Source organism: Streptomyces alboflavus (assembly GCF_000716675.1).
Lineage (GTDB): Bacteria > Actinomycetota > Actinomycetes > Streptomycetales > Streptomycetaceae > Streptomyces > Streptomyces alboflavus.
This window is the reverse complement of the sequence record NZ_JNXT01000003.1, coordinates 226,265-339,845: the sequence shown is the minus strand read 5'-3', so window position 1 is coordinate 339,845 and position 113,581 is coordinate 226,265. Positions and strand designations below refer to the sequence as shown.

Genomic DNA, 113,581 nt, shown 5'->3' with positions numbered 1-113,581 from the left:
GCTCGGGGACGCGACCGAAGCACATGTGGAAGAAGTTCTCGGCGTACCCGAGGGAGGCGTCGGGCTGGATCGGGGTGAGGCCCCTGCGCCTGCGGTGGTCGGCGGCGACCACGGTCGGCAGCTTCGCGAGCAGACCGAGGGACTTGCGGAGGTTCGCCGCCGGGGTGCCGTCGTCCTCGGCGGGGTCCTCGGCGCCGAAGAAGCTGACGGCCGTGCGCAGGACGTCCATGGGGTGGCAGGTCTCGGGCAGGCGGGCCAGGAGCTCCGCGGTGGTGCGGTCCAGGGGACGCAGGGCGCGCTCGCGGGCCCGGAACGCGCCCAGCTGGTCGGAGTCGGGCAGCTCACCGTGCCAGAGCAGATGGGCGACCTCCTCGAAGGAGCAGCGGGCGGCCAGGTCCTGGACCGGGTAGCCGCGGTAGGTGAGGGAGTTGGTCTCCTGGATGACGGTCGAGATCTCGGTGGTGTCGGCGACGACACCGGCGAGGCCGCGGCGGATGTCCGTCTGGGCGGGCGTGGCTGTGGTCATGCGGGGCTCCTCGGGCAGAGGCTGCGGGCCGGGCGGGAACGGGGGGCGGTCGCCCGGCGAGGGAAGGCGGCGGGCGCGGGCGGGCGGACGTCAGACGCCCGGCGGGAGGCGGAAGTCGAAGACGGCCGAGTCGAAGGCCGCGTACTCCTCGTAGCCGAGCACTTCGTAGAGCCGCGATCGGGTCTGCATGCGCGGGACGAGCGACTCCTGGGTGCCCTCGGCGGCGAGGGTGGCGAGGCCCTCCTCGACGGCGCCCATCGCGAGCCGGAAGAAGGTGACCGGGTAGAGGGCGATGTTGTAGCCGAGGTTCTCCAGGGCGGCCGTGGCCAGGAGCGGGCCCTTGCCGAACTCCGTCATGTTGGCGAGCAGCGGTACGTCGACGGCCCTGCGGAACGCCTCGAACTCGGCCTCGTCCAGAAGGGCTTCGGGGAAGACGGCGTCCGCGCCCGCGTCGACGTACGCCTTCGCCCGGTCGATCGCGGCGGCCAGGCCCTCCACGCCGCGCGCGTCGGTGCGGGCCATGAGCAGGAAGCCGGGGTCGCGGCGGGCGTCGGCCGCCGCGCGGACCCGCCGCACCATGTCGGCGGTCGGCACGAGCGTCTTGCCGTCGAGGTGTCCGCAGCGCTTGACGGCGATCTGGTCCTCCAGATGCATCCCGGCGAGCCCCGCGTCCTCGAACAGCTGCGTGCTCCTGGCGGCGTTGAGGGGCGCCCCGAAGCCGGTGTCGGCATCGATGAGGACGGGCAGGTCGGTGACGCGGGTGACCTGCTGGGCGCGGGCGGCGATCTCGGTGGCGGTGGTGAGGCCGATGTCGGGCAGGCACAGTTCGGCGGCGAGGACGCCGCCGGAGAGGTAGGCGGCCTCGAAGCCGTGCTCCTGGATGAGCTTGGCCGCGTACGGGTTGACGGCTCCCGGCATCCGTACGAGCCGTCCGGAGGCGAGCCGTGCGCGCAGGTCCTTGCGGCGTTCGGCGGGGGTGGTGCGGGTGTGCAGCATCAGAACAGGCCCTTCGGGAGCGCGCTGTCGTACGCGGCGACGGCGGCGGTGTCGACGGCCGGGAAGAGGTCCGCGAGTCCGGCCGTGTCCAGCTCGGCCAGTCGGCCGGCCGTGTCCAGGAAGGCGTCCCGCGCATCCGGCGTGACGACGCCTTCGGTGAGGGTGCGGAACTTGGCGGTGTAGCCGTCGCGGTCGAACGGGCGGGCTCCGGCCGGATGGGCGTCGGCGACGGCGAGTTCGTCCTCGACGACGGTGCCGTCGTCGAGGGTGATGACCGCGCGGCCGCCGAAGGCGCGGCGCCCGGGGTCGGGGTCGTGGTAGCGGCGGGTCCACTCCGGCTCCTCCACGGTGGAGATCTTCCGCCACAGCTCCACGGTGTCCGGGCGGCGGGCCCGGTCGGGGGCGTAGGAGCGCTCGTGGTGCCAGCTGCCGTCCTGGAGGGCGACGGCGAAGATGTACGGCACCGAGTGGTCGAGGGTCTCTCGGCTGGCCGTCGGGTCGTACTTCTGCGGGTCGTTCGCGCCGGAGCCGATGACGTGGTGGGTGTGGTGGCTGGTGTGCAGCACGAGGGAACGCACCCGGTCGAGCGGGCCGGTCTTCTCGCGCATGCGCCGCGCGAGGTCGATGATGGCCTGCGCCTGGTACTCGGCCGAGTGCTCCTTGGTGTAGGTGTCGAGGATCGCGCGGCGCGCCTCGCCCGGCTCGGGCAGCGAGACGGTGTACGCCGCCTCGGGGCCGCCGAGCATCCAGGCGAGGAAGCCGTCCTCGCCCTCGTAGATCGGTGCGGGGGCGCCCTCTCCGCGCATCGCCCGGTCCACGGCCTCGATCGCCGCCTTCCCGGCGAAGGCGGGGGCGAACGCCTTCCAGCTGGAGATCTCGCCCTTGCGGGACTGCCTGGTCGCGGTCGTGGTGTGCACCGCCTGCCCGACGGCCTGGTACACGGTCGGCGTCGGCAGCCGCAGCATCGCGCCGAGCCCGCAGACCGTGGCCGCGCTGAGGTGCGCCACGTGGTCGATGCGGTGCGCGTGCAGGCAGATGCCCTTGACGAGCGCGACATGGATCTCGTACGCGGCCACGATGCCCCGCAGCAGGTCGGCGCCGGAGCGACCGGTGTGCTGGGCGACGGCGAGCAGCGGCGGGATGTTGTCGCCGGGGTGGGAGTAGTCGGCCGCCAAGTACGTGTCGTGGAAGTCGAGTTCGCGCACGGCCGTGCCGTTGGCCCAGGCCGCCCACGCGGGCGGGACCCGGACGGGGCTGCCGAAGACCGTGCTGCCGGGGGCGGTCGCCGGGTGGGCGGTGGCCTGGGCGCGGGCGACGGCGACCGGTCGGCGCAGTAGTGAGGCCAGGGCGACAGAGGCGTTGTCGATCACCCGGTTGACGGCCATGGCGGCGGCCGCCGGGTCCAGGTCGGCGGCCTCCTGGGTGCCGGTGGCGACGGCGGCGAGTTTCCAGGCCAGCTGGTCCTCGCGGGGCAGCCGGTCGGCGCTGGGGTGGACGCGTACCTGATGGTCGATCACGGGACTCCTCGCGGTGTGCGGCTGAGCGGAACCGCCCGGGTCCGGCGGTTCGTGCCTTCCGCATCGATCATTCCCGTCGCGGGGCGCGCGGGCGACGGCTCCAATCTGCGAAATCCGTACCGCCGGGCGCTGCGAAACTGCGAATTCTGCGAAAGGTGCGGATGATAACTTCGCAACAGCGGACCGCTCGGGCAACGCCCGCGGGGAAAGGAGCACGGCACGCATGGCACGGCCTCCCGCACGGAAGATCTACGCGCACGCCAAGCTGCGGAGGCTGCGCGCCGAGCGCGGCATGAACCAGGTCGAACTGGCCCGCTCGCTCGGCATCTCCACGAGCTACCTCAACCAGATCGAGCACAGCCAGCGCCCGCTGACCGCGCCGGTCCTGCTGCGCATCGCCGAGGTCCTCGGCGTCGACCCCGAGTTCTTCTCGGAGGCGGCGGAGGAACGGCTCGCCACCGATCTCCGGGCCGCCCTCAGCGACGAGGCCACCGGCGTCACCGCCACCCCGGAGGAGGCCGTCGAGGTGGCCCGCGACCACCCCGATGTGGCCCGCGCCCTGGTGGCCCTGCACCACCGCTACCGGGACGCCGCCGAGCAGGTCGCCGCGCTCGCCTCGGCCGACACGCCGGGCGTCGCCCTGCCCCCGGCCGAACCGCACGACGAGGTCCGCGACTTCTTCTACACCCACCACAACCACTTCGAACCGCTCGACAGCGCGGCGGAACGCGCGGCCAGGGACTGGGGCCTCGAACCGTCCCGCCCGGCCACCGACGTCCTGGAGCGGCGCCTGGCCGACCACCATCACGTCACGGTGGTGCGTGCGGCGCCCGAACGCGCCGCGGACGCCCGCCGCTTCGACCCGACGAGCCGCCTCCTGTTCCTCTCCCCCTGGCTCACCGAGGGCCAGCGCGCGTTCCAACTCGCCACCCAGATCGCCCTGTTGGAGTACCGTCCGCTGCTCGACACACTGGTCGACGCGGCCGGGCCGACGTCCGCGCAGGCCGCGGCGCTGACCCGCATCGGCCTCGCGAACTACTTCGCCGGCGCCCTGCTGATGCCGTACGCGGCCTTCCTCGCCGCCGCGGAGGAGCTGCGCTACGACATCGAGCTGCTCCAGGCACGGTTCGGCGTCGGCTTCGAAACCGTCTGCCACCGCCTCAGCACCCTCCAGCGCTCCGGGCGGCGCGGGGTGCCCTTCTCGTTCCTGCGCGTGGACCGCGCGGGCAACGTCTCCAAGCGGCAGTCCGCCACCGACTTCCACTTCTCCCGGCTCGGCGGCACCTGCCCCCTGTGGACGGTCTACGAGGCGTTCTCGGCGCCCGGCCGGATCCTCACCCAGGTCGCCGAGATGCCCGACGGAAAGCGCTACTTCTGGGTGGCGCGCACGGTCACCCGAGGCGGAGCCGGACACCACGCGCCGCGCGCCGAGTTCGCCGTGGCCCTCGGCTGCGAGCTGCGCCACGCGCACCGCCTGGTCTACGCGGAGGGCGTCGCCCTGGACGACCCGCGCGCGGCGACCCCCATCGGCCTGGGCTGCCGCCTGTGCGAGCGCCGCGACTGCGCCCAGCGGGCCCGGCCCCCGGCCGGCGGGCGCCTCGCGGTCGACCCGGACCGCCGGACGTACGTGCCCTATCCGGTCGTGACGTCGGGCGACGCCTGACCCGTCAGGCCCTGCCCTGTCGCTCCCCCACCACCGGGTAGGGCACGAAGGTGCTGCTGTTCTCGTCGATCGCGAGGCTGCGGTCGAGCGGGGGCACGGCCCGTTGGGGGCAGTCGGTGCGTTCGCAGAGGCGGCAGCCCATGCCGATGGGGACGGCCGCCGAAGTGTTGTCCAGGTCGAGGCCGTCGGAGTAGACGAGGCGGGAGGCGTGGCGGATCTCGCAGCCGAGGCCGATGGCGAAGGTCTTTCCGGGCTCGCCCCAGCCGCCGCGGTGCCGGGTGAGCGCGCGGGCGGTCCACAGATAGCGCTGCCCGTCGGGCATGGCGGCGACCTGGACGTGGATGCGGCCGGGCGCGGCGAACGCCTCGTACACGTTCCACAGCGGGCAGGTGCCGCCCGCGCGGGAGAAGTGGAAGGCGGTGGCGGACTGGCGCTTGGACATGTTGCCCGCGCGGTCGACCCGGACGAAGGAGAACGGGACGCCGCGCAGCCGGGGCCGCTGGAGGGTGCTGAGGCGGTGGCAGATCGTCTCGTAGCCGAGGCCGAAGTGGTCGCAGAGCCGCTCGATGTCGTAGCGGAACTCCTCGGCCGCGGCGTGGAAGCGGCGGTAGGGCAGGATCAGCGCGGCGGCGAAGTAGTTGGCGATGCCGATGCGGGCCAGCGGCCAGGCCGCGGAGCCCGGCGCGAAGTCCTCCGTGGCGAGGGCGGAGATCTGGTCGGTGTGTTCCAGGAGCGCGAGCTGGGTGGCCAAGCGGAACGCCTGCTGGCCGGGGCGGAGGCGGCCGGAGAGGTGCAGGACGCGGGCCGCCGGGTCGTAGTGGTGCAGGAGCTCGTCGGAGTCCGCGGCGATGCGTACTCCGTGGTGGTCGGTGAGGCGCTTGGAGAGGACGCGGACGACCTCGCCGGGGCGGATGCCTAGCTCCGCCGCGAACTGCTCGGCGGCCAGGTCGATGTCGTGGAGGTAGTTCTGGCGCCGGTAGAAGAACTCGCGGATCTCCTCGTGGGCCGAGCGCGGCTGCGCCACCGGGCCGGGCCCCCGCCCCTCCGCGGCTTCGGCCAGCTGCTCGGTGAGGCGCTGGTTGCGGCGGCCGAGGTCGACCAGGAGCGTGGCCACGGCGGGCATGCGGGAGGCGAGGTCGGAGAGGTCGGTCGCGGACACCTGGCCGGTGGAGACCTCGCCGGTGAGGGCGTCCCGCAGGTCGGCCACCAGCCTGCTGGTGTCGCGCTCGGAGAAGAAGCCCGGGTCGACGCCGAACGCCTCGGTCAGGCGCAGCAGCACGGGCACGGTGAGCGGGCGGGAGTCGTGCTCCATCTGGTTCAGATAGCTCGGCGAGATGGCGAGGGTCCTGGCCAGGTCGGCCTGGCTCATCCGGCGTTCCTCGCGCAGCCGCCGCAGCCGCGCTCCCGCGTACGTCTTGCTCACTCGTGACTCCCGTCCCTTCGGCCCACCTGCTGCTGCCCCGCCCGCGCGGCTCACCCGCGCCCGGCCCACCCGCGGCGTCTGCGTGACCGCGATCGTAGTCACCCGGAATCCGCCTCTCCAGCCTTCGCAGAGTTGGCAGAACCGCCGTGGAAGATTCGCAGAAGTTGGCACCTCTCCTCGGTTGCTGGCACTGAGTGCCGATGTCACAGTCGAACCGCGGCTCGCCGGACTCCAGCGGGCGGAGCGGAACCGGGGCGCGAACTCATGCCCTGACGTCGGAGATCCCGGCCCTTTCCGCCCGAATCGGCAGCATTGCTCACCTGTCCACGTACGGACCTGGCGAGCCGCACCCAGATCGACCAGGCACTCAGTGCCAGATATTCGCACAGTTCACGAATCTCCGGGAGACGGTCATGGCACAGGCAGGGACGACGACGGCGACGGCCGAGGAGCTCGCGCGGCGGTGGGCGACCGACCCGCGGTGGCAGGGGATCGAGCGCACCTACAGCGCCGCGGACGTCGTGCGGCTGTCCGGCAGCGTCCGCGAGGAGCACACCCTGGCCCGGCGCGGCGCCGAACGGCTGTGGCGCCAGCTGCACGAGCTCGACTACGTGCACGCGCTCGGCGCGCTGACCGGTGGCCAGGCGGTGCAGCAGGTCAAGGCGGGCCTGCAGGCGATCTACCTGTCCGGCTGGCAGGTGGCCGCCGACGCCAACCAGGCCGGGCACACCTACCCCGACCAGTCGCTCTACCCGGCCAACTCCGTGCCGCAGGTGGTCCGCCGCATCAACAACGCGCTGCTGCGCGCCGACCAGATCGCCACCAGCGAGGGCGACTCGGCCGTGGACTGGCTGGCCCCGATCGTGGCCGACGCCGAGGCCGGGTTCGGCGGCCCCCTGAACGCCTTCGAGCTGACCAAGGCGATGATCGCGGCGGGCGCGGCCGGCATCCACTACGAGGACCAGCTCGCCTCCGAGAAGAAGTGCGGCCACCTCGGCGGCAAGGTCCTCGTGCCCACCGCCCAGCACGTCCGCACCCTCAACGCGGCCCGCCTGGCCGCCGACATCGCCGATGTGCCGACCCTGATCGTGGCCCGCACCGACGCGCTCGCCGCCAACCTCCTCACCAGCGACGTCGACGAGCGCGACGCCGAGTTCGTCACCGGCGAGCGCACCGCCGAGGGCTTCTACCGGGTCCAGAACGGCATGGCCCCCGTCATCGCGCGCGGCCTCGCCTACGCCCCGTACGCCGACCTCATCTGGGTCGAGACCGGCACCCCCGACCTCGCCCAGGCCCGCGAGTTCGCCGAGGCCATCCACGCCGAGCACCCCGACCAGATGCTGGCCTACAACTGCTCGCCGTCCTTCAACTGGAAGGCCGCGCTCGACGACGACCAGATCGCCAAGTTCCAGCGTGAACTGGGCGCCATGGGCTACAAGTTCCAGTTCATCACCCTGGCCGGTTTCCACTCCCTCAACCACGGCATGTTCGACCTCGCCCGCGGCTACGCCGACCACGGCATGACCGCGTACGTCGACCTGCAGGAGAAGGAGTTCGCCGCGCAGGAGCACGGCTTCACCGCCGTCAAGCACCAGCGTGAAGTCGGCACCGGCTACTTCGACCTCGTGTCCACCGCCGTCAACCCGGCCTCCTCCACCACCGCGCTCTCCGGCTCCACCGAGGAGGAGCAGTTCCACTAGGGCGTGCCGAGGTCGGGGCCGTGCGGGCGTGCGCCCAAACGGCCCCGACCCGTGTCTCATCTCACGTTCCGGAATGTGAACACCGCTGCCCAGGAGCGCGTCCACCCTCTAATCTGACGCGTGCAGCTGGTTCGCCCTGTCCGCCAGGCAGGCGCGTCGTAAGAGGGAACCCGGTGGGAATCCGGGACTGCCCCGCAGCGGTGAGTGGGAACGACCACCGTCATGAGCACTGGATCCGGCCGCGGATCCGGGAAGCGACGGTCAGTAGGTGTCCGCCTCGGCGGACGTGCCCGCGAGTCCGAAGACCTGCCCGTTGCCCGTACGTGACCGATCGCGTGCGGATATCCCGGTGACCTCGTGGGCGGGTCGGCGTGCATACAGGCGGAGCACCGTGCCAGTGGCGTGTGTGCGGCCCGTCCTGTTCGTCATCCCTTCGCGTCCGTGTCCCGTCCCGGGATTCTCAGGAGTCATCTCGCGAAGGAGATTTCCGTGACAGCGAAGCCCGCAGCCGCGGCAGCACGGGCCACCGTGTACGGCTACCCCCGTCAGGGCGCAGGCCGTGAACTCAAGAAGGCGATCGAGGGGTACTGGAAGGGCCGCGTCACCGCGGAAGCCCTGAAGGAGACCGCGACGGAGCTGCGCCGCTCCACCTGGCAGCGCCTCGCGGCGGCCGGTGTCCACGAGGTGCCGACCGGCGATTTCTCGTACTACGACCACGTCCTGGACACCAGTGTCATGGTCGGCGCCGTCCCCCGGCGGCACCGCTCCGCCGTCGACGCCGACGCCCTCGACGGCTACTTCGCCATGGCCCGCGGCACCCAGGACGTCGCACCGCTCGAGATGACCAAGTGGTTCGACACCAACTACCACTACCTCGTGCCGGAGCTCGGCCCCGACACCGTCTTCAGCGCCGACTCCACCAAGCAGGTCGCCGAGCTCAAGGAGGCCCTCGCCCTCGGCCTCGCCGCCCGCCCGGTCCTGGTCGGCCCCGTCACGTACCTGCTGCTCGCCAAACCCGCGCCCGGCGTGGCCGCGGACTTCGAGCCGCTCACCCTCCTGGACCGGCTGCTTCCCGTGTACGCGTCCGTCCTCGCCGACCTGCGCGCGGCCGGCGCCGAATGGGTGCAGCTCGACGAGCCCGCCCTGGTCCAGGACCGCACCCCGGCCGACCTCAACGCCGCCGAGCGCGCCTACCGCGACCTCGGCGCCCTCACCGACCGGCCGAAGCTGCTCGTCGCCTCCTACTTCGACCGGCTCGGCGACGCCCTGCCGGTCCTGGCGAAGGCCCCGATCGACGGACTCGCCCTCGACTTCACGGACGCGGCCGCCGCCAACCTCGACGCCCTCGCCGCGGTGGGCGGCCTTCCCGGCAAGCGTCTCGTCGCCGGTGTCGTCAACGGCCGCAACATCTGGATCAACGACCTCGAGAAGTCCCTGGCCACCCTGGGGACGCTCCTCGGCCTCGCCGACCAGGTCGACGTCGCCGCCTCCTGCTCCCTCCTGCACGTCCCGATCGACGCCGCCGCCGAGCGGGACATCGACCCGCAGATCCTGCGCTGGCTCGCGTTCGCCCAGCAGAAGACCGGCGAGATCGTCACCCTGGCCAAGGGCCTCGCGCAGGGCACGGACACCATCGCCGCCGAACTCGCCGCCAACCGGGCCGACCTGGCATCCCGCGCCGGTTCCGCGATCACCCACGACCCGGCTGTCCGGACCAGGGCGGCGGCCGTCACCGACGCCGACGGCCGCCGCTCGCAGCCGTACACCGAGCGGGCCACCGCCCAGCGCGCCCACCTCGGCCTGCCGCTGCTTCCCACGACCACCATCGGCTCGTTCCCGCAGACCACGGAGTTGCGCGCGGCCCGCGCCGACCTGCGCGCGGGGCGCATCGACACCGCCGGGTACGAGCAGCGCATCGAGAACGAGATCCGCGAGGTCATCTCCTTCCAGGAGAAGACCGGCATCGACGTCCTGGTGCACGGCGAGCCCGAGCGCAACGACATGGTGCAGTACTTCGCCGAGCAGCTCACCGGCTACCTGGCCACACAGCACGGCTGGGTCCAGTCGTACGGCACCCGCTACGTCCGCCCGCCGGTCCTGGCCGGCGACATCTCGCGGCCCGAGCCGATGACGGTGCGCTGGACGTCGTACGCCAACTCCCTGACGGAGCGCCCGGTCAAGGGCATGCTCACCGGCCCCGTGACCATGCTCGCCTGGTCCTTCGTCCGCGACGACCAGCCGCTCGGCGACACCGCACGCCAGGTGGCCCTCGCCCTGCGCGACGAGGTGAACGACCTGGAGGCCGCCGGGACTTCGGTCATCCAGGTCGACGAGCCCGCGCTGCGCGAGACGCTGCCGCTGCGGTCCGCCGACCGCCCGGCCTATCTGGACTGGGCCACCGAGTCCTTCCGCCTCACCACCAGCGGGGTGCGGCCCGACACCCAGATCCACACGCACATGTGCTACGCCGAGTTCGGCGACATCGTCCAGGCCATCGACGACCTCGACGCGGACGTCATCAGCCTGGAGGCCGCCCGCTCGCACATGCAGGTGGCCCGGGAACTGGCCGAGCACGGGTACCCGCGCGAGGCGGGCCCCGGCGTCTACGACATCCACTCCCCGCGCGTGCCGGGCACGGACGAGGCCGCGGCCCTGCTGCGCAAGGGACTTGAGGCCATCCCCGCCGAGCGCCTGTGGGTCAACCCGGACTGCGGCCTGAAGACCCGCGGCTGGCCCGAGACCCGCGCCTCGCTGGAGAACCTGGTCGCGGCGGCCCGCACGGTCCGCGGGGAGCTGTCCGCGTCCTGACCGCCGTCCCTCCCGGGGCCGGGGCACCCGCGGGTGCCCCGGCCCCGGGCCTCAGTCGGTGACGTCGAGGGCGGCGCCCACGATGCTGTCGGCGTCGATCCCGTGGTGCCGGTAGACGTCGGCGAGCGAACCGGACTGGCCGAACCCCGTGACCCCGAGTGCGCTGGTCGCGACCTTGTTGACCGTGGCCAGGAACGACAGCGTGTGCGGATGGCCGTCGAGAACCGTGACCAGCGGTGTGGCGCGGTCCGCGGGGAACACCTGGTCCAGGATCCAGCTGTCGGCCTGCTCGTCGTGGCCCTGCCGGGCACGCAGGGCTCGGTACAGCAGATCGGGGCTGGTCACGCAGACGACGTCGGCGGCCACCTGCTCCTGCTCCAGCCGGTCGGCCGCGGCCAGGGCCTCCGTGACCACCGCCCCCATCGCCACGATGGTCACCTGCGCGCCGGTGCGCCGCCGCAGCGGGTAGGCCCCGGCCACGACGTGGCGGCGGCGCCGCTCCCGAGCGGCCGGATCGGCCGGGACGGCGGCCAGCGACTGGTCCACGGGACGGGTGGAGAGGCGCAGGTAGGAGGAGCTTCCGTCGGCGCGGCCCAGCCGGGAGAGGCAGGCCAGCAGGGCCCATTCGGTGTCGAGCGCGAAGGCCGGTTCGTACGTCACGCACCCCGGCTGTTGCAGGCCGATCGACGGGGTCTTGAGGGACTGGTGGGCTCCGCCCTCGGCGGCGAGGGAGACGCCGGACGGGGTGCCGACGAGGAGGGACTGTCCGCCCGCGTAGATTCCGTAGGACCATGGTTCCAGCGCCCGTTCGATGAACGGGTCGTACAGCACTCCGATCGGCAGCAGGGGTTCGCCCCAGCGGCTCCAGGTCGCGCCGAGTTCGGACAGCAGGCCCACCAGGTTGGTCTCGGCGATGCCCAGTTCGATGTGCTGTCCGGTGGGCTTCTCGCGCCAGTGCAGGATGGTCTCCGCGTCGTCGGCGAACCAGTCCCGGCGTTCCTGCGGGGACCAGACGCCCACCTTGTTCACCCAGCCCCCGAGGTTGGTCGTGGAGCTGACGTCCGGGCTGACGGTCACGATCCTGCGGGCGGCTCCGGGGGCCTGCCGGGTCAGGTCGAGCAGGACACGGCCCAGGGCCGCCTGTGTGGTGCCCGCTCCCTTGGGGGTGCGGCCGAAGTCCGTGGGCAGTTCGGGCGGCACGGACCGCTCGACGGCCGGGCGGCGCAGCAGTTCGCCCCTCTTCTCGCACAGGCGGTGCGCCTCTCCGGTGGCGGGGAGGGCACGCCACGGGTCGTCCGGGTCCGCGCCGACGCGGGCGGCGAGGTCCCGCATCTCCTGCGTGGTCAGGAGCGCCGAGTGGTTCTGCGGGTGCCCCTTCGTCGCCAGGCGGTGGCCCTTGACGGTGTACGCGAGGACGACGGTCGGCCGGGTGTCGTCGATCGCGGTGAAGGCGGCGTCGAGGGCGTGCAGGTCGTGGCCGCCTAGGTGGGCCACCGCCTCGACGAGGGTGTCGTCGTCGACATCGGCGATCAGTTCGGCGATGCGGGGTGCGGCCGGTCCGGTGCCGGGCAGTCGCCGGCGGAGGTCGGGGCCGTCGCAGCGCAGCAGCCGCTGGTACTCGGGGTTGGTCATCTCGTCGAGGCGCAGGCGGAGTTCGTCGCCGCCGGGGCGGGCGAAGATCTCCTCCAGCAACCGGCCGTACTTCACCGTCAGGACCTGCCACCCGGCGGCGGCGAACATGCCGCGGAGCTTCTCGGCCGCGATGCCGGGCACGACCCGGTCCAGCGACTGCCGGTTCATGTCGACGACCCAGACGATCTCGCCGAGGTCGGCCACCGCCGGGTCGAGGACCGCCTCCCAGATCGCTCCCTCGTCCAGCTCGGCGTCACCGAGCAGCGAGTACTGGCGTCCCGTGCCCGGGTCGCCCCCCGCCGAGGCCGTGTAGCGGCGCGCGAGAGCGCCCCAGATCGTGGCGGTGGCGCCGATGCCGACCGACCCGGTCGAGTAGTCCACCGGGTCCGGGTCCTTGGTCCTGCTCGGGTAGCTCTGCAGGCCGCCGAACTCCCGCAGCCGCGTCAGATACGAGGCGTCGAGCTCCCCGAGCAGGTGGTTGATCGCATGGAGCACCGGGGACGCGTGCGGCTTCACCGAGACCCGGTCCTCGGGCCGCAGATGCCGGAACCACAACAGCGTCATGATCGACACCATCGACGCGGACGACGCCTGGTGCCCGCCGACCTTGAGGCCGGACGGATTCGGGCGCACCCGGTTGGCGTGGTGGACGATCGCCGAGGAGAGCCACAGCACCCGGTCCTCGACCTCGGCCAGAACCTCCAGTTCCGCGCCGGCCGGTGGCGCGCCGGTCGTGGAGTCATTCATCGTCGAACCTCTTCCGCGTGATGCCTGCATGTTCCTGTGTTCCTGGGATCCTTCGAGCGATTCGTCCGGGCGGGCCGGGCCGGTACGCGGTGTGCCTCGTGACGTCCCTCTAGGGCTGTGACGTGCCTCAAGGGCCGGGGACCGTCGCCTTGGTCTTCGCGCGGGAGCGTGCGTCGCTCACGGCCTTGTAGGTGAGGCCGTCGCGGAGCGCGAGCAGGGCGGCCGCGGCCGCGCTGGTGTGGACGCCGACGGTGGTCCACTCACGTTCCGCGTCCCGGGTGACGACGAGCACGCGGGTCACCGCGGGGCCGCCGGAAGCGCTGTCGAGGACGCGCACGCTGTGGCCGACGAGGACGGTCTCCGCGACCCACGGCAGACACGGGGCGAGTGCGCGGCGCAGGGCCGAGTCCAGGGCGCCGACCGGCCCTTCGCCCTCGGACGTCGCACCGGCTTCCCTGGTGCCGCCCTCGGAAGGACGGCCGCCGTCCGGGCTCGGCGTGGCGCCGGAGGCGCCCGGAGACTGTTCCACCCGCAGCCGCACGCTCGCCTCGAAGGTGACGCGGTCGTCCGTGGCGCGGCGCTCGACGACCTGGTAGGTCAGGGGCGTGAAGGCCTGGGGGTGCCGTCGCGTTCCGTTCGCGCCCGCGGCCGTGTCGGCCAGTTCCTCGTGCAGGAGCAGTTCGAGCGACGCGTCGGCGGCCTCGAAGGACCAGCCGTCGGCCTCCAGTCGCTTGACGCGGGTGACGGCGCGGGTGACGGCCTCGGTGTCCTGGATGGCGAGGCCGAGTTGAAGACACTTCAGCTCCAGGCTGGCGCGCCCGGCCATCTCCGTCACCAGGATGCGGGACGCGTTGCCGACGACGTCCGGGTCGATGTGCTGATAGAGCCCGGGGTCGACCTTCATCGCGCTGGCGTGCAGACCCGCCTTGTGCGCGAAGGCGGCGGCGCCCACATAGGGCTGGTGGCGGTCGGGGCTGACGTGGGCGGTCGCGGCCACGGCGTGGGCCGTCCTGGTGAGTTCGGGCAGTCGCTCAGGCGGCAGCACGGGCAGGTCCAGCTTGGTGGCGAGGTTCCCGATGACCGCGAACAGGTCCGCGTTGCCCGTGCGTTCGCCGTAGCCGTTGCCGGTGCACTGGACGTGGGTGGCGCCGGCCTCGACGGCCGCGATCGTGTTGGCCACGGCGCATCCGGTGTCGTCCTGGCAGTGGATGCCGATCCGGAATCCGGTGCGCTCGATGACCTGGGCGACGGTGTCGGCGAGACGGCCGGGGAGCTGGCCTCCGTTGGTGTCGCAGAGCACGGCGACGTCGGCGCCCGCCGCCATGGCCGCGTCCAGGACGCGCAGCGCGGTGTCGGGGTCGTCGGCGTACCCGTCGAAGAAGTGCTCGCCGTCGAAGAACACCCTGCGCCCCTCGGCCCTGAGGAAGCGGACGGTGTCCCGGACCATCGCGCAGTTCTCCGCCACGTCCGTGCGCAGCGCGCGCTCGATGTGTCGTCTGTCGGTCTTGGCGACCAGGGTGATCACCGGGGCGTGCGACTCCAGCAACGCGCGGACCTGCGGGTCCTGGTCCGCTCTGCGGCCCGCCTTGCGCGTGCTGCCGAAGGCGACCAGCGCCGCGTGCCTCAGGTCGAGTTCGGTGGCGGCACGCGCGAAGAAGGCGGTGTCCTTGGGCAGGGCGCCGGGCCAGCCGCCTTCGATGAAGCCGACGCCGAGCGAGTCCAGTAAGCGGGCCGTGGCGAGTTTGTCGTGGACGGAGTAGGAGATTCCCTCGCCCTGGGCGCCGTCGCGCAAGGTGGTGTCGTAGAGGTGGAAGCTGTCGCCGAGCGGGGTTTCGGCCGGTGTGGTGCGCAGGTGAGTCACCGGGCGTCCTTCCTGAGCGGTTGTCGTTGAGGGGTTACCTGGTCCGGCGGGCGCCGTCGGCCGCGCGTGGGCGCTCTTCGCACCCGGGCCGCGGCGTCGGGGCGGGCCGGGAGGGCAGGTGGACGCCGCCGCGGGAGGGGGTGACACGCGGGGTCGGCGCAGGGGGCGCGGGTGAGCACGGGGGCACCTGGCCCGAGGGACCGTTTCCGTGCCGTCTTGCCGCCCACCCTGTTGGGGCGGGGGCGAGCCTCGGCGTCGGCCGTCCGGTCTTCGGGTACGAAGTCGCCCGGAGCCGGCCACGCGGAAACAGCGGCACAACGCTGTGCCTGCTTCGCCGGGCCACCTGAGGTGGTCCACGGCGATGGACATGCTTGCTTCAAGGATGTGCGTACGACTGGAGAGTCAGGCGGGCCGCGGCGCGGGGCCTCGAAGGCCCGGGCCGCCGCGCGCCGTTCACATCAGGGCAGGTCCGCCCCGTCCCTGTGCGGAGAACGGGCGGCTGCGGCTCCGCTTGTGCTGGAGAAGACGCGGCAAGGCATGCAGGGGACTCCCCGACGTTTCGGCTCCATCCTCGTGGGCCTCGTCGTGGTACCCGCGGACGGCGATCTGACTTCCGGGAGCGGGGGCTCGTCCGGTCACAGTGGCGGGACCGTGCCGGATTCTCACCGGCTTCCCCGTGCCGCAGGTTTGACGTCCCCATGTGTAGCAGTTGCTCCCATTCCCGTCACCCCCTAGTGACCCCCACCCGGCCGTGCCGGGCGGGGTGCCCTTACGGATTCCCACGGCGCTGTTCCGCGCGGATCGACAGCCCGTAGGCTGGCCGCAGCAGCTGGTTCGACCCGCCCGCCAGGCGGGGCCGTCGCAAGAGGGAACCCGGTGGGAGTCCGGGACTGCCCCGCAGCGGTGAGCGGGAACGACCGCCGTCACACGCACTGGGCCCGACGAACAGGGCCCGGGAAGCGACGGCCAGTAGGTGTCCCCCCTCGGGGAGGACGGGCCCGCGAGTCCGAAGACCTGCCAACTGCCCGCGTGCGGACCACTCCGCGCACGGACATCCCGGTGACCTCGAGGGCGGGTCGGCGTACAGATCGGACGGACGATCGCGCCATGCCTCGCGGGGTCGATTCCGTCCCGTCCGTCATGCCTTCGCGCTCCCACCCTGTCGCCGGTACCTCAGGGCACCGCTCTGACCAAGGCGCGAAGGGGGCCATCGGTGCGGAACAACAGACCGCAGGAGATCATCGTGGACGGCAAGCCCATGATGGCTGTGGCCGTGAAGGAGTTCGAGAGCCTGCTCGCCACCCGCAGACAGCTCGGAAGCCAGACCGCGAGGCTGCGGATGCTGCGCGACACACTCGTCGACATGACCGAGTTCCTGGACACCCTGGTCGAGGCGCTCGACGACGACACCCCGCCCCGGACGCCGAGTTCGGGCCCCGCGGACACCCGTCCGGAACTGGTCACCGAGATACGGCGACGCGCGCACCAGATGCGCGCCATCACCGGAGCAGGGCGCACCGGACGCGGCGGTCGCTCCCCCGAACGACCGCGGACTTAGGTATACCTAAGTTTCGCTCGCGACACAACATCTGGGCTACAGGCGCCCGCCGCGCTCTAGATGTAGTGTTGGCTTCGCTGGTGGTTCGCCAGGCACTCCGGTGCCGGGCGAGGCAAGAGGGAACCCGGTGGGAATCCGGGACTGCCCCGCAGCGGTGAGCGGGAACGACCGCCGTCACACGCACTGGGCCCGACGAACGGGGCCCGGGAAGCGACGGCCAGTAGGTGTCCTCCTTCGGGGAGGACGGGCCCGCGAGTCCGAAGACCTGCCACCGGTGCGTACGCCGAAGAGCGGCGTACGCGCTTCGAGGCCCCGTGGGAGGGCTCCGTGGCCGCCGTACGGACTCCGGGTCCGGCGTGCCCTCGTGGCCGCCGCTCCGGGCGACCGCCTCACGCGCCGCCGCTCCCCCTCCCCGGTTCTCGGAGGAGACGGGTACGAGCGAGAGGAGGCGGCGACCGGTGAGCGGTCTCGTGTATTTCTCCAGCGTCTCGGAGAACACCAGGCGTTTCGTGGAGCGGCTCGGCCTGCCCGCCACGCGCATCCCCCTGCACCCGCGCAGCGAGGGCACGCCCCTGGTCACCGAGCCCTATGTGCTGATCGTGCCGACCTACGGCGGCGGCGAACGCGCCGGGGCGGTCCCCAAACAGGTGATCCGGTTCCTGAACATCGAGGCCAACCGGGCGCTGCTGCGCGGGGTGATCGCCTCCGGCAACACCAACTTCGGCGCGGACTACTGCCTGGCCGGACGGGTGATCTCGGCGAAGTGCGGGGTTCCCGAGCTGTACCGATTCGAGCTGCTGGGCACGGACCACGACGTCCGCGCCGTACGGGAAGGACTTGAGAGGTTTTGGACACGACACTCTTCGACGGAGCAGCCGCGGCGGGCGGAGCAGCGGACGCGGACGGCGGCGTGAGCGCCGCCGCCACGGCGGTCACGGGGCCCGCCGCCCCGCGCGAGTCGGTCGGGACGCGCAAGGACTACCACGCGCTGAACGCCATGCTGAACATGTACGACTGCGACGGCCGCATCCAGTTCGACCAGGACCGCGAGGCCGTCCGCCAGTACTTCCTCCAGCACGTCATTCCGAACACGGTGACCTTCCCGACGCTGAAGGAGAAGATCACCTATCTGATCGACAACGACTACTACGAAGCGGCGCCGATCCGCCGCTACGACTGGGAGTTCGTCGAGGCCCTCCACCGGCAGGCCGACGCCCATCAGCACCGGTTCCGCACGTTCCTGGGCGCGTTCAAGTACTACACGTCGTACACGCTCAAGACGTTCGACGGCAGCCGCTACCTGGAGCGCTACGAGGACCGGGTCGTCGCCACCGCCCTGTATCTGGGCGCCGGTGACGAGGCCCTCGCGTCCCGCCTCGTCGACGAGATGCTGACCGGCCGCTTCCAGCCCGCGACGCCGACCTTCCTCAACGCGGGCAAGGCCCAGCGCGGCGAACTCGTCTCCTGCTTCCTGCTCCGGGTCGAGGACAACCTGGAGTCCATCGGACGCGGCATCAACTCCGCGCTCCAGCTGTCCAAGCGCGGCGGCGGTGTGGCGCTGCTCCTGACGAACCTGCGCGAGCAGGGAGCCCCCATCAAGAAGATCGAGAACCAGTCGTCCGGCGTCGTCCCGGTGATGAAGCTCCTGGAGGACTCCTTCAGCTACGCCAACCAGCTCGGCGCGCGGCAGGGCGCGGGCGCGGTGTATCTGCACGCCCACCACCCGGACATCATGCGGTTCCTGGACACCAAGCGGGAGAACGCGGACGAGAAGATCCGCATCAAGACCCTCTCCCTGGGCGTGGTCGTGCCGGACATCACCTTCGAACTGGCCAAGCGCAACGAGGACATGCACCTGTTCTCGCCGTACGACGTGGAGCGTGAGTACGGCAAGCCGCTGTCGGACCTGTCGGTCAGCGAGCACTACGACGAGCTGGTCGCCAACCCGCGCATCCGCAAGACGACGCTCAGCGCCCGTGAGTTCTTCAAGACGGTCGCGGAGCTGCAGTTCGAGTCGGGCTATCCGTACCTCCTCTTCGAGGACACGGTGAACCGAGCCAACCCGATCCCGGGCTGGATCAACATGTCCAACCTGTGCTCGGAGATCCTCCAGGTCAACACGCCCAGCACATACGACCCTTCGCTCGGCTACGAGACCGTGGGCCGCGACATCTCGTGCAACCTGGGGTCGCTGAACATCGCCGCCGCCATGGCCTCGCCGGACTTCGGCGCCACGGTGGAGGCGGCGGTGCGCGGTCTGACGTCCGTCTCCGACCAGTCGCACATCGACGCGGTGCCCTCCGTGGCCCACGGCAACGACCTCTCGCACGCCATCGGCCTGGGCCAGATGAACCTGCACGGCTACCTCGCCTCGCAGCGCGTCCACTACGGCAGCGAGGAGGGCGTCGACTTCACCGACCAGTACTTCTACGCCGTGACGTACCACGCGCTGCGCGCCTCGCATCGCATCGCCGTCGAGCGCGGCACGGCCTTCGCCGGGTTCGAGGACTCCGCGTACGCCGACGGCTCGTACTTCGACAAGTACACCGAGCGGGCGTGGGAGCCGGCCACCGAGCGCGTGCGCGCCCTGTTCGCCGACGCGGGCATCGCCCTCCCCACGCGGAACGACTGGCGCGAGCTGCGGGCGGCCGTCATGCGGGACGGAATCTACAACCAGTACCTCCAGGCCGTGCCGCCCACGGGCTCGATCAGCTACATCAACGACGCCACCGCCTCCCTCCACCCGATCGCCGCCAAGGTGGAGATCCGCAAGGAGGGCAAGCTCGGGCGCGTCTACTACCCGGCGCCCCACCTGGACAACGACAACCTGGAGTACTTCCAGGACGCGTACGAGATCGGCCCCGAGAAGATCATCGACACCTACGCGGCCGCGACCCGCCACGTCGACCAGGGCCTGAGCCTGACCCTCTTCTTCCGGGACACCGCCACCACCCGCGACCTCAACAAGGCGCAGATCCACGCCTGGCGCAAGGGCATCAAGACCCTCTACTACATCCGGCTGCGCCAGGAGGCCCTGGCCGGAACCGAGATCGAGAACTGCCTGGCCTGCACCCTGTGACACAGCCGCCGAACCCGCCGCTCTCTCGAAGGTACGCACCATGACCACCACCCCCGCCCCGCTCATCGAAGCGTCGGTGACACCCCCGTCCTACCGCCACGACCCGGCCGCCCGGCTGCGCCCCGTCAACTGGAACCGGGTCGCCGACGAGAAGGACCTGGAGGTGTGGAACCGGCTCACCTCGAACTTCTGGCTGCCCGAGAAGGTGCCGCTCTCCAACGACACCGGCGCCTGGCAGCAGCGGCTGAGCGCCGAGGAACGCACCCTCACCATGCGGGTGTTCACCGGTCTGACGATGCTCGACACCGTGCAGGCCACCGTCGGCGAGATCGTGCAGATCCAGGACGCGCGCACCGAGCACGAAGAGGCGGTGTACACCAACATCGCCTTCATGCAGGCCGTGCACGCCCGCAGCTACTCCTCGGTCTTCTCCACCCTCGCCACCACTCCGGAGATCGACGACGCCTACGAGTGGGCCGTGGGCAACGACGTCCTCCAGCAGCGCTGCAAGGCGGTCCTCCGGCACTACAACGGCGACGACCCCCTCAAGCGGAAGGTCGCCTCCACTCTCCTCTCTTCGCTGCTCCTGTACGCGGGCTTCTACCTCCCGCTGCACTTCTCCACGCACGCCCTGCTCACCAACACGGCCGACATGATCCGCCTGATCCTGCGCGACAAGGCGGTGCACGGCTACTACTCGGGCTACAAGTACCAGCGCGGCCTCGAGCGGCGTTCCGCCGCCGAGCAGGAGGCGATGCACGCCTTCACCCACGAGCTGCTGGAGGAGCTGTACGAGCTGGAGCTGCGCTACTCCGGTGAGCTGTACGAACCGCTCGGCCTGATGGACGACGTGGCCGTGTTCGTCCGCTACAACGCCGACAAGGCGCTGATGAACCTCGGTTACCCGGCCCGCTTCGGCGCCGCCGAGACCAAGGTGAACCCGGAGATCCTGGCCGCGCTGTCCCCGGGCGCGGACGAGAACCACGACTTCTTCTCCGGTTCCGGCTCGTCCTACGTCATGGGCAAGGCCGAGGACACGGCCGACGACGACTGGGACTTCTGATGCCCGAGTCCGCACCACCCGTGCCGCCCGCACCCGGGGCGACGCCCGCGTACAGCCCCTGTGTGCGGCTCAAGCACGGCGAGATCTTCCTCAAGGGACGCAACCGGCACCGCTTCACCGAGCGGCTGCACGACAACCTGCGGATCGCCCTGCGCGGCATCGGCGGGTCGACATGGATCAAGGACACCCAGAACGTCACCGTCCTGGGCGGCGAGGTGCCGCTCGACGCCCTCGTGGAACGGGCCCGGCGGGTCGTCGGCTTCGCCTCGGTCGAGCCGGCGATCCGGGTCCCCAGCACGCTCGACGACGTGACGCGCGCCGGAGTCGACGCGCTGCGGGGACTGCTCGCGGACCGGCCGGTGCGGAGCTTCGCCGTGCGGTCCCGGCGCCGCGACAAACAGTTCCCGTTGACCTCGTCCCAGGTGGACGTCCACGTCGGCGCCCGCGTGAAGGAGGCGTTGCCGCAGCTGACGGTGGACCTCAAGCGGCCCGAGGTGCTGCTGTCGGTCGAGATCGACCGCAAGGAGACGTATCTGTCCTGGACGCGTCTGCCCGGCCTGTCGGGGCTCCCCGTCGGGTCGAGCGGCCGGGCCCTGGTCCTGCTGTCCGGTGGCTACGACTCCCCCGTCGCCGCCCACCGGGCCATGCGCCGGGGCCTGTCCTGCGACTTCGTGCACTTCAACGGCGCCCCGTACACGAACCCTTCGTCCGTCTACAAGGCGTACGCCCTGGCGCGTGAGCTGAACCGCTTTCAGCCCCCGGGCCGACTGCACGTCATCGCGCTCGGCAAGGCGCAGAAGCAACTCGCCGTCGCGGGCGCGGGCCGCCTCCAGGTGGTGGCGCAGCGCCGCCTGATGGTGCGCACCGCCTCGGCGCTTGCGGCGCGCACCAGGGCCGAGGCCCTGGTCACGGGCGACAGCCTCGGGCAGGTCGCGAGCCAGACGCTGGCGAACATGGCGGCGGTGGACGAGGCGGCTTCGCTGCCCGTGCTGCGTCCGCTCGTGGGCTGGGACAAGCAGGAGATCATCGACGAGGCGCACGCCATCGGCACGGCCGGCATCTCGGTGCTCCCCGACGAGGACTGCTGCCAGTTGCTCGCGCCGCCGCGGGTCAGCACGCGGGCGGGGCTGCCGCAGCTGCGGGCCGTCGAGAGGCGGCTCGATCTCGACGAGGTGGTGGCGGTCCTCCTGGACCATGTGCAGGTGATGGTTCCGGGCGACGGCGCGGAGCAGTCCGTGTCCGGGCCGAGCTGCGCGACTCCGGTGCCGGTGTCGTCGTAGCCGAGGCCGCCGTCGGCCCCCGGGCTGTCCGGCACGTCCGCGGTGGCCGTGTCGGACGGCCCGCTGTCCGTCAGCAGGATCCGGGCGCCGTGAGGGTGTCCGCCAGGAAGTTTCCGAAAGGTACGGGATGAGTTTCCGGCTCGCTGCGTACGCCGTGTGCGTCGAGGACGGCCGGGTGCTTCTCGCCCGGCACGTGTCGCCGAGCGGCGTGTCCACCTGGACCCTCCCGGGCGGCAGGGTCGAGCACGCGGAGGATCCGTTCGACGCGGTGATCCGGGAAGTGGCCGAAGAGACGGGCTGCGACGCGGTGGTCGAACGCCTCCTGGGCGTGGACTCGCGGCTGATCCCTGCGGCGGACCGCGCGCCCGGCCTGCCCGACCACCAGAACGTCGGCGTCTTCTACCGCTGCCGCATCACCGGCGGCCGCCTCCGCCCCGAGCCGAACGGCGAGATCGCCGAGTCACGCTGGACCCCGATCCCCGACGTCGCCCGCCTCCGGCGGTCGTCACTGGTCGACATCGGCCTCGGCCTGGCACGGACGGAGCCGCCGACCGGGCATGTGGCGCCTGTCACGGTCGGGGGTCTCATCCAGCACTGACCTCCGGCGGAATTCGTTTGGCGTGGCGTCACCGGATGCCTACTGTGGCGCCGTGAAAACCCAGGTGATCGTTCTCAACGGTGGTTCCAGCTCGGGCAAGTCCGGGATCGTGCGGTGTCTGCAGGCCCTCCTGCCGGAGCCGTGGCTGGCCTTCGGGGTCGACACGTTCGTCGACGCGTTGCCCGCGGCGATGCGGGCGTCGGACGCGGGGATCGCGTTCGGCCCGGACGGCGAAGTCGTCGTCGGGCCGGAGTTCCGGGCTCTGGAGGGGGCCTGGATCGCGGGGCTCGCCGCGATGGCCGGCGCGGGGGCGCGGATCATCGTCGACGAGGTGTTCCTCAGCGGTGCCGAGTCGCAGCGGCGGTGGCGGGAGGCGCTGGGCGAGCTGCCGGTGCTGTGGGTCGGTGTGCGGTGCGACGGCGCGATCGCCGCGGACCGTGAGGTCGCGCGCGGGGACCGCGTCGTCGGGATGGCCGCGTCGCAGGCCGACGTGGTCCACCGGGGCATGGTGTACGACGTGGAGGTGGACACCGGGCACGCCGAGTCGATGGCGTGCGCGCGGGCCATCGCGGCGCGGGTCAGGTAGGCGCGGGTTCGCTTCGGGTGGGCGCGTGCTGTGGTCGGGCGGGCGCGTGCTGTGGCCGAGTGGGCGCCGGGGGCCCCGGGGTGTCGTGGCGGCGGAAGGCCGCGCGGTACGTGCTCGGCCGCTGGCCCGTGTGGCGGGTGAAGACCTGGGCGAAGGCGCCGGGGTTGCGGTACCCGACGTCGGCGGCGACGCTCGCGACGGTGCGGTCGGTCGTCTCCAGGAGGTGTCGGGCCCGGCGTACCCGCGCGGTGTGCAGATAGGACAGAGGGGTCTCGCCGGCCTCGTCGCCGAAGCGCCGGAGCAGGGTCCTGGTGCTGACGCCGAACTCCTTGGCCAGGGCGGCCAGGTCGTAGCGCTCCCCCAGGTTCTGGTCGAGCCACCGCTTCACGCCGAGGGAGAAGCGTCGGCCCACGGCGGGCAGGAGCCCCACGTCCACGTACGCGGACTGGGTGGCCCGGGCGTCGTCGAGCAGAGCGATGCGCGCCGTGCCGCGGGCCACGCGGGGGCCGTCGTGCTCGCGGACGAAGCGGAGCGCGAAGTCGTACATCGCGCTGAAGGCCGCGGTGGTCGTCACGCCGCGGTCGGTCACCACCAACTGCTCGGAGCGGACGGCCACATCGGCGTAGCGCCGCGCGAACCGGTCCGCGTACAGCCATGAGGTCGTCGCCGCACGCCCCGCGAGCAGCCCGGCCTCGGCGAGGAGGAAGGCGCCGACGCAGATCGACACGACCGCGGTCCCTGCGGCGGCCTGCCCGCGGATGGCCGCGACTTCGGGCTTCAGGTCCGCGAGGGCGGTGTCCAGGTCGAGCGCCGGTGAGATCTCGAAGCCCGGGACGATCAGCACGTCCGCGGGGCGCATCGCCGAGACGTCGACGCCCGTGCCGCCGGACACGGTCACCCACCGGCGGGGCGAGACGACCGACGTCTCGTACGACGGCTCCCCCGCTCCGCGCGCGGCGGCCACATGCCCGGCCATGGTGAGGAGGTCGAGGACACCGAACACCTCCGACCCGAAACAGCCGGGGTAGGCCAGCACACTCACGCGCAGCGGAACCATGCGGCGACTGCCTCCCACGTTTCGGTCCTTCGGCCGTTCGCCCGACGCGGCCATGGGCCGGCCACGGCCCGTGGCGAGATCACCGTGAAGCATGGCGATCTCGCCGCTTCTCGCCTCGGGCAGCATCTCGCCATCCTGGGCCTCATGACAACCGTGCGAGGGCAGCGCGACGACCTCCTTGGGGACTTCTCCCGGAGGACCGTCGGCGTCGATGACATCAGCAGGACCGTGTACGTCTGCGGGTCGGGACCGGCCGTCGTCCTGATGCCGGAGATGCCGGGCATCAGCCCCGACCTCGCGCGGTTCGCCCGCTGGCTGCGCGACGCGGGCTTCTCCGTCTACATGCCGTCCCTGTTCGGCGCCGACGGCGCCTACCCGCTCGTCGACGCGGGCGAGGCCGTCGTGCGCCGCGCCTGTGTCAGCGCCGAGTTCCGGGCGTTCGCCGGTGGCGGGACCAGCCCCGTCGTCTCGTGGCTGCGCGGTCTCGCCCGCCTCGCGCACGCCGAGCGCGGCGGGCCCGGTGTCGGCGCCGTGGGCCTGTGCTTCACCGGCAACTTCGCCCTCACCATGGCCCTGGAACCGGCGGTCGTCGCACCGGTGGTGAACCATCCGTCGCTGCCGCTCGACGACCCCGGCGGCCTGGAGATCGGCGCCGAGGACGCCGCAGCCGTGGCCGAACGCGTCGAGCGCGACGGCCTGAAGGTCCTCGCGTACCGCTTCAGCAACGACAAGTGGTGCACCGGCCAGCGCTTCGCGGCGTACCGTGCGCTGCTCGGCGACGCGTTCGACGGCCGTGTGCTGCCCGACGAGGCGGCGAACACCGACCCTCCGCCCTTCTTCCGCGACAGCGTCGGCTGCGCCCACAGCGTCGTCACCGCCCATCTGGTCGACGAGGAGGGCCACCCGACCGTACGGGCCCGCGACGAGATCATCGCGTTCCTCGCCGAACGGCTCGGGACACGGGGCGACCCGGACGCCCGCCTCTGGGGCGATCCCGTGGCCCGCTGAGTCTGACTCGACAGGGGCTCCCTAGGCGCCAGGAGGGGCGGACCGCTCCCGGTTCCCCCCTCCACCCACCCCCGTACGCCCCCGTTTGCCGTCCGTTTAAGCTTCTGTCGCTGGTCAGCACCCTTCCGCTGGCCAGCTGGTGACGGGGGGAAGAGCGCCGATGAATCATCCGGCCGAGGTGTTCAAGCCGTTGCAGGCGGACGATCCACCGCTGGTGGGCGGCTACCGTCTCGCGGCCCGGCTGGGCGCGGGCGGCATGGGACGGGTCTATCTGTCGCACACGCGGGGCGGCCGCGCGGTGGCGATCAAGGTGGTGCGGCCCGAGCTCGCCGACAACCCGGAGTTCCGGCGGCGGTTCCGCCGGGAGGTGGAGGCCGCCCGGCGGGTCCGTGGCGCGTACACCGCCGAGCTGATCGACGCCGACGCGGACGGCGTGCCGCCCTGGCTGGCCACGCTGTACGTGCCCGGGCCCTCGCTCGCGGACGCCGTGGCGCGGCGCGGTCCGCTGCCGGTGTCCGCAGTGCTGTGGCTGGTGGCGGGGGTGGCCGAGGCGCTCCAGGCCATCCACGGCGCGGGAATCGTGCACCGGGACCTGAAGCCGTCGAACGTGTTGCTCGCCGCCGACGGGCCGCGTGTCATCGACTTCGGCATCTCGCTGGCCTCCGACATCACCTCGCACACGGTCACGGGCTCCGCCGTCGGCACGCCCCAGTTCATGGCTCCGGAGCAGGCGTCCGGGGGCGAGGTCACGGCGGCGACCGACGTCTTCGCGCTCGGGCAGACGGCGGCGTTCGCAGCGCTCGGAGAGCCGCTGTACGGAGACGGACCTTCCGTCAGCGTGCTGTACCGGATCGTGCACTCCGAGCCCGACCTGTCCCTGCTGCCCGCGCAGTTGCGCCCGCTGATCGCCCGGTGCCTGGTCGCCGATCCCGCGCGGCGGGCCACGCCTGCGGAGATCGTCCACTGGTGCCGGCAGCGGCTCGGCCAGGACCCGGGCCCCGGGCCGGAGATCTGGCGGGAGGTCATGGGACCGGAGGTGAGGATTCCGGCGCCGGTTCCCGACCCCACTCCGGTGTTCACGACGCCGCTGGTCGCGGAGACCCGGCCGCAGGGGCCGGACGACCGGAGGGTGCGCAGGAGACGTGCCACGCTGGTCACCGCCGCGGCCATGACAGCGGGGGCGCTGGTGCTCGGCGGCGTGACGTGGACGGTCGTGGAGGCGAGGGACGGGTCCCGGGACCGCAAGGCCGCCGGGTCGTCGACGGCCGAGGCAGGGGCGTCCGGCCGGTCGGACGGGTCCTTGTCGCGGTCGGGCTCCGGGGCGGAGTCGGGCGGGTCGGGGTCGGGCGGGTCGGAGTCGGGGGCCGACGGGGGCAAGCCGGAGGGGAAGGGGTCCTCGTCGGACAAGCCCGAGCCGCCGCGGGGCATCCCGTACCCGCTCCAGTGGCTCGACGAGAAGAACTCGCTGGGCATCAAGGAGCCGGTCAGGCGCAAGGACCGCAAGGGCGACATCCGTTTCGTCTGCGACGACACCAACTGCTCGATCGAGAGCGACACCAGCTTCATCACCATGCTGTACAGCAAGCCGGGCGCCACCCAGGAGTCCTGCCGCATCGCCCTCAGCGGCGCGGACAGCCACCGCCTCCCCCTGGCCGCCGTGGCGGCGGGCAGCGAGATCTGCGTCAAGCACCCCTCCGGGGACATCGCGCTGCTGGTGGTCCAGGTGAAGTCGACGGCGCTGCCGAAGAGCGGGATCAGCTTCCTGACCGCCGACATGACGGTGTGGCGGGCGTAGTGGCGTCACACCAAGCGCCCCCCGACCCCACCGTGGAGTGATTCATGAGTGACCGTCACACGCCCGCGCGACCGGACCGGGCCCCGGCGCCGCCACCCGCCGCGCCCCCGTTCGACCCCGACCTTGGCCCCGTCCTCGACGCCTTGGGCAGGGCGTCATGGGAGTCGATCACCCCGGACAATCTGCCGGCCCGGCAGGAGCGGGACGCCACGGCCCGGCCGCGGCCGACGGTCGAGGACCTGCGCGCCGACGGCCGGTTCGAGGTGACGGAGCTGAGTGTGCCGGGGCCGCCGGGCGCGCCGGACGTCACGCTGGTGAGCGCGCGACCGGCGGGGTCCGTCGGGCCGCTGCCCCTCCTCTACTACATGCACGGCGGCGCCATGGTGATGGGCAACGCGTGGTCCGTGCTGCCGCGGATCCTCGACGAGTGGGTGCTCCCGCTGAACCTGGCCGTCATCTCGGTCGAGTACCGCCTCGCGCCGCGCGCGCAGTACCCGGCGCCGCTGGAGGACTGCTACGCCGGGCTCGTCTGGGCGACGGAGCACGCGGCCGACCTCGGCGTCGACGCGGACCGCGTCGTCATCGGCGGCAAGAGCGCGGGCGGCGGGCTCGCCGCGGCACTCGCCCTCCTGTCCCGCGACCGGGGCGGCCCCGGAGCCCTCGGGCAACTGCTCCTGTGCCCGATGCTCGACGACCGCGACACCACGTTCTCCTGCCGCCAGATGACGGGCACCGGCCTGTGGGACCTCACCTCGAACGCGACCGCGTGGAAGGCGCTCCTCGGGAGCCGCTACGGCGCCGCGGACCTGCCGCCGTACGCCGCCCCCGCCCGCGCCACCGACCTCTCCGGCCTGCCCCCGGCGTACATCGACGTCGGCTCGGCGGAGATGTTCCGGGACCAGGACATGGCGTACGCGAACGCGATCTGGCAAGCCGGTGGCCAGGCCGAACTGCATGTGTGGTCCGGTGCGTACCACGGCTTCGACGGCATCGCGCCGCGTGCAGCCGTCACGCGGGACGCACGTGACGCCCGCACGCGCTGGCTGCGACGCCTCCTGACACAGTCCGGCTACGTGCCCGGCCAGGTCCGGAGGCCCGTGTAGCCCATGCCGTCGGCGAAGTCGTCCCGCTGGGCGAACTCTCGGCGACGCCGAGCACACGACACGCCGCGCCCGCACCGATGAGTGTCTGCGCCCCGAAGGGTCTGAGGAGTGGGACGATCGCGTCTCCCGTCGAGGTCGGCGCGGCGCCCTGGCCGCGGAGATGCCGAATCGGCCGTCGAGGCCGAAGAGAGTGTGGTGTGCAATGAAGCTGGTCGTGCAGGAGTTCCTGTCGCTCGACGGGGTTTCGCAGGGGCCGGGGGCTCCGGACGAGGACACCAGTGACGGGTTCACGCGGGGTGGTTGGTTCGTGCCGCACATGGACGAGGAGTTCGTGGACCTTGCCGGGACGTGGCTCGCCGAGGCGGACGCGCTGCTCTTCGGCCGTCGTACGTACGAGAACTTCGCGCGGGACTGGCCGACGATGACCGACCATCCCTTCGCGCCCGTCATGAACGGCCTGCCGAAGTACGTGGCCGCGCACAGCCCGACCAAGGCGGACTGGGACCCGACCACCGTTCTGTCCGGGGAGATCCCCGCCCAGGTCGCCGAGCTGAAGCGGCAACCGGGGCGGGAACTTCAGATTCACGGCAGTGCGCTGCTGGCCCAGTCCCTGCTTGCCGCGGGTCTTGTCGACACGTTGCGGCTCGTCATCGCGCCGGTCGTGGTGGGCAAGGGCCGACGGCTGTTCCCGGACGGCGGCGCGCCGGCCGGGCTGCGGCTCGTCGACCACCGGACGACGCCGGGCGGCCTCTCCGTGCACACCTTCGACGCGGTGGGGCTTCCGGAGTACGGGCACTACGGAGCCGGGGCGTAGACCCCTTGGGGCGGGCGGGACGGGGTCAGTTGCCGGACGTCCAGCCGATCGTGATCTCGGGATAGTCGGCGTCCGGTGCGTCCAGGGACGGTGAGGTCGCGGTGCGGCCGCGCAGCCAGTGGTCGAAGAACGCGCGGACGTACGCACCCGTGACCGCCTGCGAGCGGCGTCCCTCGGCCGTGCCGAAGAACCTGGCGTGGCGTTCGGCGGTCCATGCCTGGTCGAGCCGGAGCCCGACGCCGAGGGCGGCGAGGTCGTTGAAGCTGTAGTGGCGGGCGCCGGCGAGGACCATGCGGCGGCCCCAGGCCGTGTGGTGGGCCATGAAGTCGGTCCAGGTCGGCAGCTCCATCGGCTCGGTGAAGAGCAGGAAGGGTTGCCCCAGTCCCGTCTTCACCGCGTCCGTCTGGAGCGCGCCGTCCAGGCAGGCGCCCGCTGTGAAGCGCGGGTCGGTGCGCAGCGCTTCGGCGGCCGCGGAGCCGCCGAGGGAGTGGCCGAACACGCCGAAGCCGGTGTGGTGCGGCGCCCGTGAGAACTCCGCGGGCAGCCGCGTCGCGCGCTGTCCGGTCAGGACGTCGAGCACGAAGCTCAGGTCGGCGGCACGGACGTCGGAGTACTTGCGCAGGAGTGCCTGGTCGCCGGTGGCGGGGTTCTGCGGGATGATCCGGCCGTCGGGGAACTGAGTGGGGCCGTCGTAGGTGTGGTTGACGCCGATGACCACGTAGCCGTGGCTCGCCAGGTCCTGGGCGAAGGCCGTGCCGGTGGCGGCGGGGTCCTGGCGGCCCGGGCCGAAGAACACCACGGGTGCGCGGTGCAGGCGCGGGTGCGCCGGGGCGTCCTGCCAGGCCCCGGTGCGCACCGACCCCAGGGAGCCCTCGGGGAGTTCGAAGCGCCGCTCGACGACCGGTTCGAGGCCGGGCGTGAGGTACCGGGCGCGTTCGAGACCGCGGTGCCCGGCGGCCGCGTACCAGACCTGGATCATCAGCTCGCGCGGTGTCGGGGTGGGCGCGAAGGGGTCCGCACGGCGGTCGTCGACCAGGTGGAAGGTGCGGGTGCCGACCGGGTGCGGGCCGGTGGCCGCGGGCAGGGGGACGGACGTGTCGGTCGGGGCCGCGAAGGCCGCTCCCGCTCCGAGCCCACCGGCGAGCGCCGCCGTCACCCCCGTCACCGATGCGCGGAGTATCGAGCGGCGCGAGGGCTTTCCAGCGGGCCCGGCGGGCACGGAGCCGTCCGGTGCGGAGCCGCCCTGCGCGGAGCCGTCGGCCGAAGGCCCGTCGGACGGAGGCTGGTTCGTCATGGAGAGGTCTCCTTGGTAGCGCCCGTGCGCGGGTCGGCCGCGCGGAAGGGCTGGGACCAACATCATCTCCCGGGCCCCGCGCCCCCTCAGAGGCCGATCGCCCCGTCGATGCGCTCCCGCAGCGGGTCGGCGTGGCCGCTCCGATCCCACCTCGCTTGCGCCGCTCCACAATCCGACGTATCGAGCGGCGGGGACGGCAGGGCTAGGCAGTGGCGGGCAGCAGAACCGAGGAATCCGGTTCCAGCTGGGTGGCGAAGCCGCCGACGACGGTGAGCCGGTCCAGGTCGACGACGGCGACCCGGTTGTTGCCGAGCTGGGAGACGTACGCGCGTGGCTCGGTGGGGTGGAACGACACGGCGGCCGGGGTTCCGTCGAGCTGGAGGGAGCGGATCGGTCGCAGGTCCGTGCTGAACACGGTCAGCGTGTTGGCGGCGATGTCCGTCGCCAGCAGCCGTTCGTCGTCGACGGTGTAGACCCGCAGGGGGTCGCCGCCCACCGTGCGGCTGCGGCGCACCTTCATGGTGCGCGCGTCCACGGCGACCAGGGACCCGCTCTTGCGGGCGCCGACGAACAGGGTCTTCTCGTCCCGGCTCAGGCAGCTGCTCTCGGGCAGCTGGCCGGGGGTCACCAGGAGTGGGGGGACGGCGGCGTCGTGCGGGCGTACGAGGCTCACCGTGTGCGACAACAGACCGGTGACGTAGGCGCGTTCACCGTCGCGGGTGAGCGAGAAGAGGTGGGTCTTCACGCCGTGCGTGGGCACCGCCCTGGTCGGGGCCGTGTCGGTGGCCGGGGTGTCGAAGCCGAGCAGGACGGCCTTCTCCTCGCTCAGGGCGTACAGCCGGTCGCGGTCGTCGATGCCCATGCCGTGGATCCGGTTGAACGGCCGGGTGTCGATGGTCCGGGCCAGGGTGCGCTCGGCCAAGTCGACGACCAGGACGGCCGCTCCGCCCTCACCGACGGTGGAGGCCATGCGGACGCCGTAGTGCCCGACGTAGGCGAAGCGACGGCGAGAGTCGACGACCATCTCGTGCGGGTAGTCGGGCAGTTGGACGCTGTGCAGGCGCCGCCCCGAGGCGACGTCGTAGAAGCTCACCGCGTGGCTGCTCTTCTCCACGACCGCGAGGACGTCGCCGTCCCGCGCCCGGGTGGCGCTCGCGGCGGGCGCGGCGAGCCCGGTCGCCAACGTCCCGGCCCCCGCGGCCTTGATCACCGTACGACGCGTCACCACAGTCCTCACCTCGACCTCTCGTCCTGGTCCCGCACCCCTGCGCCTCCCTACGCTGCCCCCCCACCGTGCCCTTCTTACCCTGACGCCCCACCCTGACCCTCCCGCCCCGGCTTCTCCCCCTGCCCGCCCCACCCGCCGTCAGACCGCCGACCTCTCCCCGGCCGCGCGGCGCCGCAGCGACGGCGTGGTGAGCGACGGCGGCGTCCACGCGCCGTCCGGAGGATAGACGTCGGTTCCGGGCGGCACGATCGCGTCGATCCGGTCGAGGGCGGCGTCGTCCAGGGCCACGGAGGCGCCTTTGAGCGTGGCGCGCAGGTGCTCCATCGTGCGCGGTCCGATGATCACCGAGGTGACGGCGGGATGCGCGAGCGGGAAGGCGATCGCCAACTCCGGCAGCGTGCAGCCCACTTCGTCGGCCACGGCCACAAGGTGCTCGACGGCGTCGAGCTTCGCGGCGGTGCGCGGCGCCGACGGGTCGAAGCGGTCGGGGTTCAGGGTGGGGCGTCCGCTGCTCAGGTCGAGCGCCCGGCCCTTGCGGTAGCGGCCGGTCAGGAAGCCCGAGGCCAGCGGGCTCCAGGTCAGCACCCCCATGCCGAGCCGTCGCGCCACGGGCAGGACCTGCTTCTCGATCCCTCGGGCGAGGATCGAGTAGGGCGGCTGCTCGGTGCGGAACCGCTGAAGGCCCCGGCGGTCGGCGACGTGGTACGCCTCGACGATCTCGTCCGCCGGGAACGTCGAGCAGCCGAACGCCCTGATCTTGCCCTGGCGTACGAGGTCGGTCAGCGCGGAGAGCGTCTCCTCGATGTCGGTCGTGTGGTCCGGCCGGTGCACCTGGTACAGGTCGATCCAGTCCGTGCCGAGGCGCCGCAGGCTGTTCTCCACCTCCCGGACGATCCAACGCCGGGAGTTTCCGCCCTGGTTGGGCCCCTGCCCCATCGGGAAGTGCACCTTGGTCGCGAGGACGATGTCGTCGCGGCGGCCCTTGAGAGCCTTGCCGACGATCGTCTCCGACTCCCCGGCCGAGTACATGTCGGCGGTGTCGACGAAGTTGATGCCCTCGTCCAGCGCGGCGTGGATGATCCGGGCGCAGTCGTCGTGGTCGGTGTTGCCGACGGCGCCGAACATCATCGTGCCGAGGCAGTAGGGGCTGACCTGGATCCCGGTACCGCCCAGTACGCGGTGGCGCATGCGACTCTCCTTGGCCTCGTGGTCCTCGATGTCCCCGCGCCCCTCGGCCTTCATGGCCCCCGTGGTCCTCGCGAGTGCCGTGACTCTACGAGCTGGAGTGCGCTCCAGGGCAAGGGCGTACGTCGGCGGACGACGGCAGGCCGGCGAGCCGGGGACGCCCGCACGGCGTGGCCGCGGCTCAGGAGATGATCGCGCCATGAGCGAGATCATCCTGATGTCCGATCCGAAGGTCACCTCGACTCCCGTGCGGGAGTGCGGCGAGCCGCTGGTGGATGTGCGGGGCGAGGCCGCCCTGCTGGTCGACGACCGCCTCAAGGACCCGGCCGACGCCTTCGCGTATCTGCGACAAGGCGTCGTCGACCGGCTCCTCGAGGCCCAGACGCTGCTCCCCGACGAGCTGCGGCTGCTGTTCGTCGAGGGCTACCGGCCGCTGTCGTTGCAGCGCGAGTACTTCGATGAGTACGCCGACGAGTTGCGGGCGCTCCACCCGGACTGGCCGCCCGAGCGGATCCACACGGCGGCGAGCCGCTACGTCTCCCCGCCCGCCATCGCGCCGCACAGCGCGGGCGCCGCCGTCGACCTGACGCTGGCCGACGCCGACGGGCACGAACGGGACCTGGGCACCCCGATGAACGCCTCCCCGGAGGAGAGCGTGGGCGCCTGCTACACGGAAGCCGGCAACATCAGCGCCGAGGCACGCGAGAACCGCCGGATCCTCGGGGCCGCGCTGAGCGCCGCGGGCCTGGTGAACTACCCCACCGAGTGGTGGCACTGGTCCCTCGGCGACCGCTACTGGGCCCTGGCCACTGGCGCCGAGCACGCCTACTACGGGCCGCGGGACCTGTCCGGCGCATCGGCGTCGCCGGAGCACGGGCAGCGATGCGCTGATCGCAGGCAGCACAGCGCTAGTTGAGCCGGTCGAGGGCCGCGACGACCTGCCGGCCGCCGTCCTCACGCGCGAGGGCGGCGGCGAGGGCGCGGGCGCGGGTCCGCAGGGCGGAGCTGTGGACGGCGGTGGTGATGGCGTCGGCGAGGCGCGGCGCGGTCAGGCGCTGGTAGCGCAGGGGGCGCGGCGCCACGCCGAGGGTGTGGAGGCGGGCCGCCCAGAAGTGCTGGTCGAGCTGGACGGGCACGGGGACGGCGGGTGTTCCGCAGCGCAGTCCCGCCGCCGTCGTGCCCGCGCCCGCGTGGTGGATCACGGCGGCGGTCCTGGGGAACAGCCAGGCGTGCGGCACCTCCGACACGGTGATCAGGTCGTCGTTCTCGGCGTGCAGGCCGCTCCATCCGGCCTGGATGATCCCACGTACCCGGGCGCGGCGCAGGGCGTCGGCGAGCAGGGTGCTCAGCCGCTCGGCGTCGGCGGTGACGAAGCTGCCGAACCCCGCGAAGACCGGCGGCGGGCCCGCGTCGAGGAAGTCCGCGAGCCGCGCGTCGGGCCGCCAGTCGGGCGGGGTGTGCGGCCACCAGTAGCCGCACACCTCGTGCCCCGCGGGCCAGTCCCCCGGCCGGGGTACGACCGTCGGGCTGTAGCCGTGCAGGACGGTGCGCCCGCGGGGCAGACCCAGCGGTCCGCCGAACCTCCGCCGCGGCAGGCCGAGTTCACGCCGCAGCGCGCCGACGGAGGGCGCGAAGATCCGGTCCGTCGCGGCCCACAGGGCCAGCGCGGCCAGGCGGTTGCCGTGGGATCCGAACGAGCGCGCCCCGGTCATCATCGGCGGAAAGGCGCCGGTGGGGTGGATCGGCTGGAGGTACGCACCGACGCTCGGCACCCGCAGCGCCTCGCCGAGCGCCGCGCACATCGGGTCGGTGACCGTCGAACTCAGGATGACGTCGGCGCCCTCGCGGACGGCGTCCGCGACGCCGACGGTCAGCCGGGGCATGAACGCCCGTGCCATGTGCGTGATGCGCGCCAGCTCCACGGGCGGGCTTGCCGCCTTCGCCAGGCCCTGGCCGACCTGGGAGGCCAGCTCCTGCCGCGGGTCGACGGGCAGGGGCCGAAAGCCCAGGCCGTGGACCGTCACCGCCCCTTCGAAGCGCTCATGCGTGGCGAGGACGACCTCGTGGCCCGCGGCACGCAGCCGCACGCCGAGCCCGGTGTACGGGGCGACATCGCCCCAGCTCCCTGCTGTCACGATCAGTACGCGCACGACGGCAGGATGTCAGAGACACATGGTCCTGGTCAGGACGCCTCACGCGGGTGGCCGCGAGTCGTCGTCGCCCCCGGTCCGCGGCGGCAGCCGGAAGCCGACCTCAGCGCCGCCCCCGGCCGCCTCGGCGGCGAAGACCGTGCCGTGCTCCGCCTCGACGAGATCGTGGACGATCGCAAGGCCCAGCCCGGATCCGGGCGTGGCCTGGGTGCCGGGCCCCCGGTAGAAGCGGTCGAAGACGGCCTGCCGCTCGGCCGGCGGGATGCCGGGGCCCTGGTCGCGGACGGACAGTTGGCATCCGTCGACGTGCACGGTGATGGGGGTGTCCGGCGGGCTGAACTTGACGGCGTTGTTCAGGAGGTTGTCGACGCAGCGCTGCAGGGCGCGGGTCCGGGCGTGCACCGGGGTGGGCCGGGCGGTCGTGACGGTGATGGCTCGCCCGGTGCGCCGGCTGTGGCGGCCGGCGCTGTCCTCGGCCAGGGTGGGCAGGTCGACGCTCGTCGGCTCGTCCTCGGTGTAGCGGTCGGTGGCGAGTTCGACCAGTTCACGGACGAGGTCGTCCAGGGCGACCGCCTCGGTGACCAGGGTGGCGAGGATCTTCTCCTCGTCCTTGGGGTCGAGCCGGCCCCGGGCGCGCTGCAGGAGTTCGGCACTGCCGCGCACCGACGTGAGGGGGGTGCGCAGTTCGTGGCTGGCGTTGTGGACGAGTTCCTGCTCCTTGGCACGCGAGCGGCGCAGCGCGCTCAGCATGGTGTCGAAGCTGTGGGTGAGCTGGCCGATCTCGTCCTTGCCCGCGGGCGGCAGCGGCGTGGACAGGTCCTGGGTGCCGGTGATGCGCCGGGTCGTGCGGACCAGGCGGCGCACCGGACGCAGGATCCGGCCGACGGCGAGCCAGCCCAGCAGGGCCGACAGGCCGGTGGCGGCGGCCGTGGTGAGGGAGATGCGCCACAGGAAGTCGCGTTCGAGGCGCACGGCGTCGCGGTAGCTCTGGCCGACCATGACCGCGCCGCCGTCCGGCAGGGGCCGTGTGAGGATCCCGTACTCGGTGCCGGAGACCACGACGTCCTGGCGGCTGCCGCCCTCGCCCGTGCGGGCCACGCGGCGGTCACCGGCCGAGACGGGCAGCTCCGCACGCCCCGGAGCCAGCGGCCGCACGGCGCCCTTCGGGGACAGGACCTGCTCGATCATGTCGTCCCGCTCGGGCGGGGTGCGGTCGGCGGCGAGGAGGGTGACGACCGTGTCGGTGCGGTCCTCCAGGCCGCGTTCGAGTTCGTCGGCGACGACGTCGCTGACGTTGCGGAAGGACGCGAAGGCGGTGACGGCGATGGCGAGCGCGGCGGCCGCGACGACCAGCACGGTGATCTTGGTGCGCAGCATCACGCGGGCCTGATGGTGTAGCCGACGTTGCGCACGGTGTGGATCAGGCGCTCGCCGCCGCCCTGTTCGGTCTTGCGGCGCAGATAGCCGATGTACACGTCGAGGGAGCGCGACGAGCTGTCGAGGTCGTAGCCCCAGATGCGCTCGTAGATCTGGGTGCGGGTGAGGACGGCTCCCTGGTGCCGGAGGAGCAGTTCCAGTACGTCGAACTCGGTCTTGGTGAGGTCCAGGGACTCGGAACCGCGTTCGGCCCGCCGTGCGGTGGGGTCGAGGGTGAGGTCGGCGGCCCGCAGGAGGCGCGTGTCCGCGGGCGGGTCGGTGCGGCGCAGCAAGGCGCGTATGCGGGCCAGGAGTTCCTCGGTCGCGAAGGGCTTCGCCAGGTAGTCGTCGGCACCGGCGTCCAGGCCCGCGACGCGGTCGCCGATCTGGTGGCGGGCGGTGAGCACGAGGATGGGCAGGCGCTCGCCGCGCCTGCGGAGCATCCGGCACAGTTCGAGGCCGTCGAGGCCCGGCATGACCACGTCCACCATGGCGAGGTCCGGCCGCCGCTCCTCCAGGACGCTCAGGGCGCTGAACCCGTCGGCGGCCACGAGGACGTGGTAGCCCTCGAACCTCAGGAGCTGCTCCAGGGTGCTGCGCACCCCCGGGTCGTCCTCGACGACCAGCACGGTGCGGTGGGACTCGACAGCGTTCGTCATGGGGACATCTTCGCTGGTGGTGGGCGTGGTCACGGCGGTGGCCCCGTCAGCGGCGCACGGGGGCGACGGCGATCGGCGGGAGGCCCTTCAGACAGGAGGTGTCGCCGGAAGTGCCCGTCCGGATGAAGCGTGCGGTGACTCCTGTGACGCAGCCGCTCTGTTCGAGGTCGGGCACGTGCCCGACGTTGCGGACCGAGTGGAACTCGCTGTTCGTGAACTGCCGTGCGGCGATGCGGCCGTTGGCGTCGGGAGTGTTGGCGTCGAGGTCGCCGGAGATCACGAGGACCGGTACGTCGGGCATCTCGGGGTGCGTGGGCTGCGGGCTCGCGGTGTTCTTCCTCGGCCAGCCGACGCACACGTCACCGCCGTCCGTCGGGCCCTCGGTGAACCCCTTGGCGCTGAACGCCCCGTACTCTCCGGGCCTGGTCGCCGCGAGCGCGGCACGGTACTGGCGCCACCGCTCGGCCTGCGACGCCTTCGTGGACCACGCCCTGCGGTAGTCGTTGCAGACCACCGCCACGTACGGTGCCTGGTCCTCCTTGCCGACCGCCGACGCCTCGTCCTTGATCAGGCGCCGCAGCGGCGCGGGGTCGTCGTGGACGAAGCGGTCCAGGGCGTGCGGCATGCTCCCGAGCAGCGACGCCTCGCCCGGCACCGCTCCCGCTCCGCTGCTGGCGGCCTCGAAGAGCAGATTGGCGAGTTGCCCCTCGGTGAAGCGCAGCTTGCGCTGGGCACCGGACGCCTTGAACGGCACGTCCATGGGCCGCTCGCGCAGCCGCGCCGCCGTGGTGCGCAGGTCCCGCACGGCCTTCTTGCCGTCGCAGGCCGCGGGGACGGAGCGGTCGCAGATCCGTTGCAGGGCCAGCGACACGGCCTGCGCGCTGGGGCGGACGAGCGGGTCGAACCCGAGAGGGTACGCCCCGGACAGCACGATGGACCGCACGTGTTCGCGGTGCCGGCTCGCGTACACCGGCATCAGGTACGTGCCGTAGGAGAGCCCGTACAGCGTCAGCTTCTGCACGCCGAGCCGGGCCCGGACGGCGTCGATGTCGTCGGCGGTGGCCGCCGTGGTGTACCCCTCGGCCTTGGGGCCGAGGTTCCGGGCGCAGCGCGTGACGGCGTCGCGCTGCTGCTGCCGCGTGCCGTAGCGGTACTCGACGTCGGTCACCCCGCACGGGATGCGCTCGGACCTGCCGGTGCCGCGCGGGTCGACGAGCAGCACGTCGTGGTCCTTCAGGACCTTGTTGAGCCCCGTCGCGAACTCGGGGGCCCGGTCGACGGCGACCTCGCCGGGTCCGCCCGGGTTCACGGCCACGGTGCCCTTGGCGGCGCCGGGGCCCCGGTGCCGTACGACCGCGTAACTCACGTCGACCGTGCCGAGCTTCGGCTTCCCGGCGACGAGGGGGCGGGTGATCGTTCCGCAGTCCACCCGGTGGTCGTCCACGGTGGGGCACCACGTGGGGCCGCTGCCTCGCTCGGTCGTCGGCGCGGCCACCGCCGGGGGTGTCGCCGAGGCCAGCACGGCCATCATGCTCACAGCCAGCACCGTCCGCCGCACCGCGTTCTGGTAGGTCATCGTTGCTCCTCTCCTGTGGGCACCAAGGTGGCCGGGCCACTTCAGAGGAACGGCAAAGCAATGACAAGAACAGGTAAGAACGCGCGGGTGAGCGGACGCGCTCGCACACGGCTCGACGGCGTACGGGCGCGTGGGACGTCGGCGCCCGCACGCGCTACTTCGCGGCCCACTCCCCCAGGTTGTTCGCCGCGCCGTCCCCCGCCTGCCGCAGGGCGTCCGGGGAACCCACGAGCTCGCCCGGCAGATATCCGGACCGCACGCGCAGCTCCCACCCGTGCGCCTGGACCGCGAGGGCGGCGAGGACCAGGGGGCCGAGCGGCAGCAGGGTCCTCGGGGCGGGGTCGGCGCCGACGCTCTCCCGGTGCTCGGTGAGCCGGGCCGCGAGGGCGTCCTCGAAGGCGTCCTGGTCGTCGTCGAGGAGGACGCGCAGGAGACGGTGGTCCGGTGCGAGCGCCCCGGCTCCGTCCAACTGCCGGGCGGCATCGGCGCGCTCGTCGGCGTCCGGTTTGCACAGCGGCACCGTGGGCCAGTCGCGCGGGAGGTGCCCCTGTGCCCGGGTCAGATAGCCGCACAGCGCGCCCATCGCGGCGAGGTCCGCCGGATCCGACCTCGAAGGCAGCGTCGAGTACGGCACCCCGTCACGGATCGCGGGCGCGTAGTCGCTGCTCAACAGCAGCCCGATCACCCGCTGCCAGTCCCACACGAGGCCGCTGACCACGCACACGGCGAAGGTGTCGAGCCACGTCCGGGCCGAGGGGCCCTCTCCGGTCCCGCTGCCGTACGCGACGACGTCGCCGAACCCGATGTCGTCGCTGGTGAGTTCCTCGTCGATGAGCGGAAGAACGATCTCCTGGTCCCCGCCGGGGAAACAGCCGACGCTCAACTCCCCCAGGAAGCACTCGGCGGCGGTCCGCAGCGCCGTACGCGCGGTCTCGTCGAGCGCGCCGCCCGCCACGGTGCGGGCCGCGACGTGATCGAGGAGTTCGTCCCCCGTCTCGCGCATCTTCCTGGGCGCCGGATCGTCGTACCGCATCCAGCGCCACCGCTCCCGGGTGCGCCCGGTGATGTCGTCGACAGCCCGGGAGAGGTGCTCCTCCCCCACCTCGTGGCGTGTCACGTCCCGCACGGCTTCCGTCCCCTCCCATGACCTTCAATTCGGACGCGGCACGCTACCAGCGGGCTCTGACACCGCCCCGGTCCGCCGACGGAGGACCGGTCCCCGGCTTCTGAACAGCCCTACAGGGGGCGGACGGTGAGCATCTGCTGTGCGGTGCCGACCGGGCCGTCGAGGTCGTGCAGGACGGTGCTGGTGATGCCCTGCCCGGTGGGGCCGAAGGCGACGGTGGTGTCGAGGCCGGTCCAGCGGCCTCGGGGCTGCCGGTGCAGATGGATGGTCAGGTCGACGTTGGGGTACATCCAGGCGGTGGGCGGCTGGCGCACGGCGATGCCGTTGGCGGTGTCGACGAGCGCGAGGTAGGACGCGAGCGGGCTGATGGTCTGTCCGGCGACGAGGTCGAGGTCCGTGGAGATCCAGGCGGTGGTGCGTCCCGGCTGCGGGGGCGCCAGGGGGCGGACGTCCACGGAGGCGATGTATCCGCCGGGCCACACGGAGCTCATCTCCCAGGGCGTGAGCGCGTCGGGCGGAGTCAGCCGGTCACCGGTGCCGCCCTCGACGGCGGTCGTGTCGAGGGCGGCGAGCAGCCAGGCCCGGCCCCGGACGACGGGGCGGCCACCGATGAGGACGACGGCTTCGACGAGTTCGATGGTGCGGCCGGGCCGGACGGTCTCGACGCGGATCTCGCACTCGTCGAGGGCGGGGCGCCCGAGGATGTCGAAGCTGATCCGCGACAGCAGGAGGTCGTTGCCCGGGCGGTCGGCCAGGTGGCGGTCGATGGCGTGCACGATGAGGCCGCCGAGCGGGCTGAAGTGCTGCTCGTCCGCGCTCCAGGCACCACTGGCGTGGGCGGTGGGCTTGTAGCGGTGCGCGTCGACGGGCTCGTAGTAGCTGCCGGTGTTCAACGGTGCTGACCTCTCGTCGTGACGGATCGAGGCCGTACAGATCGGGGGCTGTACGGATCAGGGCGCAAATACGTGCAGGATACAAAAGGGTGCCGGGGTGTGGTCGTTGAGCGGGGCGCGGGCGCTCCCCGCGGGGACCGGCCTGCCCGTGGGCCGTCCGCGACGCCACGGCCACGGGGCGCGCCCCCGGCCTGCCGCACGGCGCGAAGACCCGTCTCCGTAGGCTGGCTCCATGCCGACCGAGCACAGCTCCACGACCGCCTTCCGCCACGTACGGGAGTGCTCCGACGTGTACGACGTCCTGGAGCAGATCCGCCTGCGGCCCGGCATGTGGCTGCCGGGCGGCTCGCTGCGGCACCTGCACTCGCTCCTCATCGGCTACGGCGCGGCACTCGCCGTACACGCCCCGTGCGAGCCCTTCGCCTTCTGGCCGGAGACGGACTTCACCGACTGGCTCCACGAGCACTACGGCACCGACAGCTCCCTCACCTGGGCCGCGGAGATCGAACGCCGCACACCGGCCGGCTCCACACCCCTCGACGAGTTCTTCCGGCTCCTGGACGCCTTCAAGGACGATCCGGCGCGGCAACCCACGCCGGACGACGTGAGGGCGCGGCGCCCCGACATCCCGTACATGAGCGGCACGTTCGTCACTCTCTTCTGGCGCCGCGAGCTCCTCGACCAGGCCACCCAGCGCCTCGAGGGCCACGGCTTCCGCGTCGTCCGGATCGCGGCGAGCGGCTGGACGACCGCGCAGGACATGCACCAAGGCCTGGCCACGGCCCTGCGGTTCCCCTCCCACTACGGCCGCAACCTGGCCGCGCTCAACGACTGCCTCGGCGACGTGGCCCTCTCCTGGACGTTCGACGACTCCCCCGCGGGCGCCGGACTCGTCCTGTCCTTCACCGGCTACGACCGCTTCGACGCCGCGTGCCCCGAGGTCGCCCACAGCGTGCTCGACCTCATCGCCGTCCTCGCCCGCCGTGCGGCGGTGGGGCGGCGCCGCTTCTTCGCCCTGGTCCAGAGCGACGACCCCGACATCCGGTTCGAACCGGTCGGGGCGATGCCCGTCCTGTGGAACGGCGACGAGTGGCTCGATTCCCTCCGCCGTTGAAGGCCCGGCCCCACCCCGAACAGCCGGACGGAACCCCCTAGTTGTCCCGCAGCCTGACCAGCGCGCGACCTGACTCCGGGTCACGCTCGAACACCACGTACCGGCTGAGGACGGCGAGGGCGACGATGCAGCCGCTCATCTCCAACCCCTCCTCCACAAGCGTCCCGAGCATGAGCACAAGGCTGTGCCCGTTCTCCAGCGCCCAGCCGTTGAACGCCTCCGTCAGCAGTGCCCCGCCCAGATACACCCCGAGTGCGGCGAGGATCCCGTTCCGCAGGTCACGTGGGAGCTTCCGCGCCCACAGCACGGCGATCACCGTGCCCGTCACCGCGAGCAGCGCGCCGGGCAGCACCCAGGCGTGCGTGGGCAGCGACCCCCCGGCCCACTCCTTCCACGACTTGCCGACCTCGCCGAGGCGTTCGTGCAGCGACACCGACTCGTCGATGCTGAGCAGCGCGGTCGCGGCGGCCAGGCCCAGCCAGGACAGCCGCCCGGGGCGCGCGTCGGGTCCGCTGAGCAGCGCGGCCATCAGGGCCACGCCCGTCACGGCCAGGATCAGCGTGCTGTTCCACCACGTGGCCAAGTTGGCCTCGACGTCGACGTTCACCAGCTTGCGGATGGTCGGTATGGAGTCGTACCGGTTGTAGGCACGCGTCCCGAGGTCGGCGAGGAGTATCGCCGCGGTAGCGCCCGCGGCGAACCACAGGACGCGGCGGGCCGGGGGTCTCGCGCCCTTGTCCGCACGTTGGTCAGGAATTTGAAGATCGGTCATGCGTACGGAGGCTAGCCGCTTGATCAGCGGACGAAGCGGCCGGGGCGCCTCGCACGATGCCCTTTCGGACACATCCCGTACGACCGCGCGTACGCGGTGAACTCGACCCGGACAGCGCCTCGGTGGCCCAGAGGTCGTCCTGGTGGCCAGGACACGGCCGCCGCGTCGCCGTCGGCGCTCGCCGCCGCCCACGCGCAGGGGGTCGACGGGCGCGCTGCCGGCCGACCTGCCGAGGAGGGTCAGCCGCCGCGGCTGCCGGCCGACTTGCCGAAGTGGGTCAGCCGCCGCGGCGCACCCGGGCCGCCTTACGGGCCTCGGCGAGCTTGCGGGCCTCGCCGGACTTGCCGGACTTGCGGCCGCTCTTGCCTCCGGTGCCGCCGGTGCCGCGGGAGGCGTCCTTGCTGGTGCCGAGGCCGCGGAAGGGGAGGTTGGTGTTCTTGGGCCGGGGTGCGGCGGGCCCGCCGTCGAGCGGGGTGCCGGAGGGGGCCTTGGCGCCGGTGATCCGGCTCAGCGCGGCCTCGCCCGAGCGGACCTTCGTGGTCGTGGCCTCGATGCCCGCCTCGGCCATCAGCTTGCTCATGTCGCGGCGCTGGCCCGAGAGGACCAGGGTGACGACGCTGCCGCGCTCCCCGGCCCGGGCGGTGCGGCCCGCGCGGTGCACGTAGTCCTTGGGGTCGGTGGGCGGGTCGACGTTGACGACGAGGTCGAGGTCGTCGATGTGCAGCCCGCGCGCTGCGACGTTGGTCGCCACGAGGACGGTGATCTGGCCGTTCTTGAACTGTGCGAGGGTGCGGGTGCGCTGCGGCTGGGACTTGCCGCTGTGCAGGGCCGCCGCGTGCACGCCGCTGGCCCGCAGGTGCCGGGTGAGCTGGTCGACGCCGTGCTTGGTGTCGAGGAACAGCAGGACGCGGCCGTCGCGGGCGGCGATCTCCGTGGTGACGGCGTACCGGTCGGGGCCGTGCACGACCAGGACGTGGTGGTCCATCGTCGTGACCGCGCCCGCGGCCGGGTCGACCGAGTGCACGGTGGGGTCGTGCAGGTAGCTGCGGACCAGGTGGTCGACGTCGCGGTCCAGCGTGGCCGAGAACAGCATGCGCTGGCCGTCGGGGTGCACCTGGTCGAGCGCCTCGGTGACCTGCGGCAGGAAGCCCATGTCGCACATCTGGTCGGCCTCGTCGAGGACGGTGATCCGCACGCGGCCCAGGCGGCAGGCCTTGCGCTCGATGAGGTCGTGCAGGCGGCCCGGGGTGGCGACGACGACCTCGGCCCCCTCACGCAGCGCGGCCGCCTGCCGGCCGATCGACATGCCGCCGACGACCGTGGCCATCCGCAGCCGCAGCGCCTCCGCGTACGGCGCGAGCGCCTCGGTGACCTGCTGAGCCAGCTCGCGCGTCGGCACCAAGACCAGCGCGAGCGGCTGCTTGGCGTCTGCGCGCCGCCCGGCCGTCCGCACGAGCAGGGGCAGGCCGAAGGCGAGCGTCTTGCCCGACCCGGTGCGCCCGCGCCCCAGGACGTCACGGCCCGCGAGGGCGTTCGGCAGCGCGGCCGCCTGGATGGGGAAGGGCTCGGTCACGCCGAGCTCGCTGAGCGTGCGCTGCACCGCGGGGGGCAGGTCGAGGTCGGTGAAGGAGGTCACCGGGGGTGCGGCGGCCTCCGGCCCAACGAGGTCGCCCTGCGGGGCGTCGGGGCGGTCCTGGTGGTCGGCGCGGTCCTGGTGGTCCGAGTCGTTCATGACGAGCCTTCCGTATGAGGGACGTACCGAGGAAGGCCCGGCAGGGATCAGGGGGCGATGAGTGGCGACCACCGGCAGAGGCAGCGGCCCGGCCTGGCGTAAGTCGCCAGCCTTCACCACCGTACAAACGGTTGAGGATAACACAAAGTGACTGGTCGGCCCGGCCGTGTGGCACGCCCCCGCACGCCCGGAGACCAAGCCCTCACCAGGGTCTCCGGGCCGTTCTCGCTCAGTCCCCCGTGCCGCGCCGAGTCACCGCCCACAGGACCAGAGCGGTCGCACTGATCGCGGCCCCCAGAAGGCAGACAGCTCCCCACCCGGCAGCCGCATAGACAGCCGTCGAGCCGACCGCCCCCGTCGCGCTGCCGACGGAGTAGAAGACCATGTAGCCGCCGATCAGGCGGCCTCCGGCGTCGGGGCGGAGGCCGTAGATCAGGCTCTGGTTGGTGACGTGGACGGCCTGGACGGCGAGGTCGAGGACGATCGCGCCGATGGCCAGGGCCCACAGGGACTGGCGGGTGAAGGCCAGGGGGAGCCAGGAGACGACGAGGAGGGCCAGGGCCACGCCGGTGGTGCGCTGGGCGAAGCCGCGGTCGTGCAGGCGGCCGGCCGGGGCGGCGGCGAGGGCGCCCGCCGCGCCGACGAGCCCGAAGGCCCCGATCGCGGTGTGCGTGAGGGACCGGGGAGGCTCGCTCAGCGGCAGGGCGACGCAGCTCCACAGGGTGCTGAAGGCGGCGAAGACGAGGAGGGCGAGCAGGGCGCGGTCACGGAACACGCGTTCCCGGGTGAACAGGGTGATCGTCGAGGCGAGGAGCCGGCCGTAGGTGAGCTCGGGGCGGGGCGTGGTCCGGCGCGGCAGCTCGTGGTGGAGGGCCAGGGTGAGGACGAGGGTGAGCACCGCCGACGCGAGGTAGACCGCCCGCCAGCTCGCGAGGTCGGCGAGGAGCCCGGAGGCGGTGCGGGCGAGCAGGATGCCGATGACCACGCCGCTGGTCACCAGGCCCACGACGCGCCCGCGCTGGGCCGGTCCGGCGAGGGACGCGGCGAAGACCACCAGGGACTGGGTCACGACCGCGAGGAAGCCCATCAGGGTCATGCCGATCAGGAGGACGGAGGCCGTCCCCGAGAGGCCGACAGCGGTCAGCGCCAGGGCCAGCAGGACGAGTTGGACGGTGATGAGGCGCTTGCGATCGACCAGGTCACCCAGCGGCACCATGAAGAACAGCCCCAGGCCGTAGCCGATCTGCGTCAGCGTCACGATGGCTCCGACGGCGCCCTCGCTGATCCCGAAGTCCTGGCTCAGGGTGGCCAGGAGCGGCTGGGCGAAGTAGACGTTGGCGACCGCCACCGCCCCGGCGAGGGCCAGAAGCAGGGTGGTGCGGCGGGACAGCGCGGGCGCTCGCCCGGGCGCCTCGGCTGCCCGGGGCGTTTCGTCACAGATGGTCACGGGATCCCTTTCGGTCTGTGGTTGCATCTTGCTACCAGATGGGAAACGTAGCCCTCGCTGGTAGCATGTTGCAACCATGAACGTCGGACGGAGGCTGCCGTGGTCAGACGGACCCGCTTGGACGAGAGCGACTGCCCGGTCGCCCGGTCGGTCGACGCGATCGGCGACTGGTGGTCACTGCTGATCGTGCGGGACGCGTTCGACGGCAGCCGCCGCTTCGGGGAGTTCCAGCGCAGCCTGGGCGTGGCGAAGAACATCCTGTCGACCCGCCTGCGCGGCCTCGTCGCGGGCGGCATCCTCGACGTCGTACCGGCATCCGACGGCAGCGCGTACCACGAGTACGTCCTCACCCCCAAGGGGAAGGACCTCTTCCCCGTCATCGTGGCGCTGCGGCAGTGGGGCGAAGGCCACTTCTTCGAGTCCGGCGAACCGCACTCGGAGCTGGTGGACCGCCGCAGCGGGCGCCCGTTGCGCGCTCTTGAGACCTATGCGGCCGACGGGCGTCGGCTCGGACCTGAGGACACTGTGGTGAAGAAGGTGGACGGGGTGGCGCCTTGAACGGCGTGGGGTGCCAACGGGAGCGCGGCGGCGGCGTGTTCCCGCAACGACGCCGCGTGCCCCTGTCGGCGGCGCTAACGTTCCAATAGGCCGACCAAGGGCGGCGGACCGGGGGCAAGTGATGCTGGAACAGGCGTTGGTGGTGCTGGCGGAGGCGGGCGGCACCGCGGTCGTGCAGGCCGCCGGGACCGACACGTGGACGGGTCTGCGGCAGGCCGTGGCACGCTGGTTCGGCCGCGGGAACAGCGAGCGCGAGCAGGCGGAGCTCGAGCGCCTCGACCGGACGGCGGGTGAGCTGGAGGTCGCGGGCACGACCGTGGCCGAGCGGGTGCGTATCCGGCAGGAAGCGGCATGGCAGGCGCGCATCGAGTCCCTCCTGGAGAACCTCGACGCCGCTGAACGCGCCCGGGCCGCAGCGGACTTGCGCGCCCTGCTGACCCGGCACACAGGCCAGGGGTCGGCCTCTTCGGGTCCCGGCGGACTGGCCGTCAGCGGCTCGATGGACATACGCACGGACGGGGGTTCGGTCGGGGTCGGAGTCCTGAACGGGGACGTTCACATCGACCGCCCTCAGGTGCCGGATCCGTCCCAGGGCTGAACGGACCGGCGACCCTCTGGCCACTCCACATCGGCACCATGCCCAAGAAGCTCGCGCACTTCCAGACCACCGCCGCCGCGGAACGATTCACACAGGCGGTGGCAGCAGGAGCCGAAACGGCGCCGTTCCAGGTCCTGACCGGCATGGGCGGCGTCGGCAAGACACAGCTCGCCGCCCACCAGGCCCGTGTCCTGCGGGACGCCGGGCAGCTGGATCTGCTGGTGTGGGTCACCGCGGCCACCCGCACCGACGTGGTCGACGCCTACGCCCATGCCGCGTCCCAGGTCCTCGGCTGTGACCAGGGTGCCCCGGATCGGTCCGCCGCCTCGTTCCTCGCCTGGCTGGAACCGAAGCCCGGGGCGGACCGGTGCCGCTGGATGATCGTGCTGGACGACCTGGCCGATCCGGCCGACCTGCGCCAACTGTGGCCCCCGACGAGCCCCCACGGCCGTACGGTGCTGACCACCCGCCGCAGGGACGCGGCCCTTGCGGGCGCGGACTGGCGTCACGTGCCGGTGGACCTGTTCACCACCGCCGAAGCCGTCACCTACCTCACCGCCACGCTGGCCGCACACGACCGACACGACCGCCCCGACGAACTCGCCGCCCTGGCGGAAGACGTCGACCACCTGCCGCTCGCCCTGTCCCAGAGCGCCGCCTACCTGATCGACTCCGGTCTGGACTGCGCCTCCTACCGCACCCTGCTGGCCGACCACACCGTGGCTCTCGACGCGAGCCTGCCCGACCGGCTCCGCGACGACCAGACCACCCCGGTCACCTCCGCATGGTCGGTGTGTCTCGACCGGGCCGACCAGCTCCGCCCCGTCGGCCTGGCCCGCCGCATGCTGCGACTGATCGCGATGCTCGACCCCAACGGAATCCCGGAAGCCGTGCTGACCGGCGAAGCGGCTCGTCAGCATCTCGCCGCCCACACCGCCGACCGCAGCCGACTCGCGTCGAGCCCCTTCCGCTCCCGGTCGCCGCGGCGCGACGTCTCCGAGCAGCAAGCCCGGGAAGCCCTGCGTGCCCTGCACCGGCTCGGCCTCATCGACCACGACCCCGAGAACCCCCACGAAACCGTTCGCGTACACCGCCTCGTACAGCGAGCCGTGCGGGAGACCCGCACCGCCCACCGACGTGACCTCCTCGCACGCACCGCCGCCGACGCTCTCATGGCGTCCTGGTCCCGGAGCTACTTCGACACCGCGCTGTCCCGGACTCTGCGTGCCAACACCGCGGCGCTCACCGCTCACGCCGAACACGCACTCCACAAAGACAGCACGCACCGGGTTCTGTTCGAGGCCGGTCACAGCCTGGCGGCGAGCGGACAAGACGCCGCCGCAGTCGACCACTTCCGTCATCTCGCCTCGGCCGCCCACAATCGCTTCGACAGGCTCGACGCCCAGCAGGACCTCGCTTGGCAGCTCGGCTGGACGGTGGACCCCGCGACGGCCGTGGCGACCCTGAAGAAGGTGCGCCGCTCCAGGGTCTGGGTCTGCGGCCTGACAGAACCCGAGACACTCGGATCCTGGCACTCTCTCGCCGTTCTCCGCGGGCGCGCGGGAGACGTCGCCGGAGCTGTGAAGTCGCTCAAGCGGGTCCTCCGGCTCAAGAGGTGGATCCTGGGAAGCAGCCACCCCCAAACCCTGGACACTCGCCATGAGTTCGCCTGGTGGACCGGCAAGGCGGGAGACCCCGCCGCCGCGGTGGCCATGTTCACCACCCTCGTGACCGACCGCGAAAGAGTGCAGGGCATCGACAGCTACGACGCCCTCGCATCGCGGTACGCGCTCGCCTGGTGGACCGGCAAGGCAGGAGATCCCGCCACTGCGGTGGCCGCCCTCAGGGAACTGCTCGGTCGATTCGAGCGCATCGCCGACTCCGACCACCCGGACCTCCTCGACCTCCGCCACGGCCTGGCCCGGTGGCGGGGCGAGGCCGGGGACACCGCCGGGGCCGCGGAGGCCCTCGCCTCGGTGGCCCGTGACCAGGAACGTGTCCTCGGCCCCGAGGCCGACGACACGCGCAGGACTCTGCGCGCACTCGCCCGGTGGCGCGGCGAGGCCGGGCTCACGGACACCCGGGCACCGACCGAACCCTGATCGAGGCCGAGGCACCACCAGGCCCGACTCGTACGCCGCCACCACCGCCTGAGTACGGTCGCGCAGGCCGAGCTTGGTGCGGACCACACTCCGCACCCTGCCCAGCACATGGTGGCTCCTGGCCGGACTCCTCTACGCCTTCCCGCTCCTTGTCGGCATGGTCCACGACGACGCGTGGCACCAACGCCTGGAGCGGCTGTCCCCGGCATCCGCGGGCCTGGCGGTCCAGGCCACCAAGGACCTGGACCAGCTGCCCGTCGGACCGTGGCAGGGCCTCGTGGTCCTCGCCGGATACGCGGCGGGCGGTCTGGTTCTCGGCGGGGTGCTGCTCAAGGGGAGGGACGTCTGAGCGTATGCGTGGAGCTACTGACTTCCGGGATACCCGGGCCCGTTGAAGGAGGACGTGTTGTCGGGACGCGAAGGATATGCGGGGCGGGTGAGTTCCACGAAGGTGACGTCCAGGATGCGCTTCCGGGTCTCCTCCGCCACGGCGAGCAGCTCAGCGATCTCGACGAGTCGTGGATCGGAATCTGGAGTCTCCGGATGTCGTGCCACATCGATCACTTGGTACGTGGCCTTGGTGAGCGCGGCATAGGTCGGAAGGTCGTCGAGCTCCGCGTCATCTCGTGCGGCCATGCCTGCCCCGGAGGGAATCAGCGCGTGTGTGGTGATGGCCTCGGCGATCGCTTCGTACAGGCCGCTCCGATAGCCCTCGGTGGCGGCGATGAAGTGCTCCAGGTCGATCTCCGCCCCCTTCGCGAGATCGTTGCGCGCCCGTGCGACGGTGAGGAGCAAGTTGCCGCTGTCGGTTCGGATCTTCCCCACGATTCGGTTCCGTTCCTCGATCCTCCTGTTCGTCTCCTCCCACCTGCGCATCTCGACCGCTTCCCTGGCCGCGGCTTCAACTCCGTTCTGATGGGCGGCCTTGCCCACCCACGCGACGCCGATGGCGGCTCCCGCGGCGAGGACCGAGGGGAAGGCGACGGCGAACCAAGCCGCACCACTCATCACGTCTCCCCCTTCGGCTGCCGCGGACCGGAACGCGCGACGGGCGCCTCTCCTCCGCATACCCGTCCAGAGGCCGACTGCCCCGCCGCTCAGCCCGTCTCCTGGCCGAGTACCGCGTCGATCTCCACCTCGACGAGCCAAGCGGGGTCGATGAAGCGGGAGACCTCGACGACCGTGCAGGCGGGACGGATCGCGGCGAACCGCTCGCCGTGCGCGCGAGCGGCCTCCTTCCACTGCGTCACGTCCGTCAGCAAGAGGCGCGTGCGCACCACGTCGTCGAGCGACGCCCCCGCTTCGCGCAGCGCCCGCTCGGCGATGTCCAGGCACCGCACAGTCTGGGCGTAGACGTCACCGGGTCCGACGGTGGAGCCGTCGTCCCCGATCGGGGCCGTTCCCGCGACGACGACGTACGGTCCCGAGCGCACCGCGCGGGAGAAGCCGATCTGCGGCTCCAACGGCGAACCTGAGCTGACGATCCGGCGCACATGTTCCATCGCGTCATCGTGTCAGACCGGCGCCGGGCGGCCGGGCGGGGGGCGGACGGCGCTCAGCGGGTGAGGGTGGCGGGCGGGGTCGTCCCGCAGAATTCCGCGAGGAGTACGTACGCGGCCGCGTCGCTGTCGCCCGCCCGGTCGGTGTTGAAGTTGACCACCAGGCGGTGGCGTCCGTCGCGGGTGGTGTACGCCATGGACTGCGCACCGGGCAGGAAGCCGGTGTGCCCCCAGACCACCTTTCCGCAGGGCAGCTTGGCGCGGAAGATTCCGAGGCCGTCGTCCTGGCCGTCGCCGAAGTCGGGTGAGGGGACGGTGGTCGTCATCTTCTGGAGCTGGGCCTCGGGGAGCAGTTCTCCGCGCATCAGGGCGGTGAGGAAGCGGTCGAGGTCGCCTGTGCTGGAGATGATCTCTCCGGCGGCCCAGCCCCAGGAAGGGTTGAACTCGGTGATGTCGTGGACGGTGTGCTGCGGGTCGTCGGGGAACGTGGTGTACATCCGCCCGCTCGGCGCGGGAATCCGGACGCCGGTGCCGGGCAGGCTGGTGGCGTGCAGCCCAAGCGGCTCGAAGATCCGCCGCTCGGCCTCGGCGGCGTAGCTGCGGCCCGTGGCCCGTTCGACGACCATCGCGGCGAGGACGTACTCGGTGGTGGTGTAGTTCCAGCCGGACCCGGGCGCGAACGTGGGCTTGTGGCGCATGGCGAGTGCCACGAGCTGTTCGGGCTGCCAGGTGTCGTAGCGGTGGGCCAGGAAGACCTTGCCTCCGAGGTGCAGGTCGGGGTCCTCGGTGTAGTCGTAGATGCCGCTGGTGTGGTTGAGGAGCTGGCGGAGGCTGACCTTGCGGCCGTCGTGGCCGTGGCCGCGGACCAGGCCCGGCAGCCAGTCCTCCACGGTGTCCGACATGCTCAGCCTGCCCTCGGCCTCCAGTTGGAGCAGGACCGTGGCGATGAACACCTTGGAGATGCTGCCCGCCCGGAACCGGTCGGCCGACAGCGGTGGACGCCCCGTGCGCAGGTCGGCGACGCCCGCGCCCCCGTGCCACGCGCCCCGGGCATCGTGCGCCCGCACCAGGACGCCGGGCACTCCCGCCTTCACCGCGGCGTCCATCGCGGCCCGGGTCGCCTCATGCCCCCGGGCCGACGGGTGCTCCGCCTCGGCCGCCGCGGACGGGGCGCTCAGCCCGGCCGCGGCGACCATCGCGGCCGCCGCGACCAGGGTGGTCAATGTGGTCCGTACCGTACGCAGCGTCATGCGAACCTCCCTCTCATCGGCAGGGACCCGTGCTTCCTGGGAAACGGTTGGCTCCGGGGCAGGGCGCGAGGAAGGCAACCCGTTCGGATCGGGGCCGCCCGCGGCCTCACTGTGCGCCTCCGCGCCCCCTCGCCCGGCGTGGCCTGAGGGCGGGACCTCGTCCGGCTCATCGAAGCGACTCGGCCGAGAGCCGCGCGGTGTCGTGCGTGGCGGTGAGGGCGTCGAGCATGGTGGTGAACTTGGCCTGGGTCTCGGCGAGTTCGGAAGCCGGGTCGGACTGCGCGACGATCCCGGCGCCCGCGTAGAGCCGCAGATGGGTGGCATCGAGGCGGCCGCAGCGCAGAGCGATCACCCAGTGGCCGTCGCCCGCTCGGTCCATCCACCCGACGAGCCCGGTGTAGTAGTCGCGCGGCACGGGCTCGAGACGGCGGATCAGGCTACGGGCGTACGTCGTGGGGGTGCCGCAGACGGCCGGGGTCGGGTGGAGCAGCGCCGCCAGGGTCAGGGCGTCGGGGGGCGGATGGTGCAGGCGGGCCCGGATGACGGTACCGAGGTGCCACAGGCGGGTGGTGGCGTGGAGGGTCGGCGTCGGCGGAACCTCCAGGCGGCTGCAGAGCGGGGCGAGGCGGGCGCGCAGCGCGTCGACGACGAGCCGGTGCTCGTGGCGGTCCTTGGCCGAGCCGAGCAGGGAGCGGGCGGCTGCCCGGTCGCGCCCGGGGTCGCGATGACGTGCGGCGGTGCCGGCGAGGGGGTGCAGGACCACGGTGTCACCCCGGCGCGTGAGCAGCGTCTCCGGTGTGGCGCCGATGAGCACGTCGGGACCCGCGCCGCCCGGGTGGCCGGGCAGGGTCGCCGCGAAGAGATGGGCCCGGCGGTCCTGTGCGGCGAGGCGGAACAGGAGGGCGGGCGCGGCGTCGAGGGGCGGTGCGCCGACGGGGATGCGCAGCGTGCGGGCGAGGACCACCTTGGCCAACGGCCCGTCGGCCGTTGCCCTGCGGGCGGCCTCGACGAGCGCGGCGTAGACGTCCGGCGGCGGTTCGGGGACGCCGGGCCCCGCGTCCGGGAGGTGCGGGAGCCCGGGGCGCGTCGGGCTGCCGTGGCGCGGCTCGTTCCCGCTGTCCGTGGGGTGGCCGCTGTGGCGGGGCCACCGCTCGGGCCGGGCGAGGCAGAGGTGGGCGGGGGTGTCCTCGTCGAAGGGGACGAGTCCGGCGACGATCGTCCCGTCGGGGTGGCCGGCCAGGTGCCGCGCCGCGGTGCGGGCGAGGCGGGTGAACTGGCCGGGGCCCGGCGTGGTGGGCAGCGGCGTGCCGTCGTGTGCGGTGAGTGTGCGCCCCGGGGTCGACAGGAGCCAGCGGGTGGTGGCCCGCCCGGGGGTGGTGGGGGGCCAGGTGGAGTGGTCGGACACGGCGGCTCCTGGCTGGGCGGTCAGGCGCGCAGGGCGGCGCCGCCGTCGACGTACAGGCTGTGGAGTGTGATGTGGCGGGCCTGGTCGGAGGCGAGGAACAGCACGGCGTCGGCCACGTCGGCGGGGGCGGCGACGCGTCCCAGCGGGATGCCGGTGCGGAAGGCTGCCGGGTCCCCGTCGACGACCGCGCGGAAGTCGGGGCCTTCGGTGAGCTCGCGGAGCATCGCGGTGTCCGTCGAGCCGGGGCACACCACGTTGCAGCGCACGCCGCGCGGGGCGACCTCCACACCGAGGCCGAGGGTGAAGGCGTGGGCGGCGGCCTTGGACGCGGCGTAGGCGGCAAGGCCCGCCCGGGGCACCCCGACAGCGTTCGAGGCGACGGTCACGATGGAGCCGCGGCCGCGGCGCGTCATGCGCTCGGCGGCGGCACCCGCCCAGACGAAGACGCCCGTCGCGTTGGCGTGGAGCAGCGCGTGCCAGTCCTGGTCCGTGCAGTCGGCCGCGGGTCCGTGGCGCAGGACGCCCGCCGCGCTCACGAGCAGCCCGACGGGTCCGAGGGAGCGCTCGGTCTCGTCGAGGAGTTCACTGGCGGCGTGCCGGTCCGCGACGTCCGCCGTCCTTTCGCGGACCAGGGGGCGCAGTTCCGCCGGGACGCGCTCGCGCAGACGGCCGGGGGCGGCACGGTCGACGGCGACCACCTGGGCCCCCGCCCGCGCCAACGCGAGCACGATCGCTGAACCGATGCCTCCGGCCGCGCCGGTCACCACCGCGGTGAGGCCGTCGATGCCGTGCAGCCGCACTTCCAACCTCCGCCGTCGCGGCGCTCACCGGGGGTGTCGCCGACTGCTTGCCGTGCCTTCGCCCAGGCAAGCACACCGCCCGGAGTGCGGCATTCCGGGCAAGCGTGCCGAGCCCGCGTTCCGCGTACGCGTGCAGGGAGCGCCGCCCGCGGAGCCCGGTGCACGGCGGATTCAGCCCGCGTCACCCGAAGAGCCGACGCCCGCGCGCACCTCGGCCCAGGCCGCCCTAGCGTCGGCAACCGGGCCGTGTGGGGCCCGGACACGGCGCCTCGCGCCGACAGCCAGGAGCGCCCCGCCGCGCGGAGCCGACTCTCACGGACGGCTTCGAGGATCCTCCCCGCACACCGCCCCTCCACCGACCGAGACCGTCGCACTGGCGCGCCTCGCCCTGTCCCGAAGGAAGACCACATGATCCAGCTGTCCGAGACCCTGGCCCTGCACTCCGTCGAGGAGGCCCTCAGCCCCGAGGAGCTGCGACAGCTCCGCAAGATCGCCGACAACGAACCGCGGCCCGACTCCTCCGTCACCCCGGCCCCCGCTCTGGCCCGCGACATCCTCGACGCGGCCCTCGAGCGCGCCCTGCCCTCGATCCAGCGCCACATGCCCTCCGTCCGGCGGGCCGCCTCCTGGATGTACGTGGAGCTGCGCGCCGGCCTGCACGTGGCCACGCACGTCGACGGCATACCCGACCCCGCCGCCCCGCTGCGACGCCTGGCCAGGATCGCCGTCACGCTGGAACAGGCGGACGCGGGCGGCGACTTCTACGTCGAGACCACCAGCAGCCCCCGCCTGTGGACCGGGGCCGTGGCGGGGGAACGCGAGGGCTTCGCCCCCGGCACCCCGCTCACCCACGCGCTGCCCCACACGCACGAGCACAACCACGAGGCGAGCTGGCTCGCGCGCACCCCGCGCACCCGCTGGACCACCGACGCCGCCCCCGGGGTCTTCCTCGCCTACGGCGCCCAGATCCTGCACGGTGTCACGCCCGTCCGCTCCGGCACCCTGCGCAAGTTCGTCGCCGACCTGGTCGACGCGACCGACTGACCCCGGCGCGCGGGCTTCCGTCCCCGTCGACGCGGAATCAGTCCCAGCTGACGCGGAATCAATCCCAGCTGACGCGGAAGTCCAGGGGCAGTGCGTGCAGCGCGCTCAGCTCGGCGGCCAGCTCCGGCGCCGCGCGTTCGAGCTTCTCGCCGTCCACCAGCGGCGCCGAGCTGTAGATCTTGCGCAGGGAGAACCGCCACCCGAGGTGATCGCCTGGCTCGCCCTCGGGGCCGACGTTGTCCCAGGAGGTGTGCAGGCGGACTTCCGCGCGGATCAGGGCGACCAGTGCTGCGGCCGTCCCTGCGTCCGTGGACACCGTGTGGTCGTGGAGGTCGAGGCGGCTCAGGAGTACGGCCGGATCGGTGTCGAGGCGGCCCGCGGAGCGCCCGCTGCGCACGTAGGAGTCGAGGTGGTCGAGGTTCAGGAGGCCGGGGTGGCCGGTGAGGGGTGAGGGGTGGCGGCCGCGGAGTCGATCGACGATGGTCCCGGCTTCGATCCCGTGGTCGCGCAGCACCGACCTGATCGGGTCGGAGCGCACCAACCTCAGCCCGATCTCGTGGTGATCGAGACCGGCGAGGCCCTCGAAGGTGTGGCTCAAAGGCAGATGGCCGATGTCGTGCAGCAGCGCCGCGACTCTGAGGTCCGCGTCGTCGGGGGCGAAGTGCGCGGCCAACGAGAGTACGCCGAGGCTGTGTTCGAGCCGGGAGTATGTCTGAAGGGTGCTGAGAGTGGAGCTCCCGCCGTGCGTGACGAAGTGCAGGCGGCGGAGCGGTCGCGTGCGCAGCAGGTCCGCTTCCACGGGGTTCAGGCGGACGGGGGCGCGCCAGAGGGGGTCGGTGAACTCCCCGTTCAGGCCTGTCACGTTGGTCGGGACGGGTGGTGCGGTCGCGTACTCGGGGCCGCTCGGCGACGTCGGGTTCCTCCGGCTGTCCATCGGGAAGCCCTAGGGGCGCGGTGCACGTGTGAGGACGGGTTCGTTGTTCCGCGCCGGTCGCGTGCAGACGCTGCCGGTCGCTCACCACCGCGCGCAGCTACGGGGGCTGTCCCCCGCCACCACCCTGAGGACAGCGGGTCTACGCGTCCGGGGGAAAGCCGGATGGGCCGCTCCCCGCCCCGCTGGTGGGATGGTCGCCGACCACCGGCTCGGGGGGCGAAACAGAGATGGGGATCACCATGCATGGGTTACAAAGGCGTCGGCGCGGCCTGCTCGTACTGACCGGCTCGATCGCCCTCCTCGTCGCCGCGTCGACCGGGCCGACGGCGGTGGCGAAGCCGCAGCGGACCGATCCGCTGCAGGAGCGGGTGAACGCGATCCGTGACAGCGGGGCCGTCGGTGTGTTCGCCGAGACGGCGGCATCGGGCACGCGCGACAAGGCGCGCGCCGGGACCGCCGAGAGGGGCACCACGAAGCCGATGCCCCAGAACGGCAGGTTCCGGATCGGCAGCGCCGCCAAGACGTTCACCGCCACGGTCGTGCTGCAACTCGTCGGCGAGGGGCGCCTGTCCCTGGACGACACCGTCGAGGACTGGCTGCCGGGACTGGTCCAGGGCAACGGGTACGACGGCGACGCCATCACCGTACGGCAGTTGTTGCGGCACACCAGCGGCATCCGGGACACCCAGCCGGAGATTCCCGCGCTGAACAGCGCGCAGGGGTATCGGGCCGAGCGGTTCCGCACGTACAGCCCAAAGGAGTTGGTGGGGCTCGCGATGCGGACGTCGCCCGCGTTCCGGCCGGGCAAGGGCTGGTCGTACTCCAACACCAACTACGTGCTCGCCGCGATGATCATTCACAAGGTCACGGGCCGGAGTTGGGCACGGGAGGTCAACGCCCGGATCATCCGCCCGCTGGGCCTGAAGGACACCAGTACGCCCGGCGTCTTCCCCTTCGTCCTGGGCCCGCACGCCCGGGCCTACGCCTCGTTCGGCACCGGCACCGGCACCGGCACCGGCACCGGCACCGGCACCGGCATGGACGTCACCACGCTCAATCCGAGCATGGCCGTCGGCTCCGGGTCGATCATCAGCACCGCGCGCGACCTGACGCGGTTCTACAGCGCCCTGCTCCGGGGCCGGCTCCTTGATCCGGCGCAGTTGGACCAGATGACGGCCACCGTGCCCGCGCCCGAGCTGGGTGTGAGATACGGACTTGGGCTCGGCGAGCTGCCGTTGCCCTGCGGCGGCAGCTACTTCGGGCACCCGGGCGAACTGCTCGGCTATCACTCATGGAGCGGTGTCTCCCGGGACGGCTCACGGACCGCCGTGGTGTACGTCAACAGTGACGGCGGCAAGGACACCCAGAAGGCCATGCGCGCCCTCGTGGACGAGGAGCTGTGCCGGGCGCGTCCCTAGATCCCGGCAGCGGGTCCTCGTCCCGGCACTGACTCCTCGTCCCGGCCACAGCACGCGCTCCCGGGTGCTGTGGCCGGTGACGTCCTACTTCCAGGGGTCGGTGAACGCCCGGCCGGGCACCGGCTTGGGGGAAGTGTGACCGGTCGGCGGCAGAAAGGTCCGGGAGGACTCAGGGGCTCTTCGGATAGAACTCCACGGCTTCCGGGATGACGGCGACGAGGTGTTCCTGCCAGCAGTCCGTCTGCCGCGTCGCGACCTCGGCGCCACAGCCGGCGCACACCAGGTTGGGGCCGTCGAGGCCGTCGGGTTCGCAGCAGCCGTTCTGCCGCCCGGGACCGCGGTGCTGGCGCGTACCCGGGGCACCGTCGGGGTGCAGGGTGATCGCCCCCGTCTCAGGGTTGATCGCGTAGGTCCCCTGCGGCAACAGGGGCAGGCCCAGGCGCTCCCCCGTGAACTTCTCCGGGGTGGGCGGGAAGGGGACTTGGCTGAGTATGTCGGTCAGGAGCTCGCCGCAGTTCACGCAGGTGATGATGGACACCGGAGAATTTTCCCGCGGTCGGGCCGCGCCCGCCCAGGCTCTGGCGGCTACGGCTGAGTGCCCGTTGCCACAAGTGGGTCCCGGCGGCAACAACTGGGTCTCAGGGGTGTCCGTCCCGGCTCCCGCGGTCACGAGCGCTGCGGCGCCGGTGCGCGTTCGGGCGCGGCAGCGGCAGCGGGCACGAGGGCGGGGACGACGACCGGCGCCGCGGCACCCCCGCGTCCCGCCAGGCGGCAGCCCAGGCAGTCGGGGTGGCCGCCGCGCGCCGCCGTGTCACGGACCCGCCAGGGCCGCTCCGCGACCGGCCGCGTCCCCGAGGGCTTGCCCCACCCGGCGAGATGGAGGACCCAGGTGGCGAGTGCGGCGAGCACGACGACGGCACCGCCCGCCACCAGTCCCCCGGTCGAGTCGGCGGCGAGCCCCACCCCCGTCACCGCGCTGCCGAGCACGGCCGCGCAGGTGCCCGTCCAGCCCGCGACCGTGTGACCCATGTCGTGGTCTCCGTGCATGCTCATGGCCGTCTCCTAGGGAAATGGGATGCTGTGACGGGTGATCGGGACTCACCCGCGCGAATATCTCTTATCTCGCGAGATAATTTACTTAGATGCTAAGGGGATCTGTGGTGCAGGGCAAGACGCGTCCGGCGGCGACGGCCGACCAGGCGCTGTACGCGATGGACCGGATGATCGCCACGGCCCAGTTCGGGCAGCAGGACATCGCCCGGCGCATGGGCCTCAACGTCACGGACCTCACCTGTCTCGGCTTCCTCATCGAGGCGGCCAACGCCGGCGAGTCCCTGGTGGCGGGCGACCTCGCCGGGCGGGCACGGTTGACCACCGGGGCGGTGACCGGTGTCCTCAACCGCCTGGAGAAGGCGGGCTACGTACGGCGCGAGGCCGACCCGAAGGACCGCCGGCGCGTCCACGTGACCATGGAGGAGGCCGCGCAGAGCCGCGTCCTGGAGGTCTACGGCCCCTTCTACGAGCGCCTGGGCCTGCTGTTCGCCGACTACGGCCCGGACGAGATCGCCGTACTCGCCGACTGGTTCACCCGCGCCAAAGCGCTGCTCCAGGACTCCCTTGACGAGATCCGCCAGGCCGACGCCGAACCGTCCAAGGCCGAGGGCTGACGACGTCGTCCGCCGCCTCGGGCACGACCACAGGGCGGCGCCGACTACCGAGAAGCGCTCAGCCAGTCCTCGTAGCGCGTGGCGGCCAGGCGCGCGCCGGGGCGCGGGACCAGGACGTCGCCCTCGACGGCGGCGAACATGCCCGCCTTGTCGTCGGTGACGACGGTGCGCGGGTCCTTCTGGCGCTCCAGCGTGAGGCGGCCGAGGTCGTCCAGCGAGAAGGTGTCCGGGCCCGCGACGTCCAGCGTGCCGTTCAGGGGCGGGGCGGTGGCGACGTCGGCGAGGGCGGCGACCACGTCGGCCGAGGCGATGGGCTGGACGGGGGTGGCGGGGAGGCGGACGGTCTCGCCGTCGGAGGTCCAGGACATGACCGCGTCCATGAACTCGTAGAACTGGGTGGCGCGCACGATCGAGTACGGCGTGGGCCCGCCGCGCAGCAGCTCCTCCTGGAGCGCCTTCGCGCGGTAGTAGTCCAGCTGCGGCACCTGGTCGACGCCCACGATGGACAGGATGACCTGGTGGGTGACGCCCGCGCGCTCCCCCGCGGCCAGCAGGTTCTCCATGGTGGTGCGGAAGAACGCCGGGGACGCCTCGTCGAACGTGGGCGAGTTCGACACGTTGACGACCGTGTCCGCGCCGTCGAGCGCCTCGTCGAGACTCGCGCCGGTGAGCAGGTCGAGCCCGGTCGACAGGGACGAGGCGACCACCTCGTGCCCGGCCTCGCGGAGCCTCGCGACCAGCTGGGAACCGATGAGGCCGGTGCCGCCGATGACGGTGATCTTCATGATCCTGCCCTTCCGTGAACCGAGCGCCACACCCCTGTCACACGACGCAGCTAACTCGGATATCTGATGTCCGAGATAATACTCGGATATCCTGTGTCCGAGTCAAGCGGGGCGAGCGCGTCACACGGGGAGAGCACATGAAGATGTCGGGCGGCGTGGAGTGGGCGGTGCACTGCTGCGTGGTGCTGACCGCCGCGAGCGAACCGGTCCCGGCCGCGCGCCTCGCGCAGCTGCACGACGTCTCGCCCAGCTACCTGGCCAAGCAGATGCAGGCCCTGTCCCGCGCGGGACTCGTCAAGTCCGTCCAGGGCAAGACCGGTGGATACGTACTGACCAGGCCCGCCGCCGAGATCACGGTCCTGGACGTGGTGCAGGCGGTCGACGGGGCGGGCCCCGCGTTCGTGTGCACCGAGATCCGTCAGCGGGGCCCCTTCGGGACCCCGCCCCAGGACTGCACCAAGGCGTGCCCCGTCGCCCGCACCATGGCTGCCGCCGAGGCGGCCTGGCAGGCGTCCCTGCGGGGCGTCTCCATCGCCGACCTCGTCGGCACCGTGGAGCAGGACAGCGGACCCGATGCCCTGCCCACGATCGGCGCGTGGCTCAACACGCCGAACAGCTCCGGCGGCTGAGCGGCGGCGCCCCGGCCGCGCAGGGCGTCACGGCCGCGGGGGGGCATCACGGCCGCGGCCCCTTCAGATCTGCGGCGCCTCCGGTGGCCGGTCCTCGTCGGTGGGGGGTGCGGCGCGGTCGTCGATGACGATGTGGACCGGTTCGGCGCCGGGGTGCGGTGAAGCGGTCAGGGAGCGCACGGTGTCGGCGACGCGCTCGTACAGGTGGCGGGCGATGGCCGCAGTGCCGGGGTCGACGCCTGGGGCGCGCTCGACACCGCGCAGGCTGGTGAGGGCGGCGACCAGGCTGAGGCCGGAGACGTCGACCGCGACGGTGCCCTGGTCCTCCGTGACGGCGCCGGGAATGTGGAAGTGCCGGTCCTGCCCCGCGTGTTCGACGAGGAAGGCCCAGGTGTCGCGGTGCACCGTGAGCCGGGCGGTGGAGATTCCGGCGGCCTTGCGGAGCAGGTCGAGGTGGTCGTGGTCGGGTTCGTCGTGACGCACGCGCTCTCCCTCCTTGCGCCCGGACCCCTCGGCCACGGACGGCGGTTCCTCGTGGGCGGGTGGTGACCCTGCGGCTCCCGGCCGCCCGCGGCCGATGTCGTTGAGCGCGGCGCGGATGGCGACCAGTTCCGTGCCGAGGGTCGCGAGCGGGTCGTGGAGCTGGTCGTGGCCGCGGTTGAGGCCGTCGCGGACGACGGCCCGGATCTCGGCGAGACCGGTGGTGATGGCGGCGTTGGCGTCCTGGCGTGCCTGGTCGACGGCGTGGCGCTGGTCGTCGACCCGTTGCCGCAGCTCGGCGAGGTCGACGCCGATCCGGTTGAGGTGTTCGGTCATGTCGGGCCGCTTGTCGAAGATCGTCACATGCCCCCTTGCCTGGCGGAAACGGCCAGCGTGGCGAGAGGGCGACTTATCGACAAGCGCGCGAACCGGACACGCGGGACAAGGACTCCGACGGCATCCCCCGGCGGCACCCGAGCGCGTCCTCGACCCCGCATTCCGTACAACTTCCGGGAGCCGAGCCTTTGTTGGCCGTGGGGCCGCTGTTCGCGCAGAGGTTCAGCGCTGTACCGTCTGGCACGACCCACAGCAGCAAGGAACGGAGCCCCGCATGTCCAGCCCCCTGGATCGAGTCGACACCTCTACCGCGCACTCCGCTCGGGTGTACGACTACATCCTCGGCGGCAAGGACCACTACCTCGTGGACATCGAGGCGGGCGACGCCATGTGCAGGCACTGGCCGTCCCTGCCGGTGCACATGCGGGAAAACCGCCTGTTCATGCACCGCGCCGGGCGCTTCCTGGCGCGGGAGAAGGGCATCCGGCAGTTCCTGGACGTCGGCACCGGGCTGCCCACCGCCCCGAACCTGCACGAGGTGGTGCAGGAAGTGGCCCCGGAGTCGCACGTGGTCTACGTGGACAACGACCCCATCGTCCTCGCCCACGCCCGCGCCCTGCTGCAGAGCTCCCCCGAGGGCGCGACCGCGTACGTAGACGCCGACATGCACGACCCCGACGCCATCCTCGACAGCCCGGAGATGCGCGCGCTCATCGACCTGGACCAGCCGGTCGGCCTGATGGTCATCGGCATGCTGCACTTCATCCTGCCGCCCGCCGACGGACAGTTGGTGCGGCGCCTCCTCGACCCGCTCCCCTCCGGCAGCTACCTGGCGATGACCATCGGCACCGCCGACTTCGCGCCCGAGGAGGTCGGGCGGGTCGCCGAGGAGTACGCCCGGCAGAACATGCCCATGGTGCTCCGCGACCTGCCGACCACCACCTCGTTCTTCGCCGGGCTCGACCTGGTCGAGCCCGGCGTGACGCAAGTCCACAAGTGGCGGCCGGGCAGCGGGCAACGGGACGTCCGCGACCGGGACATCGCCATGTACGGGGCGGTGGCGCGCAAGCCCTGAGACCCGCCGCCGCACCCTCTCCCCACACTCTCGGCCCCGCACGGGACCGAGGCCCCCCACAAGTGAAGGGACAGCAATGGTGCACTACATACGGCTAGGAATAGCCGGCACCGCCGCAGCGGTCGCCCTGACCCTGGCGCCCGCCGCGAACGCCTTGTCCGCGCCCGAACAGGACGCGGCGAAGCAAGCGTCGGCCGTCGTGACGCTCCGCTACGACGACAGCCGCGCCGCCGGCTGGGAGTCGGCCATCGCGGCCGGAGTCGCCACGTGGAACTCCAACGTCGACAACGTCAAGCTCGTCGAGGCCGCGCCCGGCACCCGGGCGGAGATCCAGATCGTGGCCACCAGCGGCTGGCCGCAGGCCACCCTCGGCCCGGTACGGCCCGGCGGCAGGGCCCAGGTCCAGCTCGGCCAGCAGGCGGTCACGCAGGGCCATGACAAGACCCGCATCGCCGCCCACGAGATCGGCCACAACCTGGGCCTGCCGGACACCAAGCCCGGCCCGTGCTCCCAGCTGATGTCGGGCTCAAGCGCCGGCACGAGCTGCAAGAACGCGGTGCCCGACGCGGCCGAGCAGGCCCGCGTCGAGGCCGCCTACCGCAACGGCGCCGCATCGCGCGTCCCGACCGACGGCCGCACCCTGGTCGACGCGCGGTAGTCAACTCCCGTCGGCACAAAGGCTCATAGCTCCCCGCACCGGCACAGCGCCACGGTGCCTGACCGCGCGCACGCACGGTCAGGCACCTCGCCGTCGGCCCGAAGGACGGCTACGGCGCCATCTCGTACGCCCCGGCAAGCGCCTCCACGCGCTCCCAGACCCGCGCCGAGCGGGCCTCGTCGACGACCGGACGGCGGACCGCGCCGAGGGCCCAGGCCTGCTGCGCCTCGGTGGCGGAGTCCTTGCCGTGCAGCTCGACGGCGTACGCGGAGAAGTCCCGTACGAGCACGGCGAACAGTTCGTCGAGGACGTCCTGCTCCAGACCGGTCAGGCGGGCCTGCTCCAGGATCAGCTGGCCGTGCACGACGAGCGCGAACAGCTGGCCGATGGCGAGCAGCAGGTCGAGGTCGCGGCTCTGCTTCTCGTCGGGGGCCGCGGTGGTGACGAACTCGCAGAGCGCGTCGGCCTGTTCGCGGAAGCAGGCGACGTTCGGCACCTCGGCGTACGCGTCGTAGGCGGTGCGCCAGTCGTGGAAGCGGATGGCGCCGAGGCCGCGGGCGGGGCCCTGCCGGAAGAGGAAGTCGTCGTCGGTCGCGTCCAGACGGGTGGGCACGGGCGCGTACTCGGCCGGGTTCAGGAGGTGGTTGCCCATGAACTTCAGGATCAGGGCGAGGTTGACGTGGACCGTGCCCTCCAGCTTCGGCAGGCCGCGGATCTCGGTGGCGGCCTGGGCGAAGTAGGTGTCCTTCTCGAAGCCCTTGGCGGCGATGACGTCCCACATCAGGTCGATGACCTTCTCGCCCTCCGTGGTCACCTTCATCTTCGTCATGGGGTTGAAGAGGAGGTAGCGGCGGTCGTCGGGACCGGCGGAGCGGAAGTAGTCCACGGCACGGTCGCTGAACAGCTTCATGCCGACGAGACGGACGTAGGCGTCGGTCAGCTCCCGGCGCACGTGCGGGAACGCGGTGACGGGGCGGCCGTAGAGGATGCGGCCCGTGGCGTGCGTGACGGCCTCGTACATCGCGTGCTCGCAGATGCCGATCGCGCCGGTGCAGAGGTTGAACTTGCCGACGTTGACGGTGTTCAGGGCGGCGTCGAAGGCGGCGCGGCCGGTGTGCAGCACGTCCTCGGCGCGGACCGGGTAGTTCTCCAGGCGGAACTCGCTGACGTACTTCGAGGAGTCGACGACGTTCTTGACCAGGTGGTACGCCTCGTGGCGGCTGTCGGCGGCGAAGAAGACGTAGCCGTCGGGACCCTCGACGTCGGTGCGGCGGCCGAAGACGGAGACGAGCCCGGCGGCGTTGCCGTTGCCGATGTAGTACTTGGAGCCGCTGGCCCAAAAGCCGCCGTCGCCGTCCGGCTCCAGGAGCATGTCGGTCGAGTAGATGTCGGCGCCGTGGGCCTTCTCGGACAGGCCGAACGCGAACACCTCGCCCTGGGTGAGGAGTTCGGCGGCGCGGGCGCGGGCGGCGGCGTTGTCGCTCTGCCAGACCGGGCCGAGGCCGAGGATGGTGACCTGCCAGGCGTACCAGTAGTCGAGGCCGTAGAAGCCGAAGATCTCGTTGAGGGCGGCGATCCGGGCGGTGTCCCAGCGCTTGTCGCCGTGGCCCTCCTGGGCGTCCGCCGCCGGGGTGAGGAAGGTCGCGAAGAGACCCTCCTTCGCGGAGAACGCGAGGAAGTCCGCAAGCCAGGCGCGCGAGCGGTAGTCCTCGATCAGCTTGCGCTTGCCGCGCGCCTCGAACCAGTCGACGGTCGCGCGCAGGAGCCTGCGCGTCTCAGCGTCGAAGTGGGTCGGGTCGTACGTGCGCGGATTGAACAGCAGCGGGTCCGCCATGGCAATTCGCCTTTCCGGCTCGGGAGTTGAGGGAGAGAGGGCTTCGGGCAAGGGAGGGCTCTGGGCCCGGTTCAGCGCTCGGGGCCGAGCCTTTGGAGGGTGGCGATCACGTCGTCGAGCCAGGCGAGCGTCATGCGTTCGTACGCGATGCCGCCACGCAGCACGACGTGCTGGAGCTCCTGACCGGCGTCGGGCGTCCCGGGGGCCTCGGGTCCGGTGAAGTCGCGCCGCTCCCCCGCGAGATAGTGCGCGAGCCGGTCGGCGTGCGCCCGGCGGTGCCGCTCCACCTCGTCGATCAGGGCGACGGGGTCGTCGAAGGCGGCGCCGCGGATCTTCACGGCCAGCTCGTGCCGGACGCTCTCCGGCTCGATCGGCTCGTGCAGCCACCGCGAGAGCGCCGTCCGGCCCGGCGCGGCGACGGAGTACTCCTTCTTGTCCGGCCGGTCCGGCTGCGCGACCTCGCGGACGTCGATCAAGCCGTCGCCCTCCATGCGCTTGAGGACGCGGTAGATCTGCTGGTGGGTCGCGGCCCAGAAGTAGCCGATCGACCGGTCGAAACGCCGGGCCAGCTCATAGCCGGAGCCCGGCTTCTCGAGGAGGGAGACGAGGATCGCGTGCTCGAGCGCCATGCCCGAATCCTTCTATGCAACTCGTTGCATAGACAAGTGGCACTGCCCAGGTGAGACACGGCTCACCTGGGCAGTGCGGTATCCGCCTGGGCCGGGTCAGAGCACGGTCACGTACCCCGGGGCCGGGAGGCGGGTGGCCATCGTCGGCTCGTGGATGTCGGCGAGGGCCACGAAGAGCAGGGCGACGGCGAGCGCGCCCGGGTCCGGCACGCCGAGCGCGTGGTCGCCGACGTAGCTCGCGCGGCCGCGCCGGGGGCGCAGGGACGCGGTCGAGAGGGCGCCCCGGATCGCGGCCTGCGCGGCGGTGGTGAGGGGGGCCTCCGCGCTCTCGGAACCGGGCTCGGCCCCGGCCGCCGCGGCCAGCGACTCGGCGGCGGGTGCCAGCGCGTCGACGATCGTGCAGTCGCCGACCCGCGCACCGCCCACGCGGTGGATGGCGGCCTGCGCTCCGGCCGTGGCCTCGGCGAGGGCCGCGATCGACGGCGCCTGCTCCGTGCCGGTCCCGGCGGCCGCCAGGTCCTTGAAGAGCAGGCCGAACAGCGGGCCGCTGGTGCCGCCGACGTCGTTGAGGAACGCCTCGGCGAGCGCGGCCACGCCGTCGGCGCCCGACTCGTCGGCGAGCTTCACGGCGCGCCGGACGCCGCCGGAGAGGTTGTCGCCGAAGTCGCCGTCGCCGACGAGCTGGTCGAGCTTGGTGAGGTTGTCACGGACCTGCGCCACGATGTCCGCGTAGCGGTCGAGCACCACGCGGCTGCCGGTGGCGAGGGCGGGCGCGGCGGCCGATGCGGCGGTCGCGGGCCGCTCGGGCGCACTGTCTCCCGCCGTGGCGGCGCTGTCGGCGCTCATCGGCCGGGGCAGGACGAGCGGCGTCTCCGCGGGCGCCTGCCACAGGTCGACCCAGCCCTCGTCGAGGCGGGTCAGGGTGAGCGAGAACCCGGACATGTCCAGGGCGGAGGTGTATGTCCCGGCGACGGTCACCGCGGGGCGCAGGCCGCGCTCGGCGAGCCGCTCGGTCAGCAGGACGCCGATGGCGTGCAGTTCGAGGTCGGTGGTGGCGCCGAGACCGTTGACGAGGGCGAGCACCTCGTCGGGGCCCGGCGGCAGCGCGTCGAGGAGGTCGTCGGTCATCCGCCGGACGAGGTCGTCGACCGGGGGCCTGGCGATGGTGCGGGTGCCGCGCTCGCCGTGGATGCCGACGCCGTAGTCCAGGACCCCGGCGTCCAGGGTGAAGGCGGGGGCCGACGTCGTGGGCGAGGTCTGGGCGCGGGCCGCCACGGCGATGCTGCGGGACCGGGCCACGACGCGGGTGCCGAGCTCCTGGAGTTCCGCCAGGGAGGCGCCCCGGTCGGCGGCGGCGCCGAGCAGCTTCTCCACGACGACCGTGGCGGCGGTGCCGCGGCGGCCGGTGGCGCTGTCGGCGGCGTCGGTGGCCAGGTCGTCGTCGACGAGGACGGTCGCGACCGGAATGCCGTCGTGCCGCAGCCGCTCGGCCGCGATCTGGAAGTTGATCACGTCGCCCGTGTAGTTCTTGACGACCAGGAGCACGCCCTCGCTCTTCGCGGCGGCGACGCCTGCCTCGTAGATCTGCCGGTTGTGCGGCGATGCGAACACCTCGCCGGGGCACACCGCGTCCAGGCCACCGCGCCCGAGAAGACCGGTGTGCAGCGGCTCGTGCCCGGAGCCGCCGCCCGACACCAGCGCCACCCGCCGGTCAGGGTGCGGGGCGCGCGCCCGCAGGAACAGCGGAGCGGCGTTGACCTCGACCTTGTCGGGGTGGACGAGGGCGAGACCGCGGGCGGCGGTCAGGACGGGGTCGTTCTCCGGCAGGAAGTAGGTCATCGCGTGGTCTCTCCGTAGGTCAGGGCGCGGGGTCGGGGGCGGAGCGTCGTTGGCGCCGCCGGCCGTGCCGACCGGGCCCACCCTGGACGCCGTACCGCGCCCAAGATCGGAACCCCGGCGTTCCGGAACCCGGAAGTTCCGGTGCGGGCGTCCGGCATGCGATCCTGCCACCTGCGCCGAAAGGCCGCGAATCCACCATCGGCGCCGAGAAACCCCTGATCAGCCCAGTCATCTTTGCGAGGTCTTTACCCGTGACGAACGCGCGACGCGAGGACCTCGGCCGCATGCTCCGCACCTGGCGGATGGCCCGCGACCCCGCGCAGGTGCCCGGCATCGCCCCCACGCGCGGCCATCGCAGCTACCTGACGCAGCTCGACGTGGCGCTGCTGCTCGGCGTCTCCGAGCGCTGGTACCGGGCCCTGGAGAAGGGCGAGGACCGGCGGTACGGCCGCGAGATGATCGCCGGGATCGCCCGGATCCTGGACCTGTCCCCGCGCCAGACGGCCGCGCTGCACCGGGGCACCGGCCACGAGCCCCCGGCGCGGCCGGGAACGGGCGGCGACGGTGTCGGCGTCGACCCCGCGCTCGGCCGGCTCATGCGGGAGCAGCGCCACATCAGCTTCCTCTGCGACCAGGCCTGGGACGTGGTCGACGCGGGCACCGTCGCCGCCCGCCACTGCCCCTGGCTGGTGCGCCCCGGCGCGAACGTCATGACCTGGGCGTTCTCGCACGAGGCCCGCTATCAGCTGCGCGACTGGGAGAGCCGCTGGGCCGTGCCTCTCCTGACCCGGCTGCGCCTGGCCTGGCAGCGCTGGCCGGACAACGCCCGCCTCGGCGAGGTCGTCGACACGGTCCGCGCCGAGCCGGGTGTCGCCGCGTTCTGGGACACCCCGGCGCCCGCCCCGCCGGAGCCGGACCCGTCCGACGACGTCCGTCCGATGTACTTCCCGCTGCTCGCGCCGGACCCCGTGGACGTCCGGGTCCTCTCCTGCGGCCCGTACGACGACACGTCGCTGCGCTGGTACCTGGTGATCCCGGTCGACGGGACGCTCACGTTCCCGTGAGCCGCCGGCGCCGCCGGTGCCCCCCGTGCCGCCTGGTGCCTCCGTGCCGCCGCCTTCGGCCCGTCACCCGGCGTCGCGGCACAGGGCGTTGTCGACCAGCTCGCGCATGAGGTCCTCGTGGCGGGCCGCGGCCTTCGGGTCGGCGGAGCGGCTGTGCGCGGAGACGGTGACGGTGCGTTCGCCGTCGGCGGTGGTGGCGGTCCGCATGACGTAGCCGAAGCCGCTGCCGCCGTGCGTGAGGTAACTCCCGCCGCAGGACAGCGGGGTGGCGAAGAGACCGAGGCCGTCCCCGGTGCCCGCCGGGTGGCCGCTCCCCCGCGGCACGGGGACGGTGGTCCGCATGGCGGCCAGCTCGGCGGGCTTCAGGAGCCGTCCTTCGGCGAGGGCGGCGAAGAAGCGGTTGGCCTCGTGTGCCGTGCCGGTCATCGCGCCGTCGGCTCCGCTGTCGAAGGGACGGTAGGGGATCGTGGTGTCGACCAGCGGGCCGCCCTCGGTGAACTGCTGGTGGTTCACGGTGTGCGGGGCGGGCAGGAACGGCGAGGCGCGGGTGTCGGTGCGGCGCAGTCCGAGGGGGCGCAGGATGCGGTCCTCGACCTGCTGCTCCCAGGTCCGGCCCGTCAGCTTCTCGATGATCATTCCGGCGAGTACGTAGTTGGTGTTGGAGTACGCCCAGCCCTTGCCCGCCGCGAAGTCCGGCTTGTGGCGCATGGCCAGGGCCACCAGCTGCTCGGGACGGTAGGACTGCCACCGCTTGGCGAAGTACGTCCGGGCGCTGGGGTCGGGGAAGACGTCGCGCGTGTAGTCGTACAGGCCGCTGGTGTGCCGCAGCAGATCGCGGACGGTGATGGTCCGCCCGTCGTTTCCGTTGCCGGAGACGACACCGGGCAGGAGTTCCGCCACCGGCTGGTCGAGCAAGAGACGCCGCTCGCCCACGAGTTGCAGCACGACGGTGGCGACGTACGTCTTCGTGATGCTGCCGAGCCGCAGATGGCCGTCCTGCGGGACCGGCCGCCCGCTCTTCAGGTCGCGCACGCCGGAGCGGGCCTTGACGGTCCCGCGCGGGGTTTCGAGGCGGACGGCCACGCCCGTGACCCCGGCGTCGCGCAGGGCGTCGGCGTCCCGTTGCAGGGCTTCGCGCGGACCGGCGTCGCGCTGCGCGGACCGGTCATCGGCGGGGCGGGGCAGGGCCGAGGCCGCGGCGGACGGCAGGGCCGAAGCGGCCAGCGCCAACGCGCCGACCGACAGCCACAAACGACGAATGATCATGCCCCGAGGCTAGGAACGGCGCAGGCCACGGCCCATCCGGCCGACCCCCTGACAGAACGGGGGCCAGCCGGATGGACACCGTGGTCCGGGGCTACGACTGCGCTTCCGCGCCGGTGTGCTGGTACAGCTCGGGCACCGAGACCTTGATCGGCTCCTGCGTGGTGCGCGCGATCACGACGACCACCGGCTCGACCGGGTCGGGGTTCTCCTCCCGGTGCGGGACGAACGGCGGCACGAGCACGAAGTCGCCGGGGTCGGCGGTGATCCGCACCTCCTGCGCGCCGTCGTGGAAGACGAACACGGGGTGGCCGCTGACCACGAAGATCCCCGCCTCCGACGCGCCGTGGTGATGGTTGTCCGTCGAGCTCAGCGGCGGGTTCTCCACCCGGCCCATCCAGAGCTTCTTCGAGCCGACCGTGCCGCCGCTGATGGCGGCGTAGCCGTCGAGCTCGTCGGAACGGACGTGGTGGACCCGGTTGTTGAGCGGCGCGTCGCCGCCCGTGCCGAGCGCGGATCCGATTTCTTCGCGGGTGGTCATCGCCTGCCTCCTGATGGTGTACAAGGGCCCGTCGGCCGGACACCAGATTGCGACGACCATGGCCGGGACGACAACTAATGTTGCCGGTACGGCAAATCGCGCCGGGCGCAGAGTTCCCGGGTGACCATGCGGATCGCGGCCCGGTGCTGGGGCAGGGTGTCCGCGGCGGACGTGCTCCACTCGGTGGACATCGAGGCGGTGACGGCGGCACGCCCGTCGTCGGTGACGGCGTTGCGGCTCATGTAGCCGATCTCGTCCCCGCCGTGGCTCCAGTACCAGCCCCCGCACGGCAGCTTGTTCTTCATCAGGCCGAGGCCGTAGCGCGCCCCGGGATAGGGCACCTGGAACTCCTTGTTCAGCGGGACGGTGCGCTTCATCTCCTTGAGCTGGGCGGGCTTCAGGACCTTCCCGGAGAGCAGGGCGCGGAAGAAGCGGTTCAGGTCGGCGGTGGTGCCGATGAGGCCGCCCGAGGCGTTGGCGTCCTTCAGGAGCGTGACGTCCACCAGCTTGGGCGCGGTGGCGAAGCGCTGGTAGCCGCGGGCGTGCGGCGTCCTGACGGAGGGTGAGCCGCCCGGGTGGTACGTGTGCCGCAGCCCGAGCGGCTTCAGGAGCCGCTCGCGCACCTCGGCGTGCCAGGTGCGGCCGGTCGCCTTCTCGATGACCATGCCGAGCAGCATGTAGCCGACGTTGGAGTACGCCCAGCCCTGGCCGGGCCGGAAGTCGGGGCGGTGCCGCAGGGCCCGCTCGACGAGTTGGCGCGGGGTGTAGGGGTCGAAGCGCTTCGCGTAGTACTGCGCCGCGCTGTCGAAGCCGGGGTAGTCGTCGTGGATGCCGCTGGTGTGCTGGAGCAGGTGGCGCAGGGTGATGCGACGGCCGTCGTTGCCGTTGCCGCGCACCAGGCCCGGCAGCCAGCGCTCCACGGTGTCGTCCAGCGCGAGCTTCCCCTCGGCGGACAGCTGCAGGACGACGGTGGCCACGAACGTCTTGGTGTTGCTGGCGATGCGGAAGTAGCCGTCGGCGGGGACCGCGCGGCCGGTGCGGATGTCGGCGGTGCCGCTGGTGACGGTGCGGGGCCCGGACGCGGGGGTGGTGCGTCCGCCGGTGACCCGGGCCTGGACGCCGACGGCTCCGGTGGCGCGGACGGCGTCGGCGTCGCGCTGGAAGTCCGAGTCCGCGCCGCGCGTGGGGCCTTGAGGGCCGGAGTGTCGCGGCTCGTCCGGGCTCGCCGAGGCGAGGGTGGGCGGAAGCGCGACGGCGGCCGCGGCGAGGGTGGCCGTGACGGCGAGGGCCGCTCGGGGGCGCCGGGTCGTGGTCCGGCTCCGGGGCGGGTGTGCGGGCATGCGGAGTCCTCTGTGGGGTCGTGGGATCGTCATGGGTGCGCCGTGGGATCGTCGTCGGCCGTTGCCGGTCGCCCCGTCGGCTGTCGCTGACGCTACGGACGGGGGCCGCGGTGGCACGTCCTGCGTGGGGAGGGGACGGCCGGGCAACTTTGGTTGGCCTCGCGTGCCAGGTGGGGAGGCCGGTCGTACGCTGACGCGAGATTCTGGCCGCGCTCTTCCGGACGCGCGGGGCGGAGGACGGGGGCTGCTCGTGACGGAGACAGGGATGGCGTCGGCAGGCAAAGGGGCCGCTCCCCCGCGTGGCGCGGACTCGCCCGTTCCGCCGGTCCGTGCGGGGCGGCGCGCCCAGGAGGACGGGGGGAGGCAGGGCGCGTGGACACAGGCATGGGCAGGAGCATGGGCGCACTGCGCCCCACTGCGGCGCAGGCTCTCCGGACGCACCGGCGACGTACTGCTCGCGGCCGGGCTCACCGTCCTCGCGGTGCTGCTGCGCCTGGAGCACCCGCTGCCGGCCGGTGTCGGGGCGTCGGTGCTCGTCGTGGGGCTGCTGGTCGGCGCGTCCGTGCCGTTGGCGTGGGGACGTACGCGACCGGGGCCCGTCCTCGCCGTGAGCGTGGTCTGCTATCTGCTCGGCGAACTGCTCGACCCGGCCGGTGACAACGCGCAGTCCCCACTCCTGGCCTGCTACCTGGTGGCGCGCCGCACACCCGCCCCGCGGAGCCTCCTCGCCCCCGCCGCCATGACCGTGGCCTTCCTCGCCCCCGAGCGGATCGGCGACCGCCTCCACCTGCTGCCGTCGCCCGCGCCCGAAGTGCCGCTGGCCTTCGCCGACATGGTGGTGGCCGCCGGGATCTCGACGGCCGTCTGGCTCCTCGGCGCCTCCCGGCGGCGGCTGTACGCGGACGCGGAGCGGCTGCGGGACCTGGCGGCCCGGCTGCGCGCCGAGCAACAGGTGAGCGCCCGCCGTGCGGTGACGGCCGAGCGCACCCGCATCGCCCGCGAACTGCACGACCTGGTGGCCCATCACATCAGCGCGATCGCCCTCCAGGCGCGCGCCGCGGGCGTCGTCCTGCCCGACGACCCGCACGCCGCCGGGCAGGGCGTGACGGCCATCGGCGAGGCCGCGGACATCGCCCTGGAGGAGATGCGCGGCCTGGTGTGCCTGCTCGCCGACCCACCGCCGCCCGCCGACGGGGCGGCCCCCGGCGCGGGGGCCGACGCGCACGGGGAGCTGTCGCCGGAGTTCGGCGGGGACCCGCTGCCGGAGCCTTCCCTGCGCCACCTGGACCGGCTCGCGGCCGAGTCCACCGCCGTGGGCTGCCCCGTCGACCTCACGGTGACCGGAGCGGTCGCGAGCCTGGCGCCCGCCGTGCAGATGTCCGCGTACCGCGTGGTCCAAGAGGCGCTGTCCAACGTCCGCAAGCACGCCGGTGCGGTGCGCGTACGCGTCGAAGTGACCTGGCGGGAAGGCCTGTTGACGGTCACCGTGGCCAACGCGGCGCCGACGGCCGCCGACCCGCCGCCCCCGCTGCCCGGCTCCGGGCTCGGCCTGATCGGGATGCGCGAGCGCACCGCGCTGTTCCGGGGCACGCTGCGCGCGGGGCCCGACGAGGGCGGCGGCTGGTGCGTCGTGGCGACGTTCCGCGCGGCGGCGCCGGACGCGGCACGGGAGCGTACCGGAACGGGGTCGGGCTGATGGGGGCGGCGGTCCGGGTCCTCACGGTGGACGACCAGGAGCTGGTCAGGACCGCGCTGCGGGCGATGCTCCGGCGCACCGAGGTGGACGTGGTGGGCGAGGCGGCGGACGGCGAGCGGGCCGTCGAGGCGGCGTTCGCGCTGCGCCCGGACGTGATCCTGATGGATGTGCGGATGCCCGGCATGACCGGGGTGGAGGCGACCCGTCGGATCCTCGACGGCTGGCCGCACCCGGGCCCGCGGCCGCGCGTGCTGATGCTCACCACGTTCGACCTGGACGAGTACGTGCACGCCGCACTGCGCGCCGGGGCGAGCGGGTTCCTGCTGAAGAACACGACGCCGCAGGCGCTTCTCGAGGCGATCGGCGTGGTGGCGGCCGGTGAGGCGATGCTCGCGCCCACGGTGACCCGGCGCCTCATCCGCGCCTTCTCCGACCTGCCGCCCCCGCTGCTGCCCGGCGCCGCCTGCCCCGGCCCGGGTCAGGGGACGGGGGCGGACGGCCCGCTCGGCGCCCTCACCGCCCGGGAGCGGGAGGTCGCCCGGCTCGTGGCGCAGGGCCTGTCGAACGCGCGGATCGGGGCGGCGCTCGGCCTCGCGCAGCCGGCCGTCAAGAGCACGGTCAACCGGATCCTCACGCGCCTCGGGCTCGAGAACCGCGTGCAGATCGCCGTACTGGTCCTCACGGCCGAGCCGGAGGACGCGGCGGACGCCGAGGGCACGGCGGGCGCTTAGGGCACGGCGGGGGCGCTCAGGACGTCACTTGTGCACGTGGAAGCGCAGCATCGTGACCCCGCCCGACTGGATGGTGCTGAACAGCTCCAGGTCGATCGGGTCGAGGCCCGGTGGCGTGAAGCGGACGCCGTCGCCGAGCAGCACCGGCAGCACGTACACCAGGATCTCGTCGACGAGGCCGCGCCGCAGGCACTGGGCGGCCACGTCGGCGCCGAGGATCTCCAGGTTCTTGTCGCCGGCCGCGCGCCGCGCCGTGGCCACGGCCTCCTCGATGTCGCAGGTGAGGAAGGTGACGTCGGGGTCCGGCTCGTCGGGCGGGCGGTGGGTGAGGACGAACTGCGCCCCGCCGTCGTAGCCGCCGCTCTCGTCGGACATCCGCTTGCCGACCTCGTACGTGCCCCGGCCGATGAGCATGGCGCCCGTGGCCGCCATGACCTCGGGGAACGTCGCCGACGTCAGGTGCTCGAAGATCCAGTCCATCGTGTGGCCGGGTCCGGCGATGAAACCGTCCAGGGACATCGCCCTGTTCACGACCACTTTGCCGGTACTCGCATCCGTCATGCGCCTTCTCCAAGCAGGTGACTGGCCGGGATCGCATCATAGGTCGGTGAGCAACATCTTCTCCGGCGGCGGCCGCGACCTGGATCTGTCCAACGGCGCCACCGCGGTGTTCGTCGACGTGCTGATGCTCGCCGTGTCCGATCTCGCGTCCGAGGGCTGGGACTTCCGCTTCGCGGCGCTGCTGAGCCTCCAGGACCAGGACGTCATGGGGCGCGGTGCCGTCGGGTTCGACCTGGCCGAGTTCGACTGGGGTGCGACGGAGCGGGAGCGCGCCCGCGCGAAGGACTTCGTGCTGCGTGCCGCAGCGCTCGCGGCGAGCGGACATCGCTGGAGCGAGCTGGGCTACCACCCGCCCCGCGTCCAGGACCACCTGCACCGCTTCGCGGCCATGGTGGAGTCCTTCACCCCGCCCGCGGACAGCGGCGCCGCGCGCGGCTTCCCCAGCCCGGACGAGGCCGCGACGGCCTCGTGCGCGCGCCACCGCGTCCTCAGCGCGCTCCCGCTCTGGGACGGCTGCTTCCTCTGCGATCGGCCGCACCAGGGCGTGTCCGGCGGAGCCATGGGCGTATCGCGGCCACGGTGACGGCGGCGCACCCGCCCTCCGCCCGGAATACCGCCCGCGCACCCGCAGTTGCAGGCGGCATGAGAGCCATCGGCGTCCATGAGTTCGGCGGCCCGGAAGCACTGCGGGTCCTTGATCTGCCCGAGCCGCAGGCGGGCCCCGGAGAGGTCCGTATCCGGGTGCACGCGGCCGCGGTCAACCCCACCGACGTGATGCTGCGCACCGGAGCCCACGCCGTCCGCATGACCGGCCGACGGCCCCCGTTCGTGCCCGGCATGGACGCCGCCGGGGTGATCGACCAGCTCGGGCCGGGATCCGACGGCCGACTCGCCGCGGGCCAACGGGTGGTCGCCATGGTCCTGTTCACCGGACCGCACGGCGGGGCCTACGCCGCGCAGGTCGTCGTACCCGCCGCGTCGGTCGTACCGGCGCCCGAGAGCGCGGACTTCCCCGCCGCGTCCACCCTCCTCATGAACGCCATGACCGCACGCCTCGCCCTGGACGCGCTGGCCGTGCCGCGCGGCGGGACCGTCGCCGTGACGGGTGCCGCGGGTGCCGTCGGCGGGTACGCGGTCGAGCTGGCCAAGGCGGACGGGCTGACCGTGATCGCCGATGCCGCCGGGCCGGACGTCGAGGTGGTGCGCGGGTTCGGCGCCGACCACGTCGTCGAGCGCGGCGCCGATGTGGCCGCCCGGATCCGTGCGCTGGTGCCGGGCGGTGTCCCCGGTCTCGTGGACGGTTCGCTGCAGACCACCGGGGCGGTGCCCGCCGTCGCCGACGGCGGGGCGATGGTCGAGCTGCGGGGCTGGTCCGGCCCGGCGGAGCGTGGCGTCCGGGTGCGCCCGGTGATGGTGTCGGACGGCATCGCCGACACCGCCGGCCTCGACAGGCTGCGCCGCCAGGCCGAGGACGGCACCCTGACGCTGCGCGTGGCCGAGGTGCTGCCCGCCGAGGACGCGGCCAAGGCCCACCGCCTGCTGGAGTCGGGCGGGCTGCGGGGCCGGTTGGTCCTTGACTTCTCCTGAGGGCGGCGGCGCCTGGGCCCGGCGGACCGGCGTGTTCGGCGGGAGGCTCCGGCGTCCGTCGTAGGGTGAATCCAGCCCGCGACGGACAGGAGGCCGACGTGCCCGACACGACGCCGACCGAGACGACGGTCGCCGAGGTCCTTGCCGAGCTGGCGGACCTGGAGGACTCCAAGGCACGCGCGGTGAACGAGAGGCACGGCGACGACCACGGCGTGAACCTCAGCAAGCTGCGCGCCCTCGCCAAGCGGCTCAAGACGCAGCAGGACCTCGCCCGTGGCTTGTGGGCGACCGACGACAGCGCGGCGCGCCTCCTGGCCCTCCTCGTGTGCCGCCCGAAGGCGTTCACGCGCGACGAACTGGACGCGATGCTGCGTGAGGCGCGCACTCCCAAGGTGCACGACTGGCTCGTGAACTACGTGGTGAAGAAGAGCCCGCACGCCGAGGAGCTGCGCCTGGCCTGGTCGGCCGATCAGGACCCCGTGGTCGCGAGCGCCGGGTGGGCCCTGACGACCGAACGCGTGACGAAGAAGCCCGACGGCCTCGACCTCGCCGGGCTCCTCGACGTCATCGAGGCCCGGATGAAGGACGCCCCCGACCGGCTCCAGTGGGCGATGAACCACTGCCTGGCCCAGATCGGCATCGACCACGCCGAGCACCGCGCCCGCGCCCTCGCCATCGGCGAGCGCCTGGAGGTGCTCAAGGACTACCCGACGTCCCCGGGCTGCACGTCCCCGTACGCCCCCGTCTGGATCACGGAACTGGTGCGCCGACAGGACAGCAAGACGCGGGCGTGACCGACGACCACCGCGCGGCCCCGTTCCGGTACGTACGTCCTGGCGGCTGCCTGCGCGAAGCGTTGCCCCCTACACGCGCCTTCACGACCGGGCCCACCCGCGGCGCGCTTGACCTTGACACGGTGACAAGGTCTTCACTGCGGTCAAGGTCATCACTGCGCCGAGGAGGTGGTCCCGATGACCCTGCCAGTACAGGACACCGATGCGATGCGGGCCCTCCGGGGGCTGGAGGACGGCCATGCGTCCGTGCGGCTGCGGGCGGCCCTCGCGGTCGGCACGAGGCCCGACCCGCGTTTCCTCGACACCCTCGTCGAACGGTGCGCGGTCGAGCCCGAGTTCTCCGTACGCGAGATGCTGACGTGGGCCCTCACGCGCCACGCGGCGTCGGCGACGGTCCCGGCGCTGCTCGTCGAACTCCGCTCGGAGCGGGCGCAGGCACGGAGCCAGGCGCTGCACACGCTGTCCAAGATCGGCGATCGGCGGGCGTGGCCGGACATCACGCGGGAGCTGCTGTCCGACCCCGACGACGAAGTGGCGCGCAGCGCCTGGCGGGCGGCGGTCGTCCTCGTGCCGGAGGGTGTGGAGCCGGAGCTGGCGGCGGTGTTGGCGACGCAGCTGGGGCGCGGCGGGCGCGAGACGCGGCTCAGCCTCAGCCGGGCGCTCATCGCGCTCGGTGCGGCGGACTCGCCTCCCCTGCGCGCCGCGATGACGGACCCCGACCCGCGCGTGCGTGAGCACGCGATCGCCACGGAGCGGCTTTCGCGCGACCCGGACGCCGGGTTCGAGTCCGCGATCGAGGAGGCCAAGCGCGTCATGGTCATGGGCGCGGCGGGCCAGGAGGAGTGAGGGTGAGGCGCAGTGCTGATCGGTGACGTGGCCCGGCGGTCCGGGGTCAGCGCCCGCATGCTCCGGCACTACGAGTCGCTGGGGCTGCTGCGGCCGACGGGGCGTACCGGTGGCGGCTATCGGGAGTACGCCGACGAGGACATCCGGCGCATCTTCCACATCGAGAGCCTGCGGGCGCTGGGCCTCTCGCTGCGCGAGGTCGGGTCCGCGCTCGACGACCCCGGCTTCACGCCCTCCGCCCTCATCGACGACCTCATGCGCCAGACACGCGAACGCATCGCCCGTGAGACGGCGTTGCTCACGCGGCTCCGCCGGATCGGCGCCGCGGAACCCACCGGCTGGGAGGACGTCCTCCAGACCGTCGCGCTCCTCCAGGCGTTGGGGTCGGAGAGCCCGGACAGGCGTCAGCGCGCCGCCCTGTCCTCGGTCGACGAGGTCCCTGTGCCCGTGGAGGCGCTGGTCGAAGCGGTACTCGGCGAGGCGGACACGAACGTCGCCGGAGCCCTGCGCTGGGCGCTGGCGCAGTCGGGCGACGGCGGCGTGCCGCTCCTCGCGGAGGGCCTCGGCTCACCGGTCGCCGAGGTGCGCAGGCGTGCCGTGCAGTCCCTCGCCGAGATCCCGTACGACGAGGCCACCGCGGTCCTGCGGGACGCCCTCGCGCACACCGACCTCGTGGTCCGCAGATGTGCGGCTCTGGCGCTCGGCGCCCGGGAAGTCGCCGACGCGGTCCCGACGCTCATCGACATGGTCGTCGAGGAGGCGAACGACGTCGACGCGGCCGAGGCCCTGAGCGCGCTGGCGAGCGGTCCCGCGTCGGCGGACCAGATCACGGACCGGCTGGTCGCGTTCCTGGCCGACGGCGCCGTCGACGCGTCCGCGCGGCTCCGCCTGACACAGGCCCTCGCGGAGATCCCGGGCAGCGCGGCGTCGCGTGCCCTCGCGGACCTGTCCCGGGACGAGGACCGGACCATCGCGCTCACCGCCGCGTACATCCTCAAGCTGCGCGAGGTCTCCTAGCGTTACGCAGCCGAGGTGCTGTGCAAGCGGGCGCACGACGCGTGGCACATCTTCCGCCGACCGCAGGATTCCTGCCGCCCGTGGCACACTGCTGCGGTGCCACCCTTCCAGAGCATCGCCGCCTACGCCCCGCCCGGAGTCGGCATGCTCGCCGTCGGCGTCGTCTGCGAGGTGTTCGCCCCTCGCGGGTCGGGCTTCCCCCGCTTCGACTTCGCCCTGTGCGCCGACCGGCCGGGCCGGCTGGCGACGGACTCGAACGTCCCGCTCACCGTCGAGCACGGCCTGGACCGGTTCGCCTCCGCGGACCTGCTGATCGCCCTGCCGGGCACCGACTTCCGCACCCCTCCCCCGCCCGCCGTGCTCGACGCGCTGACGGCCGCGCACGCGCGCGGCGCCCTGGTGGCGGCCCACTGCGTCGGCGCGTTCGCGCTGGCGGCCGCCGGGCTCCTGGACGGCCGCCGGGCGACCACGCACTGGCGGTTCGCGGAACTCCTCGCGGGTCGGCACCCGGACGTGACGGTCGAACCCGACGCCCTCTACATCGACGAAGGGCACATCGTCACGGGCGCGGGAGCGGCCGCGGGCTTCGACATGTGCCTGCACCTGCTGCGCCGGGAGTACGGCGCGGCGGCGGCCAACGCGATCGCCCGCGACATGGTGCTGCCGTCCCACCGCGACGGCGGACAGGCCCAGTACCTCGCCGCGCCCGTCCCCGAGGACTGCCACGACGAACGCCTCGCCGAGGTCCTCGCCTGGGCCCGCGAACACCTCCACGAGCCGCTCCCCGTCGCCGACCTCGCCCGCCGAGCCATGATGAGCAAACGCTCCTTCGCCCGCCGCTTCACCGCCGCGACCGGCACCACCCCGCACGCCTGGCTCCGCAACCTCCGCCTCAGCAGCGCCGAGGAACTCCTGGAGACCACCGACCTCCCCGTCGAGGAGATCGCCCACCGCGTGGGCTACGGCAGCGCGGCCGTCCTGCGCGAACAGTTCGTCCGCCGCCGGGGAGTACCGCCTCGGTCGTACCGGCGCTCCTTCACCGGCGCGCTCTAGGGCCTGTCCGATGGGTCGGCGCGGCGTCGCGGCGACCCATCGGACAGGCCCTAGTTCCCGTGGCGGTGATGGCCCACCGCTCGTGGTCACGCCACTCGCCGTTGATGAGCTGGAACTCCGCCGAGTAACCCTCGCGCTGGAAGCCCAGGCGTCGGACGAGGTTCAGCGAGGCGGTGTTGTCCGGCTGGATGTTCGCCTCGAGACGGTGCAACTCGAGTTGGTCGAAGGCGATCCGGACGACGAGTCCGAGGCCTTCCGTCATGTAGCCGCGGCCGGTCGTGGACGCGTAGGCGGTGTACCCGAGCGTTCCGCTCCGGAGGGAGCCCCGGACGATGTTGTTGATGTTGACGCCGCCGACGATCTCGCCGGTGTCGCGCAGGCAGACCACGAAGCCTTCGTGGGTGGGCTGTTCGAACCGGGCGAGTTGTCTCTCGAAGGCTGCGACCGTGTGGTCGCGAGCGCCCAGCCAGCGCTGAAGCATGTCGGCGCTCGCCTGTACCAGCGCGGCGATCTCGGCGTGGTCCTCACGGCGCACGTGGCGGACGCCTGTGCGCGGCCCCAGGAGGCGGTATCCAGTGCTTGCCATCCGGGAATCCTACGGAGCCCTCCCCGACCTACGATGCGCCCATGACGATCACGTACGAGTGGCGCGGTGGTTTCGACAACGCGGACGTCAACGCGCTGCACGCCGAGGCCTTCGAGCACGCCGTGTTGCCCATCGACTGGCTGGCGCAGGTGCGGCGGCACAGTCTCGGATGGGTCTGTGCCCGTCGGGGCGGGGCGCTTGTGGGGTTCGTCAACGTCGCCTGGGACGGGGGTGTGCACGCGTTCGTGCTCGACACGATGGTCGTCCGGGACCTGCGCCGGGCCGGTGTCGGGACGGAGCTCGTGGCGGTCGCGGCGCGCGGGGCACGTGCGGCGCACTGCGAGTGGCTGCACGTCGATTTCGACGAGCGGCTGCGCGGGTTCTACTTCGACGCGTGCGGATTCCGGCCGACGGACGCGGGGCTCATCGCGCTGCGTTGAGGCGCCCACGCACCGCGCGTGCCGTGCCGGGGGGAGCGCGCCGCTCCCGCCCGGTGCAGGACCGAGCGGGAGCGGGCGGGAGCGGGCGACTGTCCGTCAGTTCTCGCCCCACGGGCTCGGGACCAGCGCGCAGGGTGCGGCCTTGCCCCGGATGCCGTAGAAGCTCGTGAAGCGCATGTCGTTGCCGGGGCGGAAGCCGGTGCCGCGCTCCATCACCATGGTGTCGCCCCGGTGGAAGACCAGCTGCCACACCTTGCCCTTCGGGCCGGGCCTGCCCGGGCGCTTCTGGGCCTGGTCGGGCTGCTTCTCGCCCGTCTGTCCGCCCGCGCTGTCGCCGCCGCCCCCCTGGGCGGAGTTGAGCAGGCTGATGACGGTGTCGCCGATCATCTCGCCACGCGGCATGCGGCACGCCTTGCCCTTGGGCGTCTCGTCCACCGACACCCGGACGCCGGCCGCGCGCAGCTTGTCGGCCAGTGCCTCCTGCTCGCCGGTGTCCAGCGTCAGGTCCTTGAGGGTGACGCGCACCGCACCGCCGGAGAGCCGCTCCACGGCGTACGCCGACGAACCCCCTTCCTCGCCCGGCACGACGATGGCCGTCACGGTCGCCGCCGCGCAGGCCACCAGGACCGCGCCGGCCCGCACCGGCGTCACGATCCTGCGGCGCACCGGCACCACCACGGGCCGCGGTGCGGCCCCGTCGGCCTGGAGCCGTGCCTCGTGCTGCAGTTCCACAAGGAGCCGGTCCTCGAATGTCTCGGTGCTCATGACTCTCCCCCCGCGTAAACGATGTTGGTGGTACGCGACTCGGCCTGCCGCGTGTGCTCGACGTGCCCCGTGCGTTCGTCCTGCCGCGTGCGCGCGACCGGCTTGCCGTGCCCGGCCTGCCGGAATTCCGGCTGCGGTGCCGCGAGTTCACCCGCGCCGCGCAGCTTCCTGCGCGCACGGTGCAGCCGTACGCGCGCGGCGACCTGCGTGGTCCCCAGGGCCGCCGCGGCCTCGCTCACCGTCAGCTGGTCGACCGCGACGAGTTCGAGCACGGCCCGCTCGCTCTCGGGCAGGTCCGCGAGGAGTTCCAGGGCGCGCCGCCCGCCCTGCTCGGCGTCGAGCTTCTCCTCCAGGCGCGCGATGTCGTCGTCGTCGAGCAACCGCCGCCCCGCGATCCGCGCCCCGAGTCCGGCCTGCCGCGCACTGCGCCGGTACTCGGCGGAGACGACGTTGCGGCCTATCCCGAACAGCCACGCCGCCTCGCTGCCGAGCCCGGGACGGTACCGGTCCGCGGAGTCGATCACCGCGAGAAACACATCGGCGGTCAGATCGGCGACGGTGTGCGGATCACTCACCCGCCGCGCCACGAACCGCGTGACGGCGTCCACGTGCCGCCGGTAGAACTCCTCGAACACCTGCGGATCCCGCAGCCCTCCTCCGGCAGGACCGCCTCTGCTTCTGCTCTCTGTCCCCATCACTCTCCTCGTCGGCCTGCTCGATCCTCAACCATCGTGCGTACGACCGTTCTTGGCCGGAGGGGGCACGGGCGTTACATCCCCGTGGGCGCGGGATCTCCCGGCAGCGCCGACGGCGGGTGCGTCAGTCGGTGTAAGTGAAGCCGATGGACGCCGTCATCGCGTTGCCGCGGGCGGTGGCGATCTGAACGGGTCCGGCGTCCGGGTACGCGGGCGCGGTGAACGTGACGTGGGCGTCGTCGACGACCCGTACGTTCGTGGCCGCGACCCCGCGGAAGCCGCCCGCGGTCGGGGTGCCCACGAGGATCTGGGTGGTGCCGGTGAGCCCGCCGCCGGTGAGGGTGACGGTGAAGCCGCCGTCGACAGAGCCGGTGTCGGGGCTCACGGCGGTGAGCGCGGCCGGGATCGGGCTGAGCGGCGCGGTGCTCTTGATGAACTTCACGGCCACGTAGTGGTTGCTGTCCATCGTCACGCTCAGGGACGCCGCACGGGTCGGCTGCACCTTGCCGTCGACGATCCACCGGTCGATCTTGTGGCCGGAGTCCGGCGTCGCGGTGATCGTGACCTGGTCACCGGCGGCGAACAGACCGGTGGACGCGGTGGTGACGGTGCCGCCCGTGCCGTCCTGCGGCACCGCGGTGAGGGCGTGGCGCTCGGGGGCGGTGCTGTCGGCGGGCGTACGGTAGTTGGCGAGCACCGGGCCCGTGAGGTTCATGACGCGGGTGGAGTCGGCGGGTTCCGGCGATCCGAGGGCCACGCCGCGCGGCTTCCCGTCGTGGTCCTGGCGGGGGTTGGAGAACCACATCTTGTTCTCGCACTTGTCCTCGCTGGCGCAGCTCATGTCGTAGCCCATGATGTCGACCCAGGTGCGGTCCTCGGGCAGGAAGCCGTGGTTGTCGGGGTAGTACGGGTTGTAGTTGCCCGCCCGGTAGTCGGCGGCCGACGGGTCGACGGGGTCGGTGACGTAGTCGTGGTTGAGGCCGAAGTTGTGGCCGATCTCGTGGGCGAGGTGATGGGTGCCGAAGGTGTCGGCCTGCTGCGCCCCGAAGCCGGTGCCGTCCGTGCTGTACCGGGCGTTGTCGCCGGGGACGAGCCGGGGCAGGGAGGGCGTCATGCCGGTTCCGGCCGTGTACGTCCCGGCGCCGGGGGTGAACCTGGACAGGACGTGCACGAGGTCGGCGCCCTTGGCATCCCGGGTGGCGCGGACACCGGCGGCCCACTCGTCGGCGTACTCCGGGTCGTCCGGATCGGCGAGGGCGCCCGTCATGCCGTCCAGGTCGGCCGCGCTCCCCGACCACTCCGGCGTCTCGAAGGTGCCGAGCAGGTTGAGCCGGGCCTTGACCTGGCTGTCGGCGTACGCCTGGTTGGTGCCCTCGACGGCCGCCTTGGCCTGGAGCGCGAGGGCGTCCGCGCCGCCCTCGGTGTCCTTGGCGGTCGCGGGCGTGTAGCCGATGAGCACGTCGATGACCGGATCCGCGGGCTCGGCACGTCTGCTGGGTGGCGCCGCCGGCCGCACCGTCCGCTCCAGGCGCAGCCCGTCGCGTACGAGGGGTGTCTGGCGCGCGGTGTCGAAGGACCGGATGCGGGACACCCCGGGCCGCACGGCTTCCAGCGCGTACCGCACCTGGCCGGCCGTGATCTCACCGGCGACCCGCGGCCTGCCTCCGGCGCAGGCGCCGTCGACCGCGAGCGTGACGGGCCGGTCGGGGTGTCCGGCGAGGTGCCCGCTCCACAGCAGGGTGCCCTCGCGGTCGCGGGTCACCTTCTTCGCGTGGGCGGTGACGCTCTTGCCGTCGAACAGCGGGAGGGCGCGCCGGTCGGGGGCCGCGACGGTGCCGCGGCGGCACAGCGCGCCGAAGGCGTTCTCGGCCCAGGTGACCTCGCCCGAGCGGAGTTGGCCGGGGAGGCCGGGCGTCGGCGCGGCGGCGGGGCCGGGGGCCGCGGGGCTCGGGGCGGCGGTCAAGGTGGCGGTGAGGGCGGCGACGGCGCCGATGACGAGGAACCTGACGGGGACCAAGGAAGCGCTCCTTCACGTACACATGCGAACAACTCGGACATGGGTACGGTCCCCCGGAGCGGGTGGGGACGCGGGAGGAGCGGGGCCGAATGGCCGCCTGAGCGGGGTGAAGGCGGGACGGAGAGCGGCGGGCACCGGCACCGTGGAGCGGGCTCTGCTGGTCGAGAATCGGACCTCTGGGCGGAACCGTCTGCTTCCTGGTTGCCCGGCGAGGCAGCATCGTGGGATGTCCACTCTCGATGAGACCTCAGGGCGGCAGGGGGACGTGGCGGGACCGGTGCTGGAGGTGAGCACCGACAGCGTCCCGGCACCTGACCGGTTCGACTGGTGGGCCGAGATGGTCGGCAACGAGGTCATGCCCGTGACCGTGCGCAGCGCGCACGCGGCCGTGTTCCAGGGCCGGGCGAACGCCGTCGAACTCCCCGACAGCCAGGTGGCGTTCTTCGGGTTCTCCCCGATGACAGCCCGTCGCTCCGCGGTACAGATCCGCCGTTCCGACCCCGAGGTGTACTACCTCGTCCTGGTGCACGGCACTCCGATCCGCCTCGAGCAGGAGCGTGGCGTGGTCTGCCTCGGGCCGGGCGACATGGCATTGTTCTCCACCTCGCACCCGCTGGCGTGCGACTTTCTGGACCGCGGCCGGCAGATCCGGCTCACCCTGATGAGGCTGTCCCGGTCCCTGCTTCCGCTGGCGGGCGGCAAGGCGGACCGGTTGCTGGCCGAACCCCTGTCCACCCGGGCCGGTTCGGCGAGGCTGCTGGGCTCCTACCTCGCGGGGCTGCCCGACGCCGCCCGCGAAGGCGGTCCGCAGGAGCGGGCCCGGCTCGGCCGCATCGGCGTGGACCTGGCGGCCGCCGTGCTGGCGGGGCGGCTCGGTGCGCAGGGCTGCCTCCCCGCCGAGAGCCGCACATCGGTGCTCCTTGCCCGCGTCAACGCGTTCATCGACGACCACCTCGGCGACCCCGAGTTACGCCCCGCCGCCATCGCCGCCCACCACCACATCTCCGTACGGACCCTCCACCTCCTCTTCCGCGACGAGCCGGACACCGTGGCCGCCACGATCCGGCGCCGCCGCCTGGAGCGCTGTCACGCCGACCTGACCGACCCTCATCAGCGACGCCGCACGATCACCGAGATCGCCGCTCGCTGGGGCTTCCACCGCCCCGCCGACTTCAGCCGTGTGTTCCGCAACGCCTATGGACTGCCTCCGAACGAGGCGCGGGCGCTTGCGCTGGATGCGAAGGATTCCTGCGCTGACTGCTGAGGACTCCCCGGCCGGGCCGGGCCACAGTGGGGCCCAGGTGCGGACCGTCCCTACGCCGGAGCATCGGCGCACCAGAGCCTCGCGACATCCGGATCCGCACCCCGACCCACAGTCGAGGAAGGGAAGTTTCCTGTGCGTGCGACTCGTTCGCTGTTCGTCGCCTCCATGGCCGTGGCGGCCACGCTCGGCACCGTTCCACTCGCGTCGGCGTCCCCGACCCCCGCCCCCGCCCCCGCCCCGGCGGCGTACAACTGCCCCGCCGCGTACTTCTGCATCTACAGCAGCTGGAACGGCACCGGCGAGCGCTGTATCTGGCAGAGTGCGCAGCGCGCCAACACGGCCGATGACTGCGGCTTCATCCAACGGGGGGTGAACGTGCTGTCGGTGGCGAACAAGACCACCCACCGGAAGCAGTACTACAAGGCCACGAACTACAACCAGCGTGTGGGCTCCACTGCGGCCGACACGGAGGGAAACCTGATGGGCAACTACCAGATCCGCTCCTTCAGGCCGCAGTAGCCCTCCGCACCAGGGCCCCTCACACCCTCATCGGTGTGGGGGGCTCGGCGTGGTCGGCCGCCCCTCCAGAGCCAGCACCCCCGCCACCACCCCCGCCAGCATCACCAGCGCGACCAGCGCCGGTACCACCGCGACCACCACCCCCGCGCAGAGACAGAGCGCGCCGCCGGCGATCAGCGGCACAGACCGTTGCCCGGCAGTGCGCAGCAAGATCGCCGCGGCGGCGGCCAGGAACACCCCCACACCGCCGGGAAGCGCCCAGGCCACCACCCCGTGCAACGGCTCCGACAGGTCGTAGTGCCCGGTGTCGGCGACCTGCTTGAGGACCTTCTTCATCCCCAGCGCGGTGAGCACGACCCCACCGACGAGCGGCAGATGCAGGAAGGTGTAGACGTCACGCGCGAAGCGGATCTGGTCGTCACCGTCCAACGCCTCGAGCCGGTGCTCGGCCGCGGCGCTCACCCGCCCGAAGTAGACCCGCCACAGCCCCGCCACCACGAGCAGCCCCACCGCGGCCGCTCCCAGTACGGGCCAGGTCAGGGTGAACCCGGACACACCCACTCCGATGGCGACGATCGACTCACCGAGGGCGATGATGACGATGAGTCCGTGCCGTTCGGAGAAGTGCTCGGGTGAGGCCACGCGCCAGCCGGAGCCGCCGACGAGGTAGATCCCGAAGTAGTCGACCGCCACGGCGCCGAGCCAGAGCAGTACTTGCGTGCGGCCGCTGAAGGCGCTGCCGGCCAGGAGCAGGACGAACGGCGGCGCCACGGACAGCAGCGCGGTCCGCCGCAAGGTGGCCCGGAGCACCGGGTCGGCCGGGGCGGACATCCAGTACGTGACGAGATGCAGCACCCGCACGGCCCCGTAGCACAGGACGAAGACGAGCGGCACCGGCAGCCCGCCGGCGGCGTCCGTGTACACCTCGGGCACGGTCAGCGAGACGACCATGACCACGGCCATCACCGCGACGAGCACCCCGAACACCGCCCCGGAGTCGGCTCGCACCACGTTCCCCAGCCAGGCGAAACAGCACCAGCACCACCACAGCAGCGCGAGCACGACGCCCGCGCCGAGCAGCCGCAGCGGGGTCGGGTCGGCCGCCATGAGCGCGGTGACCTGTGTGATGGCGTACACGAAGACCAGGTCGAAGAACAGCTCTGCGGGTGTGACGCGATGCCCGTCCTCCGTCGGAACTATCCGCGCACGCTCACCACTTGTGGCCACGACTCCCCCTCCTGACCGAACCCGCCGCCCGGTCGAACACCGGCGGAACAATACCCAGTGCCGCGCGGCCGGGCTCTCACCGGCCGAGCAGTGGCAGGGCAGCGAAGGGATGGTCCTGCCACAGCAGGCGGGAGGTCTGCTCCGGGTCGGGGGCGACGGCCGGGTGGGTGTCGAAGAGCCGGGTGAGGCGTCGCTCGCTGTCGTACGCGGGCCAGCCCGGGTCGCCGTGGGTGGCGAACGCCGTCCAGGCGCCCCGGAGGTGCGCCGAGACCGACTCGGCCTCCGCGGAGGGGCCTTCGCCGAGGAGGGCGGCGGTCTGACCGTGGGTCAGGTTGCCGAAGACGAGCGGCACGTCGAGGCCGTGGCAGGCCCCGAGTGCGCCGCCCATGCCCGGCGCGGACCAGGTCAGTTCGTAGACGTGGGCGCGGCCACCGGCCCGGATGTGGGCCTCGGCGAGGTGGAGGGACGGCATGCGGAACAGCCAGTCCGCGTGGACGCGTTCGTACAGCTCGTCCGGGCCCGCGTCGGGGAGCGCTTCGCGGTAGCGGCGGGGGCCGTCGTGGTCGGGGGCGAAGACGCGCAGGGCGGTCTCGGCCTGCTCCTCGGTGACCTGGCCGAGCGTGCCGTCGATCGCGCCGAACAGCCGCTGTTCGTCGCGCGTGTGACCGGCGATCAGCTCGATGTCCCGGGCGGCGCCCTCGGCCAGCGCCTGCCAGGGCGTGGCGGGCAGGACGTCGCCGTCGACGACGGGCGCGAACGGGATCGTGCGGTGTGCGGGACGGCCCCAGCGCTCCGCCCACTGGGCGATCTTCGCGGTGACGGCGTCGCCGGTGGCGGAGAGCCGGGCAGGGTCCACGGTGGCCAGGTCCGCCACCGTGGGCCGGAGGGTCAGCTCGGCGGCGCAGGCCGCCGTCACGTCGGCGGCGATCTCCGGCGAGAAGCAGGTGCCCTGGACGCTCTGCGCGACGGCCCGGTGGAACAGCCCCTTCGCCCGGTCCATCGCCAGCAGGGCGGCGACCGAGCCGCCGCCCGCCGACTGCCCGAAGACGGTGACCCGGTCCGGGTCCCCGCCGAACGCCCGGATGTTGTCGCGCACCCACTCCAGCGCGGCGACCTGGTCGAGCAGGCCCCGGTTGGCCGGCGCCCCTTCGATCTGCGCGAAGCCCTCGATGCCGACGCGGTAGTTGAACGTCACGACCACGACGCCGCCCTCACGCGCGAGGCGGCCGCCGTCGTACTCGGGCAGCCCGGACATGCCGATCACATAGGCGCCGCCCTGGATCCACACCATCACCGGCAGTCCGGCGCCCGGGTCGGGCGACCAGACGTTCACCGTCAGCCAGTCGTCCCCGGGCGCCTCCTGTGCGAGCCCGTCCATCCCGAACACCCCCGCCTGGGGCGGCGGCGGTCCGTAGGCGAGGGCCGTCCGCTCCCCGTTCCACCCGCGCGCCGGCCGGGGCGCGGCGAACCGCAGCTCGCCGACGGGTGGTTCGGCGAACGGGATGCCCCGGAACACCGCCACGCCCTCTTCGCTGCGGCCGCGCACCGCCCCGGCCTCCGTGTGGACCAGCGGAGCGGAGTGGGAGCCGGACGACGGGGGCGCGGCAACGGACATCACAGCCACCTCTCGGAAGGAAGCGAGTCGGGCAAGCAGGTCGGGAAGGAGAGGAGGAACGAGGTGGAACGAGAAGGACCGAGAAGGAACGCCGTATGCCTCGTGGGTCGCCTCACTCGATGCCCCGCGGATCGTCCCACTCGGCCGCCGACGGACGCGAACGATTTAGGGGCCTCCTCAAGCCGGGCCCCTCATGAGCGGCGTCCTGCGCCGCCACTCCGTCTGACGCCCAGGCGTTCGCGCCGGAGGATCACTGACGCGGCCCGAACTGTTGCTCGCCGCGGATCGGGTCAGGCGGCCGCCCAGGCCGCCTCGACCATCGTGAAGATCTCGTCCACGGCACCCTGCGGGTCGGCCGCGTCGCGGGCCAGCGCGTAGGCGTCGATCACGAACCTCGCGAGCGTCCGGCAGGCCGTCGCGCTCTGCGGCAGGCCGGGGTCGGCGACGAGGGCCGTCGCGAGGGACTCCGCGTGGCGCAGCCTCATCGACTCCTCGTACTCCCGCAGGGCACGTGACTCGTCGATCATGCGGTAGATCGGGGCGCTGCCGTCCGCCGTGCAGTGCAGGACCATGGCGTGGATCTCGCGGCGCAGCGCGGGGACGAGCGGTTCGTCCGGGGCGCGGTCGGTGACCGCCCGCGTGAGGCGCTGCTCGAAGTCGTCGTCCCGCTCGAAGACGAGGGCCTCCTTGGAGGCGAAATGGGAGAAGAGCGTCGTGACGGCCACGTCGGCCTCGGCGGCGACGTCACGGATGCCCACCTCGTCGTACCCGCGCTCCAGGAAGAGCCGCAGAGCGGTGTCGGCGATCTTCTGGCGGGTCGCGGCCTTCTTGCGCTCACGGCGTCCGGTCGGCACGGTCATGCCCTGACGCTATCAGGTGCGAAACCGTAGCTGTTCCAAAACACTAACCGTTAGTGTTACGTTCGTCGGCATGAAGAGAGTGAGCTTCGCCGAGTTCGGCGGTCCGGATGTCCTGCACCTCATGGATGCCGAGGAGCCCCACGCGGGCCCCGGCCAGATACGCGTCGCCGTGCGGGCGGCGGGCGTGAACCCCGTCGACTGGCGGATCAGGGAAGGGCAGTTCCAGCAGGTCCGCCCGGTCGCGCTGCCTGCCGGAGTCGGGCAGGACGCCGCCGGGGTGGTGGACGAGGTCGGCGCGGGCGTCGAGGGGGTCGAGGTCGGCGACCGCGTGTTCGGGCGCGGCTCGGCCGCCTATGCCGAGTACGCCGTGCTCGCGGCCTGGGCGCGGATGCCCCGGGGGCTGACGTTCGAGGAGGCCGCCGGGTATCCCTCGGTGGTGGAGACGGCGCTGCGCGTCATCGAGCAGGTCGGTGTGCGGCCCGGGGAGACGCTGCTGGTCAGCGGCGCCTCCGGGGGCGTCGGTTCGGCAGTCCTGCAGATCGCCCGCGACCGCGGCATCACGGTGATCGGCACGGCCGGTGCGGCGAACCAGGAGTATCTGCGCGGCCTCGGCGCGCTCGCCACGACGTACGGCGAGGGCTGGGTCGGGCGGGTGCGCGGGCTCGGCCGCGTCGACGCGGCGCTCGACCTGGCGGGCTCGGGCGTGATCCGCGAACTCGTCGGCCTGACCGGGGACCCGGGCAAGGTGATCTCCATCGCCGACCTCGGCGCGCCGGACCTCGGCGCCCGGTTCTCCGGCGTGACCGGGGACGTGCCGAAGGCCCTCGCGGAGGCCGTCGGCCTCATCGAGCGGGGCAGGCTCCACATCCCGGTCGAGAAGACGTACGCGCTCGCCGATGCCGCGGCGGCCCACGCCGACAGCCAGGCCGGTCACACGCGAGGGCGCAGGGTCATCGTCGTCTGAGCCGTCACCCGCCCGGGCGGGCCCGGCGCCTCGCCTTCCCCTCCAGCGATCCCGCCGGGCCCGCCCGGCCGTTGACGCGACACACCGCGACACACAAGGAGCACCATGCACACCCCTGTCACCATCATCGGCGCCGGACTCGGCGGCCTCTTACTGGCCCGCGTCCTGCACGTCCACGGCATCCCGGCCACGGTCCACGAGGCGGAGCCCTCACCGACGTCACGCACGCAGGGCGGGATGCTCGACATTCACGAGCACAGCGGCCAACTCGCGCTCGCTGCGGCCGACTTGACGGACGAGTTCCGCGGCATCGTCCTGGAGGGCCGCCAAGCGACACGGCTCCTGGACCGGGCCGGGACCGTCCTGTTCGACCAGGCCGACGACGGCACGGGCACGAGCCCCGAGGTGCAGCGCGGCGAACTGCGCCGGCTCCTGCTCGACGCGCTCCCCGACGGCACCGTCCGCTGGGGCCACAAGGCCACCGGCGCCCGCGCACTCCCCGGCGGCCGCCACGAGGTGACGTTCGCCGACGGCACCACCGCCGTCACGAGCGTGCTGGTCGGCGCCGACGGAGCCTGGTCGCGCGTCCGGCCGCTGCTCTCCACCGCCGTACCCGCCTACGTCGGCCGGTCCTTCGTCGAGACCTTCCTGTACGACGCCGACACCCGCCATCCGGCCGCCTCGAAGGCGGTGGGCGCCGGGACGCTCGCCGCGTTCGACCCGGACGGGCACGGGAAGTGGCTCGTGGCCCACCGGGAGAAGGACGGGACCCTGCACGCCCACCTCTCCCTGACAAAACCTCAGGACTGGTTCGCGGCCATCGACTTCACCGATCCCGTCGCGGCCTCCGCGCGGATCGCGCGGGAGTACGACGGCTGGGCGCCGGAACTCACCGCCCTGATCACCGCGTCCGGGCCGACGCTGCGCCCCCTCTACGCCCTGCCGGTCGGGCACCGCTGGGACCGGGTGCCGGGAGTGACCCTGCTCGGCGACGCCGCCCACCTCTCGCCCCCCGACGGCGCGGGCGCCAACCTGGCCATGCAGGACGGCGCCGACCTCGGCCTGGCCCTCGCCGCGCACCCCGACGACGTCGAGACCGCCCTCGCGGCGTACGAGCAGGCGCTGTTCCCGCGCAGCGCGGCGGCCGCCGCCGTGGCCCCCCGCGACCCCACGCCGCAGGAGATCATCGACTTCTTCGCGCCCCCTGCACGGTAGGAACCACCATCGGGGTGTCCGTCACCGGATCCGGGATGACGACGCTCGGCAGGTCGAAGACGTCCTTGATCAGGGCGGCGTCGACGACCGTGCCGGGCTCGCCCTCGGCCACCACGCGGCCGCTCTTCATGGCGATCAGGTGGTCGGCGAACCGGCAGGCCTGGTTGATGTCGTGCAGCACGGCGACGATCGTGCGGCCTTCGTCGCGCAGCCCGGCGAGGAGGCCGAGGAGTTGGTACTGGTGCGTGATGTCCAGGAACGACGTCGGCTCGTCCAGGAGCAGGCAGGGCGTCTCCTGGGCGAGGACCATGGCCATCCAGACCCGCTGGCGCTGACCGCCGGACAGCTCCTGCACCGGCCGGTCGGCGAGGTCGTCGACGCCGGCGGCGGCCATCGCGTCGACGACGGCGTCCTCGTCCTGCTGCGACCACAGGGCAAGGAGCGACTGGTGCGGGAAGCGGCCGCGGCCGACGAGTTGGCGGACCTTGATGTCGTCGGGGGCGAGGGGGTCCTGCGGCAGGAAGCCGAGTTGCTTGGCCAGTGCCTTGGTGGCGTAGGCGCCGATGCCGCGGCCGTCGAGCCGCACCTCCCCCGTGTCCGGGCGAAGGAGGCGGACGAGTGCGCGCAGCAGGGTGGACTTCCCGCAGGCGTTGGGGCCGACGATGGCGGTGAAGGCGCCGTCGGGCACGTCGAGGCTCAGCCGGGTGGACACCACCCGGTCTCCATAGCGCAGGGTGATGTCCCGCGCGGTCAGGCGTGCGGTCACGCGCGCGCCACCTCCTTGGTGAGCAGCCAGATCAGATAGCAGCCGCCGATCGCGGTGCTGACCACTCCGACCGGCAGGGCGACGGGGGCGAGGAGCATCTGCGCGATCAGGTCGGCGCCCTGGAACAGGACGGCCCCGGTGAGCGCGGCGGGCAGCAGCGGTACGCCCGCCGCGCCCGCGAGCCTGCGGCCGATCTGCGGTGCGGCGAGCGCGATGAACGCGACCGGTCCGGCGACCGCGGTCACCGTGGCCGTGCAGCCGACGCCGACGAGGACCATCAGGAGGCGCAGCCGGTCGAGGCTCACGCCGGTGGTCACGGCGACGGCGTCGCCGAGTGCCGCCTGGTGCATGGCGTGCGCGCGGGCGGCCATCAGGGCGAGGAGCACGCCGATCACCGTGAACGGGATGCCGAGGTCGCCCCAGCCGACGCCGTTCAGCGAGCCCGCGCTCCAGCCGACCGCCGCGATCGCGACCTCCAGGTCGGCGCGCAGCACGATCCACGAGTTGAGGGCGGTCACCATCGCGTTGACGGCGACGCCGATCACCACCAGGCGCAGCCCGGAGAACCCCCGGTCGTACGCGAGGACGTAGATCACGGCCGCGACGACGAGCCCGCCGAGCACGGAGCCGACGGCCAGTTGCACGGACGCGCCCGAGAGGACGGTCAGGGCGACCAGGGCGCCGGTGTAGGCACCGGCGTCGAGGCCGATGACGTCCGGGCTGCCCATGGGGTTGCGGGTGAGGTTCTGGAAGAGGGCGCCGGAGACGCCGAGGGCGGCGCCGAAGACCAGGGCGGCGAGCACGCGCGGCAGCCGCCAGTCCTGGATCACGACGGAGGGCTCTGCCCCGCTCAGCGCGGCGAACACCTCGCCGGGGCTCTTCCAGGACGCGCCGTAGCAGAGTCCGAGCAGGCCGAGCCCGAGGATCAGGGCGGTGAGGACCAGGGTGAGGATCACCGTGCGGCGCTCGGGCCGCAGTCCGAGTGCGGTCAGGGGGCCGCGGCGCCGCGCGGGAGCGGCGACGGCCTCGCGCCCGGTCACAGCGCCCCCGCCCCGTGGCGGCGGACGGCCCAGATCAGCATCGGCCCGCCGAGGAACGCGGTCACGATCGCGACCGGCACCTCGCCCGTGGGAAGCAGCACCCGTGAGCCGATGTCAGCGACGAGCAGCAGGATCGGGCCGACGACCATCGTGTAGGTGATCAGCCACGGCACCGAGCCCCCGGCGGGCCTGCGCACCAGGTGCGGCACGATCAGGCCGACGAACAGGATCGGCCCCGCCACCGCCGTCGCCGCGCCGCTGAGCACGGTGATCAGGGCCAGGGCGGCGATCCGCACGCGGCCCACGCTCGCGCCCAGCGTGTTGGCCACGCTCTCGCCGAGGGCCAGGACGTTGAGGGTCCGGCTCAGGAGCAGCGCGCCGACCAGGCACACCCCGATCGCGGTCAACGGCCAAGCGAGCGGCGCCTGTTCGCGGGCCGCGAGCGAGCCGACCGACCAGAAGCGGTACGCGTCGAAGACGTCCGGGACCATCAGCCGCAGCCCCATGGCGACGCCGCTGAGGACCGCGGTCAGGGCCACGCCGGTGAGCACGAGACGCAGCGGCGAGCGGCGCCCGACGGCGGCGACGAGCAGTGCCGCGAGCACGGAGCCGACGACGGAGAAGCCCAGTTCGCCCGCCTGGCCGCCGGTCAGGCCGAGCGCCGAGCCGAGGGTGATGGCGAACCCGGCTCCCGCGGTGACGCCGAGGATGCCGGGCTCGGCCAGCGGATTGCGGGCCAGCGTCTGGATGAGGGCACCCGCCACGGCGAGCGCGGCACCCACCGCGACGGCGAGGAGCGCGCGCGGCGCCCGGACGTCCCGCACGATCACGTGGTCGTCGGTGCCCCGGAAGTCGAGGAGCGCGCGGACGACTTCGGCGGGCGGCACCGAACGGGCGCCGATGCCGATGCTGACCACGGCGACGACCGCCAGGAGGACGAGTCCGCCGACGAGCAGGGCGACACGTGAGGTGCCACGCCCCGGCGCCTGCACGCCGGACACGCGGCTCCCTTGTTCCGTCGCCCCGGACGCGCGGCCCTCCTGTGCCGTCCCCCCGGACGCGCGGCCCGCGGCCGTCACCGCTTCAGGAGCGGAGCGAACGACTTGTCGATCGCGTCCAGGGTCTTCATGGCCGACCCGTAGGTCGCGGCCTCGGTGTAGCGCAGCGGGAAGGTCTTCCCGGCCTTGACAGCGGGCAGGTTCTTCCACAGCTTCGAGTCCATGACGTACCGCACCGCCTTGGGGACGCTGCCGTCGGCCTGGACCGAGTACGTGATGGCGTCGGCGTCGCGGAGCGAGGCGGGCAGTTCCTCGAGGGAGGGGTACTCGCTGACCGCGTGCGAGCCGGGGCCTGGCTTCTTGACCTTGCCGTAGTACTTCGCGCCCATGTCCTCGGCGATGTTCGTGCCCCACGAGTTGCCGAACTCGCGCTGGAAGGTGCCCTTGGCGACCTCGCCGTACGCCCCGACGTGACCGAGCTTGAGCTGCGGCAGCACGCCCTTGTACTTCTTGGCGAGCTTCGCGGCCTTGGCCTCGTACTGCTCCTGCATGGCGTCGAACTTCTTCAGCGAGCCCGCGGCGTCGGACTGCTTGCGGGTCAGCTTGCGCCACGCGGACGGCACGGTCGGGCCGATCGCCACCACCGGTGCGATGGACTCCAGGCGCTTGACGTCGATGTCGCCGAGCACCGGGGCGGGCACGCCGATGACGATCAGGTCGGGTTCGGCCTCGGCGATGGCCTCGTAGTTGGTCTCCTTGGCCAGCTCGCCCGCCACCTTGGGGAGTTTCTTGTACGTGGCGAGGTCCTTCTTGCTCATCAGCGGCTCCCCGCGCTTCCACGAGGAGATGCCGACCAGCGACGCGTCGGCCTCGATCATGGCGGGCACGGCGTAGCCCGTCGCCACCACGCGCTTCGGGTCGGCCGGGATGGTGATCTTGCCGTTGTCCGCGGCGAACACCCGGGTCCTGCCCTTGCCCGCGGAGTCCGAGTCGTCCTTGGACGACCCGCACCCGGTCACGACGAGGGCCAGCGCCACGGCGCCGACCAGGGCCGACGATCTGCGGATGAACATGCGTTGCTCCTTGCTCTGCGGGAGGGCGCGCCTGGTCCGGCGGCGTCGCCCCGCCCCCCGTTCGACGGATGGGTCAGTGGTGGTCGACGTGCTCGTGGCCGTGGTCATGGCCGTGCTCGTGCTCGTCGTCGAAGTCGGCGACGCCGCGCTTCCAGTAGCCGGTGATGTCGTGGTCGCCCTTCGCGAGGCGCAGGTCGTCGCGGACCCAGCGGCGCAGCGGTTTGATCTGTCCCGCCTCGCCCGCGGCCCACACGAAGACGCGCTCGCCCTCGGGCACGGTCACGGCGGTCACGGCGCGCGCGAGGGCGTCGCCGGTGCCGGGCGGGCGGTCGCCGCGGTGCAGCCAGCGCACCTCGACGCCGTCGGGCGCGGACAGCTCGATCTCCTGGTCGGCGTCGGTGACTTCGACGAACGCCCAGCCCTTGGCGCTCCTGGGCAGTTCCTCGAGCCGGCGGGCGATGGCGGGCAGCGCCGTGATGTCGCCCGCGAGCACATAGCGGTCGTAGACGTGCGGGACGATCAGCCCGCCGGGCGGCCCGGCGACGTGGATGACGGAGCCCACGTAGACGCCGTGCGCCCAATCCGACGCGAGGCCGCCCTCGTGCAGGGCGATGTCGATGTCGATCTCGCCCGTGGCCGGGTCGTGGCGGCGCACGGTGTACTCGCGCGAGGTGGGCACGGGGCGCGGCCAGCGCAGCATGGTCCCGTTCGGTTCGGGCAGCCGCAGCGTGCCGTCGGGCTCCGGGAACAGCAACTTGACGTGTTCGTCGGGCGCGTGGGCCTCGAACCCCTCGGTCTCGGGACCGCCCAGGGTCACCCGCAGCAGGCCCGAGCCGACCATGGTGACGCCCACGACATCGACCAGGCGGATGCCGATCGGGTAGCCCACCTTCTCGGCGTGCTCGCCCGCGCGGACCTCCGCGATCCGCTCCAGGTGACGGTGCCGGTGGTCGATCAGGCTCATGCGGCACCGCCCGTCAGCGGTGCCGGTCCGGGCCGCTCCGCCCGGACGCGGCCCGGCCGGGGTTTCGGTCGCCCGGCTGACCAGGGCGACCGAGCCCGCCCTGCCTCCGTGTTCCAAGTCGGCATGGAATCCCCTCCCCTGAGTGAAACCTAGGAAAGGCTAACCTAACTTAGATCTTGCTTCGGAGGTCAGGGCCCTCCCCCGGTCTCACCGGCGCCCGGAGACCCCCTCGACCACGAGGCTGGTGACCGACTCGGCGGGAACGGTGACCGTGGCCCGCCGGTCGGTGACCCGGACCGGGTCCTGCCGTTCCAGGGCGCCGTCCGCGCTGGTGACGACCGGTGTCACGGTCGCGTCCGGGCCGACGGAGGCGAACTTCGACAGGTCCACCGTCACCGAGCGCTCCGCCCCGGTGGAGTTGACGTGGACGACCGTGGCGCCCTTGCCGTCGGCGTCGAGCGCCGCCGCGCTGGAGGGCTCGTCCACCGTGATGAGACGGTCGCCCGGGCGGATGTGGTGGGTGAAGTTCCTGGCCGTGTCGAACTTGGTGTTGGTCCTGATGGGGCAGGTCTTCAGGGTGTCCTCGGCGGTGCAGTCGAAGGGGAGCTGGATGCTGCCCCAGTTGCCGCCCCTGGCGCTCTCACCGCCGGGCTTCATGTTGTTGTAGTCCTCGACGGGCTGCCAGAACACCCAGGCCGTGGGCTCCAGTTCGCGCAGGTCGTCGACCATGTGCTGGGCCAGGCCGAGGCCCGACCTCATGTCCTCGAAGTCCTGCCCGTCCGGGTCCCACTCCCCCTCGACCTCGCTCATCCACAGCGGCTTGCCCGCCGCCTCGGCCAGGTCCCGCACGGTGGTGCGGCCCCCGGTGCCGTACGTGTGGACGTTGAGCTGGTCGACGAGGCGCCGCACGTCGTCCGGGTAGGAGTTCCAGTTCTCGGCGAACTTGGTGGGGTTGGTCTCGTCCATCGCCGAGATCTTCGTGCGGGACGTGTACTTCCGCAGCGCCGGGGCCAGCGAGCGGATGACCTGGCTCTGGAGCCCCGGGCCCATGTGCGCGCCCTCCTGGCGGCCGCCGACGGGCTGTCCGTCGGGGCCGAGCCTGGTGCTCCAGTAGTCGGTGTTGGGCTCGTTGAAGGGGTCGAGCGTCTTCACCTTGATGCCGTGCGCCTTCTCCAGGCGCCGCGTTGCGCCGGCGAGGTACGCGGTGAAGTCGTCCACGGAGTCCGGCTTGAGCTGGTCCTCGTTGGCGTCGAAGCCCCCTGAGACGTAACCGCTCTTCGTCATGAACCACGGGGGCGAATTGCTGAACGTCTCCCAGTGGTCGATCCGCGACTTGATCCGGTCGACCCACCAGCGCTGGGGCTTGTCCGCGTCGCCCTTCCAGTGGGCGGGGTTCGCGGGGTCCCACCACTCGGTGTCCTCGCGGGTCGTGCCCTCGGGTGCCTGCCACCACCCCTGGACCGCGCCACCGGCCCGGAGGTAGTCCTTGACGTCAGGGGCGTTGCCGCCGCCGATGTTGTAGCGGGCGATGTTGAGGGCGAGGCCGTCGGCGCCGAACAGCAGCTCGGCGAGTTCGTTGCGGATCTCGTCGGGGTAGCCGCCGGTGGCGTTGGCGAACCAGACCAGGCTGGTGCCCCACCCCTCGAACCGCTGCTGCGCGTTCACGGGGTCGGGGCTGACGGTGACGGAGTCGGCGGCCGTGTGCTCGGCCGCGGGTGACGGTGGGGCGGCGGCGAGTGCGGTGACCGCGGCCAGGGCGGTGACGCCGAGGACGGTCGGCAGCGGTCGCTTGCGGGTGCCGTGTGCCATCGTGATCCCTTCTGGAGTTGTCACTTCGGGTGGGGTGCCGTGCTGTCAGGGAGCGGGCTCGCGCAGGACTGCGACGCCGCGCGGGGGCAGGGTGAGGTGGCTCTGCGGGACGTCTTCGCGGGTGCCGGTGAGCACGTCTTCGTGGGCACCGATGAGCACGTCCCCGACCAGGCCGGTCACGGTCACCGCCTCGTCGGTGCGGTTGACCAGGAACAGGTACCGGTGGTCCTCGGTCCGGCGGACCGTCAGCTCGACCCGGCCGCGCGCGGCGGCGGGGAGTTCGCTCCGGACCTCGGCCGCGTCGAGCAGCCGGGGCAGGAGCCCGGCAAGACCCTCCGCGCCCAGGCGGGTGCCGACGTAGGCGGCCGTCCCGCTCCCGGCGCGCCGGCGGGTCACCACCGGTCGACCGGCGTGCTCACCCGACCGGTACTCGGCGAGGACCTCCACGGCGGGGTCGACGACGTCGACGCGGTCGGCCCACAGCGTGCCCGTGAGATCACCGTCAAGAGACAGGGCGTCACCGTCCACAGCCACGGCATCCCCGTCCAGGAGCGGCCCGAACTCCTCCACCCTGACCCCGAGCAGCTCCCGCAGCGCCCCCGGATAACCCCCCAGCCACACGTGGTCGTTCTCGTCGACGACGCCGGAGAAGTACGTGGTGACCAGGTGGCCGCCGCCCTCCGCGTACCGGGTCAGCCGAGCGGCCAGCTCCCCGGGCACCACGTGCAGGACGGGCGCGACGAGCAGCCGGTACGGGGCGAGGTCGGCGTCCGTCGTGATCACGTCGGCGCGGATCCCGAGCGCGAGCAGCGCGGAGTACCAGTCGAGTGCCTCCTGGCGGTAGTCCAGGCGGGAGGTGGGGTGGGAGTCCTGTTCGCCGGCCCACCACGACTCCCAGTCGAAGAGGACCGCGACGGCGGCCGGTTCGCGCACGGAACCGGCGACCGGCGCCAACTCGACGAGTGTGGCGCCGAGTTCGGTCACGCCGCGGAAGACAGCGCTGTCCTCCCCCGCGTGCGGGACCATCGCCGAGTGGTACTTCTCGGCTCCGGCCGCCGACTGGCGCCACTGGAAGAAGCAGATGCCGTCGGCGCCGTGGGCGACGTGCAGCAGCGAGTCGCGGGCGAGGTCGCCGGGGCGCTTCGCGACGTTGACGGGCTGCCAGTTGACGGCGCTCGTGGAGTGCTCCATCACGTACCAGGGCCGCCCGCCCGCGATGCCGCTGACGAGGTTCGCGGAGAACGACAGCTCGTCGCGGTCCTGGGGGCCGGGGTGGACGTAGTGGTCGTTGGAGACGAAGTCGACCTCGCGGGCCCAGTCGGCGTAGTTCATGCCCTTGGTGCCGCCCATCACCATGAAGTTGCTGGTCACGGGCGTCTCGGGGGTGAGGCGGCGCAGGATGTCCCGCTCGGCGCACAGATAGTCCTTCAGCGCGTCGGACGAGAAGCGCTTGAAGTCCAGCTGCTGGGTGGGGTTGGGGTGCGACGCGGCGAGGCGGGGCGGCAGGATCTGGTCCCAGTCGCTGTAGCGCTGGGACCAGAAGGCCGTGCCCCAGGCGTGGTTGAGCCGGTCCAGGCTCTGGTACCGGTCGCGCAGCCAGAGCCGGAAGGCGCGGGCGGCGTCGTCGGAGTAGTCGTAGACGTTGTGGCAGCCCAGCTCGTTGTTGACGTGCCAGGCCACCAGGGCCGGATGGCCCGCGTACTGCTTCGCCATCGCGGAGACCAGCCGGAGCGCGTACTCGCGGAACACCGGCGACGTCGGCCGCCAGTGCTGCCGCGCGCCGGGCCAGACCGTCGCACCCTCGGCCGTGACCGGCAGGATCTCCGGGTGCGCCGTGGTCAGCCACGGCGGGGGCGACGCCGTGGCGGTGGCGAGGTCGACGGCGATGCCGTGGGCGTGCAGGAGGTCCATCAGCTCGTCGAGCCACGCGAAGTCCCAGACGCCGTCGTCGGGTTGGACGCGCGCCCAGGAGAAGATCCCCAGGGAGACGAGGTTGACCCCCGCCCGGCGCATCAGCCGGACGTCCTCCTGCCACACCTCCCGGGGCCACTGCTCGGGGTTGTAGTCGGCGCCGTAGGCGAGCCGGGCGCGGCTGCCGCCGTCCGGTGCGGGCAGCAGGCGGGGCAGGGTGGTACGACGGTTCATCGTCACTCTCGTCCTTCGAGCGTCGTGGGAGCGGCTTTCGGAGCGTGGCCGGGTCACTCGTGGACGGTGAACCCCTGCTGCTTGCCGTACTCGGCCAACTTGCGCTGCCAGGACTTCAGCCCGTCGGCGAGCGGCGTGCCCGACACGTACGCCTTGCCCGCGGTGTCGTTGAAGACGGAGTTGGAGTAGACCTGGAACGGCAGGTACGACCAGTCGTCGGGGACGCGCGCCGCCGACTCGGCGAAGACCTGGTTGGCCTTCTGCCCGCCGAAGTAGGGGAACTTGGTCTGCTGGAACCTGTCCGACGTCAGATCGGTGTTCGTCGCGGGGAAGGAGCCCTCCTTGATGCGGGTCTGGACCCCGGCTCCGTGGTTGGCGTACTTGACGAAGGCGTACGCGAGTTCCTTGTTCTTGCCGGCCGTCGGCAGGGCCAGGGAGCTGCCGCCGTTCTCCGCACTGGTCTTTCCGCCCTTGGTCCACTGCGGCAGCGGCGCCACGCGCCAGTCCCCCGCGCCGGATTTCACGCCGGAGGCGAGGTTGGCGGGCATCCAGGCGCCGATGGCCAGGGTCGCGATGGTGCCCTTGGCCATGCCCTGGTACCACTCGTCGCTCCAGGACGTGACGGGCGCGAGGAGCTTGTCGTCGATCAGCTTCTGCCACGTCTTCGTGTAGGCGGCGGCGCCCTTGTCCTTGAAGCTGATGCCGACGTCGGTCTTGTCCTTGACGTCGAAGGGCCGTGAACCCGCCTGCCACAGCAGGCTGGTGGTCAGGCCCGCGTCGCCGGTGTCGTTGGTGATGTACACCTCGGGGTCGGCCTTGTGCAGGGCGCGGGCGGCGTCGACGTACTCGTCCCAGGTGGTGGGCACGGCGATGTCGTGCTTGTCGAAGAGCTTCTTGTTGTAGAAGAGCGCCATCGGGCCGGAGTCCATCGGCAGGGCGTACGTCTTGTCGCCGCCCTGGCTGACGGCGCTCCAGGGGCCGCGGGAGTAGCTGCTGGCGAGCTTGGCCGCGCCGAAGCCCGACAGGTCGGTGATCGACTCCTTCAGGGCGAACTGGCCGAGGGCGTAGTACTCGATCTGTGCGACGTCGGGGACGCCCTTGCCCGCGGACATGGCGTTCTCCAGGGCGGTGTACTGCTTGTCGTTCGTGCCCGCGTTGACGAGGTCGACCTCGACGCCCGGGTGCTCCTCCTCGAAGTCCTCCGCGACCTTCTTCAGTGTGGGCTCCCAGGCCCACACCGTGATCTTTCCGCCCTTCTTCAGGGCCGCGTCGATGTCCTTTCCGGATACGTTCTTCGGGCTCTGTCCGTCGTCGGAGGAGCCGCAGGCGGCCGCTCCCAGGGTCAGTGCGCAGACGACGGCGAGACCGCGCAGGGCACGGCGGGTGTGCAACGGCATGGACGAGTTCCCCTTGGCTGGACGTGCGGATCGGTGTGCGGAAGTGAGCGAGCGGGGCCGGGTCGGGCGCGGAGCGCTATTCCTTGACGCTTCCGGCGGCGAGGCCCGACTGCCAGAACTTCTGGAGCAGCAGGAAGGCGGCGATGAGCGGCAGGATGGTGATGAGCGAACCGGTGATCACCAGGTGGAAGACGGGCTCGCCGCCCGCCGTCGAGGCCTGGGCGTTCCAGCTGTTGAGGCCCAGGGTGAGCGGATACCAGTCGGGATCCTTGATCATGATCAGCGGCAGGAAGTAGTTGTTCCAGGTCTGCACCATCGTGAACAGCAGGACGGTGACCATCCCGGGCGCGAGCAGCGGCAGGCACACCTGGATGAAGGTGCGCAGCTCCCCGGCGCCGTCGACGCGCGCGGCCTCGAGCAGCTCGGCGGGGATGGCCTCGGTGGCGAAGACCCACATCAGATAGAGGCCGAACGGCGAGATGAGCGAGGGGATGATGACGGCCCAGGGGGTGTTGGTCAGGCCCAGCTCGCCGAACATCAGGAAGGTGGGCACCGCGAGGGCGGTGCCGGGCACGGCGACCGCCCCGATGACCACGGCGAAGACGACGCGCTTGCCGGGGAAGTCGAACTTGGCGAGGGCGTAGCCGCCGAGGACGGCGAGGACGGTGGCTCCTCCGGCGCCGAGGACGACGTACACCAGGGTGTTCAGGAGCCAGCGGGTGAAGACGCCGTCGTTGTAGGTGAAGGTCTCCCTGACGTTGTCCCACAGGGAGAAGTCGCCGCCGAACCACAGGCCGAACGAATCGGCCAGGCCCTCCTGGGACTTGGTGGCGCTGATGACGAGCCACAGCAGGGGCACGAGGGTGTAGAGCACGACCAGGCCGGTGAGCAGGGTCAGCGGGACGCTGCGGCGGGGGCGGGCCAGGCTGTGGCGGGGACGCCGGGCGGGGCGCAGGCGCGGCGGCGGGGCGTGCCTCGCGCGGGGGGCTCTGGCGGCGGTTCTGGTGGGGGTGGCCATGGGTCACGCTCCCTTGCGCATGCCGCGGAGCTGGACGACGTACGCGATGACCATGGTGATCAGGCCCATGATGATCGCGACCGTCGCGGAGTAGTTCTGCTGCTGTCCGTTGAACGACAGCGAGTAGGTGTAGAGGTTGGGGGTGTACGAGGTGGTGATGGCGTTGGGCGCGAGGTCCTGGAGGATGCTCGGCTCGTTGAAGAGCTGGAAGCTGCCGATGATCGAGAAGATGGTCGCGATGACCAGCGCGCCGCGGATCGCGGGGATCTTGATGGCGGTGATGACGCGCAGCTGCGAGGCGCCGTCGATCTCCGCGGCCTCGTACAGGGAGCGCGGGACCACGCGCAGCGCGGAGTAGAAGATCAGCATGTTGTAGCCGACGAACTCCCAGGTCACGATGTTGCCGATGGAGGCGAGCACGAGGTCCGGTGAGAGCGGGTCGGGCAGCTCGGTGCCGAAGGCGTCGTTCACGTCGCCGACGAGTCCGAACCGGGTGCCGTACATGAAGCCCCACATGAGGGTGGCGACCACGGCGGGCACGGCGTACGGCAGGAAGATCGATATCCGGAAGAAGCTCTTGCCGTAGAGCCGGCCGCTGTCCAGGGCGAGCGCCACGAGCAGCGCGATCCCCAGCATGATCGGCACCTGGACGGCGAGGAACAGCGCCACCCGGCCGAGCCCCTCCCAGAACTCCGGGTCGTCCAGGGCCCGTTGGTAGTTGTCCAGGCCCACGAAGGTGGTGCCGCCGATCAGCCGGTCCTGGAAGAGGCTCAGATAGATCGAGTAGGCGATGGGGGCCAGGAAGACCAGGGCGAAGACCAGGGCGAACGGGGCGACGAACCCCCATCCCGTCCAGGACCGCCGCCGTCGCGGCGGGGGTGGGCCCGCGCGTCCGACGGCCGCGGATTGCAGTGTTGCCATGACAAGTCCCCTCGTGCTCGCCTCGCGCCCGCCGGGGCGCGCCTTGCGATGTTTACGTAAACATCAATGGCCGGAAAGGGCCGCTGGTCGTGTTATGTTTACGTAAACATTGAGTGGGAGATGTCTACACTGCGCCGCAGCGGAGGGTCAAGAGGCTGCGCGGGACTCGACTTTGAGTGCGGGGAAGGGTGCAAGTGACAACCAGTGGAACACCTGCGGGCGGGCGTCGGACGCCGGGCCGCCGCGGCGGGGCGCCTCGCCGCAAACAGGGCGCGTCCATGATCGACGTCGCGCGCCTGGCCGGCGTCTCCGGCCAGACCGTCTCCCGGGTCTCCAACGGCTTCCCCGGCGTCACCGAGGAGACCCGCGCGCGGGTCCTGGAGGCGATGACGGAGCTGGGATACCGCCCCAACAGCGCCGCGCGGGCCATGCGCCGCGGCGAGTTCCGCACCATCGGCGTCGTCACGTTCACGCTGTCGACGACGGGGAACGTCCACACGCTCGACGCCATCGCGCGCTCCGCGGCCCAGGAGGGGTACGCGGTCACGCTGCTCCCGGTCGCGGTCCCCACGCAGGACGAGGTGCGCGGCGCCTTCTCCCGCCTCGGCGAGCTGGCCGTGGACGCGATCATCGCCATCATGGAGGTGCACCTCCTGGACGCGTCCTCCCTGGTCCCGCCGCCCAACGTCCGGGTCGTCGTGGCCGATTCGCACGCCGGCGACCGCTACAGCGTGGTGGACACCGACCAGGCGGGCGGCGCCAGGACCGCGGTGGACCATCTGCTCGCCCTCGGCCATCGGACGGTGTGGCACCTGGCGGGACCCGAGGAGTCGTTCGCCGCCCAGGGCCGCGAGGGCGCCTGGCGCGCCACCCTGGAGGCGGCGGGCCGCGACGTGCCGACCGCCCTGCGCGGCGACTGGACCGCCGAGTCGGGCTACCGTGCGGGGCTCCTGCTGGCCGAACAGCCGGACTGCACCGCGGTGTTCGCCGCCAACGACCAGATGGCCCTCGGCGTCATGCGCGCCCTGCACGAGAAGGGCCGCTCGATCCCCGGGGACGTCAGCGTCATCGGCTTCGACGACATCCCCGACGCGTCCTCCTTCTTCCCGCCCCTGACCACCATCCACCAGGACTTCGACCAGGTCGGCCAGCTCCTCGTGGAGAGCGCCCTGCGGCAGATCCGCACCGGGTCCGGCGAGCAGGGGACGACGCTCGTGCCGACGCATCTCGTGGTGCGCGAGAGCACGGGGGCTCCGTCGGCGGGGCGCTGACGACTTCGCCAGGGGGCGTCGACGGCGGGGCACACAGGTCCGCCGCTCACCCGTGGAAGGCACGCGCGCGTAGGCGTGGGGGAACACTACGCGCGCGTGCCGGTCGAGGGCGCCATCAACTCCGGTGCGTGTACTGATGGTTGGCGCCGCTTCGGCGGGCGGGCCCGGCATGGAACGGCAGCGCATCGGCTCTGCCCGTCAGGGTGGCGTGGGTGCGGCCGGGGCGGGATGGACTTTCGCGTACGGCCCCATGGACTCTCGTACGCGAAAAAGTGTTGTCTCCGGGCGCCCAGCCGCTCTCCTATACGCCGGACCGACCGGCGGGCACCATAGAGCGGAGCAGACATGCACCTGGATCACGACGACACGCAGAGCCGGACCCCCGCCCCGGAGGCCGGGGCCGCCGACGGCGAGCGGCGCGGCCGTCACGGGCGGAACACGCGCGGGCGCAGGGTCCGTGTCCTGGCCGGTGGCGTCGTGGCGGCCGCCGTGGTCGCCTCGGTGGGTACGTACGCGCTGGCCAACCCCTCCGGTGCGGACGACCGGCGCGAGGACGCGGCAGCCGACGCCGCCCCGCGCGCCAAGACCCCGCCGAAGCGCCCGGCGGTGAGCAAGTCCGCGAAGTACGCGAAGCAGCTCCTGGTCCTCGTGAACAAGGAGCGGGCCAAGGCGGGTTGCCGTGCCCTGCGCCTGGACCGCCGCGTGCAGACCGCCGCGATGGCACACGCCAAGGACATGGCGGCCCGGAACTACTACGACCACACCAGCCCGGAGGGCGTGAGCGCGGGGGACCGGATGCGCAAGGCCGGCTACTCCGCCGGGGCCTGGGGCGAGAACATACACAAGGGCCCGAAGGGCCCCAAGACCGCGATGCGCGACTGGATGCGCAGTGCCGGGCACCGCAAGAACATCCTCAACTGCTCCTACAAGGACTTCGGCGCCGGTGTCAGCCTGAAGGCCAACGGACCTTGGTGGGTGCAGAACTTCGCCACCAAGCGCTGACCCCGCAGCACGCCGGGCAAAGGTGGGTTCAGGGCCTGCGGGGCAGGTCCTGAACCCACCCGGGGGCGCGCGGCTCGGGGTCAGCCCTTCAACGGACACCTGGTGAGCAGGGTGGCCGGGTCCGCCCCCGCGGGACGCGCAAGGGTACGGCCGGGCGGCGGGCTGTGGCCCGTGCGGAGCCAGTCCTCGACGGCCGTGAACGCCGAGCGGTGGCAGGGCACGAGCGGACGGAGCCGGTCGGGGAAGGCATCGAAGAGCGCATCGGTGTGCGTGCCGCCCTCGACGCGGTACGAGCGGAACAGGTCGCCGCGGCCCGCGCCCCGGACCAGCCGGGCGTAGACGTCCGCGGTACGGCTGACGGGCAGCAGCACGTCAAGGGTGCCCTGCACCGTGATCAGCGGTTTCCCGATCCTGCCGGTCAGCTCGATCCGTCGACGGCGCGGTGGACCCCGGCCGGACGGTGCGCGTAGTCGTAGTCCGCGTCGCAGCCGGGCGTGCCGGGCCGGCAGTACGGGGTGCCCGCCTCGGTCGGCCCGTCGTAGCCGGGGTCGAACTCCTCGCGGTAGACGCGCTGGGTCAGATCCCAGTAGGTGCGGTGGTGGTAGGGCCAGAGGAACTCCGAGCCCGCGGGGAAGCCCGCCGCGAGGATCTTCCGGTGGGCGTGGGCCGCCCCGGCGCCGCCCGCCGCGTACGTGGGGTAGGCGCGCAGCGCGGTCGGCAGGGACGTGAGCGGGTTCGGCCCGTCGGCGCGCCACAGGGTGCCTTCCCAGTCCACGCCGCCGTCGTACAGCTCGGGGTGGTTCTCCAGCTGCCAGCGCACGAGGTAGCCGCCGTTGGAGATGCCCGTGGCCAGGGTGCGGGCGGCAGGTCGCCCGTAGCGCTGGGCGGTGACCGCGCGGGCGGCCCTGGTGAGCTGGGTGACCCGCCGGTTCCATTCGGCGACGGCGTCTGCGGGCCTTCGGCCGTCGCGGTGGAACCCGGTCCCGGTGTTGCCCTTGTCCGTGGCGGCGTAGGCGTAGCCCCGGGCGAGGACCCAGTCGCCGATGGCCCTGTCGTTGGCGTACTGCGCCCGGTTGCCCGGGGTGCCCGCGACCACCAGGCCGCCGTTCCAGCGGTCGGGCAGCCGGATGACGAACTGGGCGTCGTGGTCCCAGCCGTGGTGCGTGTTGGTCCGGGAGGTGTCGGGGAAGTGGCCGTCGATCTGGATGCCGGGGACGCCGGTGGGCGTGGGCAGGTCCTTCGGGGTGAGCCCGGCCCAGTCGGCCGGGACGGTGTGGCCCGAGCCGACGGTTCCGGCGGTGGTCAACTCACCTAGACAGGCGGCGCGTTGGCGCTCGGCGCCGGGGACGTGCAGCTGGTCGAGGCGCACGCAGGTCGCGGACGCGGGGGCGGGTGTCCGGGCGTCGCCCGGGGTGGCGGTGAGGGCGAGCAGAAGGGCCGCGCCGGTGGCGGCGGTGCGCACGCGGTTGCCGCCCGGGGACCGGCTCACCGCTGGAGGCCGAAGAACTCGGTGATCCAGCGGCTGGAGCAGATCGACGCGACGAAGTGCGCCGTGCCCGTGGCCCCGCACTGCTGCGCCCCGCTTCCGGGGTCGACCGGGGTGCCGTGGCCGACGGCCGGCACCCGGTCGACCTCGACGGCGACTCCCCCGTCGGCGGACAGGTACTGCTCGCGCCGGGTGCCGTTGGGCCCGATGGTGGACGTGCGGTCGGGTGTCTGTTCCAGGCCGTGGACCGCCGTCCACTGGTCGCGCAGGGCGTCCGCGTTCTTCGGCGCGACCGTGGTGTCGCGGTCGCCGTGCCAGACGGCCACGCGCGGCCACGGCCCGGTGTGGCCCGGGACGGCGTCCCGCACGCTCTTCGCCCAGGCCGCGGGGGTCCGGGTCACACCGGGGTTCATGCAGGTGAACGCCGAGAGGACGTCGGTGGCGCAGCGGTAGGGCACACCGGCGACGACCGCTCCCGCCCGGAAGACGTCGGGGTAGGTCGCGAGCAGGGCCGAGGTCATCGCGCCGCCCGCCGAGAGGCCCGTCACGTACGTGCGCGAGGGGTCGCCGCCGTACGCGGAGCCCGCCTTGGCGACCATCTGCCGGATCGAGGCGACCTCGCCCTGCCCGCGGCCGGTGTCGGCGCTCTGGAACCAGTTGAAGCACTTGTTGAGGTTGTTCGACGTCGTGGTCTCGGCGAAGACCAGCAGGAACCCGTACCGGTCGGCGAACTTCGTCAGGCCCGAGTTGTCGGCGTAGAGCTGGGCGCTCTGCGTGCAGCCGTGCAGGGCCACCACCACGGCCGGACTCGCGTGCAGGGACGTCGGCCGGTACACGTACATGTTCAAGGCGCCCGGGTTGGCCCCGAAGTCGGTCACCCGCTCCAGGGCGACCGCCGCGCGCGCCTCGGGGGCCGGGACGAACAGGGACGCACCGGAGGCGAGGCCGAGGGCCGCCGCCAGCGTGCCGATCCTCCGCGTCCGGCGTCGGAGCCACCGTGCCTGACGGGTCAACAGGCGGGCTCGGGTGGGTGGTTGGGCGATTGCGTATGCCATGGGGGCCTCCTGCGAGCGGCGAGGTGCCGGTCACCCTAGGAGCGCCCCGGCCCCCGCGACATGGCGTCGGGCCCCACAACTGCGGCGCGCGCACAGGCCGTACGCCCTGTTGCGCGGCCGACGTGGCGCACTCGCGAAGCCGTCACGGAGGCCGCCGCCGAGCCGTCGTGTCCGGCGGTCCGTCACGCCCCTGTGGAACGGCTCGTGTTGAACGTATTGACGAACCGCGCACACGCTCCTACGGTCCCGTTCCACAGAATCACACACGAATCAACAATTCAGAACGCAACGAAGGTTCCTTCATGTTGAGACGCACCCTCACCTCCCTCCTGGCCGCCGGCGCGAGCGTGCTCGCGCTCCTCGCCACCGCTCCCCCCTCCCAGGCCTCCCAGACCGCCCCGGCCGCCCCGGTCACCGTCACCAACGGGACGCAGTTCACCGACACCACAGGCGCGCCGGTCCACGCCCACGGCGGCGGGGTCCTCAAGGTCGGCTCCGCCTACTACTGGTTCGGCGAGAAACGCGACGGCGGCAACAACTTCAAGGCCGTGTCCGTCTACCGCTCCACCGACCTCAAGACCTGGGAGTTCAGGAAGGACGTCCTGACGCAGGAGTCCGCCCCCGACCTCAAGGTCGCCAACATCGAGCGCCCCAAGGTCATCTACAACAAGTCCACCGGCACGTTCGTCATGTGGATGCACAAGGAGAAGGGCAACGGCGACTACAGCGAGGCCCGCGCGGCCGTCGCCGTGTCCGACACCGTCGACGGCGACTACACCTGGAAGGGCAGCATGCGCCCGCCGGGCGACGTCACGTCCAGGGACATGACCCTGTTCCAGGACGACGACGGCACCGCGTACCAGATCACGTCCGCCAAGGACAACGCCGACCTGCACATCTACCGGCTCACCGCCGACTACACCCGCTACGACAAGCTGGTCGCCAACCCCTGGGCGGGGACGTACCGCGAGGCGCCCGCGCTGTTCAAGCGGGACGGCATGTACTTCATGCTCACCTCCGGCAACAGCGGCTGGCAGCCCAACCAGCAGCAGTACGCCACCGCGACCAGCGTCACGGGCCCGTGGAGCGAGATGAAGGACGCGGGCAACGACAACGGCTACCACTCCCAGACGACCTTCGTCCTTCCCGTGCAGGGGAGTTCGGGGACGTCGTACCTGTACATGGGTGACCGCTGGGGCAACTCCATGGGCGGCTCGGTCAACGACTCGCAGTACGTGTGGCTGCCGCTGTCGTTCCCGACGCGGACCCGGCTGACGCTGCCGTGGTACCCGAAGGTCAGCATCGACGCCGCCGCCGGGACCCTCAAGGGCGTGGAGGGCGGCCCGCACTTCGGCCTTCAGGCCCGGCACAGCGGCAAGTGCCTCGATGTGTCCGACGACTCCGCCGCCGACAACACGAGGGTCGTCCAGTACGGCTGCGACTCGGGCCTCAACCAGCAGTGGCGGCTCGAGGACGTGGGCGGCGGCTACGCCCGCGTGCTCGCCCAGCACAGCGGCAAGTGCCTGGACGTGGCCGACGAGTCCACCGGGGACGGCGCTCCCGTGAACCAGTACCGCTGCGGCAACGGATCCCACCAGCAGTGGCAGTTCCAGGACCGGGGCGACGGGAGCTACCGCCTCGCGGCCCGGCACAGCGGCAAGTGCCTGACCGTCACGGACGGGTCCACGCAGGACGGGGCGCGGCTCGTGCAGCAGCCGTGCGGCGACGGCGCCGACCAGCAGTTCCGGCGGCGCGCGGCCTGAGCGGGCGGGCGCCCGTCCCCCGTGATGCCGCGGAGCGGGGCCCGGTGCTGTGCCTCCGGGCCCCGGGGCGGGGACGCCTCCGCCTCACTTCCGCCAGAGCAGGTGGTGCGTCACGCCGCTCGGGCTGGGCACGACGTCCTGGTGGAACCGGTCGAGCAGCTCGTCGGGGGACTCCCACAGGCGGGCACCGGAGCCGAGCTTCGTCGGCAGGACCACCACGTGCAGGGTGTCCACGAGGTCGGCCTCGAGGAACTGCCGGATGGTCGTGGCCCCACCGCCGAGCCGGACGTCCCGGCCGCGCGCCGCCTCCTTCGCCCGGGCGAGCACCGCGGCCGGGTCGCCGTCGACGAAGTGGAACGTGGTGTCGGAGAGTGTGAAGGACGGGCGCTCGTGGTGCGTCATGACGAACACCGGTGTGTGGAACGGGGGCTCCTCTCCCCACCACCCCTGCCACTCGTGGTCCTGCCAGGGCCCGCGCTGCGGCCCGAACTTGTTGCGACCCATGATCTCGGCGCCGATGTTCCGGCCGTAGTCCCGGGTGAAGTAGTCGTCCAGACCTCGGCCGCCACCGCCTTCGACGCCCTTGACGGGCGGGTGGTCGGTGGCCATGGCCCAGGCGAACATGGCCCCCGGATCGGCATGGCCGAACGGCTTCTCGAGGCTCTGGCCGTCACCGGCGCCGAACCCGTCGCTCGAGACGGTGAAGTTCTGGACCCGCAGCAACTGGCTCATACCGCTCCTCTTGCTTCGCACATGGTGATCACTTGACGAACGTTAGACCGGCCGCTCCGGGAAAACTCATCGCCGCGTCGTGCCGTTCTCACCGATTTCCCGCGGCCTCGACGCACCCCGTGGCCAGGCGCAGGCTCTCGTCGACCGCGTACGGGATGTCGACGACCGGGAACAGCGTGTGGCGTACGGTCCGTTCGGCGTCGACGACCAGGATCAGGCGCTTGTGGCGGAGCCTGCCCGCGCCGCGGAAGGTCGGCAGGCGCAGGGCCGCGGCGAGTTGGTGGGCGGCGTCGGAGAGAAGGAGGTGGGGAACCTGCTCCGCCCGCGCGAACTCGGCTTGTTCGTGCGGGAGTTGGGTGCTGATGCCGCGTACGTCGACGCCCGCCGCGCGGAAGTCGGTCCAGGCGTCGCGGAAGAGCCGGTTCTCCAGGGTGCAGCCGACCGCCCCGGGGATCGGTGGCTCGCCCCACTCGATGCCCGTGCCGGGGTAGGTGAACAGGACGGTCGCGGCGGCGTCCGGGGACAGCAGGGGCAGGTCGGCGCCCCCCGGGCCGGTCAGATCGATGCCGTCGGGCACGCGGGTGCCGGTCAGGGCGTGGACGCGGGCGTGTTCGGCGCTGTCCGCCTCGGTGGTCCCGGTGAGGCTGCCGTCACCGAGGACCCACCGGTCGCCCCAGTCCTGCATGGCGACGAGCAGCGGGAGCAGCGCGGCTCCGGCGTCGGTGAGCACGTACTCGTACCGCACGGGACGCCGTTGGTAGAGGCTGCGGCGCAGCACGCCCTGGGCGACCAGGCGGCCGAGGCGCTCGGTGAGGACCTTGCGGGAAAGGCCGAGTTCGGCGGCGAGCGCGTCGAAGCGGACGTGGCCGCGGGCGACCTCGCGCAGGACAAGGACGTTCCACCAGTCCCCAAGGACCAGGGCGGCCTGGGCGATGCCGCAGGTCTCGTCAGCGTTGTGCATCCTCATGGACCCATAGTAGGTTCCTTTTCGGGACCCACTTTGTTTCTGCTTGAAACTTACCGCCCGCCGCGCGCGGGCCCTGCGTGAGGAGCTGCACCGTGACCGCCATCAGCCGGGTCGTCGCACGGGAGATCATCGACAGCCGGGGCAATCCCACCGTCGAGGTCGATGTCGAGCTCAAGGACGGCTCGCTCGGCCGGGCGGCCGTTCCCTCGGGCGCCTCCACCGGAGCCAGGGAGGCGGTGGAGCTGCGTGACGGGGACCCGAACCGGTACCACGGCAAGGGAGTTCGGGCTGCCGTCGACGCCGTGAACGAGTCCGTCGCGGACGCCGTGACCGGGCTCGACGCCGAGGACCAGGCGACCGTGGACCGCACCATGATCGATCTGGACGGTACGGCCACGAAGTCGCGGCTCGGCGCCAACGCCCTGCTCGGCGTCTCCCTCGCCACCGCCAAGGCCGCCGCGGCCGCCCACCGGCTGCCGCTCTACCGTTACGTCGGCGGGGTGGACGCCCACATACTGCCCGTGCCGATGATGAACATCGTCAACGGCGGCGCGCACGCGGACAATCCGCTCGACTTCCAGGAATTCATGATCGCCCCGATCGGCGCGGCGACCTTCGCCGAGGCCGTCCGGATGGGCTCCGAGGTCTTCCACACCCTGCGCGGCAACCTGGTCTCCGCCGGTCACAGCGTGAACGTCGGCGACGAGGGCGGCTTCGCACCCGACCTGCGGACCGCCGACGAGGCCCTGGACTTCGTCGTACGCGCCATCGAGCAGACCGGGTACAAGCCCGGCACCGACATCACCCTCGTCATGGACCCGGCCACCTCGGAGTTCTTCCACGACGGGGTCTACGACTACGCGGGCGAGGGCGTCCGCCGCACCCCCGCCGAGCACGCCGACTACCTCGCCGCCCTCGTCGACCGCTACCCCGTCGCCTCCATCGAGGACCCGATGGCCGAGGACGACCACGACGGCTGGCGCGATCTGACGGCCCGCCTCGGCGACCGCTGCCAGCTCACCGGCGACGACGTCTTCTGCACCAACGAGGCGCTCCTGAGCGCCGGTATCCGTGACGGCGTCGCCAACTCGATCCTGGTGAAGGTCAATCAGATCGGCACGCTCACCGAGACCCTGGCCACGGTCTCCACCGCGCACCGTGCCGGGTACACCGTCGTGATGTCCCACCGCTCCGGCGAGACCGAGGACACCACCATCGCCGACCTGGCCGTCGCCACGGGCTGCGGCCAGATCAAGACCGGCTCCCTGTCCCGCTCCGACCGCACCGCCAAGTACAACCAGCTGTTCCGGATCGAGGAGGAGCTGGGCGCGCAGGCGCGGTACGCGGGGCGGGAGGCGCTGGGGCTGCGCCCCTGACGTCCACGGCCCCTCACGTCCACGGCCGCCCGCGGCCGTGGACGTCCGACCGGCCGCCTCAGCGCACCCGGTCGTAGATCAGGGACAGCTCGCCGAGGTCCCCGGTCTCCTGCCGCATGAGCTTCCACTGCGAACCGGGCAGGCCGTCCTCGAACAGCCGCTCCCCTCCCCCGGCGATCTCGGGGCAGACCA

General features: G+C 72.5%; 100 protein-coding genes, 3 pseudogenes and 4 riboswitches (2 of these 107 cut by a window edge). Of the genes and pseudogenes, 44 read left to right on the top strand and 59 right to left on the bottom strand.

Annotated elements, in window-relative coordinates:
* From OO63_RS04340 to OO63_RS04330, 3 genes are all read right to left on the bottom strand, one after another.
* On the bottom strand, positions 1-526 hold the beginning of the coding sequence (locus OO63_RS04340; protein WP_030356572.1) for a bifunctional 2-methylcitrate synthase/citrate synthase. It extends 620 nt beyond the left edge of the window; the window shows 526 of its 1,146 coding nt (coding positions 1-526); the start codon lies at positions 524-526; the stop codon falls past the left edge of the window.
* A gap of 90 nt (positions 527-616) precedes the next feature.
* On the bottom strand, positions 617-1,522 hold the full coding sequence (gene prpB, locus OO63_RS04335; RefSeq protein WP_030356571.1) for a methylisocitrate lyase: 906 nt from the start codon (positions 1,520-1,522) through the stop codon (positions 617-619).
* Positions 1,522-3,039, bottom strand: coding sequence for an MmgE/PrpD family protein (locus tag OO63_RS04330; RefSeq protein WP_030356570.1), 1,518 nt, complete (start codon positions 3,037-3,039; stop codon positions 1,522-1,524). Before OO63_RS04330 ends, prpB begins: the two co-directional genes overlap by 1 nt.
* Positions 3,040-3,262: 223 nt before the next feature.
* On the opposite strand from OO63_RS04330, the gene OO63_RS04325 reads away from it, so the two are divergent.
* Complete coding sequence (locus OO63_RS04325; protein WP_030356569.1) at positions 3,263-4,702, top strand: short-chain fatty acyl-CoA regulator family protein; 1,440 nt, start codon at positions 3,263-3,265, stop codon at positions 4,700-4,702.
* A gap of 4 nt (positions 4,703-4,706) precedes the next feature.
* On the opposite strand, the gene OO63_RS04320 is transcribed toward OO63_RS04325, so the two are convergent.
* Positions 4,707-6,125 (bottom strand): short-chain fatty acyl-CoA regulator family protein, encoded by a 1,419-nt coding sequence (locus OO63_RS04320; protein ID WP_030356568.1) that lies wholly within the window; start codon positions 6,123-6,125, stop codon positions 4,707-4,709.
* 413 nt (positions 6,126-6,538) lie between these two features.
* On the opposite strand from OO63_RS04320, the gene aceA reads away from it, so the two are divergent.
* Both aceA and metE read left to right on the top strand, forming a co-directional pair.
* A complete protein-coding gene (gene aceA, locus OO63_RS04315; RefSeq protein WP_030356567.1) occupies positions 6,539-7,825 on the top strand; it encodes an isocitrate lyase in 1,287 nt (428 codons plus the stop codon).
* Positions 7,826-7,935: 110 nt separating this feature from the next.
* Positions 7,936-8,153, top strand: a riboswitch (cobalamin riboswitch).
* 161 nt (positions 8,154-8,314) lie between these two features.
* A complete protein-coding gene (metE, locus tag OO63_RS04310) occupies positions 8,315-10,633 on the top strand; it encodes a 5-methyltetrahydropteroyltriglutamate--homocysteine S-methyltransferase (RefSeq protein WP_030356566.1) in 2,319 nt (772 codons plus the stop codon).
* 51 nt (positions 10,634-10,684) lie between these two features.
* On the opposite strand, the gene OO63_RS04305 is transcribed toward metE, so the two are convergent.
* The gene (locus OO63_RS04305; RefSeq protein ID WP_030356565.1) at positions 10,685-13,012 is read right to left on the bottom strand and encodes a transketolase-like TK C-terminal-containing protein; all 2,328 of its coding nucleotides are present in this window, start codon (positions 13,010-13,012) and stop codon (positions 10,685-10,687) included.
* Positions 13,013-13,139: 127 nt separating this feature from the next.
* Positions 13,140-14,873: a citramalate synthase gene (gene cimA / locus OO63_RS04300; protein WP_030356564.1), complete on the bottom strand. Its 1,734-nt coding sequence runs from the start codon at positions 14,871-14,873 to the stop codon at positions 13,140-13,142.
* Positions 14,874-15,463: 590 nt separating this feature from the next.
* Positions 15,464-15,560: riboswitch (adenosylcobalamin (AdoCbl) riboswitch) on the bottom strand.
* 139 nt (positions 15,561-15,699) lie between these two features.
* A riboswitch (cobalamin riboswitch) is annotated at positions 15,700-15,897 on the top strand.
* A 189-nt stretch (positions 15,898-16,086) separates the two neighbouring features.
* Here cimA and OO63_RS04295 point away from each other — a divergent pair.
* The 7 genes from OO63_RS04295 (at position 16,087) to cpt (ending at position 23,037) form a co-directional block, all read left to right on the top strand.
* The gene (locus OO63_RS04295; RefSeq protein ID WP_030356563.1) at positions 16,087-16,431 is read left to right on the top strand and encodes a hypothetical protein; all 345 of its coding nucleotides are present in this window, start codon (positions 16,087-16,089) and stop codon (positions 16,429-16,431) included.
* A gap of 61 nt (positions 16,432-16,492) precedes the next feature.
* Positions 16,493-16,718, top strand: a riboswitch (cobalamin riboswitch).
* Positions 16,719-16,889: 171 nt separating this feature from the next.
* Positions 16,890-17,345 (top strand): class Ib ribonucleoside-diphosphate reductase assembly flavoprotein NrdI, encoded by a 456-nt coding sequence (nrdI, locus tag OO63_RS04290; protein ID WP_030356562.1) that lies wholly within the window; start codon positions 16,890-16,892, stop codon positions 17,343-17,345.
* Positions 17,279-19,510 carry a class 1b ribonucleoside-diphosphate reductase subunit alpha gene (gene nrdE / locus OO63_RS04285; RefSeq protein WP_030356561.1) on the top strand — a complete coding sequence of 744 codons (2,232 nt, stop codon included), beginning with the start codon at positions 17,279-17,281 and terminating at the stop codon, positions 19,508-19,510. Before nrdI ends, nrdE begins: the two co-directional genes overlap by 67 nt.
* Positions 19,511-19,550: 40 nt before the next feature.
* Positions 19,551-20,573, top strand: coding sequence for a class 1b ribonucleoside-diphosphate reductase subunit beta (gene nrdF, locus OO63_RS04280; protein WP_078618895.1), 1,023 nt, complete (start codon positions 19,551-19,553; stop codon positions 20,571-20,573).
* Complete coding sequence (thiI, locus tag OO63_RS41250) at positions 20,573-21,853, top strand: tRNA uracil 4-sulfurtransferase ThiI (RefSeq protein ID WP_051810522.1); 1,281 nt, start codon at positions 20,573-20,575, stop codon at positions 21,851-21,853. Before nrdF ends, thiI begins: the two co-directional genes overlap by 1 nt.
* Positions 21,854-21,980: 127 nt before the next feature.
* Positions 21,981-22,451, top strand: coding sequence for an NUDIX hydrolase (locus tag OO63_RS04270; protein ID WP_030356558.1), 471 nt, complete (start codon positions 21,981-21,983; stop codon positions 22,449-22,451).
* A 52-nt stretch (positions 22,452-22,503) separates the two neighbouring features.
* Positions 22,504-23,037 (top strand): chloramphenicol phosphotransferase CPT, encoded by a 534-nt coding sequence (gene cpt / locus OO63_RS04265; protein ID WP_169786596.1) that lies wholly within the window; start codon positions 22,504-22,506, stop codon positions 23,035-23,037.
* On the opposite strand, the gene OO63_RS04260 is transcribed toward cpt, so the two are convergent.
* Positions 23,030-24,112, bottom strand: coding sequence for a GlxA family transcriptional regulator (locus OO63_RS04260; protein WP_234310997.1), 1,083 nt, complete (start codon positions 24,110-24,112; stop codon positions 23,030-23,032). The genes cpt and OO63_RS04260 overlap by 8 nt on opposite strands.
* A 126-nt stretch (positions 24,113-24,238) precedes the next feature.
* On the opposite strand from OO63_RS04260, the gene OO63_RS04255 reads away from it, so the two are divergent.
* The 4 genes from OO63_RS04255 (at position 24,239) to OO63_RS04240 (ending at position 28,814) form a co-directional block, all read left to right on the top strand.
* Positions 24,239-25,102: a dienelactone hydrolase family protein gene (locus OO63_RS04255; RefSeq protein ID WP_051810551.1), complete on the top strand. Its 864-nt coding sequence runs from the start codon at positions 24,239-24,241 to the stop codon at positions 25,100-25,102.
* A 160-nt stretch (positions 25,103-25,262) separates the two neighbouring features.
* The gene (locus OO63_RS04250) at positions 25,263-26,897 is read left to right on the top strand and encodes a serine/threonine-protein kinase (protein ID WP_030356554.1); all 1,635 of its coding nucleotides are present in this window, start codon (positions 25,263-25,265) and stop codon (positions 26,895-26,897) included.
* A 44-nt stretch (positions 26,898-26,941) separates the two neighbouring features.
* A complete protein-coding gene (locus tag OO63_RS04245) occupies positions 26,942-28,000 on the top strand; it encodes an alpha/beta hydrolase (protein ID WP_030356553.1) in 1,059 nt (352 codons plus the stop codon).
* Positions 28,001-28,202: 202 nt separating this feature from the next.
* A complete protein-coding gene (locus OO63_RS04240) occupies positions 28,203-28,814 on the top strand; it encodes a dihydrofolate reductase family protein (RefSeq protein ID WP_030356552.1) in 612 nt (203 codons plus the stop codon).
* Between the two features lie 25 nt (positions 28,815-28,839).
* Here the strand turns inward: OO63_RS04240 and OO63_RS04235 are convergent, their stop codons facing one another.
* The 3 genes from OO63_RS04235 to OO63_RS04225 form a co-directional block, all read right to left on the bottom strand.
* Complete coding sequence (locus tag OO63_RS04235) at positions 28,840-30,108, bottom strand: alpha/beta hydrolase (RefSeq protein ID WP_051810521.1); 1,269 nt, start codon at positions 30,106-30,108, stop codon at positions 28,840-28,842.
* Positions 30,109-30,310: 202 nt separating this feature from the next.
* Positions 30,311-31,333 (bottom strand): YncE family protein, encoded by a 1,023-nt coding sequence (locus tag OO63_RS04230; RefSeq protein ID WP_234310995.1) that lies wholly within the window; start codon positions 31,331-31,333, stop codon positions 30,311-30,313.
* Between the two features lie 141 nt (positions 31,334-31,474).
* The gene (locus OO63_RS04225; RefSeq protein ID WP_030356549.1) at positions 31,475-32,524 is read right to left on the bottom strand and encodes an aldo/keto reductase; all 1,050 of its coding nucleotides are present in this window, start codon (positions 32,522-32,524) and stop codon (positions 31,475-31,477) included.
* A gap of 196 nt (positions 32,525-32,720) precedes the next feature.
* On the opposite strand from OO63_RS04225, the gene OO63_RS04220 reads away from it, so the two are divergent.
* Entirely contained in the window at positions 32,721-33,437 is a 717-nt protein-coding gene (locus tag OO63_RS04220; protein WP_030356548.1) for a M15 family metallopeptidase, read from the top strand.
* Here the strand turns inward: OO63_RS04220 and OO63_RS04215 are convergent.
* From OO63_RS04215 to OO63_RS04190, 6 genes are all read right to left on the bottom strand, one after another.
* Entirely contained in the window at positions 33,430-34,671 is a 1,242-nt protein-coding gene (locus OO63_RS04215) for a glycosyltransferase (protein WP_199819436.1), read from the bottom strand. The genes OO63_RS04220 and OO63_RS04215 overlap by 8 nt on opposite strands.
* Before the next feature lie 42 nt (positions 34,672-34,713).
* Positions 34,714-36,048, bottom strand: a complete 1,335-nt coding sequence (locus OO63_RS04210) for a HAMP domain-containing sensor histidine kinase (RefSeq protein ID WP_051810519.1) — start codon at positions 36,046-36,048, stop codon at positions 34,714-34,716.
* Positions 36,048-36,746, bottom strand: coding sequence for a response regulator transcription factor (locus OO63_RS04205; protein ID WP_030356545.1), 699 nt, complete (start codon positions 36,744-36,746; stop codon positions 36,048-36,050). Before OO63_RS04205 ends, OO63_RS04210 begins: the two co-directional genes overlap by 1 nt.
* Positions 36,747-36,792: 46 nt before the next feature.
* Positions 36,793-38,322, bottom strand: a complete 1,530-nt coding sequence (locus tag OO63_RS04200; protein WP_199819435.1) for an alpha/beta fold hydrolase — start codon at positions 38,320-38,322, stop codon at positions 36,793-36,795.
* A 154-nt stretch (positions 38,323-38,476) separates the two neighbouring features.
* Positions 38,477-39,448, bottom strand: a complete 972-nt coding sequence (locus tag OO63_RS04195) for an immunity 49 family protein (RefSeq protein WP_030356543.1) — start codon at positions 39,446-39,448, stop codon at positions 38,477-38,479.
* 110 nt (positions 39,449-39,558) lie between these two features.
* Positions 39,559-40,341 carry a thioesterase family protein gene (locus OO63_RS04190; RefSeq protein WP_030356542.1) on the bottom strand — a complete coding sequence of 261 codons (783 nt, stop codon included), beginning with the start codon at positions 40,339-40,341 and terminating at the stop codon, positions 39,559-39,561.
* Between the two features lie 232 nt (positions 40,342-40,573).
* On the opposite strand from OO63_RS04190, the gene OO63_RS43130 reads away from it, so the two are divergent.
* Entirely contained in the window at positions 40,574-41,455 is an 882-nt protein-coding gene (locus tag OO63_RS43130) for a barstar family protein (protein WP_078618889.1), read from the top strand.
* 37 nt (positions 41,456-41,492) lie between these two features.
* Here OO63_RS43130 and OO63_RS04180 read toward each other — a convergent pair whose 3' ends face one another.
* From OO63_RS04180 to OO63_RS04170, 3 genes are all read right to left on the bottom strand, one after another.
* Positions 41,493-42,227, bottom strand: a complete 735-nt coding sequence (locus OO63_RS04180; protein ID WP_030356540.1) for a hypothetical protein — start codon at positions 42,225-42,227, stop codon at positions 41,493-41,495.
* 277 nt (positions 42,228-42,504) lie between these two features.
* A complete protein-coding gene (locus OO63_RS04175; protein ID WP_078618887.1) occupies positions 42,505-43,959 on the bottom strand; it encodes a DEAD/DEAH box helicase in 1,455 nt (484 codons plus the stop codon).
* 229 nt (positions 43,960-44,188) lie between these two features.
* Positions 44,189-45,406: an MFS transporter gene (locus tag OO63_RS04170; protein WP_234310994.1), complete on the bottom strand. Its 1,218-nt coding sequence runs from the start codon at positions 45,404-45,406 to the stop codon at positions 44,189-44,191.
* 99 nt (positions 45,407-45,505) lie between these two features.
* Here OO63_RS04170 and OO63_RS04165 point away from each other — a divergent pair, with 99 nt between their 5' ends.
* From OO63_RS04165 to OO63_RS04155, 3 genes are all read left to right on the top strand, one after another.
* The gene (locus OO63_RS04165) at positions 45,506-45,964 is read left to right on the top strand and encodes a winged helix-turn-helix transcriptional regulator (protein WP_030356537.1); all 459 of its coding nucleotides are present in this window, start codon (positions 45,506-45,508) and stop codon (positions 45,962-45,964) included.
* A gap of 121 nt (positions 45,965-46,085) precedes the next feature.
* Positions 46,086-46,562: a hypothetical protein gene (locus tag OO63_RS04160; RefSeq protein ID WP_030356536.1), complete on the top strand. Its 477-nt coding sequence runs from the start codon at positions 46,086-46,088 to the stop codon at positions 46,560-46,562.
* A gap of 38 nt (positions 46,563-46,600) precedes the next feature.
* Positions 46,601-48,664 carry a tetratricopeptide repeat protein gene (locus OO63_RS04155; protein ID WP_051810518.1) on the top strand — a complete coding sequence of 688 codons (2,064 nt, stop codon included), beginning with the start codon at positions 46,601-46,603 and terminating at the stop codon, positions 48,662-48,664.
* Positions 48,665-48,670: 6 nt separating this feature from the next.
* On the opposite strand, the pseudogene OO63_RS46570 reads toward OO63_RS04155, so the two are convergent.
* Positions 48,671-48,754: pseudogene (locus tag OO63_RS46570) on the bottom strand (DNA-binding response regulator); the annotation flags it as partial.
* Here OO63_RS46570 and OO63_RS04150 point away from each other — a divergent pair.
* Complete coding sequence (locus OO63_RS04150; protein ID WP_030356534.1) at positions 48,741-49,013, top strand: hypothetical protein; 273 nt, start codon at positions 48,741-48,743, stop codon at positions 49,011-49,013. The pseudogene OO63_RS46570 and the gene OO63_RS04150 sit on opposite strands and share 14 nt — an antisense overlap.
* 14 nt (positions 49,014-49,027) lie before the next feature.
* Here OO63_RS04150 and OO63_RS04145 read toward each other — a convergent pair whose 3' ends face one another.
* The 5 genes from OO63_RS04145 to OO63_RS04125 form a co-directional block, all read right to left on the bottom strand.
* Positions 49,028-49,672, bottom strand: a complete 645-nt coding sequence (locus OO63_RS04145) for a hypothetical protein (protein ID WP_030356533.1) — start codon at positions 49,670-49,672, stop codon at positions 49,028-49,030.
* 89 nt (positions 49,673-49,761) lie between these two features.
* Positions 49,762-50,166, bottom strand: a complete 405-nt coding sequence (locus OO63_RS04140) for a RidA family protein (RefSeq protein WP_030356532.1) — start codon at positions 50,164-50,166, stop codon at positions 49,762-49,764.
* Between the two features lie 53 nt (positions 50,167-50,219).
* Complete coding sequence (locus OO63_RS04135; protein ID WP_030356531.1) at positions 50,220-51,413, bottom strand: serine hydrolase domain-containing protein; 1,194 nt, start codon at positions 51,411-51,413, stop codon at positions 50,220-50,222.
* A gap of 166 nt (positions 51,414-51,579) precedes the next feature.
* Positions 51,580-52,818, bottom strand: a complete 1,239-nt coding sequence (locus tag OO63_RS04130) for an isochorismate synthase (protein ID WP_051810517.1) — start codon at positions 52,816-52,818, stop codon at positions 51,580-51,582.
* 20 nt (positions 52,819-52,838) lie between these two features.
* Entirely contained in the window at positions 52,839-53,618 is a 780-nt protein-coding gene (locus OO63_RS04125; RefSeq protein WP_199819434.1) for an SDR family oxidoreductase, read from the bottom strand.
* Between the two features lie 408 nt (positions 53,619-54,026).
* On the opposite strand from OO63_RS04125, the gene OO63_RS04120 reads away from it, so the two are divergent.
* Positions 54,027-54,662 carry a hypothetical protein gene (locus OO63_RS04120; RefSeq protein ID WP_030356528.1) on the top strand — a complete coding sequence of 212 codons (636 nt, stop codon included), beginning with the start codon at positions 54,027-54,029 and terminating at the stop codon, positions 54,660-54,662.
* A gap of 58 nt (positions 54,663-54,720) precedes the next feature.
* On the opposite strand, the gene OO63_RS04115 is transcribed toward OO63_RS04120, so the two are convergent.
* The gene (locus OO63_RS04115) at positions 54,721-55,596 is read right to left on the bottom strand and encodes an HD domain-containing protein (protein WP_234310993.1); all 876 of its coding nucleotides are present in this window, start codon (positions 55,594-55,596) and stop codon (positions 54,721-54,723) included.
* Between the two features lie 239 nt (positions 55,597-55,835).
* Between OO63_RS04115 and OO63_RS04110 the strand changes: the two genes are divergently transcribed.
* A complete protein-coding gene (locus tag OO63_RS04110) occupies positions 55,836-57,014 on the top strand; it encodes a serine hydrolase domain-containing protein (RefSeq protein WP_078618935.1) in 1,179 nt (392 codons plus the stop codon).
* A 169-nt stretch (positions 57,015-57,183) separates the two neighbouring features.
* Here OO63_RS04110 and OO63_RS04105 read toward each other — a convergent pair whose 3' ends face one another.
* On the bottom strand, positions 57,184-57,552 hold the full coding sequence (locus OO63_RS04105) for a hypothetical protein (protein WP_033263771.1): 369 nt from the start codon (positions 57,550-57,552) through the stop codon (positions 57,184-57,186).
* A gap of 128 nt (positions 57,553-57,680) precedes the next feature.
* On the bottom strand, positions 57,681-58,067 hold the full coding sequence (locus tag OO63_RS04100; RefSeq protein ID WP_030356525.1) for an HGxxPAAW family protein: 387 nt from the start codon (positions 58,065-58,067) through the stop codon (positions 57,681-57,683).
* 107 nt (positions 58,068-58,174) lie between these two features.
* On the opposite strand from OO63_RS04100, the gene OO63_RS04095 reads away from it, so the two are divergent.
* On the top strand, positions 58,175-58,681 hold the full coding sequence (locus OO63_RS04095) for a MarR family winged helix-turn-helix transcriptional regulator (protein WP_031192472.1): 507 nt from the start codon (positions 58,175-58,177) through the stop codon (positions 58,679-58,681).
* A gap of 44 nt (positions 58,682-58,725) precedes the next feature.
* On the opposite strand, the gene OO63_RS04090 is transcribed toward OO63_RS04095, so the two are convergent.
* The gene (locus OO63_RS04090) at positions 58,726-59,466 is read right to left on the bottom strand and encodes an SDR family oxidoreductase (protein ID WP_030356523.1); all 741 of its coding nucleotides are present in this window, start codon (positions 59,464-59,466) and stop codon (positions 58,726-58,728) included.
* Between the two features lie 137 nt (positions 59,467-59,603).
* On the opposite strand from OO63_RS04090, the gene OO63_RS04085 reads away from it, so the two are divergent.
* On the top strand, positions 59,604-60,095 hold the full coding sequence (locus tag OO63_RS04085; RefSeq protein WP_030356522.1) for an RrF2 family transcriptional regulator: 492 nt from the start codon (positions 59,604-59,606) through the stop codon (positions 60,093-60,095).
* A 63-nt stretch (positions 60,096-60,158) separates the two neighbouring features.
* On the opposite strand, the gene OO63_RS04080 is transcribed toward OO63_RS04085, so the two are convergent.
* Positions 60,159-60,938 carry a hypothetical protein gene (locus OO63_RS04080; RefSeq protein WP_030356521.1) on the bottom strand — a complete coding sequence of 260 codons (780 nt, stop codon included), beginning with the start codon at positions 60,936-60,938 and terminating at the stop codon, positions 60,159-60,161.
* A gap of 247 nt (positions 60,939-61,185) precedes the next feature.
* Between OO63_RS04080 and OO63_RS04075 the strand changes: the two genes are divergently transcribed.
* Both OO63_RS04075 and OO63_RS04070 read left to right on the top strand, forming a co-directional pair.
* On the top strand, positions 61,186-61,986 hold the full coding sequence (locus OO63_RS04075; protein ID WP_030356520.1) for an SAM-dependent methyltransferase: 801 nt from the start codon (positions 61,186-61,188) through the stop codon (positions 61,984-61,986).
* Between the two features lie 76 nt (positions 61,987-62,062).
* The gene (locus OO63_RS04070; RefSeq protein ID WP_030356519.1) at positions 62,063-62,644 is read left to right on the top strand and encodes a snapalysin family zinc-dependent metalloprotease; all 582 of its coding nucleotides are present in this window, start codon (positions 62,063-62,065) and stop codon (positions 62,642-62,644) included.
* A gap of 109 nt (positions 62,645-62,753) precedes the next feature.
* On the opposite strand, the gene OO63_RS04065 is transcribed toward OO63_RS04070, so the two are convergent.
* The 3 genes from OO63_RS04065 to OO63_RS04055 form a co-directional block, all read right to left on the bottom strand.
* On the bottom strand, positions 62,754-64,478 hold the full coding sequence (locus tag OO63_RS04065) for an acyl-CoA dehydrogenase family protein (protein ID WP_030356518.1): 1,725 nt from the start codon (positions 64,476-64,478) through the stop codon (positions 62,754-62,756).
* Between the two features lie 71 nt (positions 64,479-64,549).
* The gene (locus OO63_RS04060) at positions 64,550-65,107 is read right to left on the bottom strand and encodes a PadR family transcriptional regulator (protein ID WP_030356517.1); all 558 of its coding nucleotides are present in this window, start codon (positions 65,105-65,107) and stop codon (positions 64,550-64,552) included.
* 96 nt (positions 65,108-65,203) lie between these two features.
* On the bottom strand, positions 65,204-66,946 hold the full coding sequence (locus OO63_RS04055; RefSeq protein WP_030356516.1) for a dihydroxyacetone kinase family protein: 1,743 nt from the start codon (positions 66,944-66,946) through the stop codon (positions 65,204-65,206).
* A gap of 251 nt (positions 66,947-67,197) precedes the next feature.
* On the opposite strand from OO63_RS04055, the gene OO63_RS04050 reads away from it, so the two are divergent.
* Positions 67,198-68,010, top strand: coding sequence for a helix-turn-helix domain-containing protein (locus tag OO63_RS04050; RefSeq protein ID WP_030356515.1), 813 nt, complete (start codon positions 67,198-67,200; stop codon positions 68,008-68,010).
* A 63-nt stretch (positions 68,011-68,073) separates the two neighbouring features.
* Here the strand turns inward: OO63_RS04050 and OO63_RS04045 are convergent, their stop codons facing one another.
* The 3 genes from OO63_RS04045 to OO63_RS04035 all read right to left on the bottom strand — a co-directional run bounded on the left by OO63_RS04045 (position 68,074) and on the right by OO63_RS04035 (position 71,154).
* Positions 68,074-69,276: a serine hydrolase domain-containing protein gene (locus OO63_RS04045; protein ID WP_030356514.1), complete on the bottom strand. Its 1,203-nt coding sequence runs from the start codon at positions 69,274-69,276 to the stop codon at positions 68,074-68,076.
* Between the two features lie 91 nt (positions 69,277-69,367).
* Positions 69,368-69,814: a cupin domain-containing protein gene (locus OO63_RS04040; protein ID WP_030356513.1), complete on the bottom strand. Its 447-nt coding sequence runs from the start codon at positions 69,812-69,814 to the stop codon at positions 69,368-69,370.
* Between the two features lie 74 nt (positions 69,815-69,888).
* Positions 69,889-71,154 (bottom strand): serine hydrolase domain-containing protein, encoded by a 1,266-nt coding sequence (locus tag OO63_RS04035; protein WP_030356512.1) that lies wholly within the window; start codon positions 71,152-71,154, stop codon positions 69,889-69,891.
* Positions 71,155-71,419: 265 nt separating this feature from the next.
* On the opposite strand from OO63_RS04035, the gene OO63_RS04030 reads away from it, so the two are divergent.
* Both OO63_RS04030 and OO63_RS04025 read left to right on the top strand, forming a co-directional pair.
* A complete protein-coding gene (locus OO63_RS04030; RefSeq protein ID WP_157853938.1) occupies positions 71,420-72,850 on the top strand; it encodes a sensor histidine kinase in 1,431 nt (476 codons plus the stop codon).
* Positions 72,850-73,581 (top strand): response regulator, encoded by a 732-nt coding sequence (locus OO63_RS04025; protein ID WP_051810548.1) that lies wholly within the window; start codon positions 72,850-72,852, stop codon positions 73,579-73,581. Before OO63_RS04030 ends, OO63_RS04025 begins: the two co-directional genes overlap by 1 nt.
* A 24-nt stretch (positions 73,582-73,605) precedes the next feature.
* On the opposite strand, the gene OO63_RS04020 is transcribed toward OO63_RS04025, so the two are convergent.
* On the bottom strand, positions 73,606-74,142 hold the full coding sequence (locus OO63_RS04020) for a dihydrofolate reductase family protein (RefSeq protein ID WP_030356509.1): 537 nt from the start codon (positions 74,140-74,142) through the stop codon (positions 73,606-73,608).
* A 46-nt stretch (positions 74,143-74,188) separates the two neighbouring features.
* Here OO63_RS04020 and OO63_RS04015 point away from each other — a divergent pair, with 46 nt between their 5' ends.
* From OO63_RS04015 to OO63_RS03990, 6 genes are all read left to right on the top strand, one after another.
* Positions 74,189-74,725 carry a hypothetical protein gene (locus OO63_RS04015; protein ID WP_051810515.1) on the top strand — a complete coding sequence of 179 codons (537 nt, stop codon included), beginning with the start codon at positions 74,189-74,191 and terminating at the stop codon, positions 74,723-74,725.
* 59 nt (positions 74,726-74,784) lie between these two features.
* The gene (locus tag OO63_RS04010; protein ID WP_030356507.1) at positions 74,785-75,729 is read left to right on the top strand and encodes an NADP-dependent oxidoreductase; all 945 of its coding nucleotides are present in this window, start codon (positions 74,785-74,787) and stop codon (positions 75,727-75,729) included.
* A gap of 98 nt (positions 75,730-75,827) precedes the next feature.
* Entirely contained in the window at positions 75,828-76,523 is a 696-nt protein-coding gene (locus tag OO63_RS04005) for a DNA alkylation repair protein (RefSeq protein WP_030356506.1), read from the top strand.
* Positions 76,524-76,700: 177 nt separating this feature from the next.
* Positions 76,701-77,369, top strand: coding sequence for a HEAT repeat domain-containing protein (locus OO63_RS04000; protein ID WP_030356505.1), 669 nt, complete (start codon positions 76,701-76,703; stop codon positions 77,367-77,369).
* A 12-nt stretch (positions 77,370-77,381) separates the two neighbouring features.
* Positions 77,382-78,386 carry a MerR family transcriptional regulator gene (locus OO63_RS03995; RefSeq protein ID WP_030356504.1) on the top strand — a complete coding sequence of 335 codons (1,005 nt, stop codon included), beginning with the start codon at positions 77,382-77,384 and terminating at the stop codon, positions 78,384-78,386.
* 144 nt (positions 78,387-78,530) lie between these two features.
* Positions 78,531-79,439, top strand: a complete 909-nt coding sequence (locus OO63_RS03990; RefSeq protein WP_051810547.1) for a GlxA family transcriptional regulator — start codon at positions 78,531-78,533, stop codon at positions 79,437-79,439.
* Here OO63_RS03990 and OO63_RS03985 read toward each other — a convergent pair.
* Positions 79,423-80,025 carry a GNAT family N-acetyltransferase gene (locus tag OO63_RS03985; RefSeq protein ID WP_078618879.1) on the bottom strand — a complete coding sequence of 201 codons (603 nt, stop codon included), beginning with the start codon at positions 80,023-80,025 and terminating at the stop codon, positions 79,423-79,425. The genes OO63_RS03990 and OO63_RS03985 overlap by 17 nt on opposite strands.
* Before the next feature lie 41 nt (positions 80,026-80,066).
* Between OO63_RS03985 and OO63_RS03980 the strand changes: the two genes are divergently transcribed.
* On the top strand, positions 80,067-80,465 hold the full coding sequence (locus tag OO63_RS03980) for a GNAT family N-acetyltransferase (protein ID WP_030356501.1): 399 nt from the start codon (positions 80,067-80,069) through the stop codon (positions 80,463-80,465).
* Positions 80,466-80,561: 96 nt separating this feature from the next.
* Here the strand turns inward: OO63_RS03980 and OO63_RS42020 are convergent, their stop codons facing one another.
* The 3 genes from OO63_RS42020 to OO63_RS03965 form a co-directional block, all read right to left on the bottom strand.
* Positions 80,562-81,230 (bottom strand): hypothetical protein, encoded by a 669-nt coding sequence (locus tag OO63_RS42020; RefSeq protein ID WP_051810514.1) that lies wholly within the window; start codon positions 81,228-81,230, stop codon positions 80,562-80,564.
* Positions 81,227-81,925 (bottom strand): RNA polymerase sigma factor, encoded by a 699-nt coding sequence (locus OO63_RS03970; protein WP_169786595.1) that lies wholly within the window; start codon positions 81,923-81,925, stop codon positions 81,227-81,229. Before OO63_RS03970 ends, OO63_RS42020 begins: the two co-directional genes overlap by 4 nt.
* 124 nt (positions 81,926-82,049) lie before the next feature.
* Positions 82,050-83,942, bottom strand: a complete 1,893-nt coding sequence (locus OO63_RS03965; protein WP_030356498.1) for a reprolysin-like metallopeptidase — start codon at positions 83,940-83,942, stop codon at positions 82,050-82,052.
* Positions 83,943-84,168: 226 nt separating this feature from the next.
* Here OO63_RS03965 and OO63_RS03960 point away from each other — a divergent pair, with 226 nt between their 5' ends.
* Both OO63_RS03960 and OO63_RS03955 read left to right on the top strand, forming a co-directional pair.
* On the top strand, positions 84,169-85,206 hold the full coding sequence (locus tag OO63_RS03960; protein ID WP_031192477.1) for an AraC-like ligand-binding domain-containing protein: 1,038 nt from the start codon (positions 84,169-84,171) through the stop codon (positions 85,204-85,206).
* A gap of 132 nt (positions 85,207-85,338) precedes the next feature.
* The gene (locus OO63_RS03955) at positions 85,339-85,725 is read left to right on the top strand and encodes a peptidase inhibitor family I36 protein (RefSeq protein ID WP_030356496.1); all 387 of its coding nucleotides are present in this window, start codon (positions 85,339-85,341) and stop codon (positions 85,723-85,725) included.
* Between the two features lie 27 nt (positions 85,726-85,752).
* Here OO63_RS03955 and OO63_RS03950 read toward each other — a convergent pair whose 3' ends face one another.
* The 3 genes from OO63_RS03950 to OO63_RS03940 form a co-directional block, all read right to left on the bottom strand.
* Complete coding sequence (locus OO63_RS03950) at positions 85,753-86,952, bottom strand: low temperature requirement protein A (RefSeq protein ID WP_030356495.1); 1,200 nt, start codon at positions 86,950-86,952, stop codon at positions 85,753-85,755.
* Positions 86,953-87,028: 76 nt separating this feature from the next.
* Positions 87,029-88,567: a carboxylesterase/lipase family protein gene (locus OO63_RS03945; RefSeq protein WP_030356494.1), complete on the bottom strand. Its 1,539-nt coding sequence runs from the start codon at positions 88,565-88,567 to the stop codon at positions 87,029-87,031.
* Positions 88,568-88,857: 290 nt separating this feature from the next.
* On the bottom strand, positions 88,858-89,427 hold the full coding sequence (locus OO63_RS03940; RefSeq protein WP_030356493.1) for a TetR/AcrR family transcriptional regulator: 570 nt from the start codon (positions 89,425-89,427) through the stop codon (positions 88,858-88,860).
* A 70-nt stretch (positions 89,428-89,497) separates the two neighbouring features.
* Here OO63_RS03940 and OO63_RS03935 point away from each other — a divergent pair, with 70 nt between their 5' ends.
* A complete protein-coding gene (locus OO63_RS03935; RefSeq protein WP_030356492.1) occupies positions 89,498-90,391 on the top strand; it encodes an NADP-dependent oxidoreductase in 894 nt (297 codons plus the stop codon).
* A gap of 105 nt (positions 90,392-90,496) precedes the next feature.
* A complete protein-coding gene (locus tag OO63_RS03930) occupies positions 90,497-91,606 on the top strand; it encodes an FAD-dependent oxidoreductase (protein ID WP_030356491.1) in 1,110 nt (369 codons plus the stop codon).
* Here OO63_RS03930 and OO63_RS03925 read toward each other — a convergent pair.
* The 10 genes and pseudogenes from OO63_RS03925 to OO63_RS03880 form a co-directional block, all read right to left on the bottom strand.
* Positions 91,575-92,372, bottom strand: coding sequence for an ABC transporter ATP-binding protein (locus tag OO63_RS03925; protein WP_030356490.1), 798 nt, complete (start codon positions 92,370-92,372; stop codon positions 91,575-91,577). The two genes, OO63_RS03930 and OO63_RS03925, sit on opposite strands and share 32 nt — an antisense overlap.
* Positions 92,369-93,364 (bottom strand): FecCD family ABC transporter permease, encoded by a 996-nt coding sequence (locus tag OO63_RS03920; RefSeq protein WP_030356489.1) that lies wholly within the window; start codon positions 93,362-93,364, stop codon positions 92,369-92,371. The genes OO63_RS03925 and OO63_RS03920 overlap by 4 nt, the downstream gene beginning before the upstream one ends.
* 44 nt (positions 93,365-93,408) lie before the next feature.
* Positions 93,409-94,413, bottom strand: coding sequence for a FecCD family ABC transporter permease (locus OO63_RS03915; RefSeq protein ID WP_051810513.1), 1,005 nt, complete (start codon positions 94,411-94,413; stop codon positions 93,409-93,411).
* A gap of 74 nt (positions 94,414-94,487) precedes the next feature.
* A complete protein-coding gene (locus OO63_RS03910) occupies positions 94,488-95,483 on the bottom strand; it encodes an ABC transporter substrate-binding protein (RefSeq protein WP_030356487.1) in 996 nt (331 codons plus the stop codon).
* A gap of 73 nt (positions 95,484-95,556) precedes the next feature.
* Positions 95,557-96,447: a siderophore-interacting protein gene (locus tag OO63_RS03905; protein ID WP_030356486.1), complete on the bottom strand. Its 891-nt coding sequence runs from the start codon at positions 96,445-96,447 to the stop codon at positions 95,557-95,559.
* 216 nt (positions 96,448-96,663) lie between these two features.
* Positions 96,664-98,256, bottom strand: a pseudogene (locus tag OO63_RS03900) (glycoside hydrolase family 30 protein); the annotation flags it as partial.
* A gap of 45 nt (positions 98,257-98,301) precedes the next feature.
* The gene (locus OO63_RS03895; protein ID WP_030356484.1) at positions 98,302-100,401 is read right to left on the bottom strand and encodes a beta-galactosidase; all 2,100 of its coding nucleotides are present in this window, start codon (positions 100,399-100,401) and stop codon (positions 98,302-98,304) included.
* Positions 100,402-100,454: 53 nt separating this feature from the next.
* Positions 100,455-101,798 (bottom strand): ABC transporter substrate-binding protein, encoded by a 1,344-nt coding sequence (locus tag OO63_RS03890; RefSeq protein ID WP_030356483.1) that lies wholly within the window; start codon positions 101,796-101,798, stop codon positions 100,455-100,457.
* A gap of 76 nt (positions 101,799-101,874) precedes the next feature.
* A complete protein-coding gene (locus OO63_RS03885) occupies positions 101,875-102,816 on the bottom strand; it encodes a carbohydrate ABC transporter permease (protein ID WP_030356482.1) in 942 nt (313 codons plus the stop codon).
* 3 nt (positions 102,817-102,819) lie between these two features.
* Positions 102,820-103,737, bottom strand: coding sequence for a carbohydrate ABC transporter permease (locus OO63_RS03880; protein WP_030356481.1), 918 nt, complete (start codon positions 103,735-103,737; stop codon positions 102,820-102,822).
* A gap of 278 nt (positions 103,738-104,015) precedes the next feature.
* Here OO63_RS03880 and OO63_RS03875 point away from each other — a divergent pair, with 278 nt between their 5' ends.
* Both OO63_RS03875 and OO63_RS03870 read left to right on the top strand, forming a co-directional pair.
* On the top strand, positions 104,016-105,008 hold the full coding sequence (locus OO63_RS03875) for a LacI family DNA-binding transcriptional regulator (RefSeq protein WP_030356480.1): 993 nt from the start codon (positions 104,016-104,018) through the stop codon (positions 105,006-105,008).
* A 345-nt stretch (positions 105,009-105,353) separates the two neighbouring features.
* Positions 105,354-106,010 carry a CAP domain-containing protein gene (locus OO63_RS03870; protein WP_078618874.1) on the top strand — a complete coding sequence of 219 codons (657 nt, stop codon included), beginning with the start codon at positions 105,354-105,356 and terminating at the stop codon, positions 106,008-106,010.
* 80 nt (positions 106,011-106,090) lie between these two features.
* Here the strand turns inward: OO63_RS03870 and OO63_RS41245 are convergent.
* Positions 106,091-107,472: pseudogene (locus OO63_RS41245) on the bottom strand (3-hydroxybutyrate oligomer hydrolase family protein).
* A gap of 23 nt (positions 107,473-107,495) precedes the next feature.
* Positions 107,496-108,551 (bottom strand): extracellular catalytic domain type 1 short-chain-length polyhydroxyalkanoate depolymerase, encoded by a 1,056-nt coding sequence (locus tag OO63_RS03860; RefSeq protein ID WP_078618872.1) that lies wholly within the window; start codon positions 108,549-108,551, stop codon positions 107,496-107,498.
* A gap of 302 nt (positions 108,552-108,853) precedes the next feature.
* On the opposite strand from OO63_RS03860, the gene OO63_RS03855 reads away from it, so the two are divergent.
* Positions 108,854-110,314, top strand: a complete 1,461-nt coding sequence (locus tag OO63_RS03855) for an RICIN domain-containing protein (RefSeq protein ID WP_030356477.1) — start codon at positions 108,854-108,856, stop codon at positions 110,312-110,314.
* Positions 110,315-110,398: 84 nt separating this feature from the next.
* On the opposite strand, the gene OO63_RS03850 is transcribed toward OO63_RS03855, so the two are convergent.
* Positions 110,399-111,046, bottom strand: coding sequence for a dihydrofolate reductase family protein (locus OO63_RS03850; RefSeq protein WP_030356476.1), 648 nt, complete (start codon positions 111,044-111,046; stop codon positions 110,399-110,401).
* An 88-nt stretch (positions 111,047-111,134) separates the two neighbouring features.
* A complete protein-coding gene (locus OO63_RS03845) occupies positions 111,135-112,013 on the bottom strand; it encodes a winged helix-turn-helix transcriptional regulator (protein ID WP_030356475.1) in 879 nt (292 codons plus the stop codon).
* Positions 112,014-112,105: 92 nt separating this feature from the next.
* On the opposite strand from OO63_RS03845, the gene eno reads away from it, so the two are divergent.
* On the top strand, positions 112,106-113,389 hold the full coding sequence (eno, locus tag OO63_RS03840) for a phosphopyruvate hydratase (RefSeq protein ID WP_030356474.1): 1,284 nt from the start codon (positions 112,106-112,108) through the stop codon (positions 113,387-113,389).
* A gap of 58 nt (positions 113,390-113,447) precedes the next feature.
* Here the strand turns inward: eno and OO63_RS03835 are convergent, their stop codons facing one another.
* Positions 113,448-113,581 carry the final stretch of a dihydrofolate reductase family protein gene (locus tag OO63_RS03835; protein WP_030356473.1) on the bottom strand. The gene runs 466 nt beyond the window's last position, so 134 of the gene's 600 nt are visible here — the last part of the coding sequence; the start codon falls outside the window, past its right edge — the gene reads right to left on this strand; its stop codon occupies positions 113,448-113,450.

Excerpts from the sequence above, each read along its gene's own strand:
- prpB (WP_030356571.1), bottom strand. The coding sequence starts at position 1,522 with ATGCTGCACACCCGCACCACCCCCGCCGAACGCCGCAAGGACCTGCGC.
- OO63_RS04325 (WP_030356569.1), top strand. The coding sequence starts at position 3,263 with ATGGCACGGCCTCCCGCACGGAAGATCTACGCGCACGCCAAGCTGCGG.
- aceA (WP_030356567.1), top strand. The coding sequence starts at position 6,539 with ATGGCACAGGCAGGGACGACGACGGCGACGGCCGAGGAGCTCGCGCGG.
- OO63_RS04305 (WP_030356565.1), bottom strand. The coding sequence starts at position 13,012 with ATGAATGACTCCACGACCGGCGCGCCACCGGCCGGCGCGGAACTGGAG.
- nrdF (WP_078618895.1), top strand. The coding sequence starts at position 19,551 with ATGACCACCACCCCCGCCCCGCTCATCGAAGCGTCGGTGACACCCCCG.
- thiI (WP_051810522.1), top strand. The coding sequence starts at position 20,573 with ATGCCCGAGTCCGCACCACCCGTGCCGCCCGCACCCGGGGCGACGCCC.
- OO63_RS04270 (WP_030356558.1), top strand. The coding sequence starts at position 21,981 with ATGAGTTTCCGGCTCGCTGCGTACGCCGTGTGCGTCGAGGACGGCCGG.
- OO63_RS04255 (WP_051810551.1), top strand. The coding sequence starts at position 24,239 with ATGACAACCGTGCGAGGGCAGCGCGACGACCTCCTTGGGGACTTCTCC.
- OO63_RS04250 (WP_030356554.1), top strand. The coding sequence starts at position 25,263 with ATGAATCATCCGGCCGAGGTGTTCAAGCCGTTGCAGGCGGACGATCCA.
- OO63_RS04245 (WP_030356553.1), top strand. The coding sequence starts at position 26,942 with ATGAGTGACCGTCACACGCCCGCGCGACCGGACCGGGCCCCGGCGCCG.
- OO63_RS04240 (WP_030356552.1), top strand. The coding sequence starts at position 28,203 with ATGAAGCTGGTCGTGCAGGAGTTCCTGTCGCTCGACGGGGTTTCGCAG.
- OO63_RS04235 (WP_051810521.1), bottom strand. The coding sequence starts at position 30,108 with ATGACGAACCAGCCTCCGTCCGACGGGCCTTCGGCCGACGGCTCCGCG.
- OO63_RS04225 (WP_030356549.1), bottom strand. The coding sequence starts at position 32,524 with ATGCGCCACCGCGTACTGGGCGGTACCGGGATCCAGGTCAGCCCCTAC.
- OO63_RS04220 (WP_030356548.1), top strand. The coding sequence starts at position 32,721 with ATGAGCGAGATCATCCTGATGTCCGATCCGAAGGTCACCTCGACTCCC.
- OO63_RS04210 (WP_051810519.1), bottom strand. The coding sequence starts at position 36,048 with ATGCTGCGCACCAAGATCACCGTGCTGGTCGTCGCGGCCGCCGCGCTC.
- OO63_RS04205 (WP_030356545.1), bottom strand. The coding sequence starts at position 36,746 with ATGACGAACGCTGTCGAGTCCCACCGCACCGTGCTGGTCGTCGAGGAC.
- OO63_RS04200 (WP_199819435.1), bottom strand. The coding sequence starts at position 38,322 with ATGACCTACCAGAACGCGGTGCGGCGGACGGTGCTGGCTGTGAGCATG.
- OO63_RS43130 (WP_078618889.1), top strand. The coding sequence starts at position 40,574 with ATGCCGACCGAGCACAGCTCCACGACCGCCTTCCGCCACGTACGGGAG.
- OO63_RS04180 (WP_030356540.1), bottom strand. The coding sequence starts at position 42,227 with ATGACCGATCTTCAAATTCCTGACCAACGTGCGGACAAGGGCGCGAGA.
- OO63_RS04175 (WP_078618887.1), bottom strand. The coding sequence starts at position 43,959 with ATGAACGACTCGGACCACCAGGACCGCGCCGACCACCAGGACCGCCCC.
- OO63_RS04160 (WP_030356536.1), top strand. The coding sequence starts at position 46,086 with ATGCTGGAACAGGCGTTGGTGGTGCTGGCGGAGGCGGGCGGCACCGCG.
- OO63_RS04155 (WP_051810518.1), top strand. The coding sequence starts at position 46,601 with ATGCCCAAGAAGCTCGCGCACTTCCAGACCACCGCCGCCGCGGAACGA.
- OO63_RS04145 (WP_030356533.1), bottom strand. The coding sequence starts at position 49,672 with ATGAGTGGTGCGGCTTGGTTCGCCGTCGCCTTCCCCTCGGTCCTCGCC.
- OO63_RS04140 (WP_030356532.1), bottom strand. The coding sequence starts at position 50,166 with ATGGAACATGTGCGCCGGATCGTCAGCTCAGGTTCGCCGTTGGAGCCG.
- OO63_RS04135 (WP_030356531.1), bottom strand. The coding sequence starts at position 51,413 with ATGACGCTGCGTACGGTACGGACCACATTGACCACCCTGGTCGCGGCG.
- OO63_RS04120 (WP_030356528.1), top strand. The coding sequence starts at position 54,027 with ATGATCCAGCTGTCCGAGACCCTGGCCCTGCACTCCGTCGAGGAGGCC.
- OO63_RS04115 (WP_234310993.1), bottom strand. The coding sequence starts at position 55,596 with ATGGACAGCCGGAGGAACCCGACGTCGCCGAGCGGCCCCGAGTACGCG.
- OO63_RS04110 (WP_078618935.1), top strand. The coding sequence starts at position 55,836 with ATGCATGGGTTACAAAGGCGTCGGCGCGGCCTGCTCGTACTGACCGGC.
- OO63_RS04100 (WP_030356525.1), bottom strand. The coding sequence starts at position 58,067 with ATGAGCATGCACGGAGACCACGACATGGGTCACACGGTCGCGGGCTGG.
- OO63_RS04090 (WP_030356523.1), bottom strand. The coding sequence starts at position 59,466 with ATGAAGATCACCGTCATCGGCGGCACCGGCCTCATCGGTTCCCAGCTG.
- OO63_RS04085 (WP_030356522.1), top strand. The coding sequence starts at position 59,604 with ATGAAGATGTCGGGCGGCGTGGAGTGGGCGGTGCACTGCTGCGTGGTG.
- OO63_RS04075 (WP_030356520.1), top strand. The coding sequence starts at position 61,186 with ATGTCCAGCCCCCTGGATCGAGTCGACACCTCTACCGCGCACTCCGCT.
- OO63_RS04070 (WP_030356519.1), top strand. The coding sequence starts at position 62,063 with ATGGTGCACTACATACGGCTAGGAATAGCCGGCACCGCCGCAGCGGTC.
- OO63_RS04065 (WP_030356518.1), bottom strand. The coding sequence starts at position 64,478 with ATGGCGGACCCGCTGCTGTTCAATCCGCGCACGTACGACCCGACCCAC.
- OO63_RS04060 (WP_030356517.1), bottom strand. The coding sequence starts at position 65,107 with ATGGCGCTCGAGCACGCGATCCTCGTCTCCCTCCTCGAGAAGCCGGGC.
- OO63_RS04055 (WP_030356516.1), bottom strand. The coding sequence starts at position 66,946 with ATGACCTACTTCCTGCCGGAGAACGACCCCGTCCTGACCGCCGCCCGC.
- OO63_RS04045 (WP_030356514.1), bottom strand. The coding sequence starts at position 69,276 with ATGATCATTCGTCGTTTGTGGCTGTCGGTCGGCGCGTTGGCGCTGGCC.
- OO63_RS04040 (WP_030356513.1), bottom strand. The coding sequence starts at position 69,814 with ATGACCACCCGCGAAGAAATCGGATCCGCGCTCGGCACGGGCGGCGAC.
- OO63_RS04035 (WP_030356512.1), bottom strand. The coding sequence starts at position 71,154 with ATGCCCGCACACCCGCCCCGGAGCCGGACCACGACCCGGCGCCCCCGA.
- OO63_RS04030 (WP_157853938.1), top strand. The coding sequence starts at position 71,420 with ATGGCGTCGGCAGGCAAAGGGGCCGCTCCCCCGCGTGGCGCGGACTCG.
- OO63_RS04025 (WP_051810548.1), top strand. The coding sequence starts at position 72,850 with ATGGGGGCGGCGGTCCGGGTCCTCACGGTGGACGACCAGGAGCTGGTC.
- OO63_RS04020 (WP_030356509.1), bottom strand. The coding sequence starts at position 74,142 with ATGACGGATGCGAGTACCGGCAAAGTGGTCGTGAACAGGGCGATGTCC.
- OO63_RS04010 (WP_030356507.1), top strand. The coding sequence starts at position 74,785 with ATGAGAGCCATCGGCGTCCATGAGTTCGGCGGCCCGGAAGCACTGCGG.
- OO63_RS04000 (WP_030356505.1), top strand. The coding sequence starts at position 76,701 with ATGACCCTGCCAGTACAGGACACCGATGCGATGCGGGCCCTCCGGGGG.
- OO63_RS03990 (WP_051810547.1), top strand. The coding sequence starts at position 78,531 with ATGCTCGCCGTCGGCGTCGTCTGCGAGGTGTTCGCCCCTCGCGGGTCG.
- OO63_RS03985 (WP_078618879.1), bottom strand. The coding sequence starts at position 80,025 with ATGGCAAGCACTGGATACCGCCTCCTGGGGCCGCGCACAGGCGTCCGC.
- OO63_RS03980 (WP_030356501.1), top strand. The coding sequence starts at position 80,067 with ATGACGATCACGTACGAGTGGCGCGGTGGTTTCGACAACGCGGACGTC.
- OO63_RS42020 (WP_051810514.1), bottom strand. The coding sequence starts at position 81,230 with ATGAGCACCGAGACATTCGAGGACCGGCTCCTTGTGGAACTGCAGCAC.
- OO63_RS03970 (WP_169786595.1), bottom strand. The coding sequence starts at position 81,925 with ATGGGGACAGAGAGCAGAAGCAGAGGCGGTCCTGCCGGAGGAGGGCTG.
- OO63_RS03960 (WP_031192477.1), top strand. The coding sequence starts at position 84,169 with ATGTCCACTCTCGATGAGACCTCAGGGCGGCAGGGGGACGTGGCGGGA.
- OO63_RS03945 (WP_030356494.1), bottom strand. The coding sequence starts at position 88,567 with ATGTCCGTTGCCGCGCCCCCGTCGTCCGGCTCCCACTCCGCTCCGCTG.
- OO63_RS03940 (WP_030356493.1), bottom strand. The coding sequence starts at position 89,427 with ATGACCGTGCCGACCGGACGCCGTGAGCGCAAGAAGGCCGCGACCCGC.
- OO63_RS03935 (WP_030356492.1), top strand. The coding sequence starts at position 89,498 with ATGAAGAGAGTGAGCTTCGCCGAGTTCGGCGGTCCGGATGTCCTGCAC.
- OO63_RS03930 (WP_030356491.1), top strand. The coding sequence starts at position 90,497 with ATGCACACCCCTGTCACCATCATCGGCGCCGGACTCGGCGGCCTCTTA.
- OO63_RS03910 (WP_030356487.1), bottom strand. The coding sequence starts at position 95,483 with ATGTTCATCCGCAGATCGTCGGCCCTGGTCGGCGCCGTGGCGCTGGCC.
- OO63_RS03905 (WP_030356486.1), bottom strand. The coding sequence starts at position 96,447 with ATGAGCCTGATCGACCACCGGCACCGTCACCTGGAGCGGATCGCGGAG.
- OO63_RS03895 (WP_030356484.1), bottom strand. The coding sequence starts at position 100,401 with ATGAACCGTCGTACCACCCTGCCCCGCCTGCTGCCCGCACCGGACGGC.
- OO63_RS03890 (WP_030356483.1), bottom strand. The coding sequence starts at position 101,798 with ATGCCGTTGCACACCCGCCGTGCCCTGCGCGGTCTCGCCGTCGTCTGC.
- OO63_RS03885 (WP_030356482.1), bottom strand. The coding sequence starts at position 102,816 with ATGGCCACCCCCACCAGAACCGCCGCCAGAGCCCCCCGCGCGAGGCAC.
- OO63_RS03880 (WP_030356481.1), bottom strand. The coding sequence starts at position 103,737 with ATGGCAACACTGCAATCCGCGGCCGTCGGACGCGCGGGCCCACCCCCG.
- OO63_RS03875 (WP_030356480.1), top strand. The coding sequence starts at position 104,016 with ATGATCGACGTCGCGCGCCTGGCCGGCGTCTCCGGCCAGACCGTCTCC.
- OO63_RS03870 (WP_078618874.1), top strand. The coding sequence starts at position 105,354 with ATGCACCTGGATCACGACGACACGCAGAGCCGGACCCCCGCCCCGGAG.
- OO63_RS03860 (WP_078618872.1), bottom strand. The coding sequence starts at position 108,551 with ATGGCATACGCAATCGCCCAACCACCCACCCGAGCCCGCCTGTTGACC.
- OO63_RS03855 (WP_030356477.1), top strand. The coding sequence starts at position 108,854 with ATGTTGAGACGCACCCTCACCTCCCTCCTGGCCGCCGGCGCGAGCGTG.
- OO63_RS03850 (WP_030356476.1), bottom strand. The coding sequence starts at position 111,046 with ATGAGCCAGTTGCTGCGGGTCCAGAACTTCACCGTCTCGAGCGACGGG.
- OO63_RS03845 (WP_030356475.1), bottom strand. The coding sequence starts at position 112,013 with ATGAGGATGCACAACGCTGACGAGACCTGCGGCATCGCCCAGGCCGCC.